Origin of the sequence: Nocardiopsis flavescens, from assembly GCF_900141985.1 — a bacterium.
GTDB lineage: Bacteria > Actinomycetota > Actinomycetes > Streptosporangiales > Streptosporangiaceae > Nocardiopsis > Nocardiopsis flavescens.
On record NZ_FQZK01000019.1, the window covers coordinates 1 to 112,448 of the forward strand.

Sequence of the window (112,448 nt, forward strand, 5' to 3'; positions counted from 1 at the left end):
CGGTCCCAGGAATGTTTCTTGCCGGAATCTCGTTTCCAGTAAGCGAAGATCTCTGCGCGGGCGTCAACCCCCTACCGCTTCCAGCGACCACATGGACAACACCCCTGGAGGTCTGTGCAGCAACTACAGCCACTGATGAGCTATTCCTCGGATGCCCCGTCGGAAGCTGGCTCCAAATTTGGTGAGCACGGTCCGCGAGCGGTTCTGCGGGACTACAGTTATGAGTCAGGAGCGGGGTGTCGCCCGTGAGCACATAGTACGTGTGGAGGTCTTGGACGGTGAGGTTGTAGACCCGCTCGGACTCGGTCCAGGTGCGGGTGCCGGTGATCTGGACCAGGGTGCCCTCAGAGGACAGGAACCACATCCCCGGAACCAGGTCGACGGCGTCGACCCACTCACCCAGCAACGGCACCCAGAAGGGGTGACCGTCAGTGGCGACGATCGCATCGCCCAGCACCATCGGCCCCGGCCGGGAAGGCCCGTCGGGCAACTCGCCCTCGCCCAGGGTGCCGGCGTCGACCTGCGTGGTGGTGTCCACGGTGATCTCGACCAGGGTCTTGGCACCCTCACCCACGATCGTGGCCAAGACCGTGCGCGGCCCCTCTTCCCCGGTCTCGGGGTCAGAGGCCCACACCTTCTCACCGATCTGAATGTCCTCGATCGCCTTGTGCGATCCGTCGGCCATCAGTACCCGGGTGCCTCGAACGAAGCTGTTCCCCAAAGGGCAGGAAACGGGGTCGCTCGTGTTCTCTTCCCGCAGATTGTTGACCAGGCTCCGCGCACCCCGGATGCCGCGGCTGGCCCAGCCTCCCGGGACGAGCAGGTCTGGAACCGTCGCGCCGAGCTTGTAAGCTCCGGAGTTCGGATCTGCCCCGAATTGAACGCTGTAGTCCATGATCGTGGGCAGGCCGACCTTCCGCACGACCCAGTCCGTTGCCAGGGTCGGCGGTGAGAACGTGCGGATGACGCTGTACGCGCCAGTCCCGAAGTTGAAGATCTTGTCGGAGTGCGGCACCCGGCGGTAGGTGTTCCGGACGGTGTTGTACGTCCTGGTGGAGAAGTTGGTCGTCCGCTGGCGGACGGTAGTCCTGATGTTGCGGAAGGGCCTGTAGTTCCACACCCTGCTCGCACCGCTGCGGAAGCTGTTGCGGAGCCTGTTGGTCCTCGACTTAAGGCGGTTACCCAGACCGCTCAGGAACTTGCGGACCTTCAACCCGTCCGGGTCGGAGTAGGTGACCGGGTTGTTGTTGGCGTAGGCGTACCCGTGCATCTGCTGCGGGTCGGTCAGGTCCAGCACCGGGTCCACCGAGATGAACCGGCCGATCCCCGCGTCGTAGGCACGCGCTCCCAACTGGGTCAGCCCCGTGGACTCGTCGATCGTGCCACCCACGAACCCGCGCTCGTCCGGCCAGTCCCCCGCACCACCGCCGCGGTCCTCACCGAAGGCGGTGAAGCGGCGCTGGGTCACCTCACCCGTGGCGGAGTCAATGGCCAACTGTCCGGTGCCGTGGTGGTCGGAGAAGATCCACGACACCTTCCCGTCCGAGTCGCGAACCGCGACCGTCTCTCCCCCGTGCTGGTAGTAACGCAGCGCCGTGCGCAGCAGGCTCTGCCGCTCAAAGTGCAGCTCCGTGCCGGGCAGGTACAGGGTGGTGGTGGTCGGGCTCCGGCGGATCAGACGCGCACCGTCGGCGTCGTACAGGTAGGTGGTCACGCCCAGGTCGGCGTCTCCGACGGTGACGAGCTTGCCCTCGGCGTCCCATTCCATGACCTGGTCGGCCGAGGCGGTGACGCGGGAGACCATGTTCCCGGAGTCGTCGTAGTCGTACTCCTCCAGACGTCCGCCGGCCGGGCCCTGCTCCTCGACCCGGGTCAGGGCGTGGGGCTGGGACTGTCCGGCCTCAGGAGTGGTGTAGTCGCGGGTGGTCGGTCCGCCGATGCCGTGCCGGGTCTGGGTGACGCGGTTGCCGATGGCGTCGTAGGTATAGGAGTGCCAGTAGGGAGCGGCGCCACCCAGGTCCGCCACGTCGGGGTCGGCCGCGCAGGCGTTCTCACCCGTGGCGTCGGGAGTCCACGCCTCGCTGAGCTGGCGCCGCTGGTCATAGCCGTAGCACTGGACGTCGGAGAGCCGGTTCGGGTCGGAGGGCTCGTCCCGGATGGACAGGATGTTGCCGGCGTCGTCGTAGGAGTAGTGCTGGTGCAGCAGCGACCCGTTGCCGACCTCGGGGACGACGCTGGCCCACTTCACCCGGTTGGTGGCCTCGTCGTAGTCCCAGGTCGCCCAGGTCTTGCGGGCACGAGTACCTTCCCGGCTGAAGGACCGCTGGGTGAGGTTGCCGATGCTGGAGTAGTACGCGGCATCCACGTAGGTGCCGTCGCCTTCGACCCGGGTCATCTGGCCGAGGTCGTTGTAGATGTACTTGACGTTCTCCGGGGCGAGCCCGCCGATGGCGGGCATGACCTGACGGTTGATGCTGCCGTCGGGGTTGTAGCGGGTGGTGAACCGATAGGTTCCCGCAATCCCGGTCTCGGCGGCCGGGACGATAACGTCGCTGCTAACCGGCCGGTACAGCTGGTCGTAGGACAGGACCCGGGTGGTGTAGGCGTTGCCGTTGCTGTAGCGGGTGGACGAGGTGAGCTGCCCCTTGACCAAGGTGTCGTAGACCCAGGCCGCGCGCCTGTTCCCCTGCGGGGAGTCGTCGTGCAGGGAGACGGTCCGGCCCAGGGCGTCGTAGACGTAGGCCAGGGTCTCGTCCCGGGCGTCGGTCTTGGTCGTCAGCCGGTCCAGCTCGTCGTAGGTGAAGGTGGTGGTGCCGGTGTCAGGGTCACTGGTGGAGACCTTGCGGCCCCGCAGGTCGTAGGTGTGGTTCCAGGTGTTGCCCTCGGAGTCGCTGACCGTGTCCAGGTCGTTGCGCTCGTTGTAGGTGTAGGTGATCTCGTCGTAGTCGCCCACCGGTTCGCGGCCGTGGTGGTGGCGCAGCTCGGTGGTGTTGCCGCGGATGTCGGTGATGGTGGTGGTGCCCACCCCGCCCTCGGGGGCGGTCACCAGGGTCTGCTCACCCCGGTACTGGGTACTGACGCGCCACTGCTCCAGTCCGCGGGACATGCTGATCGCGTGGACGGGGCGTTCGGCGCCGTCGTGGACGGTGCGCTCCCAGCGGGGCACCTCGTCGGTGTTGTTGACGGTGACGATCGCACCGCCGGGTTCACCGGCCGTGGGATAGGCGGTACGGGTCTGGACCTGCAGCCCGCGGTTGTCATGGAGGGTGTCGCTGATCAGGCGCGCGCCACCGCTGGTGGCGGTCTGTGTCTGGCGTGGACGCAGCAGACCGTCGAAAATCTGGTAACTGGTGATGTAGTCGTCGTGGGGGTTGAGGCTGCTGCTGGCGATGTAGGACGGCTTGTCCTTGTTGATGTGGTAGGCGAACTTCAGACTCGGGGAATCCCGGGCGCGGTCGCGATCGGCGAGCCACACCTGGGTGAGCCGCCCCAGGGGGTCGTAGGTGAGCTCGATCTTCCTGCCGTTGGCGTCGGTCTCGGTGACGGGCAGGGAACGGGCCGGTTCCATCTGGGTGGTGGCGACGTGCCCGAGCGGGTTGGTGACCTTGAGCGTGGTCGCCGGTCCACCCGTCACGGCAGAGGCGAACTCATAGGTGAGGGTGTTCCCCTCGGCGTCGGTCTGGGTGAGCTCCCGACCGTAGGAGTCGTAGGTGGAGGTCTGGATGGCCTGGTAGACGGGGGTGGTGACGTTGTAGTCCTTCAGCCGCTCGCTGCGGGTCTCCAGACCACGCGTGGGCGCGGTACCGACGTTCCCGCCGTCGTAGGCCGAGCGGATGTCGGCGATGACGTCCTGGGGATAGCGGGGCGTGGTGTCACAGCCGACGGAGACGGCTTCCTGGCGGGAGACCAGGCCCAGGATGTTCTTGCCGGTGTTGCGCGCGTAGGTGGTGCGGGAGCACTGCTCGTCACCTGTGACGGAGGTGTCGCCGTGGTCGAAGACCTCGGTGGGCATGCCGAGGGTGTCGTGGGTGGTGTCCATGCGGTGCTGGCGCCAGCCGCCGTCCGCGGTGGGGGTGTAGCTGCGTTCGGAGGCGGTGCGCACGATGTCGGCGGTCAGCGTTCCCCAGGAGTAGGTGCGCGACGCGGTGCGATGGTGCCAGGGGATGGCGATGGTCTTCTCCACGACCTCGCCGCCCGGACCGTTGCGGGTCAGGGTCTCCAGGGTCTGGCCGTAGAAGTGGTCGTGGTCGGTGTGCTCGCCGCCCTCGGAGTCGGTGACCTCGACGCTGCGGGTGCCGGAGGGCTGCTTGTCGCCGTGCATGCCGCGGAAGAACCGGTGTTCCTCCTCGCTGCGGGTCTCGCCTTCCACGCCGGTGTTGACCCGGACGGTCTCGTAGCCGCGCCACTGGGACCAGGTGCGCTTGTCGTCCTTGGTGAAGCCGTCGGCGTCCGCATACCGCCAGGCGGCTCCACCCCGGTAGTCGTAGGTGGTGATGACGTCGGGCTGGTCGGTGACCAGGTCGACCTCGACCACCTGGGTGACGACGTATTTGTGGAACCAGTCGGTGATGTCCTTGTCGCCCCTGCCGGAGGGCACCCATCTGACCGGGTAGCAGCGCTTGGTGTTGCTGTGCGGTTCCGGGGTCTGCCCGGGGGTGCAGTCGGGCTGGGAGTACAGGACGTCGAGCTGACCGCCGGACTCGGAGTAGACCGCGGTGATGCGCCACTTGTTCATCGGGGCGACGCCATCGGAGGTGGAGTCGACCCGGTTGGGCATGGGAGTGCCGGCGAACGTCAGCTTGGGGGTGGCCAGGGTGCCGCCGACGTGCCCGGTGTGGGTGACGGAGTCCAACCACAGGGCCGGGTCCGTGCCGTCGCCCGGAGCGGGGAACTTGTGGGTCAGCGTCCAGGAGTCGATGGGCACGTAGTCGGTGCCGTTGTGGTGCTGGGTGGTGACCTTGTCGAGCTTCTTGGTGCTCCAGAAGGTCGGCGAGTAGTTGCCGGTGCACTTCTGACCGGACTTGCAGTCCTGGTCCTGCGGGGTGTCGGGCCAGCGGGAGGCGTTGGCCTTGGTGCGCTTCTCCGGGGCACAGTCGAAGGAGTCGGTGGTCAGGCAGCGTTCGCCGGTGGTGAAGACGACCCGGGCCGGCGCGGTGGCGTACACGTCGTCGCTGCGCAGGCCGTAGTCGATGCGGCGCAGGTAGCCGCCCCGGTCATAGGGGGTGGCGACGGTGCCCATGTTGCGGGCGTAGTGGTTCTTCTCCTTGGTGTAGTGCAGGGTCATGGCGTTGCCGTGGACGTCGACGACGTAGTCGAGGTTCCACCGCCAGGCCTGCTGGCACCAGGAGTCGGAGAAGGACGACTTGTGGCAGGGTTCCCCGTCGTCGTTGCCGTAGACGGGGGTGGTCCAGGCCGAGTTGGTCTCAGGGTCCCCGGAGGCCCAGCCGGGCAGGCGGTTGCGGCCGAAGAAGTACTGGGTGCCGTCGGGGGTGGTGACCTTCCAGTACTCGCCGTCGTTGTCGCCGTTGGTGGTGCCGGTCAGGCGTTCGACTTTGGAGCCGTCGTCGCTGCGCAGCCGCCACGTGCCATTCCCGTCGACCAGCAGTTCGCTGGACATGCCGTTCAGCGACAGGGTGGCGTTGTGGCGGCGCCAGCACTGGTCACCGGTCTTCTTCGGGTCCTTCTGTCCGTCGTCGGCACAGGGGACGTAGGAGCGTTCGATGAACCCGGGGTGGTAGTCGAAGCCCTCGCCGAGCCAGGAGGTCTGGTTGTTGGTGGAGGCGGTACGCCCGTCGATGGAGCCCGAGGAGTAGGACAGGGAGACGCTGGGGGCCAGGCCCCCGGCCACGTCGGGTGTGTCGATCGGGTAGGACCAGGAGAAGTCACCGGTCTGCAGGCCGACCTCCCAGGTGGCCGACGGGGACAGCTCGCTGGCCTGGTAGTCGCCGCTGTTGCCGTCGGCTTCGGAAACAGCAGCGAGCGTGACACCGGAGGCGGTGGCGGGAGCCATGGCGCTGAGGGTCCGGCTGGAGAAGTCATTGACCGCGCCCAGGTCGTAGGCGGCCTGGCAGTCCTGGTCCGGGTTCTCCTCCAGGGCGCACGCGTCCAGGGCGAGTAGGCGCAGGCGCGACCCGTAGTCACCGCCGAAGGCGGTGGCGAAGTCGGTGTAGTCCAGCTCGACCTGGACGGGGCCGGGGGCCTGAACATCGTCGGTGCGGGTCAGGCGCATCATCAGGCCGTTGATCCCGGCGGCATCGGCGGCCTGGGCGTCGAGAACCTCCAGGGTCGCATCCGTCACCGGTTCCGGGACGTCCAGCGTCGGCTCCGCCTGGGTTTCGATCTGGGGAGACGCTTCCGGTGTCGACGTCTCCTCCGCCGGATCCTCGGTGCCCTGTTCCGCCTCCGGTGGTGCCGGTTCGGCCGGGACGTCCTCAGGGTCGGACGGGGAGGCCGAGGGGTCCGCCCACGGTTCGGGTTCGGAGTACACGCGGTCTTCCGTCGCGGGCTCCTGCTCAGGGGGCACGTCCTGTTGCAGGAACGGGGGGAGCTCCCATTCCTGGAAATCCTCCTCCGACACCTGGTTCAGGGCAACAGGACCGCCGCCCGAGGGCTCCTGCAAACCGACCGTGCCGGTGTCCGGCCATGCGGCCGGATCGAGTTGGGTGATCGCCGCATCGTCAACGGCCGAGTCCTCTTCGATCGCCTCCGCAACGAATTCGCTGGTCTGCAGCCAGCCCTCGTCGGGAGCCTCGGGCTGCTGGTTGATCGATTCGGCCTGTGAAGTCGATACCGACAACAGAGCGATGATGACCGCGACCGAAACGGCCCCGGAAGTCCATCTGCGCCACCGGTCGGCGAAACGCCGGGAGCGCAGAGGGGTGTCTTGCTCGGAGAAGGCGTTGAAGTCTTGAGGGGAAGGGGTCACGGACACGGGGGCCTCCAGGCACGGCGGTCGTCGTTGCCGCCAGATCGCCGTTTCAAGGGATGAGGTGGGGGGTGGAGCTGCACGGGTTCAAAAGATGCTTCACATCTCAGAAGGCCCCTGTCGGAATGAATCCCTCGTACACGTCGTAGATATCGGTCTGAGACAGCACGCCCTGGTAGAGATGCACATCGCTGATGTCACCGGCCCAGGCGTCGGCGAAGTTCTTCTCGAACACCCCGCCGCCGATCACCACCGGGCCGTCGGCGTGCCAGGCGGAGGGCACCGGGGCGGTGCCGTTCTTCACGCCGTCGACGTACAGGGTGATCTCACGCGCGGTGTGGTCGTAGGTGGCGGCCAGGTGGGTCCAGCGACCGAACTCCGGGGCGTGATCGGACAGGGCCCGGTGCCATCCGGTGGTACCGGTGCGGTCTTCGGGCGGCAGTTTCATCACCCAGTTGTTCCAGTCGAAGGTGTACTGGTAAGCGAGGGTGAAGGCGCTGTGGTCGGTGCCGCTCTGGGAGACGGCCGCGGTGTTGGCGCCGACTTCGTCCAGGCGGACCCAGGCGGCGACGCTGTAGCTCCGGTCGGTGCGGATCGCGGGTCCCTGGGTGGAGATGCGCTCACGGGCAGAGCGGTCCAGGCTGACGCCGGGGGCGAAGGTGACGTCGTTCATCGCCTGGTTCCAGGCGGTGAGCGGGTCGCCGTGGAGCGTTCCGGTCAGGCCGTGGTCGGAGGAGTCGGCGACCGCGGTCCCCTCGTACTCGTCCAACTGCCAGCGGCCCTCCAAAGCGGCAGGGCGGTTGGCCAGCTCCCAGACCTCGGAGCGGGCGTCATCGCTCTCCTCGGGAACATCGTCGGTGAGCACCCGGTCCCACACCCGGACGTCGTCGATGGCTCCGGGCCAGAAGTCGTAGTAGGTACCGCGGTACAAAGCACCACCGATCACGAACGGCCCTTCGGCGTTCCACGCGCTCTGCTGGATGTGGGTGCCCTGTTCGACACCGTCGACGTACAGGGTGAGGCCTCCGGTCTCAGGGTCGTAGGTGCCCATGAGGTGGGTCCACACCCCGGTCTGCGCCGGTTCCAGGGACAGGACGCGTTCGGAGATGGAGGTGTCGTCGCCGTCGTAGGGGGCCTGTTTGAAGATCCACCGGCCGCCGTTGGTGTGCTGGTAGCCGAGGTAGAAGCCGCTGTGCCGGTTCCCGGCCTGGGCGACGGCGGTGTAGGCACGGCTGGGCTGGCCGTCCAGGCGCACCCAGGCCGAGACCGTGAAGGCGTCGTCGGTGTCGATGACCGGTCCCTCGGTGACCAACCGGTTGCCGCTGACGGTGTCCAGGCCGGCACCTTCGAGCCGGTAGTTCTGACCGGTGCGCTCACCGATGCGTCCACGGGTCCAGTCCACCGGGCCTGAGGCCGTGGCGACACGGCCGTCGTGGACGAAGTCCGCGGCCGTGTCGCCCTGGCCCTCGTCGAGGGGGAAGTAGGAGACGGGGTTGGAGGGCGGGGCGACGGTGAAGGTGTACACCAGGACGCACGCGGAGGAGTTACCGAAGGCGTCGGTGGTGCGGGCGTGCAGCAGGTTGGGGCCGTCCCGGCGCGGGGTGATCGGCACGGTCACGGTCGCCCCGGGGGTGTCCAGGGTGATCTTGGTGGAACACGTGGCGTCGTTGAGGCTGTAGTGGTACGCCGTCGCCTGGGCGACGCCGTTGTTGGAGAAGGTGAAGGCGCCGCTGCGGCCGACGGTGCCGTGGACGGTGTCCCCAGCCGGGTAGTCGGTGGAGATCACCTTGGGGCCGTCCGAGGGTTTGGTGGTGTCGATCGTGAGGTAGCACCACGACGACCACGGGCCCCAGTTCTGCTGGTCGTGGCCGCGCAAGCGGTAGGCGATGAGTTCCTGCTCGGGCAGGTTGGCGGCGGTCACGGTGCGGTAGCTGCCGCCCGACCACTTCCCGACGGTCACGTACGCGGAGTCGGCCGATCCCAGGTTGGCGGCGGCGCCGTCGACCTTCCACTCGAACCGGCCCCTGACCTGCTGGCCGACGTAGTAGGAGTCGCGGTCGCGCAGCTGGCCGCGCAGGGTGACCGAGGTGTTGTTGACCAGGCGGGGCTTGGTCTTGTCGGTGGAGCAGGTGCCGCCCAGGGAGTCGGAGAGGGTGGAGGTGACGGGCTTCTCGGGAGGGTGGTTGTAGTTCACCACCAGCACCGGGGGCTTGGTCTTGAAGTCGAAGCGGCGCCAGGCGGACGAGGAGGACTCGTTGCGCTCCTTCAGCCTCAGGTAGATGTGCGAGGCGCTGTTGTCGACCCCCCACTTGTAGGCGGCGGTGGCGTCGAACTCCACCCCGCTGCTGCTGGGGCAGGTGGCCCAGCCGCCGCTGACGTCCTCCGTGTCGAGCAGGGTGCGGGCGGTGGGCTGGTTGTTCCAGGTGGTCTTGCTGTTGAACGCGTCGGTGCGGTGCAGCTGGACGTTGCTGGTGCTGGTGCAGTTGTAGGCCCAGGAGACCTCGGTGCGCAGTGTCGCCGAGTTGATGACGGTGTTGGGGTGAGTGGTCCGGCCCATCACCGTGAACTGCATGAAGGCACGCCGGGTGAAGGTCCCCTCGCCCCCGGAGTAGTACCCGACCCCGACGCTCTCCTTCTTGTTGAAGTAGCTCTGGTTCGGGAACGTCCTGTCGACGTAGGCGGTGTTGGGCCGGTTGGCGCTGACCGAGGGGTCGATGTACACCGGGTACTCGGTGTCCTCACCGGTCAGCAGCCCCCGGTCGGGGACCAGGCGGATGCGGTCGACGGTGACGTCGGCCTCCACCAGGGCGGTGCGGGCGCCCGTGGTGGGCGCGACGGCGGGGTCCTCGCCCCGGGTCTCCTCGATGCCGGCGGAGTCCCACATGGCCGGGGCCTGGACGTTGAACACGCCCTGGCCGCCCTCGTCTCCGACCGCTTCGATGTTGCCGTGCTCGTCGGCCCTCAGCGTCACACCGGTGGTGTTCAGGGGCAGTTCGAGTTCGGCCAGCTCGGGAAGCGCGGCGGCTTCGGGGGTGTGCACGACCAGGACCTGGGTGAACCCCTCGGTCCCGGCGGTCAGGACCAGGTCGACGTCGGGCAGCACGTCGGGGTAGGTGGCCTGGTCGCCGTCCAGGACGGGAGCGGGCAGCGCGCCGTCCCAGTCGAGTTCGATGCTGTTGGACCCGATACCGATGCGGGCCATGGGGGCGTCACCGCCACCGGAGAAGGCGATCTCCATCCCCGCCGCACGCGGGCGCACCAGGCCGTCGGCACCGGCGACGAGGGTGGCGTCGGCGTCGATCCACCCCTGCTCCGAGCGGACCCGGACCGGCAGGGCGGAGATCTCCGCGGTCAGGGTGCCGTCGGGGTTGGCGTAGTGGACGGTCTTCTCGTCCGTCAGCGCGGTGATCTCGACGGGCTCACCCGTCTCGCGGGCCTGGGACATCGCGTCCTGCTCGGCGGACGGCCGGTCGGCGGAGGCGGGCTCGTCGTCCTCGTCCGCACGGGCGGGCGACACGGCCAGCAACGACAGACCAGTGCCACAGCCGTGGAGGCCGCGGTCGCACGGGTCAGGGAACGACGCATGGGGGATGAGCCTGTCTGCTTCAGTTGTGGTTCGGGGGAACGGGACATCGCGGTCGAAACGGCTTCCGTGGTGACCCGGGGTGAACGTAGTGGAACGCGATTCCTTCCCACAAGTCCCTCGATCGCCCGCAAACCGGAAAAACAAACGGACACTAATCCCGATACACCCTTGAACTGCACATAAACCCCGTTGGCCACATACGGCCACACCGGCCCATATATCAACACGCAGAGAACAAGCCCCACCACGGAAAGTTCTTCTGTATTCCCCGTAAACCTGACATAAACTCCATGCGTCACATCACGGACCCCGTCCGTGCCGACGGACGGCTGCCCTCCCCCCTCCCCCGCTCGAAGGACGGCCCGCATGGCCCTGCCCACCCGTGTCAAGCGCGCGAGTGAACGCCTCCTGCCCGCCTCCACCCGCGCCCGGCTGGAGGCCGAGCGCGACGCCGCCCGGGCCGCCGAGGCCGAGCGCAGACGGGCGGAGAAGGCCGCCCGCAGGCGCCGGGACCTCTTGGCCGCCGACCCCGATTTGCGCGGCGGGGACGCGGACGGGACCGGCCTGCTGGGCCGCACCGTCACCTCCTTCACCGCCCGCGGCGCCTCCGACCGCAACCTCGACCTGGTCACCGCCGCCCTGGACCGCGCCGGGATCGACCGCTTCCTGGTTCGCGGACGCTCCCCGCTGCGCCACGTCGTCGGGGTGCACCGCTCGGACCGGAAGCGCCTGCTGGACGCCATGCGCGAGCTCTACGGCACCAGCGCCCTGTACGCGGTCAAGCCCGGCCCCGGCGGATCGGTGGCAGCCGCCGACGCCTACATCGACGGCGCGCTGGACGAGCGGGTCAAGTCCGGGCTCGTCATCCGGTTCGCCGAGCGGCTGCTCTCCCCCACAGGGCGCGAGCTGGCCGGGTTCGAGTACGGGTGCGACGTGGAGTTCTGGCGCGAGGGCGCCGGCCTGTTGGAGCGCGAGGACTTCGAGTCCGTGCGCGCGCAGCTGCGGGCGCAGGCCCCGGACGGGGTGCTGGCCGACGCCTGGGTCGCCCCGCGCCGCAACCGGGTCTCCGACGTGCTGCCCGCCGCGGCTCGCGTGCCGGCCACCGTCACCGTGGCCGGACGGGCGCACCCGACCTTCGAGCCGTTCGCGTGGACGCCGGCGGACGAGGTGGCCTTCCCCGTCGACGCGGTCTACACCTGGGTGGACGGCGGCGACCCCGCCCACGCGGCCGGGCGCGCCCGCCACCGGGACGGGCGGGACGACACGCTGGCCGCGGGGGAGTCGCGGTTCACCAGCCGCGACGAGCTGCGCCACTCACTGCGGTCGCTGGAGATGTACGCGCCGTGGGTGCGGCACGTGTACCTGGTGACCGACGCCCAGGTCCCGGCCTGGCTGGACACCTCGGCACCGGGCATCACGGTGGTGGACCACCGCGACATCCTGCCCGCCACGGCGCTGCCCGCGTTCAACTCCCACGCCATCGAGACCGGGCTGCACCGCATCGAGGGGCTCTCGGAGCACTACCTGTACTTCAACGACGACGTGTTCCTGGCCCGCCCCGTGGGCGCCGAGCGGTTCTTCCACGCCGGCGGGGTGGCGCGCCTGCCGTTCTCCCCGCACCAGTTCGGGGTGGGCGAGCCCGTGGCCGCCGAGCCCGCGCCCAACTCGGCGGGCAAGAACGTGCGGGAGCTGCTGGCCGCCGATTTCGGACGGCACATCACCCACAAGTTCAAGCACGTCCCGCACCCGCAGGTCCGCTCGGTGATGCGCGAGCTGGAGGAGCGCTACGGCGAGGCGGTCGACCGCACGGCGCACAGCCGCTTCCGGTCCCCGGCCGACGTGGCGGTGGCGACCGCCCTGCACCACCACTACGCGCTGTTCACCGGGCGGGGCGTGCCGGGCGAGTACGCGATGCGCTACATCGACATCGGCAGGCCGGACGCGGCGGACAAGGTCGCGGCGCTGGAGGCCGACCCGGCGGCGGAGTTCTTCTGCCTCAACGACGTCGACACCCCGCCCGGGGGGCGGGAGGAAGCCGCCGCCCTCGTCCGGCGGGTCCTGGCCGACCGGTTCCCGTTCCCGTCCCGGTTCGAGAAGGACGACGCCTGACCGGAGCTCCGGGGTCGCCGCACACGCTCGACGCGCGGATTCCCTTGTGCGGCAGCGGTTCCCGCGGATTCACCGGCATCACACGGCCCCCGGCGGGGCAGGAGTGCCCTGGGCGCGCGTCCGACGCGGACGGGCGCCCCTTCCCCTGTCCGAGAGGGGGAGCCGACCGTCCCCCGACCCCTGGAGCCGAGAACATGATGGGCACGAGCCACGCCGCCACCGGAGTGCTGACCGGGGCGGCCGTGGGCACCCTGCTGGGCTCGCACGTCGCCGACCCCTTCATCTGCGCCGCCGTCGGGGCGGGCGCGGCGCTGCTCCCGGACCTGGACGAGCCGGGGTCGACGGTGGGCCGGTCGCTGGGGGTGGCGACGGAGGGCGTCTCCCGGCTGCTGCGCGCGGCGTCGCGCCGGGTGTACGAGGCGACCGGCACGGCCCGCGAGCTGGAGGCGGGCAAGGACGGCGGGCACCGGCACCTCACGCACACCGTCCCCGCGGTCCTGGTGTTCGGGGCGCTGGCGTGGGGGCTCGCGGCGCTCGCCCCGCTGGGCACGGGCCTGGTGGTGTTCTCCATGGCGGCGCTCGGCCTGGGGACGGTGGCGCGGGCGATGACGAAGGTCGGGCCGCTGCGCAAGCGCAGGCTCGCGGCCTCGGTGATCGCGCTGCTGGTCGCCGCGGGCGCGGTGTTCGCGGACGGCGGTGCGGCGTGGCTGGTGGGGCTGACGGTGGCGGTGGGGGCGCTGACGCACGTCCTCGGTGACTGGCTCACCCGCAGCGGGGTGCCCCTGGCGTGGCCGTTCGTGGTGAACGGGAAGCGGTGGTGGATGTTCCGCAGCCCGGTCGCGTTCCACACCGGCAAGAGCCGGGTGGAGCCGGTGATCATGTGGGGGTCGGTGGCCGCGTCCGGGGTGGCCCTGGCTCTGGGCCTGCCCGCGCTGCCGGGCGCCTGACCCGCCAAGCGCGGCGGGGCGGGGCGGGGCCGACGGGGACAGCGGGGGCGGCGTCCCCGCGGGTCGGCCCCTCCCCCGCCTCCGTCACCGGAGGCGGCGCCTCCCGGCGGGATACAGGGCCCGGCCCGGGGCGCGCCGGGGAGCGGAACCCCGGGGCGCCGTGCCCTCCACCGGTGCTCTCCCAGCTCACGGGAAGTCCCCGGCATTGTTTGCACCGGACAAAACCACCCGAACCGCGAATCATGCGCCACGGATCAGTTCTCTGTGAGAACATACAGACACCTCCACACCCTCCTGTCCAGGAGATGAGAAGTGAGCTCCCGTCCCCGGAACGCCCCTTCCCCGGCGCGCCGAAAAACGTCCCTGACCTGTACGTTCGACGACCGCTCGGACCGCTTCGGCGTCATCCTCCGCAAAAGCCCCTTCCATGGCGGGGGAAGCGACGGCGAAAAGAAGTAATCCGCTTTTCGGTTCGCGCGCAAAAGGAGTTTCAGTGAGCCCTCACCCCCCTTCCCCCGACCTGCCGTTTCCCGCGGAGGGCGCCGCGGACCCGGACGGCCCGATCCGGGTCATGGTCGTGGACGACCACGCCCTCTTCCGGCGCGGCCTGGTCTCCGTCCTGGACGAGGAGGCCGACATCAGCGTCGTCGGCGAGGCGGGGGACGGCCAGGAGGCCGTCCGGCTCGCCGCCGACTCCCGCCCGGACGTGGTCCTCATGGACGTGTGGATGCCGCACTCGCGCGGGATCGAGGCCTGCCCGCTCATCCGCGAGGCCGTCCCGCACACCAAGTTCATCATGCTCACCATGAGCGACGAGGAGGCCGACCTCTTCGACGCGCTCAAGGTCGGCGCCAGCGGCTACCTCCTCAAGCAGATCGCCGTCACCGACATCTCGGAGACCATCCGCACCATCGCCGCCGGGCGTCCCTCCATCAACTCCAGCATGGCCACCAAGCTCATCGGGGAGTTCGCGGAGCTGGCCAAGCAGGAGAGCACGCCGGAGACGCCGGTGACGCTCCCCCAGCTCACCCCCCGCGAGGCCGAGGTGCTCAAGCTCGTCGCCCGCTCGCTCAACAACCGCACGATCGGCGAGCGGCTGTTCATCACCGAGAACACCGTGAAGAACCACGTCCGCAACATCCTGGAGAAGCTCCAGGTCCACTCGCGCACCGAGGCCGCGATCTACGCGGTGCGGGCCGGCTACATGTGACCCTCCCGCGGGCACGGCAGGCGGCGGGGCGCCCCGGCGCGGGCCCGCCGCGGACGCGCGCCCCGGGCGTCCCGGGACCGCGGACGGCGGGTCCGCCCGGCACCACCGGTACCGGGCGGACCCCCGTGTCCCGCCGCGCGGGGGCGGCGGGACACGGGGCCGCGCTCGGCCGCTAGCTGCGGATGTTGACGTCCACGCAGGCGTAGAAGGCGTTGCCCGTGTCGGCGACGTTCCACCGGGCCAGCAGCTTGTGCCGCCCGCTGTACCCGGACAGGTCCACGGTGTGGGTGAACGACCACGGCGGACGGGCGCCGTTGTCGTTGAACACGGCCACCCGCTGGTTGCCGATGAAGTACTCCCAGGTGGAGGTGGAGTGCGCCGCCGTGATGGTCCAGGTGAAGTTCTGCACGCGGCTGACGTCGGTCACCCGCCAGCCCCGGCCGTCGTCGTTCAGCTCGGAGAAGCGGCCCACGCCGCCGTCGCACCGCATGAGCCCCTTGGGGCCCTCGACGCTCTGCGGCTCCCACTGGATGCCGCCGCACTGGACGATGCCCGCGGCGCACTGGGCCTGGCGGCTCATCGGGTTGGAGATGTAGCCGTGGGCGTTGGCCGTTCCGACGGGCATCAGGCCCAGGAACAGCGTGGTCGCGGCGGCCAGGGCCGCCGCTGCGCGGAGTCGGTGGGTCTTGCGGGGGCGGGGGGTCTGGGACGTGCGGATCGACATGAGGGGGTCCTTCGGTCATGGATCGCTGCCCGGCGCCGCGGAGGCCGGGAGGTAGCGGGAATCCGATGGGGGGAGTCCCGGGCCGGTACCGGCCCGGGGCGAAGGTGAGCGCTCGGGGAGGGGACCGCGTGGACCGGTCCCCGTGACTCAAGGGGTTCCCCCTCGGGGAACCCGGTAACCGGCCGATGACGGATCGTCGGATCCGCTGGTGGCGCGCGGTGCGCGGGCCGGACCGGACCACGGACAGGACCAGTCGGGGACGCCCCGCGGGTGGTACGCACGGGACGGCCGGGCACGGGGGAAGCGGAACTGGGAGAACCCGGCCGCGCCGCGGGGGTGGTTCACCCGCGCGCGGGGTGGACCAATCCCCTCCGGGCGGGGCCGGCCGTTAGACCTCACCCCGGGGCCATATTCGCCTTCCCCCGGTGCGTGCGGGCGCCCCGGGCCTCCCACGGAGGGCGCACTGCCGGGCCCCGGAGCGGACGGCGGCGGAACGCCGCAGAGTGTCGGAACACCGCGCAGCGCGGGCGGGGCGGCCGGCGACACGGACGCGTCACCGGCACGCGCCGTGCGGCCCCCGGCACACCCGCCCGGGCCCGCGGGCCCGGGGCCGCGCGGCCCGCGGGCCCGTCGTCCCCCCGGCGCGGGGCGGATCCGCGTTCGCAGCGGACCCGCCCCGTGTCACTTGGAGGCTTCTTCGAGCTTGAGGGCGACCCCCAGGGCGAAGAAGGTCGGGGCCCACTCCCCGACGAAGAGGCCCCACCGGTCGGCCCGGTCCGTGTCCGCGTCCTCCTTCTTCTTCGAGACGACCCAGGCGGCCACCGACAGGCCGATGCTGGCGAATCCGGCCGCGTAGGCCAGCTCAGAGGTGACGCCCATCTCGGACAGCTTCTTGATCATGGTGTCCTCCAACCGTTGCGGGACAGGTCCCCGTGCCACTGCCCAGGCGGGCCCCGGATACGGCAAGCTGCGTGCAAACGATGGGGCGTGTTCCCCGGTCCGTGCCCGTGGACGGGAGAAGGAGAGGCCCGGGGCAGGGCGGCCCGGAACGGGCCGGGCATGGGGGCGGGCCCGCGGGGTAGGCGGCGGGCATGGGCGAGAACACGACAGGGGACCACGCGGGCGGCGGCCTGCCGGTGGTGCGGGACCTGCGCGCGCTGGCGGTGCTCGTGGCCGATCCGCGCCCGCTCCACCTGCGCTACTCGGACGGCCCCGACCAGGACGCCGCCGCCGTCGGCAGGGACTACGAGAGCGGCCTCGAACTACCCGGCCTGTCGGTGACGCCTCTGACCCCGGAGCCCTGGTGGACCCGCCCGGTGGAGGACTGGCTCGCCCGCCAGGTGCGCAAGTACGCCCCCCTGGCCGAGGAGGACTCCGGCCGGTTCGGGTGGGTCCTGCGCGGGCGGACGGTCGCCCACGGCCCCGACCACGAACCCCTGCTGGACCGGGTCGAGCCCGTCGCACGCCTGTCGGACGCGGTCATGGACGAGGCCCTGGAGAGGTACCGGCTGAGGTTCGAGGCGGGGCGCGGGCCGACCGACGGCTGAGACGGCGGCCCGGGGCCGGGGCCCGGCCGCCGGACTCGCCGCCGTGCCCGGCGTCCGGGCGTCACGCCCGGGGCCCGCTCGGCGGGCGCCGGGCGCCGGACCCCGCCCGTCGTGCGTCAGGGCGCGGGCTCGGTCTCCACGACCTCGTCCGGGCAGTCCTGCGCGAGGGCGAGCAGGGCGTCCCGCTCGGCGGTGTCCACCGACAGGCCCCACCGGGTCTTGACCGTGGTCCACTCGGCGGCGTACCGGCAGTGCACCTCCGCTGCGGCGGGCATCCACTCGGACGGGTCCTTGTCGGACTTGCTGCGGTTCTGGCGGGCGGTGACGGCGACCAGGGCCACCGGCTCGCCCAGGTCGTTGGCGTAGTCGCGGCGCCGGGCGGTCGTCCACTGCGAGGCGCCGGAGTCCCACGCCTCGGCGAGCGGCACCATGTGGTCGATGTCCAGGCCCCGGGCCTCGGTCACCGTCTCGCCGTCGTAGTAGGAGGACCACTCGCCGCCGGAGATGCGGCACCGCTCCCCCACCTCGGGCGCGACCACCGCCTCCTCCAGCAGGACCTCGGCCCGGGTGTTGCAGCCGTCGCGGTCGGCATCCACCCAGTGCGGGAAGAGCGAGCGGTCGTAGCCCTCCCGGCTCTCGTCGGCCACGGGCAGGGCGTCGACCGCCTCGGCCAGGGGTACGGCGGCCGAGACGGCGGGGGCGGCGGGGTCCTGTACGTCAGCGGGAACCTGCACGTCGGCGGGGAACTGCACGTCGGCGCGGGCGTCGGTCTGGGCCTGGGCCTGCGCCGGGAGTGCCACGAGCACCGCCACGGCGGCGGCGGTGAGGAAGGAGAAACGCGTCGTCAGGGACACGGAGGGCCTTTCACTTTCGAGTTTTCACCATGGGTGATTGCACCGTGATTCTCTGTGCTCTACGGGGGCGGGGGCGGGCGGCGCGCGGGGCGCGGGGGGATCTTCCCGGTATGCCCCCGCACCCCGTGCCGGGGGCTCCGCGAGCGGGGCCGGCGGCCCTCAGGAGTCGTCGCGCCAGCGGCGGGGCAGCGACTGGTGGTCCACCCCGATCTCCACCCGGTCCTCCCGCAGCGCCACCACGTCCTTCCACTCCACGTAGCGCTCGTGGCGGCGCAGCCAGCCCAGCAGGTGCCCCCACGGGGTGGGCGGCGCCAGGGAGTCCCCGTACCCGAAGCGCCCGGCGATCGCCGAACGGCCCACCACCAGGCCCAGGACCGTGTAGGCGCCCTCCCGGTGGCGCACCACGATGTCCTGCACCGAGCCGGCCTCGCGCCCGTTGCGGTCCACGACCCGCAGGCCGATCAGCTCGCCGGCGCGCAGCCGCCTCACCGCCGGCCCCCGGGGATCCGGGCGAGCACGCGGCGTCCGAGCCAGTCCTCCAGGGGACGCATGCCCCGTGGCGCGGGCGTGGACAGGACGGTGGCGGGCACGAACCGCTCCACGTCGCCGACCGGGATGCGGGTGGGCTCCTCGTCCGGGGGCCGCAGGCGCGCCAGGACCGTCTCCCAGAACCCGCCGAGGCGGCCGGCGATCCTGGGGCCCAGGGCGGCGGTGTCGCCGACCAGCGCCGTCATGGCGGGCAGCTCCCCCGAGGTCCAGGTGAACTCCACATCGTCGACCTTGGCCACGTTCACGCCCTCGGCGTCGACGATCTGGCGGTCCAGGACGGTGAACCCGATCCGGAACACCGCCCCGTCGTCTCGGTCGGACATCTCATTGCCCCGCTTTCGTGTAGACCATCAGGGGAACGGCCGCCACCGACACCGCGCACAGCAGCACCAGGTAGAGCGAGCCGAGGATGTTGGTGAAGCGCGAGTTGACCCGGTCCCCGAGGTAGCCGCGGTCGTTGGCGACGACGAAGATCGGCAGGTAGGTCAGCGGCAGGGCCGCCGCGGAGAAGACCAGGCTGTACTCCGTGACGGTGATCGGGTCCAGGCCGGTGAGCATGAAGAGCACCCCGGCCAGCAGGCTCACCATGATCACCAGGTGGAAGTAGGGCGCCTTCTCCGGGGGCAGCGCCTTGCCCCAGCGCCAGCCGAAGTACTGCGAGACCGCGTACGCGGCGGACAGGCCCGACTCCAGCGAGGCGCCGAAGGTGGCGGCGACGAAACCCAGGATGACCACGATGAGGCCGACCTTGCCCAGGACGGAGACGACCGGCAGGGCGACCTGCCCCAGGTCCGACACCTGGATCCCGGCGGGCATGAGCACGACGGCGGCGCAGGCCATGATGCACAGCGACAGCAGGCCGCCCAGGGGCAGGCCGAAGAAGACGTTGACCTTGGCCGTGGCCAGGTCCCGGGGCCCCCACTTCTCCTCCACGCCGCCGGAGGAGAAGAAGAGGACGGTGTAGGGGGTCATCGCGGCGCCGAACAGGGCGATGGCGTAGTACCACCAGACCGCGGGCCCCTCCTGCGCGGGCGGGGCGAAGGAGGCGGCGTCCTCCAGCAGGACGCCCCAATCGGGTCCCAGCATCCACAGCGCGACGCCGAAGACCACCAGGGCCAGGCCCAGGATTCCGTAGGTCTTCTCCATGCGCTCGAACGACAAACGCCACAGCACGATCCAGACGAAGGCGGCGGCGACCGGCACCCACAGCAGGTAGTGGATGCCGCTGGCCAGTTCCAGCGCCAGCGCCATGCCGCCCAGCTGGGCGGCGAAGGTCAGGAAGGTGATGAGGTAGGACGCCAGCAGGTTGGCGAGCCCGACCCGGGGGCCGAGCCGTTCGCGGACCAGGTCGAAGGTGCCCCGGCCGGTGGTGGCGGTGACGCGGGCGGACATCTCGGTGAACAGCATCAGCCCGACCAGGCCGACGGGGACCACCCAGGCCAGGGTCATGCCGAACCGGGAGCCGACGACGGAGTTGGCGACCAGGTCGCCGATGTCGAGGAAGCCGCCCACGGCGGTGAGCAGGCCCAGAGTGAAGCCCGTCAGCCACCTCATGAGAGTTCGCCCTGGAGGAGGGTGAGGGCGTCGGAGCTGTGTGCCAGCAGGCGTGCCGCCTCGGCCACCCCCTCGGCGTCGTCCCTGTTCAGGGCGATGCGCAGGTCGGCGAGCGCGTTCACGGCGTCGTCGCACAGGGGTGTCAGGCGGGCGCGCAGGAGGTCGGCCTCGGGGGTGGGCGGCTGGAGGACCCCGAAGGTGTCGGCGATCGAGCGGGCCGCCTCCTCGGCGTCGCCCGCGGTCGTCTCCAGGTAGGGGCCCAGGGCCAGGTCCCGGCGGTGGGCGTCGGCGACCAGGATTCCGGTGGCGACGGCGGAGAGGAGGTCGACGACGGTCTGCTCGGCGGCGTCGCGGTGGCTGTCGGCGGTGGGCGTCGGGGCCACGCAGCCGGTGAGCGCGAGCACGGCGAGGACGAGGCCGAGGGCGAGGACGAAGGCACGGGTGAGGCCGGGGGCACGGATGAGCAGGCGCGCACGGGAGGGTGCGGCGGACGGCGGGAGAGTTGCCGCCGAGGGCCGACCGGGTGCGCGCGCACAGGGCGCGAAGGTTTCCAGCACACCCCGACTGTAACTCTCAGTAACTATTTAGTCACCTGTTGAGGTCGGGTCTTGGGTCGGTCCCGTTTGCGGGCTCAGGACTCCCGCGAGGAGAGGACGCAGAACTCGTTGCCCTCCGGGTCGGCCAGGACGTCCCAGGTGACCTCGGGGCCCTGGCCTGCGTCGACCCGCGTCGCGCCCAGGGAGAGAAGCCGTTCGATCTCGGCGTCCCGGTCCTGCGAGACGTGCGGGGCGAAGTCCAGGTGGAGGCGGTTCTTGCCCTGTTTGCGGTGTTCCACGGGGACGAAGACCAGGCCGGGCGGGACCTGGTGGAAGGGCAGCGTGGGGCCGAGCTCCCCGGCCCACGGCGGAACCAGGACGACCTCCTCGTCGGTGGCGAAGCGGGCGTCCCAGCCCAGGGCCCGCGCCCACCAGGCGGCGAGCGCCCGGTGGTCGTGCGCCTCGATGACGGTGGAGTACCAGCGCAGTGTCATGTGCGTCCCTTTCCCCTCGACCGGAGCCTAGGGGCCGCCCCTGTCATTCGGGGGCGGCCCGGCCCGCGGACGCGGGGCCGACCGCCGCACGTCAAACGGGGTCGCCCACTCCGCCCTCGGGCTCGGGGCCGGAGCCGGCAGGGTCGCCGATGCCTCCGTTGGGCTCCGACATCGGGTCGTTGATGCCGCCCTCGGGTTCGGACATCGGGTCGTTGATACCGCCTTCGGGGGTCTGCTCGCTCACCACGCGCCTCCTCGGGTAGGGGGTTCCACGCTACGCGCACGGGTGGAGACGGGGCGGTCGCCGTCCACATCCGGACACGCCCCTTGCGGCGCGAGACCCCCGAGGGCACCGCCGCCGAGACAGGGAACGGCACCGGCCGAGCCCTCCGCGCCACCGCGCGGCGGGACCGCCCATCCCCGCGTGCGCGGGGAGCAGAGCTCGCCGTCGATCCACACCTGCACCGGCCGGGGACCATCCCCGCGTGCGCGGGGAGCAGTCCAGGTCGTCGGCGGAGTCGGTCAGCCCCCGGGGACCATCCCCGCGTGCGCGGGGAGCAGATGGCCACCGCCGCCGCCCTGCTGATGTGGCTGGGACCATCCCCGCGTGCGCGGGGAGCAGCGCTTTTCGTTCCTCTCCTCCTCGTATGCCTCGGGACCATCCCCGCGTGCGCGGGGAGCAGACCCGCCAGCAGTACACGGTGAACCTCAAGCCGGGACCATCCCCGCGTGCGCGGGGAGCAGGGTACTGGCTCCAGCAGTGGACCCGCCAGCTGGGGACCATCCCCGCGTGCGCGGGGAGCAGAACGTCATGGGCCCGTTGCAGGATCCGGCGCTGGGACCATCCCCGCGTGCGCGGGGAGCAGCATGCGGCGGCGCGGCACGTTTTCGGGCAGCAGGGACCATCCCCGCGTGCGCGGGGAGCAGGAATGGCACACCGCTGAGGTTGAAGAGCCTCCGGGACCATCCCCGCGTGCGCGGGGAGCAGTCGGGCTGGGCGCCAAATCCAGCCGCCATGGTGGGACCATCCCCGCGTGCGCGGGGAGCAGACCAGTCGACGATCTGGTCCCGGTCGCGCGAGGGGACCATCCCCGCGTGCGCGGGGAGCAGAGTAACTGACCTGGGAAGATTCCACCGTCAACCAGCCATTTTTATGACTTCTCGAAAAACGGACAAAACACCCAAGCCTCGTTGATGAACCTCGGAAATTTCTACCGGACCGGCGCGACCACGGCAACAGGCACCGGACGCACCTCACCCCCGGCGTACCACACCGACCCACACAGCACACCCCACCGAACACACCAGCCCCGAACCACACGGAGACCCCACACCCGCAAAAGCCACTGAAAGACCCCCGGCCTGAAAAATTCGGGTGTGCGAGAGGGCCCCTCTTGTTACGGTCGGACCCCCGCGGCACGCTCCCCACCACCACGCTCCTCCCTGATGCCGCGAACACCAGGACGACCGGAAGGCGGCACCCACCGATGGGCATCAGGAACTTCCTGATCGAAGGAGTCTCCGGCACCGGCAAGACCACCGTCTGCGACGCCCTACAACGCCGTGGCCACCACGCCGTCCACGGAGACAGGGAACTGGCCTACCAGGGCGACCCGGAAACCGGCCGACCCACAGGCGGGTTCAGACACGAACACCACATCTGGAACGTCACCAAGGTCGAGGCCCTGGCCGCCGACCACAGCAACCCGGCCACCTTCTTCTGCGGCGGCTCCAGGAACTTCCCCAGGTTCCTCCACCTCTTCGACGGCGTCTTCGTCCTGGACGTCGACCTCGACACCCTGCTCCACCGGATCGACCAACGCGTCCGCGCCGACCCGACCGAATGGGGCGGGCGCCCCGGAGACCGGGAACTCCTCACCCGACTGCATCGCACCCAGGAGGACGTCCCCCGAGGCCGCGTCATCGACGCCACCGCCCCGGTCGAACACGTCGTCGACGAGATCCTCCGCCACGCCCTATCGCCCAAGGACAAGTGACGGAATGACCCGGCGACCATAAGACCATCCCCGCGTGTGCGGGGAGCAGGAAGCCCTGCGCGAAGGCGCCCCGCGGACCTGGGGTCCATCCCCGCGTGCGCGGGGAGCAGCCGAGTACCCGCCGGCGGCTTCCCGGCCGACACGGGTCCATCCCCGCGTGCGCGGGGAGCAGCTCCGCGACCCCGGCCCCCGGTACGGGGCGCCGGTCCATCCCCGCGTGCGCGGGGAGCAGCTCCGCGACCCCGGCCCCCGGTACGGGGCGCCGGTCCATCCCCGCGTGCGCGGGGAGCAGAAGCAACCTAGGTCGACAATAGCGTGACCTAGGGGTCCATCCCCGCGTGCGCGGGGAGCAGTGGGGAGCGGAAACCAGCGGCGTGGGCTATACGGGTCCATCCCCGCGTGCGCGGGGAGCAGCTCGTGAAGTACGCCTTCGTCCTCACCCTCCAGGGTCCATCCCCGCGTGCGCGGGGAGCAGTCTGCCCCGCCAGGAAGGCGTTGTTCAGCACCGGGTCCATCCCCGCGTGCGCGGGGAGCAGAGTAACTGACCAGCGCGGATTCCACCGTCAACCAGCCGTTTTCACCACTTCTCGAAAAACAGACAAAACACCCACACCGGGCCCGTGGCTCCTCAGGAGTTTCTACCCCATCGGCGGGGCGGCCACAACGAGGCCCCACCTTCACCGACCGACCAACGACAGGCCTCGGGACAGCCGGGAGACGCACGGATCAGGGCCAGCCGATCCGAGCGGGCCGCTCTCCGGGCGGCGACGGTCACAGGCCGAGCAGGGCCGGGAACACGACCCGCATCACGGCATAGGCGACCAGATACCCCGCGTACAGGGCCAAACCCCGGCGGGTACGCCCGTACAGCCACACCAGGCCCAGCGTGGAAGCCACCAGCGGCAGCATCCCCAGCGCCGAACTCGCGCCGGGGGCGAGCAGGCCGAGCACCATCACCACCAGCGCGGCCGTGGTGTAGACCTCCACCCGGTGAAGCACCACCCGCTCCAGCAGGGCCACTGTCAGGAGCGCGACCGTGGGTGCCATCACGGGCAGCAACACCGTTGCCCCGCCCGCCGGGGGCGTGGCCGTAGAGCTGAGCAGGGCCCGCGCCCCCAGCTCGGCTACCGCTCCTGCCAGCAGGATGCCCGTGGTCCAGGCCGTGGTGGCCGCGCCGGTGCGCACCCACCCGCGTAGGGCAGCAGGGGTCGTGCAGTGCGCGGTGGTCAGATCGATGGCCGCCAGGGCCGGATAACCCGTCCGGTGGGCCGCCCAGCAGAGCAAACCCACCGCCGCAGCCCCGCCGGTCCAGGCCAAAGGCCCGGGGTTCGTCAGATGGGTGCTCAACGTCAGCCCCGCCCCCACGAGCAGGAACAGGTACGCGGCCCAGGGTCGCAGGGCTAGGTCCGCGCTCTGCGCACCCGAAGGCGGAGGCGCGGGCAGCAGGCGGTACAGCAACGATCGGTGCAGGGGCACAGGGGTGTCGTTTCATCGTCGTGGATCAGCACAAGGGGTCGGTCCGCGGGAAAGGCGGCCGAAGCGTAAGCGGAGAAGCGGTGGCGAGACGCCGGAGGGCCGACAGAGCAGGACCCCTGTCCGGGGCACGAGACACCTACGCCGCCGACCGCGCCGATCGGGTCCAGGAGCGGGGGCGCATCCACCCCTGCGGGCGGTACCGCCATCCCGGCCCGGTGGAGAAGTGGCGCCACCACCACCCCAACCGCGCGAAATCACCCGGGTCGGGGTGCCGGGGAAAGTTGTTGAACATCCCCGACCCTCGACCCCCCACGGGGCGGGCCGGGAACTCGTACCGCCACACCCACTCCCCCGCCTGGCAGCACAGGTGGAACCGCATCGCGCCCTCCACCGAGCCGTCCGGCCTCACCCCTCGAACCTCCACCCGCCCCGCCCCCTCGACCACGACGACGAACCCGGCCCGCTCAGCAACCCCGACGAACTCTCCGACCGCACCGGCAACACCGCCCGCTCCGAGAAGTCCGAAGGCATCGGAGACGCCGGGGGTGCCGTGCGCCTCGGTGGCAGCGGTGACGGGGGCGTCGGTGGTACCGGGGGTGTCCGCGGCGCTGGGGGCGCCGGTGTGCTCGGTCCGGCCGGAGACGGTGTCCATGTAGTGCTCTTCCTCAAGTCGGGGCGCAGGTCCAGCAGGGCACGCACAGCCGCAGCCAGATCCGCCAGATCAGCAGGGCCGGCCGGGCCAGCCGGGGCGGTAGGGGCAGTAGAAGCAGCCGAGGCCGCACGGTCGGCACGTTCGACACGGCGGGCGAAGTCGCCCGGCTCGTCCACCGGCGGCGACAACGGGTCCTCACGCTGACGGCCCCCCGGCCGCGGCGGCGAGACCGGCAACCCCCACCGCTCCGCCAGATACCCCGCACACGTGTCCCGCGCAGGCCCCGGCGGATCCCCGAACCGGCCCCCCATCAGCCCGCACCGGGGAACGGGCACCCACAAGCCGACACCGAGCGCGCCGGACAACCCCGACCGTGCGCGCAACACCCGGCAGGAGGAACAGCAACCGGGTGAACGACCACGGCCGCCCCACCCCGGCCCCGCGTCCCACCACCGCGACCACGAACCTCGACCACCCGCCCAGCGCTCCCAGCGCCCCCGGCGGGCCCGCGCCCCACCCGGCCACGCCCAACCGTTCCGTCCTCACCCCTGACGGGGAACCTCAACACCTTGCCCATCAGCTTCCGATTCCTTCTCGTCACATGCAGTAGTCATGTCATGGCAGGGGCACCGGCCCCGAAGGAGGCCCCAGCACCCCCGTGTTCTCCGCCCAGGCCTCGCGCGAGGACGGTTGCGTCCCGACCCCGCCGGCACACGGGAAGCCCCTCCCCGCCCCGACCGGGCCCGGACGAGCCGGGCCGGGGCGGGGAAGGTGCCTACAGGCGGGGTTCACCCCGTGGCGGGGTCGGTCGGTCTCACCGTCTCGGGAACCAGATACGCCTCCACCTCGGCCCGATGAAAACGCCGATGCCCACCCAACGTCCGAAACGAGGAGAGCTTGCCCTGATCCGCCCACCGCGCCACCGTCACCGGCGTCACCCGCAACATCTGCGCCACCTCACCCGACGTCAACGGCCCCACCACCTCCACCCGCCTCACCGCACCGCCCCCGCCCGCTCCAACAGACGGAGCACCTCCTCCTTACGGAACCGGTGGTGCCCACTGGGCGTACGCACACCCGGCAACCGCCCCCGCAACACCCAACGCGTCACGGTCTTGGCATCCACACCGAACAGAGCAGCGACCTCCGCAGGAGTCACCAACTCCGGAAAATCAGGGGGTTGAGGGGTATTCATCGGCTCCTCTTCGTCTTCGTCGTGTCCTTGGCCGCACGGGCCGCATACGCCTCTTCGAGCACAGCCCGAGCAGCGCCTTCGGGAATCAGGTGGCGACCGCCGTGATCGGTGCGCGAGACGATCCACCCGCGCCCGACCCAGTCCTCCACGGTGTCCGCAGCCACACCCCACAGGCGGGCCACCTGCGCGATCGTCAACCAGGTCGTTGCTGTCCCGTGGTCCATGGCGTCCTCCTCTGAGGTGGGCGGGGCCGGAGGCAACCGCGGCTCCCCCGACCCCGCCACCCCGCCCGGCGAGTCCCCACACACCCGGACGGGCCCCGGGCCATACCCCCACGGCACGACCCGCCTGCGCCGTGCGATCCCTACCGGGGCTGAAGGGGAAGAACCGCACAGCTGTTCCGATCAGCGGGGCGACACGAGACCGTGCCCTGCCGCCCCGCTCCGGCCCCGGCTTCGGCGGTGCCCCACCGGGCACCGGGGCCGGCCGGTCGCGGCACCCCGGGGTCGGTGGTGCGAAACGAGACGCCACGACCGGGTTCCAGAGGGTGGGGGCGCCGACACGCAAGGCCGGCGCCCCCACCCGGCCGGACCGCTGCGGCGAGCAGCCCGGCGGGTGCGACGGCGGGAAACCCAGGGGGGAACCGCTCGGGAGTCACCCCCCGGAGTGCGTCGCCGCCGCACGCTCAGCGGGGGTGTCTGTCCACCAACGCCCGCACCGTGATCGGCGTCCCCGCGCCACCCTCCCAATCCCAGTACAGGGCCAGCTCATCCACAGTGCGCAACCCCCCGCCACCGGGACGGGCCACCGGGAAGGTACACACCCCCGACGGGGCGGGAACCGTACCCTGGTCGGTCACCGAGACCGCGATATCGAACCTGCACCGGTTCACCCGCACCTCACACCGCCCACCGGCAAGACCCGAACGCGTCCACCGATGCGCGTTGCCCACCAGCGCCACAGCGATCCGCGCCACCCGGTCGGCCGTGACCGGAACCGCGTCGACCTGCCCGTACGCCCAGGCGTACACATGGGAGACGTACCAGTCCGGGTCCCCCGGAGCAGGCGGCCCGAGACTGACCGCGCTGCTCCCGGGGAGAGCGCTCCTCACCCTCCGGGGAAGGGCGGGCTCTGGTTGGTTCGGATCACGGGTTGTACACTGCATTCGTCTTCACCTCGTCTGCTCGGGGTGGGGATTCAGCCCCGGCGACCGCTCTCTCACTTCGGTCGTTCGGGGCTTACTCATGTCCTGGTATGCCCTGGTGGGTTGTCATCCTGACCGGTTATGGGACAGCCAGAATGACACTTACCCCACACGGGTGGAGCGGAAGGCGTTCAAAGGCTCCACGAAAAAGCTCTTGCGGTTACAACTCTGACTATGCCCAACCGCAGATCAGACGGCTACCGATACAACTACACAGGTGCGACTACTCAGAAGGTGTTGCAGAAACGTGTTACCTGTAGTTGTCTGGTTACATGACTGACAAGATCCACCCCGAGTGGAAACCGTTCGGTGACAAGCTCCGACAGCTACGCCGCCAAGCTGGGCGTTCCCAGGCAGAAGTCGGCCTCTCCCTGAAACTGACAGGCGGCATGGTCGGCCACCTGGAAAGGGCGACACGCATCCCTAATAGGGAGCATGTGCGCAAACTAGACGCGGAGTTCGCTACAGACGGAGAACTGGACACCCTCTGGCTAGAGGTGGTGCAAGGAAAATCCGTTTTGCCCTGGTTCCGTGACTCGTTAGAGATGGAACGCCGAGCCGAATCCATTTCGGAGTATCATCCGATTCTCATTCCGGGTCTGCTTCAAACCCGCAGCTACGCCCGGGTTCTCATCACAGCCCGCCAGGTCCGCAAGACCCCAGAAGAGATCGAAGAAGTGGTGGAACTCCGCGCGAGCAGGCTCCCTACGATCCAGCCGTCCCGACCAGCCCTGTGGTTCGTGGTGGAACAGAGCGTCATCAACCGGGTCATCGGCAGTGGCCAAGTCATGCGGGAGCAACTTGAGCACGTCACTACGCTGGCCGAGCAGGGTACGATCCGTTTTCAGGTCATCCCGGACGACGTACACCACCACTGTGGGTTGTGTGCCCCATTCCGGCTGATCAGCATGCAGGGAGGCCGCAAGGTCGTGCGGATGGAGCATACTCTTGGTGGGACAAGCTTCGACCGCACCGCTGAAATCGACGAGATGGCCGACCTGTTCGGTGCGTTACAAGCCGAAGCACTGTCTCCGCGACGGTCCCTCGACATCCTCCACGCGAGAATGAAAGGTCTGTGATGAGCAGCGAGAACAGTTCCTGGCACAAGTCCAGCTACAGCGATGGCCGGGGTGGGGACTGCGTGGAGGTCGCGGAAGGGCCTACCACCAGGTTCCGTGACACGCAGAACCGGGAGTTGGGCTTCCTGACCGTCCCTGCCGGGGAGTGGACCGCCCTCCTGGTGACCCTCTCCAAGTAACAGCACAAAAGCCCAGGACCGACCCCCGCCAGCCGAATTGGCGGGGGTCGGTTTCATGCTCGCAGCCTCCGGCCGCCCCGGACCGCAGGGCCACCGATAGTGCCGCAATGTGGGGACTCCCCGGAACCGTAACCCATCACCAGGCCCCAGAGGGAGCTAACGTACCTTCCCGCGCGATCCCCTCCAGGTGAACCCGAGTCGGAACGTAGCCGCCACAGTCACGTGTTCACGTGCGCCTCCTGAACCTCAATGCCATCGGCCACCCCACCAACCACTTCACCACCAGTCAAGCAGCCAAGGATGGAAATAACCGTTCTGTGAGGCGCGCACCAAGGCCCACTCCGGAAGCGCCCACCGAACCACCGAAGAAGGCTGAGGAATTCCGATGGCGAAGTGGCACAAGTCCTCATACAGCAGCGGCAGCTGCGTCGAGGTTGCGGAGGGAACCGAAACCCTGATCCGGGACACCCAGAACAGGGAACTCGGACACCTGACCTTCACCGCGAACGAGTGGAACGCACTTCTGCGCACCTTCAAAACCCCGAACTGACCCTCCAACACCCACGAAGGGAAAGCCCATGAGCCAGTCCATCCAGAAGTGGCACAAATCCAGCCACAGCGACGGTGGCGGCGGGAACTGCGTCGAGGTCTCCGAGGGCCTTGAGACCCTGGTCAGGGACACACAGAACAGCGAGCTGGGCCACCTCGGCTTCTCAGGTGGCGAGTGGGCCGCACTTCTCCGCACCCTCACCGAGTAGGAGCCCACGCACGGGACCGCACGGTTGCGGGATCAGCGGCGGGTCCTCGTTGTCCTTCTTCGCCGCGGTGATGGCGGGCGGGCGGCACCGCCCCCGCCGGCGGCCGGAAGCACCGTGCCGGTACGCGCGATGCGGTTGAGTTCCGCGCTCCCGCCTGGAGAGAGTGCCGGGCGCGGTCCGGCGGGCCGCCCCGGACCGTCCCCGGCCCCCGCACTCCGGGGAACGGGCCTCCGAGGGCCCCGCCGGGGACCGCAGGTGTCGGCTCCCGCAGGTGTCAGCTCGCGCCGCCACCGCCACCGCCGTCCCCACCGCCGCCGCCCCCGTCACCGCCGCCGTCACCGCCCCAGCTCCAGGAGGCGGCACCGCCCCCGGAATCGGCTCCGGACGATCCCGTGGAACCGCCTCCGCGCCTGGGGCCGGGTCTGCTGGCGTAACGGACGACACCGGCCACGGCGATCACGAGGACGGCCAGGACCGCGAGGGCCAGGAGGAGGAACATACCGGTCATGGGGGCTCCTGTCGGGGGTGGGGGACCGCTTGCGGTCAGGGGGTACCCCGTTCTTCCGGTTCCATGACCGCTCCGGGGCGGATGCCGCCCCTGATCTCCCGCGCGCCGGCGCCGGGGGGCGGGAGCACGCGGAGTCCCCGCGGGGCCGACGCCCCCTCCGGGTCCGGGCACCGGTGCCCGGACTAGCACGTGCGAACCCCGTACGCGGGCGTTGTCCGGTTGCGGACACCGTTCCAGGGCTTTCGCCCGTGTCCGGCCACCGGCTTACGCATTCCCCCCATGCGACCCGGGCCCGGAGGGAAGGATGAAGTCATGACTTCTCACGACCCGCCGGCCGTGCTCGCGCAGGACCGCCCGGCGGCCCGTCCGACCATCCCCCTCCCCCTGGCCGCCTGCACCGTGCTCGCCGTGCCCCTGTCCGCCTGGACCCTGCACGCCGCCCTGGGGACCGTGCTCGCCGCCTGCTACCCGCCCGTCCTGATCCTCCTGGTCCTGCTGCGGGCCGGACACGGACGCGCGCCCGGCCACCGTCGGCTCACCGCCCTGCTCGCGCTGGCCCTGGCCGGAGCGGCCTGGGCGGCGTTCGCCTCCGCCGGCCTGCACGGCCTGGGCCCGGCCGACCGGCTGGGGTGGGCGGTGCTCACCGTGGCCTTCTACCTGCCCGCCGCCGTCACCGCCACCGCCCCGGGCACCGCCGCGCGCTGACCCCCGGGCCCCGCACGGCCCCGCCCCGCCCGGACCCGCCGCCCCGGGCCGGGGACCCGCGGGAACGGCCTCCCGGAGGTGGGGCACAGGGGTGTTCCCGGGGAGGATGGTGGACACGGGGAGCCCTGTGCACGAGGGTGGCGGTACCGCGAGCACACTCGCGGGACGCGCACCGTCCGAGAGGAAACGATCTCCGTGTCGCAACGAGTCCGGGGCGTGGTGGCCCGCGCCCAGGGGCAACCCGTCGAACTGACGACCGTCATCGTCCCCGATCCCGGCCCCGGCGAGGCCGTGGTCGCCGTGAAGACCTGCGGGGTCTGCCACACCGACCTGCACTACCGGGAGGGCGGGATCAACGACGAGTTCCCGTTCCTGCTCGGCCACGAGGCCGCCGGGGTGGTGGAGTCCGTCGGCGAGGGGGTGACCGGCCTGGAGCCCGGGGACTTCGTGGTCCTCAACTGGCGGGCGGTGTGCGGCGAGTGCCGCGCCTGTCTGCGCGGACGCCCCCAGTACTGCTTCGACACCCACAACGCGAAGCAGAAGATGACCCTGGAGGACGGCACCGAGCTGACCCCCGCCCTGGGCATCGGGGCGTTCGCCGACAAGACCCTCGTGGCCGCCGGCCAGTGCACCAAGGTCGACCCGCGGGCCGAGCCCGCCGCGGTGGGGCTGCTGGGCTGCGGCGTCATGGCCGGGATCGGCGCGGCGATCAACACCGGGAACATCACCCGCGACGACTCGGTGGCGGTCATCGGCTGCGGCGGCGTGGGCAACGCCGCGATCGCCGGGGCGAGCCTGGTCGGGGCGCGCCGGATCATCGCCGTGGACGTCGAGGAGCGCAAGCTCCAGTGGGCGCGCGAGTTCGGCGCCCACCACACCGTGAACGCGGCCGACACCGACCCCGTCGAGGCGATCCGGGAGCTCACCGGGGGCTTCGGCGCGGACGTCGTGATCGAGGCGGTCGGCAACCCGCGCACCTACGAGCAGGCGTTCTACGCCCGGGACCTGGCCGGGACCGTGGTCCTGGTGGGCGTCCCCACCCCCGAGATGCGGCTGGACCTGCCGCTGCTCGACATGTTCGGCCGGGGCGGCTCGCTGAAGTCGTCGTGGTACGGCGACTGCCTGCCCTCGCGGGACTTCCCCACCCTGGTGGAGCTGTACCTCCAGGGGCGGCTGGACCTGGACCGGTTCGTCAACGAGCGGATCCCCCTGGACGGGATCGAGGAGGCGTTCGGCCGGATGGAGCGCGGCGAGGTGCTGAGGTCGGTGGTGGAGCTGTGAGCGGCGCACGCGTGGAGCACCTGGTCACGTCCGGGGTGTTCGCCCTGGACGGCGGCGAGTGGGAGGTCGACAACAACGTCTGGCTGGTCGGCGACGACAGCGAGGTGCTGGTGGTGGACGCCCCGCACGACGCCGACGCGATCGCCGCGGCGGTCGGCGGGCGCCGGGTAGTGGCGATCGTGTGCACGCACGCCCACAACGACCACGTGGACGCGGCCCCCGCGCTCGCGGACGCCGTGGGGGACACCGTGGGCGCGCCGGTGCTGCTGCACCCCGACGACCGGGTGCTGTGGGACTCCGCCCACCCCGACCGCGCCCCCGACGGGTCGCTGGCCGACGGGCGGGAGATCACGGTGGCCGGGACCGTGCTCCGGGTGCTGCACACCCCCGGGCACACACCCGGCGCGGTGTCGCTGTACGCGCCCGAGCTGGGCACGGTGTTCAGCGGGGACACGCTCTTCAAGGGCGGCCCGGGGGCGACCGGCCGGTCGTTCTCCGACTTCCCGACGATCATCGCGTCGATCCGCGACCGGCTGCTGACGCTCCCCCCGGAGACGGTGGTGCGCACCGGGCACGGCGACTCCACGACGATCGGCGAGGAGGCCCCGCACCTACAGGAGTGGATCGACCGGGGGCACTGAGCCCCTCCCGGCCCCGCGCGCTGCGGGCCCGGGGTCCGCGGCGGCCCCCGGCTCCGGGCCGTCGCGGGCCGCCCGGCCCGCGCACGCGCCCCGTCCGGCGCGGGTGGCCAGGCCGGTGCGGGCACGCGCCCGATCCGGCACGGGCGGTCAGACCGACACGAGCGGTCAGGCGGGGCCGGTGTCCACCATGGTCCAGGCCCGCGGGTCGGCCGGGTCGGCGGTGAAGGCGTAGCGGACCGTGTCCCGGTCCACCGCCAGCAGCGTGACCGACCCGGTCGCCCACACCTTCCCGCCGCCCAGGTCGGCGTGGGCGATGAGCCCGCTCGGGTCGCCGGCGTCGTCCAGGCCGGCCGAGCGGGGCGTGTCGGCGGCGGCCTCGTTGACCAGGCGCGGCCACGCGCCCCACACCTCTTCGAGCGTGCGGGCCCGCGCCAGGTCCGGGTCGGGCCGGGCGGCGGCGAACACGGGCGTGTGGCGGGCCGCCCGCGGGTCGGCCGGGTCCAGTCCGGTGTTGACGACGACGCTCACCCCCGGCGGGATCCGCCGGGTGTCCAGGCAGCGCCCGTCCCAGCTGTACAGGTCGGCGTGGTGGGCGTCCGCGTCCAGCAGGTGGAACGGCGCGTACAGGGTGGGGTCCTCGCCCTGGAGGGGGTCGCGGGAGGGGTGCGCCAGGGCGCGCAGCGGCAGTTCGCCGCGGCTGGCCGGGTAGGTGCCCTCCCAGGGCATCCGCCCGTCCCAGGGCCACCCGTTGAGGAGGGCGGACGCGCGGGGGCGGCGCGGGTCCACCGCGAGCCAGGTCCCGCCCGCCAGGCGGTCGCGCCCGCCGACGATCCGCGGCCGGTCCGGCCAGTGGCGCCCGGGACCGTCCCAGGGGCGGTCGCGCATCTCGTCCCGGAGGGCGGCGATGACCAGGGGTGTGTCGGCGCCGGGGTCGAATCCGACGATGACGGTGCACATGTGGGCCTCTACCTGTCCTGTCTCTCCCGGTCCCCGCGGTGGGACTTTCGGGAGGTGGGAACACGGTACCCGGACCGGCTCCGGCGGTACACCGCGGCTCCCCCGGCGTGCCCGCCCAGCGGCGGTGCCCGCGCGGGCGGCGCCGCTCCGCGGTGGTGCGGCCCCCACCCGGGGTGGGGGGCGGGCACACCCGCACCGGTGACCGGCGTCTTCTAGTCTTGAGACCCTTCTTACCCTTGAGGCGTCATCCTCGATACGTCCCCGGGCCGCAGGCCGGCCCCTTCCGGGGGACGCCCCGTCCTTGTCATCGGCAGGAGCACCCGTGCCCGAACACCACGACCGACCCGGCGGCGCGGACACCGCCCCGGAGAGGCCGCCCGCGACCGGCGGCCCCGCGCGCCCGCCGCGAGAACCCGGGCTGAGCCCGGCCGAGGTCGCCGAACGCGTGGCCGCGGGCCGCACCAACGACGTCCCGGTCCGGGCCAGCCGCACCGTCGGACAGATCATCCGCGGCAACGTGTTCACCCGGATCAACGCGATGATCGCGGTGCTGTTCGCGATCATCGCCGTGATCGGCCCCGTGCAGGACGGGCTGTTCGCGATGGTCATCCTCATCAACACGCTCATCGGCATCGTCCAGGAGCTGCGCGCCAAGCGGACCCTGGACCGGCTCGCCATCGTCAACGCCGCCCGCCCCCGGGTGGTGCGCGGCGGCGAGGTCGTGCGGGTGTCCACCCAGGAGATCGTCCTGGACGAGGTGCTGGAGGTGGGGGTCGGCGACCAGGTCGCGGTCGACGGCACCGTCACCTGGGCGGGCGGCCTGGAGGTCGACGAGTCGCTGCTGACCGGCGAGGCCGACCCGGTGGTCAAGGGTCCCGGCGACACGGTGATGTCGGGCAGCTTCGTGGTGGCGGGCACCGGCCGGTTCCGCGCCACCAAGGTGGGGCGGCACGCGTACGCGGCGCGGCTGGCCGAGGAGGCGAGCCGGTTCTCGCTGGTGCACTCGGAGCTGCGCTCGGGCATCAACCGGATCCTCACCTGGATCACCTACGCCCTGTTCCCCATCGGCGGGCTGCTGATCTACAGCCAGCTGTTCATGGGCGGGCACGTCACCCTGGACGAGGGCGCCGCGGGCGGCCAGATCTCCGGGCCGCTGGCGGACGCGCTGCGCGGCATGGTGGCGGCCCTGGTGTCGATGATCCCCGAGGGGCTCATCCTGCTCACCAGCATCGCGTTCGCGGTGGGGGTGATCCGGCTGGGCCGGTACCAGTGCCTGGTGCAGGAGCTGCCCGCGATCGAGGGCCTGGCCCGCGTCGACGTGGTCTGCACGGACAAGACCGGCACGCTGACCGAGGCCGGCATGAAGATGGCGCAGATCCGCGACCTGGGCGGCGGCACGGGGGCCGGGCCCGGCCCGACCGAGGTGCTGGCGGCGCTGGCCGCGCACGACCCCGACCCCAACGCGAGCATGGCGGCGATCGCCCGGGGCGTGGCGGCGGGCGGCCACCGGGCCCCGGACTGGGAGCCCGTGGCGCACGCGGCGTTCTCGTCGGCGCGCAAGTGGAGCGGCATGGGCTTTCGCACCCCGGACGGGGACGACGCGCACTGGGTGCTGGGCGCGGCCGACGTGCTCGCCCCCGCGCACGCGGCTGCCGCGGAGGCGGCCCGGCTGGGGGCCCAGGGGCTGCGGGTGCTGCTGCTGGCCCGGTCCGCGCTGGGGGTGGACGACCCGATGGCGCCCGGAGCGGTGGAGCCGGTGGCGCTGGTGGTGCTGGACCAGCGGGTGCGCGCGGACGCCAAGCCCACCCTGGACTACTTCGCCGAGCAGGGGGTGGACGTCAAGATCGTGTCCGGCGACCACGCCGCGTCGGTGGGCGCGGTGGGCCGGGGGCTGGAGCTGCCCGGGGCGGACCGGCCGCTGGACGCCCGCGACCTGCCCGGGGAGCCGGAGCGGCTGGCGGCCGAGGTGGACGCGCACTCGGCGTTCGGCCGGGTCACCCCCGAGCGCAAGCGGGACATGGTCAGGGGCCTGCGCGGGCGCGGGCACACCGTGGCGATGACCGGCGACGGGGTCAACGACGTGCTGGCGCTCAAGGAGGCCGACATCGGCGTGGCGATGGGCTCGGGGAGCCCGGCCTCGCGGTCGGTGGCGCAGCTGGTGCTGCTCGACGACCGGTTCGCGGTGCTGCCGCGGGTGGTGGCCGAGGGGCGCCGGGTGATCGGCAACATCGAGCGGGTGGCGAGCCTGTTCCTCACCAAGACCGTGTACACGATGGTGCTGGCGACGGTCGTGGGGCTGCTGGCGGTGTCGTACCCGTTCTTCCCGCGGCACGCGACGCTGATCAACGCGGTGACCTTCGGGATCCCGTCGTTCTTCCTGGCGCTGGCCCCCAACACCGACATCGCCCGGCCGGGGTTCGTGGCGCGGACGCTGCGGCTGGCGGTGCCCTCGGGCATGGTGGCGGGGCTGGCGGCGGTGACCACGTACCTGCTGGTGCTGGGCGGGCGCACGGTGCCCGACCCGGCGGACCGGACGGCGGTGGTGATCACGCTGTGCGCGACGACGCTGTGGGTGCTGCTGCTGGTGGCCAAGCCGTACGTCTGGTGGAAGGTCGCGATGGTGGGGTCCATGGTGGGGCTGCTGACGCTGGCGCTGGCGACCCCGGTGGGCCGGTGGTTCTTCGACCTGGACGTGAGCGAGCCGGCCAAGCTGCTGACCGGCCTGGCGGTGGCGGGCGCGGCGATCGCGGTGATCACGGTGATCCGGGTGGTGGACGACCGGGCGATGGCCCGCTCCGAGGCCCGGGCGGCCGAGGGCGCGGACCGGGAGGACCGGGAGGACCGGGAGGACGAGCCGGCCCCGGTCTGAGGCGGCGGCGCGCACGGCCGCACCGCCCGGCGGGCGGTGCGGCCGTCGCCGTGTGTACGGTCGGGGTGACCACGAGGGGGAACCATGGACGAGACGGACCTGCGGCACCTGCGCCGGGCGGTCGAGCTGGCGCGGGAGGCGCTGGAGGCGGGCGACGAGCCGTTCGGCTCGGTGCTGGTGGCGGCGGACGGGACGGTGCTGTTCGAGGGGCACAACGAGGTCTCCGGCGGCGACGGCACCCGCCACCCCGAGCTGGCCATCGCCCGGTGGGCGGCGTCCCGGCTGCCGGCGGGAGAGCGGGCGGCGGCGACGGTGTACACCTCGGGCGAGCACTGCCCCATGTGCGCGGCGGCGCACGCGTGGGCGGGCCTGGGCCGGATCGTGTACGCGAGCTCGTCGGCGCAGCTCACCGCGTGGCGGGAGTCCTGGGGCCTGCCTCCGGGGCCGGTCCGCCCGCTGCCGATCGCGGAGGTCGCCCCGGGCGTGCCCGTGGAGGGGCCGGTGCCCGGGCAGGACGAGGCCGTCCGCGCCCTCCAGGCCCGGTTCCACGGCCGTTCGTGAACTCAGGCCGCGGAGGACCGACGGCCGTCATGGGGCGGGGTGGAGCGGTGCCCGGTGAAGCGGAACGTGGACGCATCGCCGTCCAGGTCGATCGTCAGCGACGCGTCCAACGCCTTGGCCAGGCGGGTCAACAGCGGAATGGTCGGCACGGAGTCCCCGCCCTCGATGTTGGAGATCTGCGGCTGGGTCATGCCCGCCCGCCGCGCCACCTCCGCCTGGGACAGGGCGAGTTCGGTACGCCGGTCGTACACGGCTTGGCCGAGTGCGAAGGCGTGGCCGGCCTCCACATAGGCCTGGGACTCCTCGACGCCGCCCCCCGACAGTTCCCGGTTCCGGCGGGTCCGCCATCCGGAGTGGTTCACGATTCCTCCCTGATGCGTTCGTAGTCGTGCTCAGCCGGCCCGTGGAGGGCCTCACACTCCTTCTGCGCCTGTTGGGCCCTGTCCACCTCGGCCCTCTCCCGCGGCCTCGTCTTGCGGAACACCGTCAACAAGACGATCCGGCGCCCGGGAGCAAGCCAGTAGGTGATGCGTACCGCGTTGCCGTCCATGACGAAGCGCAGTTCGCGGAGCTTCCCTCCGAGGTGGCGGGCGAAAGGCTCCCCCAGAGTGGTGGGCCGGTCCGCCAGCATGTCGGCCGCCCGCTCCGCTTTGTCATAGTGAGGTTCCGAAAGCAGTTCCAACCACTGTCGGACCTCTGGTTCGATCTCGATCTTCCACGACTCGTCCACGAAACGACCATACAAAGTTCTATATGATCATGTCCTGGAATCCGCGCGAAGACAAGCATCAGACGACGGGCGGGCGGTCGACGGCGAGGACGTCGACGCCCTCGGCCTCCAGCAGCTCCTCGAAGACCTCCAGGCCCTCGGCCAGGACCACCTGGGCCTCGGCGGTGTGCACCGGCATCAGCCACAGGTAGCGGACGCCGCCGGGGGCCTGCTCCAGCAGCGGCCCGAAGGGGTGGGGCGGGCTCACCAGCAGGTGCTCCATGCGTGAGCCCTTCGCCCAGGGGCGGCCCAGGTGCAGCACCGAGCCGACGCCGACCCGGTGCTCCTCGAACGAGTTGAAGTGGGCGACCGTGGCGAGCGTCTCGGCGTGGTCGCCGCTCGCGGTGGGCGCCATGAGCACGAACTCCAGGCCGCCCCGCGCGGAGGCGCCCACGGTGGCGTGGTTCCAGCCGCGCCCGGGGCCCTGCGCGACGCGGTAAGCCGCGAAGTCCGGCAGCCGGTCCAGGCCCGCGCCGTCCTCCCAGACGACTGGCTCCAGCTCACGACCGCGCCAGAACCCGCGCAGGTGCTCCTCCAGCTCCGCCGTCCCCGCCCCTGCGCCCACCGCTGCTCCCGCCGTCGTGCTCCACCGGACCGGTGCCGTTCTACCGCGCCCGGCGCGCCTTGTCACCCCGGCCCCCGCCCCGCGGGCGCGGCCGGGGCGGCCCGGGGCGCCCGGCCCGGCGGGAGCGGGGACGCCCCGGGCCGGCCCGCACCTCAGCCCTCGCGGATGGTCATCCGGGTGATGGCCCCGCCCTCGACGGCGAAGGTGAACGCGCTGGGGCCGTTGGCGTGGTCGGACCGCCAGTCCCCCACCACCCGGATCCCGTCCGGCGCGTGCTCGACCCGTTCCACGGCCAGCACGCCGCGGGAGCCGATGAACTCCTCGGCGCTCCAGGCCGCGATCTCCTCCCGGCCCAGGAACTCCCGTCCCCAGTCGTCCACCACGGCGTCGTCGGCGAAGGCGTCCAGGGCCCCCTCGTCGTGGGCGTTGACCCGGTCGAAGAACGTCGCCACCGGCTCGGGGATCTGCGTGCTCACATCGTCTCCATTCGGTCGGCTCCCGGCCGCGGGCCGGGTGCGGCGGTCGGTCCGGCGCGGGTCCGGGCGGGCGCCCCGGCAGGGCGCCCGCCGCACCCGCTGCCTCTGTGGATGCTCGCACCGCCGGACCCGGCCCCGCGTCCGCGGAGCGCCAAGGTCCGGCAAAACCCCCGCCCCCGTCCGGCGCGCGCCGGACGGGGGCGGGGCCCGTGGCCGGTTCCGGTCAGACCGGCCGCTCGCTGTCCAGGGCCGCCATCTGGACGGCCGCGTAGCGGTCGCCCGAGGCGGCGCCGGCGGGGACGGCCGCCTCGACGGCGGCCAGGTCCGCGGCGGACAGCACCAGATCCCGGGCCGCGAGGGACTCGGCCAGGCGGTCGCGGCGCCGGGCCCCCACGAGCGGGACGACGTCCTCGCCGCGGGAGGCCACCCAGGCGATGGCGACCTGGGCCACGGTGGCGCCGACCCCGTCGGCGACGGCGCGCAGCGCCTCCACCAGCCGCAGGTTGGCCTCCAGGGCCTCCCCCTGGAAGCGGGGGCTGAAGCCGCGGAAGTCGCCCGCGGCCAGGGCCCGGTCGGGGCTCCAGTGCCCGGAGAGCAGCCCCCGGGAGAGCACTCCGTAGGCGGTGATCCCGATCCCGAGTTCGCGGGCGGTGGGCAGGATGTCGGCCTCCACGCCCCGGGAGAGCAGGGAGTACTCGATCTGGAGGTCGGCGATGGGGTGGACGGCCGCGGCCCGGCGCAGCGTCTGCGACCCCACCTCGGACAGGCCGATGTGGCGCACGTACCCGGCCTCGACCATCTCGGCGATGGCGCCGACGGTGTCCTCGATGGGCACGTCGGGGTTGAGCCGCGCGGGCCGGTAGACGTCGACGTGGTCGGTGCCCAGGCGGCGCAGGGTCTGGGCCAGCCGGTCCTTCACCCCGGCCGGGGCGGTGTCGTAGGGCGCGTGCTGGAAGGCCCCGCCGGGCGCCTTGCGGGCCCCGAACTTGACGCTGAGGACGGCGTCCTCGCGCGAGCGGGAGCGCAGGGCGTCGCGGATGAGGAGTTCGTTGTGCCCCTCGCCGTAGAAGTCGGCGGTGTCGAGCAGGGTGATCCCCGCGTCCAGGGCGGCGTGGATCGTGGCGGTGCTCTCGGCCTCGTCGGCCGGGCCGTACAGGTCGGACATGCCCATGGTGCCCAGGCCGAGGGCGGAGACGGCGGGGCCGGTGGTGCCGAGCGTGCGCTCGTTCATGCGTATGCCTCCCTCGCGGACCGCGGGACGATCCGCTGGTATCACCGATAACAAAGATGACGGTATCAGTGATTAGAACCAAGGGAAACACATATCTGTTATCAGTGGAACCACCAGGGTGCCCGTACAAGACGGGGCCCGCCGAGGGACGGACGCTCGGCGGGCCCCGTCGCTCCCGGCGTACCGGGAGGGAGGGTGGTCTGGATCAGTCCTTGTCGTCGTCGACCGGCTCGAAGCGCCCCTGGATGAGCCGGCCGTCGGAGGAGGAGCGCGCAGCGGGGCCCTCCCCGCCGCGGGGCGGCGCGCCCGCGCCGCCGAAGGGGTTCTGCCCGGGGCCGAAGGGGCCCTGGCCCGGGACGCGCGCGCCCTGGGCGAGCAGCTCGGCCTCCATGCGGTCCCGCATGCGGCTCATCCGCCGCTGCGCCCAGCCGGTGAACGCCCAGCGCAGCAGCGGCCGGGTGAACGGCAGCACCAGCAGCAGGCCGACCGCGGCGGTCAGGAAGCCCGGGACCGCCAGCAGGACGCCGCCGGCCATGAGCATGAGCGGGTCGAGCAGGCCGGGCGGCTGCGTGCCCGCGCGCATCGCCTCGTCGGCGTCGCGGAAGGCCTTGGTCCCGGCCCGGCGCAGCACCGCCACGCCCAGCACCATGAGGGCGACCAGCGCGGCCAGCGTCCACGGGACGCCGATCCAGCCGCCGACGACGATCATGAGCCACACCTCGACGAAGGGCAGCGCCATGAGTGCGAGCACTGTCAGGATCGGCATGCGGAACCATCCTCGGGGTCGTACGGGCCGGTGAGGTCCTCCCTCGTCGGGAAGAACGCCCCACCGACCCTCATGGTTCCCCGCGCGGGGCGGTTCACCCGTCGGCGGAATCCCCGCGGGCCCGGCGGGACAGGACCACCGCGGCGACCGCCGCGCCCAGCCCCACGGCGGCGAGCAGCGCCTCGGGGGCCGCGCCCAGCCGGGTGGCGACCGTGGGACCGTCGGCCGCGGTCAGCTCGGCGACGTGGATGTCGGGCTCGGCCTCCGGCGACTGATAGGCGACCGTTCCGTCGGGGTCGACCACCGCGCTGATGCCGCTGGTGGAGACCACCACGGCGGGGCGGCCGTGCTCGACGGCGCGCAGCCGGGTGATGGCGAGCTGCTGGTCGGACTGGCCGGTGAAGTTGTAGTTGGCGTTGTTGGTGGGGATGACGATGATCCCGCCGCCGGCGGCCACCGACTCGCGCACGGGCCCGTCGAAGGCCACGTCGAAGCAGATGCCCACGGCCAGGGTGGTGCCGCCGATCTCCACGGCGCCGGGCTCGGTGCCGGGGACGGCGTCGGAGCTGACCTGCTCCAGGCGCTGCACGAACCGGGTGAAGAAGTCGCGGAAGGGGATGTACTCCCCGAAGGGCACCAGGAAGCGCTTGTCGTAGATCTCGCCGGGCCCGGTCTCGGGGTCCCACACCACGCTGCTGACGTAGCGGGTGCCGTCGTCGTTGAAACGGCTCATCCCCCACAGCAGCGGCACCCCGGCGTCGGCCGCCGCGCCGTCGATGATCTCGCGGGCGCGGGGGTCGCGGAAGGGGTCGATGTCGCTGGCGTTCTCGGGCAGCAGCACCAGGTCGAGTTCGGTGCCGTCCGCGCGGGCGGCGGCGGCCAGCTCGTGGACGCCGTCGGCGTGGTTCTGGAGGACCTGCATGCGCTCGCCCGCGACGGACATCTCGCCGACGTTGGGCACGTTGCCCTGGACCATGCCCACGGTGACGGTCTCGCCGGCCGGGGGCCGGCCCACGGCCGGGGCGACGGTGCCGCAGAGCACGACCGCGGCGGACGCGGCCAGCGCCAGGGCGGCGGTGGGCGCGCCGGCGCGCGGGCCCCGCGAGGCCGTGCGCAGGACGGCCCACAGCAGCAGGCCGCCGGTGAGGGCGACGGCGAAGGTCACCAGCGCGGAGGAGCCCAGGGCGGCGTACCCGGCGAAGGGCGTGTCGGGCTGGGCGAAGGCGAGCTTGCCCCAGGGGAAACCGCCCAGCGGCCAGCGGGCGCGCAGCGCCTCCTGGGCCACCCACAGGGCGGCGGTCCAGACCGGCCAGCCGGGCAGCCGCAAGACCAGGGCGACGCCCATGGCCATGGGCAGGTAGTAGACCGTCTCGGCGGCGGCGATGAGCAGCCACACGTCGGCGCCGAACACGTCCTGCCACCGCACCAGGGGGACCATGAGCGTGGCACCGGCCACGGCGCCCAGCCAGGCGGCGCGGCGCATCCGGGTCCCGGCGACGGCGAAGAGAAGGAGGGCGGCGCTCAGCGGCCCCAGCCACCACAGCCCGTAGGGCTCCAGGGCGAACAGCTGGGCCAGGCCCGAGCCGGCGGCGGCCGCGAGACGCCACAGGAGGTCGTACCGGCCCCAGCGGTGGCCGAGGGGGAGAACGGTGGCCGTCCGGCCCGTCACCGGCGCCGGGGGCGCCTGGGGGCCGGCGGCGGGGACCCCGCCCCGCTCCGTGTGTTCGGTGACCACGTGGGGTCTCGCTTTCCGCAGGTGTGGTGAGGGTGTGCGGTCAGCATATTGGGGGGACGCGGAAAAGGCCCGAGCCACCCTTCGGACCGGCTCCGTCCCGTCGGCGGCGAGCTCGGAATACCGTTGTCTACTGGATGTTCGGGCCTTTTCCGGGTCCAACCCCCCGCCCGGTCGCGGTACTCCGCCCCTCACCCGATCCCGGCTGCACCTGGCGCGTGATGCAGCGTCCGATCGGACGAGTGGGGGACGCACAACCGGTCCGTCCAGTGCTGGACTGGTCGTTAGGTTACCCAGACTCCCCAACCGGATGCCTCAACCCGGCCGCCGTGTCGTGGCGGCCCCGCCGAGTGTCCGCAGGGGAGGAGTGGTGAACCGTCGCACAGGCTAACGCACCTGGGGCCGCCATGCCAGTCGAGCGCTCCGGGTTTCAGTCTGACCGCAATCAGATCAAGTCCGCCCTAACCCTGGACTTTTCGATCACTTTCCTGTCTCATATGATCAGAAAAACGGTCCGGTTCGATCACGATGAGCGCGAACCGGTCCGGGTGACCCGGGTCTGCGGCCACGAGATCCCCGTCACCCCCCGACCCGATGCAGCGGAGCACAGACATGGCGGAGATCGCCCTCGAAGGCGTCGACAAGATCTACGGAGGCGGCGTCAAGGCCGTCGACAACCTGAACCTGCGGATCGAGGACGGCGAGTTCATGGTGCTCGTCGGCCCGTCCGGCTGCGGCAAGTCCACCGCGCTGCGCATGATCGCGGGACTGGAGGAGATCTCCGCGGGCACCCTGGTCATCGGCGACGAGATCGTCAACGACCGCCCGCCCAAGGACCGCGACATCGCGATGGTCTTCCAGAACTACGCGCTCTACCCGCACATGACGGTCGAGCAGAACCTCGCCTTCGGCCTCAAGCTGCGCAAGGTCGCCAAGCCCGAGATCGCGCGCCGCGTCCAGGAGGCGGCCGAGATGCTGGGCCTGGAGCCCTACCTCAAGCGCAAGCCCGGCGCCCTCTCCGGCGGCCAGCGCCAGCGCGTGGCCATGGGCCGCGCCATCGTCCGCGAGCCGCAGGCCTTCCTCATGGACGAGCCGCTGTCCAACCTGGACGCCAAGCTCCGCGTCCAGATGCGCGCCTCCCTCAACCAGCTGCACGAGCGCCTGGGCGTCACCACCGTCTACGTCACCCACGACCAGATCGAGGCGATGACCCTGGGCGACCGGGTCGCGGTGCTGCGCGACGGCCGCCTCCAGCAGGTGGACACCCCCAAGCGCCTGTTCGACTCCCCGGTCAACCTGTTCGTGGCCGGCTTCATCGGCTCCCCCGCCATGAACTTCGTGGACGCCTCGCTGACCTCCGAGGGCGGCGGCGCGGTGCTGAAGTTCGCCGACCACACCCTGCCGGTGCCCGCGTCCGTGCTGGACTCGCGCCCGAACCTGCGCGACTACCTGGGCCGCGACATCATCCTGGGCATCCGCCCCTCGGACTTCAACGACGCCGAGTTCGACGGCAACGACGGCCCGCGCATCGAGGTCACCGCGGACGTCACCGAGGAGCTGGGCACCGAGATCAACGTGATCTTCACGGTCGACGCCCCGCCGGTGCGCCACGAGGACGCCGCCGCCCTGGCCAAGGACGCCGCGGGCGACGACACCGAGAGCGCCGAGGCCGCGCTGCCGCTGGGCGCGGACCGCTCGCTGTTCACCGCCCGGGTCAGCCCGCGCAGCCAGGTCCGCCCGGGCAGCACGATCACGCTGTCGGTGGACGTCAGCCAGCTGCACTTCTTCGACCAGGAGTCCGGCCTGGCCATCGGCCACCCGGACAACGCCTGACGGCCCAAAGCGTCAGCGGGGGCGCCGACTCCCGAGGCGCCGGGCGGCCCCGCGGCCGTCCGGCGCCTGGCACCCCCTCCCCCGCGGCGCCCCGCTCCGAGCGGGGCGCCGCTTTTTCGCGCCCCCGGCTCCGGACTCCCCCGCGAAAAGGGGCGGACCGAATCCCGCAACGCCCGCGCCGCCGCCGCTCCGGCCTGCGGACCTCACCTTCAGGCAAGGTCCGTATCACCCGCGGGTAAGACGGTTCTTTCTTGACCGTCGGAACGGGGGCCCGAACGATGTGAGGGTGCGCAACCGAGTCCCCGGAGCCGCCCCCGTCCGCGAGCCGTCGTCCGTCGTGGACACCCTGCACGGCCGCCCCGTACCGGACCCCTACCGCTGGCTGGAGTCCGCCGACGACCCCCGGACGCTGCGGTGGCTGGAGGAGCGCGCCCGCGACCACGCCCGCGAGGCCGCCGGGTGGACGCTGCGCAACCGGCTCGACGCGCGCATCCGCCGCCACCTGGACGCCGACCTGTGGTCGGCTCCGGTGCACCGGCCCGGACTCCTCCTGGCCACCGTGCGCCCGGCCGGGGCCGAGCACCCGCGCCTGGTCGCCTTCGACGTCCCCGACGACGTCCTGTCCGGGGCCTCCCCCGCCGCCGTGCGCGCCGACCGGGCCCGCGTGGTCTACGACCCGGCGGCGGCCGACCCCTCGGGCCGCACCACCCTGGACGCCTGGGAACCCGACCCGACGGGCCGCCTGGTCGCGGTCCAGACCTCCGCCGGCGGGGTGGAGCGCGGCGTCCTGCGGGTGCTGCGCGTGGCCGACGGCCGACAGGTGGGCCCGGCCGTGCGCGGGGTCCGCTACTCCCACGTGGCGTGGACGCCCCGCGGGCCCTGCGCCTTCTACTACGTGCGGCGCGACGACGAGGGCGGCGCCCGCGGGGTGTGGCTGCGCCGGGCCGCCGACGGCACCGAGGTGTTCGTGCGCGCCTGCTCGGGGCCGGGCACCGTCCCGGGGGTGCGGGTGCTGGGCGGGCGCCTGCTGCTGTTCACCGAGAGCCACGGCACCGGCCACCGCACCGACCTGTGGCTGGCCGACCTGGAGGCAGGGCCGCCCGAGGCCCCCGACCTGCGCCCGGTCCAGGTGGGCGAGGAGGCCGAGACCGAGGCCGACCTGGGCCCGGACGGCCTGCTGTACCTGCGCACCACCCTGGACGCCCCCTGGCGGCGGATCTGCGTCACCCACCCGGACCGGCCCGGCCCCGGGAACTGGCGCGAGGCGGTCCCCCAGCGCGAGGGCGAGACCCTGGACTCCTTCGCCCCCTGCGGCACCGCCGGCTCCCCCGAGCTCCTCGTGGTGCGCACCCGCCTGGGCATCGACTCCGCGACCGTCCACGACGCGCGGACCGGCGCGCCGGTGCGCACCGTGGACCTGCCGGGCGAGGGCATGGTGAGCGGTCCGGCCACCGCCCCGGACGGGTCCGTGTTCCTGAACTACGCCGACGTCACCGCCCAGCAGCGGGTGCTGCGCCTGGCCCCGGGCTCCTCCCGCCCGCTGTCCTGGCCCCCCGGGGCGGCCCCGCCGCCGCCCGCGCCGCGGGTGGAGCGGACCGTGCTGTGGTGCCGGTCCGCCGACGGCACCCGGGTCCCGGTCACCGTCCTGACCGCGCGCGGCGCGCCGCCGCCGCCCGCCTCCGCCGGGAACGGGCCCGGCACGGCCGCCCCGCCCGCGGAGCCGCTGCCGACCCTGCTGCACGCCTACGGCGGGTTCGGCCGCCCCCGCAGGTTCGGGTTCAGCGCGACCGTGCTGGCCTGGCTGTCCCTGGGCGGGCGCTACGCGGTGGCGCACGTGCGCGGCGGCGGCGACATCGGGCGCGCGTGGCACCTGGCCGGCGCCGGCCGCGCCAAGCCGCGCGCCGTGGAGGACCTGGTGGCGGCGGCCGACGCCCTGGTCGCGGCCCGGCTGTGCGAGCGCCCGGGGCTGTGCCTGTCGGGCGGCTCCGCGGGCGGGCTGCTGGTGCTGGCCGCGGCGGCGGCCCGGCCCGACCTGTGCTCGGCGGTGATCGCGTCCGCCCCGCTGGCGGACATGGCCAGGTTCGAGCGCCTGGGCCTGGGGCGGATGTGGACCCGCGAGTTCGGGACCGTCGCCGACCCCGCGGACTTCGCCGCCCTGATGTCCTACTCGCCCTACCACCGGGTGCTGGAGGGCGCGGTGCGCACGCCGGGGCTGCGGTACCCGAGCGTGCTGCTCACCGGGTTCGACGGCGACACGCGGACCGACGCCGCCCACCCGCGCAAGATGTGCGCGGCGCTGCTGGCGGCGGCCCGCTCCGAGGAGGGGCGGCCACCGGCCCTGCTGCGGTACGAGCGCGACGTCGGGCACGGCCCGCGCGCGGTCGGCCGGGCGGTGGGGCTGGCCGCGGACGCGCACGCGTTCGCGGCCCACCGAACGGGGCTGTCGCCGCGCCGCCCGGCGCGGGGCCGGCCCTGGCCCTAGAGGAAACCACCACACGGAAGGCGAGGTGCGGCGTATGGACCCCATCGAGGTCGAGGTCGAGGAGCTGGCCGAGGTGACCTCCCGCGACATCACCGCGGGCGGCGACAGCGACGGTACCGACTCCAGTTCCGACTTCATCTGATCCCCTTCGCACCCGCCCGGTCCGGCCGTGTCCGGGCCGGGCGGGCCCCTTCGTCCGAAAGGCGGGAAGCACCGTGACCGATCCCGGCCACCTGTTCAGTGAGAGGCTGTGCGGCATCGTGGGCCGGGAGGCCCTGACCGAGCGGCTGTCGGACGAGTTCGTGTTCGCCGACCTGGGGGCGGACGCGGTGCGCCCCCTGGTGGGGTTCGACGACCTCAACGCCATGCTGGCGGCGTGCGCGCCCGAGCCCCCGCGGCTGCGGCTGCACAGGGACGGCTCCCCGGTCCCGGTGGAGCGGTACACCGAGGCGGTCACCGCCTCCCGGGCGGCCCGGCGGGTGGTGCGCCCGGAGGCGCTGTACCGGGAGCTGCGCGAGGGGGCGAGCCTGGTGCTGGACGGGCTGGACCGGATGCACCCGCCGGTGGCCGCCGCGGCCGACGACCTGATGCGGCTGGTGCGCGAGCGCGTGCAGGCCAACATGTACCTGATCTGGGGGGAGTCGCGCGGGTTCGACACCCACTGGGACGACCACGACACGGTGATCGTGCAGGTGGAGGGCACCAAGCACTGGCAGGTGCACGGGCCCGGGTCGCGCACCCACCCCATGAAGGACGACGTGGACCACGCCCACACCCCGCCGCGGGACGCCGACGGCGGGCTCCAGATCGTGTGGGAGGGGGTGCTGCGGCCGGGCCAGGTGCTGCACGTGCCCCGCGGCTGGTGGCACACGGTGACCGGGACCGGGGACGTGAGCCTGCACCTGACGTTCGGGTTCACCCGGGCGACCGGGGTGGACTGGGCGCAGGCCCTGGTGCGGCGGCTGGTGGAGGAGGAGGGGTTCCGGCGGGACCTGCCCCGGTTCGCCGACCCCGACGTGCGGCGCAAGCACCGGCGGGAGCTGGCGGCGCGGCTGGCGGAGCTGGCCGAGGAGGCCGACCTGGACGGGTTCCTGGCCGAGCGGGACGCGCGGTTCCCGCGGCGCACGTCGTTCTCGCTGCCCTGGACCGTGGACGGGGAGCCCCCGGGGCCGGGGGCGCGCGTGGAGTTCGTGCCCATCCTGCCGCCGCCGCTGGTCCGCGAGGGCGGCAAGGTGGCGCTGTCGGTGGGCGGGCGCCGGTACCGGCTGCCCGCCGAGGCGGGCGAGGTGCTGGGCGTGCTGGCCGAGCGCCGGTCGCTGACGGTCGCGGAGCTGGCCGAGGCGGCGGGTACCGCCCCCGGCCGGGCCGCCGAGGTGGTGTCGGTGCTGGCCCGCCACCACCTGGCCCTCATCCGCTGACGCCCGTTCGGGCGGCGCCCGGCGCGGCGCCGCCCGCGGGAGGGGCCCTCAGGCGCGGGGCGGACCCGCGGCCCGGGAGCGGACGTAGGCCTCGATGCCGTCGAGGATGCGGTGGAGGCCGAAGTCGATCTCCTCCGCGGGTCCGCCGGTCCGGCGGGTGTCGGCCGGGGGCGCCTCCTCCAGGACCTCCTCCCCCAGCATCCGGGCGATGGTGGGGAACCGGTCGGCGGTGACGACCCGGCGCAGGCCCACGCTGTAGTCCCCCTCGACCTCCAGCAGGGTGCTCCCGGTGCTCTGCGCGGCGCGCGTCATCTCGATCTCCAGGCGGATGGTGTCGCGCAGCACCGCCGAGAGCATCGTCAGCATCTGGACCGCCTCGCCGACGCCGAGCCCGGAGGCGACCAGCTCGCGCAGGCCGGCCTCCATCCAGCGCAGGCCGTTGGGCCCGCTGGGCGGCCCGGAGAACCCGACGAACACCGTCCACGGGTGGGCGCGGTACATGTCCAGGGCGTCGTGGCACCACTCCTCCAGGCCGGCGCGCCAGTCGCCGTCCGCCCGGGGGCCGGGCGGGACGCCGTCCATGGCGGCGTCGAGCATGAGGACGAGCATGTCCTCCTTGCTGTCCACGTACCGGTACAGGGACATGGTGGTGTAGCCCAGCTCCCTGGCCACGCGCTGCATGGAGAGCGCGTCGAGGCCCTCCGCGTCGGCGACGGCGATCGCCGCGCGGACCACCGCCTCCCGGCTGAGGCGCGGCTTGGGGCCCCGCCGGGCGGCCGGCGCGTCCAGGCCCCAGAGCAGCTCCACCTCCCGCGCCATCCGGCTCTTGCGCTCGTCCTCGGTCGTCATGGGCCACCAGTCGTCGGGGTCGTCTCGTTGACACCATCCTAGAACTGTGTATTACTTACACTCACTAGTGTGCGACATAAACAGTTTAGGGAGTACGCGCCATGGCCGACCGATCCCCCGCCGTACGGGCCGAGGGGCTGCGCAAGGGCTACGGCGACACCGCCGCCTTGGACGGATTCGACCTGGAGGTGCCCGCCGGGACCGTGTTCGGCCTGCTGGGCCCCAACGGGGCGGGCAAGACCACCGCCGTGCGGGTCCTCGCCACCCTGCTGCGCCCCGACGCCGGGCGGGCCGAGGTCGCCGGGGCCGACGTGGTGCGCGAGCCCGAGCGGGTGCGCGCCGCCATCGGCCTCACCGGGCAGTACGCCTCCGTCGACGAACTGCTCACCGGCCGGGAGAACCTCGTGATGTTCTCCCGCCTCTACGGCCTGGACCGGGGCGCCGCCCGGCGCCGCGCCGGGGAGCTGCTGGCGGACTTCGGCCTCACCGAGGCCGCCGACCGGTACGCCTCCGGCTACTCCGGCGGCATGCGCCGCCGCCTGGACCTGGCCGTCAGCCTCATCCAGCGCCCGCGGGTGCTCTTCCTCGACGAGCCCACCACCGGGCTGGACCCGCGCAGCCGCCTGGGCGTGTGGGAGTCGGTGCGCTCCCTGGTCGCGGCCGGGACCACGGTCGTGCTCACCACCCAGTACCTGGAGGAGGCCGACCGGCTGGCCGACACCGTCGCCGTGATCGACCGCGGGCGCACCCTCGCCGAGGGCACCCCCGACGCCCTGCGCTCCCGGGTGGGCGGCGACCGCCTCGACGTGGTCGTGCGCGACCCGGCCGACCTGTCCGCCACCGCCGCCCTGCTCGGGTCCGCGCTGGACGCCCCGGCGACCGTGCACCGCGGGGAGCAGCGCATCAGCCTGCCCGCCGCCGACCGCCTGGCGGTGCTCACCGGGGCCGTGCGCGCCCTGGAGGGGTCGACCGCGGCCATCGCCGACATCGGGGTGCGCAGGCCCAGCCTCGACGAGGTGTTCCTCGCCCTGACCGGCCGCGACGCCGACGCCTCCCGCCCCGTCCCGGCCTGAGAACCGACCGACCGCCCACGCCCCTCCCGGAGTGATCCACGATGACCGCCACCCTCGCCACCGAACCCGGCACCGCCCCCGAGCGCCCGCCCGCCGCCCACTCCGGCAAGCTCGTCTCCGACGTCCTCGTCCTGACCCGGCGCAACCTGCTGCACATGGTGCGCAGCCCCTTCGAGCCCGGCATCGCCATCGTCATGCCCGTCGTGATGGTCCTGCTGTTCGGCTTCCTCTTCGACGAGGTGATGTCCGGCCACGGGGGCGGGAACTACCGCGAGTTCCTCGTCCCGGCGATGCTGGCCATGGTCATGGTCTACGGCGTCTCCGGGAGCGCCAACGGCACCGCCCGCGACGTCTCCCGGGAGGTGATGGGCCGCTTCCGCTCCATGCCCATGTCCCCGGTGGCCCTGCTGACCGCCCGCACCGCCGCGGACATGGTGCGCGCCTGCCTGGAGATCGCGGTCCTGGTCCCGGTGGGCCTGCTGCTGGGCTGGCGGGCCGGGAACGGGCTCGCCGGGGCCGCCCTGGCGATCGGCCTGCTGCTGCTCTTCCGGCTGTCCCTGGTGTGGCTGGGCGTCCTGATGGGGCTGCTGGTGCCCGACCCGGAGGCGTCGGGCATGATCGTCTACCCGCTGGCGTTCCCGCTCACCATGCTCTCGACCGCCTTCCTGCCCGCCGGGGCGATGCCCTCCTGGATGGCGCCCGTCGCCGAGTGGAACCCGCTGTCCGCGGTCGTCTCCACGCTGCGCGACCTCTTCGGCAGCCCGGGCGTGCCCGCCGACTCCTGGCCCGCCGAGCACGCCGGGCTGCTGGCCGTGGCGGTCCCGGCGCTCCTGCTCGTCCTGTGCGTCCCGCTGGCGGTGCGCCGCTTCCGCTCCCTGAGCCGCTGAGGCGGCGCGGACACCACGGCCGGCCGGGCGGCACCCGCCGCGGGGACCGGCCGGACACCACCCCCGGCCGGGCGGGCGCACCCCCGTGCCCGCCCCGCCCCCGCGGCGACGACCGAGAAGACCGCGCCCCCCGAGGAGAGAGACCCATGACACCCCCCGCAGCACCCGGCACCGCCGCACCGCGCCCCCGCCCGGCACCGGCCCCCGTCCGCTGGTGGCGGCGCCCCTGGATCCTGCCGCTGGCCCTGTTCAGCCTCACGTTCCTGCTCTACGCGGTGCCGCCCTACCTCTCCCTGGACCCGGCCGACGCCCGGCTGCCCGTCCCCCAGACGCCCTCCTGGTACTTCCCGGTGCTGGTCACGCACATCTTCGGCGGCGCGCTGCTAACCCTGCTGGTGATCCTCCAGGTGTGGCCGTGGCTGCGGTCGCGGTACCCGGCCGTGCACCGCTGGAGCGGCCGGGCCTACGTGCTGGCGGGAATTCCGCTGGTGGGCGTCCCGGCGCTGCTCATCGCGCCGTTCAGCGGCACCGGGTTCGGCACCCAGGTCTCCAACACGGTCTGGGCGGTCCTGTGGCTGGCGTTCACCGTCCTGGGGTTCGCGATGGCCCGCCGCCGCAGGTTCGCCGACCACCGGGAGTGGATGCTGCGCAGCTTCGCGCTCATCTACGGCATCGCGTTCAACCGGGTCGTCCTGGTCCTGCTGATCCCGCTGGCCCTGCTCGGCGTCGACCCGGAGGTACCGGCCGAGGACCCGATGGCGCTGGCGCCCGTGGTGGCCGCGCCGTCGAGCTTCCTGTCCTGGATCGTGCCGCTGCTGTTCGTCGAGTGGTGGATCAAGTACCGCGGGCCGCGCCGGCGCCGCCCGGCCGCCGCCTGACCACGCCCGGGGCCGGGGCGGCCCGGCCCCGGCTCCCCCTCTCCCCACCTGCAAGGACGAACCCGGACGAAACCTTGGAACGGCCCGGGGCCGCGCCCCTCCCCGCCGGGGAAGGATCCCCGTCACAGGAGGGGCTCATTGCGTGGACGCAGATCGTTAGGGTAGCCTCACTTAAGAGGCGCAGACGTTCTACCCGTTTCCCGGTGGCCTGCGACCGAGCCCCCCGGACACGACGGCTCCGCTGCGACGAAGGGCAGGTTCCCCACGGTGACTCCGGCGAACCCCGATCCGATCGAGGCCCTCCGCGACGCCTGCGCGCCCCTGCGCTTCCACCCGCTGCCCGAGCTGCTCGCGTTCGAGGAGCTGCACGGCCGCCCGGCGGGCGCCGTGCAGTGGTACTCCGCCGCGGCCCTGGCCGCCGAGGGCTGGGTGCCGATCCTGTTCGACAAGCTCCGCACCGAGCACGGACCCGGGCACCGGCTCCCCGCCGCCACCAACTTCCTGCGCGTCACCCTGCGCGAGCCGATCTTCCTGGTGTCGGCCTCGCTGTACCTGACCGGGCGCGCCCCCCTGCTCGACCCCGACACCCTCTACCTGCCCTGGGACACCCGCGCCGCCCGGTTCGGCACCCCCGTCTCGGCGGACACCCGCTTCGCGGTCCTGCCGGGCGACCCGGCCGCCGGCCGACCCGACACCGTGACGGCCCGCGACGCCGACGAGCAGGTGCGGCTGGCCGCCGAGGCCCTGTTCGCGACGTTCGAGCCCCTCATCGACGCCCTGCACGGGCACTCGCGGGCGGGCAAGCGCACCCTGTGGGGCTGGGTGCTCGACACCCTGCACTTCTACATGCTCAACCCGGCCCGCTACCTGGCCCGCGACGCCGGGGACGCCTGGGAGTCCGCCGAGCGCCTGGCCGACGCCGTGGTGGCGGCCGGGGCGGTCACCCGCAGGCGCCCGCGCCTGTTCCCCTTCGCCCCCGGGCACCCGCAGGGCACCTGGGCCGTGCGCGGCACCTGCTGCTTCGACTACAAGGGCGACCCCGAGCACGGGTACTGCACCACGTGCCCGCTCAAGTGCGACACCGAGCGCGCCGAGAGCCTGGCCCAGTGGCTGCGCGACCCCGCGCTGGCGCCCTGACCGCACACGGAGCGGCCCGGTACCGCCCGGGTTCCCATGTCGGCCGCGACACCCCGGCGCTGCCGGGAGACCGCGACCGCCGCGCCGCGCACCGGGCACGGACCCGCCCGCCCGCCCGCGGGAACCGCCCCGGGGCCGACGGCCGGCACCGGGAACGCCGCCGCCGCGGCCCGCGCGCCCGGCACCGCCTTCGGACGGGCCCGCGGGGCCGCGCCGCGCACCGGCCCCTACTGGACCGGGCTCTCCACCGGCTCGCCGTAGTACGGCTCGAACACCACCCGGTCGGCCTCCACCAGCCCCTGCACGGTGATCACCCCGGACGTGCTCTGCCCCGGGACGAGCGTGCTCGCGTCCAGCTCCCGCGCGTCCATCCCCACCGCCTCGGCGGTGCTGTGCAGCGTCCCGGAGGCGTCGATGACGCTGAAGTACAGCGGGTTGACGTCCAGCGACTCCTGTCCCCCGTTGCTCACCGACACGTCGACGCTGGTGAAGTCGCCGGACGTGTACAGCGGACCGGGTTCGAAGTCGGTGCGCCCGGCCGTCACCTCCGCGCCGCTGCTCCCCTCCCCGCGCCCCTGGGAGCCGGTCTCCCCGGGCCCGGGAGCCTGCGCCGTGGGCGGGCGGCTCTGCGCCATGAACAGGCCGACGGCGGTGCACCCGCCGCCCACCAGCAGCAGGAGCAGCAGCACACCGCAGCCGATGCCGATGATCTTCCCCCAGGGGGTGGGCACGGCCTCGGGCGGCCCGTGCCCGCCGGGGGGCGCCCCGTAGCCGCCGGGCGGTCCCCCGCCGCCGGGGCCGCGGCCCGCGCCGAAGGCCGGCGGGGCCTGCCCGCCGTACCCGTCTCCGGCGGGCGCGTCCGGGTACGGCGGCCCCGCGTGGCCGCCCGCGGGCCGTCCGGCTCCGGTGCCCGGGGCGTCCGACTCCCCGTACCCGGGCGCGTAGCCCGCGTGCTCGTACCCCGCCTGGTAGGGGCCGTTGGGCCCCTCGGACAGCTCTCCGCCCACCGGCTCGGGCGGGGCTCCCGTGGGGTGGTCCCGCGGCGGGTACCCGCCGGGCGGCTCCATCGGCGGCCCCGGCGGTTCCTGCGGCGCCCCGGCCCCGGGCGGCTCCGGCGGCGCCTCCCCCTCGGATGCGGCGTCCGGGTACGGCGTCCCCAGGGGCGGCGGGGTCCAGTGGACGCCGGGCGGGGGAGGCAGGTGGCCGCCCTCCTCCGGCGGTCCCGGGCGGTCCCCGGCCGGCCCGCCGTAGGGCGGGGGCGTTTGCGGGGGCTCGCCCGGCGGCTGCGGCCCGCCCCGCGCCGGGTCCTCGGGGTCGCCGGGCCGCCACTCCTCCGGGGGGCGGTGGTTCACCGGGTCGCCCGGCGTCTCCTGCGGTCGCTCCTGCGGCCCTTCCTCGGGTCCCCGATCGGTCACGTGAGAACACCCCTCCAGTGGCGTCGGCCCACCGAGGGCGGTGGGCGCCCCAGACCTGCACGGTAACCGCGGGGGTCCGGGGCCCGGCGAAGCCGAACGGGCGTTTCCGGTAAAGGTCGGGATGTTTTTCAGCGGCCGGCCCGGCGGTCGGTGCGCACGGCGCGCAGGGCCAGCACGAACACCGGGACGGTGAACAGCGCCGCGAACAGGTTGAGGCCGCCGAAGCCCGTCTGGGCCAGGACCACCCCCGACAGCCCGCCCGCCGCGGCGCCCCCCAGGTTCATCAGCAGGTCGCTGACGCCCTGGGCGCGCGGGCGCACGCCCACCTCCAGCGACCCGGCCAGCAGCGCCGTGCCCGAGACCAGGCTCAGCGACCAGCCCAGGCCCAGCAGGACCAGGCCCGCGGTGACCATCGCCTCGTCGTGCCCGGCGGTGCCCGCCACCGCGGTCGCCGCCAGCAGCACCGCCTGCCCGGCCAGCAGCACCGGGACGCGGCCCAGCCGGTCGCTGAGCCAGCCCACCACCGGGGAGAACGCGTACATGCCGGCGATGTGCAGGGAGATGGTCAGGCCGATCACGGTCAGCGCCGCGCCGTGGTGCGACATGTGGACCGGGGTCATCGTCATGACCGCGACCATCACCGTGTGGGCGCAGACGATGCCGACCACGGCCAGCAGCGCGCCCGGGGAGGCGGCCACGACGCGCAGGACGGCGCGGATCGGCATCTTCGCGGGGGGCGGGGCCGCGGGGTCGGCCGAGGCCGCGGCGCGGGCCGCGGTGAGCAGCGGGTCCGGGCGCAGCAGCGCGAAGGTGAGCAGGGCGCCCAGGACGAATCCGGTGGTGGTGAACAGCACCGGTCCCAGCAGCTCGGGGAGGCCGACCAGGGCGGCGACCCGGCCGCCGGGGGTGATGAGGTTGGGGCCCAGCACCGAGCCGACGGTGGTCGCCCACACCACGACGGACAGGTCGCGGCCCCGGCTGCGGTCCGAGGCCAGGTCGGCCGCGGCGTGGCGGGCCTGGAGGTTGGTGGCGGTCCCCGCGCCGACCAGCACCATGCCCAGCAGGAACAGCGGGAACAGGCCGGACACCGTGGCGGCGATGACGACGAGGCCGCCGGCCGCGCCCAGCGCCCACCCCAGCGCCAGCCCGGGGCGGCGCCCGCGGCGGGCCGCCAGCGAGGCCAGCGGCAGCGCGAAAACGGCGGCGCCCAGGGTGATCATGGTGGTGGCCATGCCCGACCAGGTGTCGGAGCCGGTGAGGTCGATCGCGATGAGGGCGCCCACCGCGAGCATCGCCCCCATCCCGACACCGCCCACCACCTGGGTGAGCATGAGCGCCGCCACGGTGCGGCGCTGGAGGCGCAGGCGCGTCTCCTCCGGCAGGGCACCGGGAACGATGTGCGTGGACACGCGACCTACTTCCGATTCGTCCGATCAACGGTGGAATCGTAACCCCGCGTTCACATGGTCCGCCATGTCGCGTTATCCACTATTTCGGACATTCAGCGGCGGCGGTGGCGCCAGCCGAGGTAGTCGTGCTCGCGCTCGACCTGGCGCATCCCGGAGTAGAGGTCGCCGGGGTCGGCCGCGCTGATGACCACACCCCGCGCGGGGATCACGGGCCAGCAGGCGAAGGCCCAGTACCGGCGGGTGTGAACACCCCAGAACACGACCCAGGCGCCCTGTTTCTGCCACTGGATGTGCTCGGCGATCCGACGCTGCTCGGCGTCCCTCGTGTCGTCCATTCCGCACCGGGATGTACCCGGCACCGGCGTGCCCGACCAGACCGGAATCGGCCATGCGGCAAGGGTTTTCGGCCCCTTGCGGAACGTCGTCGGCGTCCGCGCGGGGGCCGGGGCCCGGCCGCGGGCCCCGCCCGGGGCGGGCGGGCCCGGACGGGGACGCGCGCGCGGCTCAGCGGCCGGGGACCAGCTCCGGGTCGCCCGGGACCGGCTCGGCCGGGTCGGCGCCCAGCGCCACCACCCGGTTGTCCCGGTCCACGTGCACGATGTGGGGGACGTGCCCGGCGCGCTCGGCCTCGGTCAGCTGCGCGTAGGAGATGATGATGACCAGGTCGCCGGGGCTGACCAGCCGGGCCGCCGCCCCGTTGATGCCGATGACGCCGCTGCCGCGCTCGCCGGTGATCGCGTAGGTGACGAGCCGGGCGCCGTTGTCGATGTCGACGATGTGGACCTGTTCGCCGTCGACGATGTCGGCGGCGTCCAGCAGGTCGGCGTCGATGGTCACCGAGCCGACGTAGTGCAGGTCGGCCTGGGTCACGGTGGCGCGGTGGATCTTGCCGTTGATGAGGGTGCGCAGCACTGCTCGGTCCTCGCTTCAGGTGTCTTGCGGACTACAGGCCCCTCGCGGGGTCCCGTGCCCCTCCATGATGGCGTCCGCCGTGACCGCTTTCGACCACGGGGTCCCCCTCGCGATCAACGCCCCTTTCGGGACCCCTGTTCCCCGCCGGCGCGCGCCGCGCGGGGCGGTCCGTGCGGGACAATGGGACCGTCCCGGGCGCCCGACGGCCCCGGGCCGCTCCCGATCGTCGAAGCCGGATGCAGGTGTCGGTGAACCACAGCGACGGCCCCCGGGCCGCCTCCGAGCCGGCGCGCAGGGCCACCATGCGCGACGTCGCCGCCCTGGCCGGGGTGAGCATCAAGACCGTCTCGCGCGTCATCAACGGGGCGCCCTCGGTCTCCGACGGGCTGCGCGACCGCGTCACCGGCGCCATCGCGCGCCTGGACTTCCGGCCCAATCTCGCGGCCAGCAGCCTGCGGCGCGCCGACGGGGCCACCCGCCAGATCGCCCTGCTGCTGGAGGACGTCGCCAACCCGTTCTCGGCCGCGCTGAGCCGGGCGGTGGAGGACGCGGCCCGCGAGCGCGGCACCCTGGTGTTCGCGGGCAGCCTCGACGAGGACCCGCTGCGGGAGACGGAGCTGGTGCGCGCGGCCACCCTGCACCGGGTGGACGGCATCCTGCTGGTCCCGGCCGGGCCGGACCACGGCTACCTGGAGCGGGAGGTCCGCAGCGGGACCCCGGTGGTGTTCGCCGACCGGCCCCCGCGCGGCCTGGCCGCCGACGCGGTGCTGGCCACCAACGAGGAGGGGGCGCGGGAGGCGGTGCTGCACCTGGCCGACCACGGGCACACCGAGATCGCGTTCCTGGGCGGCGAGCGGCGCATCAGCACCTCGGCCGAACGGCTGGCGGGCTACCGGGCGGCGCTGGCCGAACGGGGGCTGGCCGAGCGCCCCGGGCGCGTGGCGGACGACCTGCCCGATGCGGGGAGCGCGGCGCGGGCGGTGGCGGCGATGCTGGACTCGGGCGATCCGCCCACGGCCCTGTTCACCGCGCAGAACCTGGTGACGATCGGCGCCATCCGCACCCTCCAGGAGCGCGGGCTGCACGGCCGCGTGGCGGTGGCGGGGTTCGACGACTTCCCCATGGCCGACCTGCTGCTGCCCCGCGTGACGGTGGTCGCCCAGGACGTGGCGGGCATCGGCGCGCTCGCGGTGCGCCGCCTGTTCGCGCGCATCGCGGGCGACGCCTCCCCGCCCCGCGAGGAGCGGGTGCCCACCTCCCTGGTCGTCCGCGGCTCCGGCGAGATCCCCCCGCCGCCCCGCTGAGCGCCGCCCCCGCCGGGGGCGGGTCCGCACGGCCCCCGCGGCCGGGTACGGCCGCGCACGCGCACGCGGGCCGGTCGCCTCCCGGGGCCGCGCTCCCGGCCCGGGGCACCGGAGCGCGCCCGCGGGCCGGCGGGCACGCGGGCCGACCTCCCGGGGCGGCCGACCCGCGCGCGGACCCCTACGTGAAGGACGAGTAGGCGACCACGCCGCGGCGCACCAGGTCGGAGGCCTTGCGCGCGGTGGAGCGCACCCCCTGGTCGTTGGTGGCCCCCGCGATCTGCCCGAGCATGTCCACCAGCATCTTGGCGGTGCGCACGAAGTCGCCCGCGGGCATGTCGGCCTGGCGCAGGATCGCGTCCAGCCGGTCCCCGCGCGCCCAGCGGTGCGCCGTCCACACGAACCCCAGGTCGGGGCGGCGCAGGAACGTCACCCGGTGGCGCGCCTCCACCTCGTTCAGCTCGCCCCACAGCCGCACCATCTCGGCCAGGGTGTCGTCCACCCGCCCCCCGGGCAGGCGCGGGTACGCCTCGTCGTTGCGGCGCGCCTCGTACACCAGGGACGCCGCGCAGGCCGCCAGCTCCACCGGCGAGAGGTCCTTCCACAGGCCCCGGCGCAGGCACTCCGCGACCAGCAGGTCCAGCTCCGAGTACACCTTGGCCAGCCGCGCCCCGTCGTCGGAGACGTCGTCGCCGTCCAGGTACCCCAGGTCCTCCAGCACCCCGCACACGCGGTCGAAGGTGCGGGAGATGACGTGGGAGCGGCCCTCCACCCGGCGGCGCAGCGCGTCGGTCTCGCGCTGGAGCCGGTGGTGGCGCTCCGCCCAGCGGGCGTGGTCCTCGCGCTCGGCGCACCCGTGGCAGGGGTGGGCCCGCAGCGCGGCGCGCAGCCGCACCACCTCGGCGTCCTCCCCCGCGTTGCGCGGCGCCCGCTCGTAGACGGGGTCGGTCCCCTGCTCCTGGAGCTTGTTGCGCAGCGTGGAGGCCAGGTCCTGGCGCGAGCGCGGCGACTTGGCCGAGAACGACTTGGGGATGCGCATCCGCCCCGACGGCCGCACCGGGACCGGGAAGTCCGTCGCGTTGATGCGCTTGACCTGCTTGTCCACGGTCAGCACCAGCGGCGCGGGCAGGTCGTGGCGCAGCCCCGGGTCCAGCACGACCGCGTGCCCGGTGTGGCGGCCCGCGGGGATGCGGATGATGTCGCCGGCCCGGAGTTTCTCCAGGCTCTCCAGCGCCTCCTCCCGGCGGCGCGAGGACCGGTTCTTGGACAGCATCGACTCCCGGTCGCCCAGCTCCCGGCGCAGCCCGGCGTACTCCATGAAGTCGCCCAGGTGGCACTCCGCGGACGCCGCGTACCCCTCCAGCGCCTCCTCGTGCTTGCGCAGCTGCTTGACCAGGCCCACCACGGCGCGGTCGGCCTGGAACTGCGCGAAGGACTCCTCCAGCATCGAGCGGCTGCGCCGCCGCCCCACCTGGCCGACGAGGTTGACGGCCATGTTGTAGGACGGCTGGAAGCTGGAGTTGAGCGGGTAGGTGCGGGTGCCCGCCAGCCCGGCGATGGTCTCGGGGTCGCTGCCGGCCTGCCAGACGACGACCGCGTGCCCCTCCACGTCGATGCCTCGCCGGCCGGCCCGCCCGGTGAGCTGCGTGTACTCCCCCGGGGTCAGCTGGACGTGCGCCTCGCCGTTCCACTTGTCGATCTTCTCGATGACCACCGTGCGGGCCGGCATGTTGATGCCCAGCGCCAGGGTCTCGGTGGCGAACACCGCGCGGATCAGCCCGCGCGAGAACAGGTGCTCGACGATCTCCTTGAACGTCGGCAGCATCCCCGCGTGGTGGGCGGCGATCCCGCACTCCAGGGCGCGCAGCCACTGGTCGAACCCGAGCACGGCCAGGTCCGCGCCGGGGATGTCGGCGCAGCGCGTCTCCGCGTACTCGCGGATGTACTCGGCCTCCTCGGCGGTGGTCAGGACCAGCCCCGAGGACAGGCACTGGCGGACGGCGTCGTCGCACCCGGCCCGGCTGAAGACGAACGTGATGGCCGGCAGCAGCCCGAGGTCGTCCAGCTCCTCGACGATCGCGGGGCGCGAGGGCGGCGCGAACCGGCTGCGCGGGCGCATCTTGCCGCGCGAGCGCGACTGCGGGTGCCGCTTGCGGTGGGCCAGCTGGGTGAGCCGGGAGTCCTCCTCGGCGATGCGCGACAGCCGCGGGTTGATCCGCAGCGTGCGGCCGCCCACGTGGATCTCCCGGGGCTGCATGCCCCGCTCGCGCCTGCGCTTCTTGCCGCCCCGGCGCTCCCGGCCGCGGTCACCGCGCTCCCCGGCGTCCCCGCCGTCACCGGCGCCGTCGCCCTCGGCGGCGGCCCCGGTGTCCTCGTCCGGGTCCAGGTCCACGAACAGGTCGTGGACGCGCTCGCCCACCATGACGTGCTGCCACAGCGGGACGGGGCGCTTCTCGTCCACGATGACGGTGGTGTCGCCGCGCACCTGCTGAAGCCACTCGCCGAACTCCTCGGCGTTGGACACGGTGGCGGAGAGGGCGACCATGCGCACCGACTCGGGCAGGTGGATGATCACCTCCTCCCAGACCGCGCCGCGGAACCGGTCGGCGAGGTAGTGGACCTCGTCCATCACCACGTACGCGAGCCCGCCGAGGGTCGCCGAGCCCTCGTAGAGCATGTTGCGCAGCACCTCGGTGGTCATGACGACCACCGGGGCGTCGCCGTTGACGCTGTTGTCACCGGTCAGCAGGCCGACCCGGTCGGCGCCGTAGCGCGCGACCAGGTCGTTGTACTTCTGGTTGGACAGCGCCTTGATCGGCGTGGTGTAGAAGCACTTGGTGCCCTCGGCCAGGGCCAGGTGCACGGCGAACTCGCCGACCACCGTCTTGCCCGAACCCGTCGGGGCGGCCACCAGCACCCCGTGGCCGCCCTCCAGAGCCTTGCAGGCCCGCACCTGGAAGGGGTCGAAATCGAACCCGTACAGCCCCTGGAACGCCGTGATGGCGGGGCTGGAGGCGCCCTGGTTGCGGCGGAAGGCGGCGTACCGCTCAGCGTGACTACTCATAGGGCTCCCAGCCTATGAGGTCAGCTCCAACATCTCGACCGACTTCGGCACCACCTCGCACACCAGTGACGGCTCCCCGATGCGCTCCCCGTCCGCGTAGACGGGCACGCCCTGGGCCCGGATGGCCACGGTGCGCCCGCGCTCGACGATGATCTCGGGGCGGTCGAGGTGCCCGCCGGTGAAGACCAGGGGGAACAGGAGCAGGAAGCGCGCCAGCGACGTCCGGCGGCCGAAGACCACGTCCAGGAGGCCGTCGTCGGGCTCGGCGGCGGCGCACACCTTCATGCCGCCCCCGTAGGAGGAGGTGTTGCCCACGGCCACGAGCATGCCCGGCTCGTCGATGACCCGGCCGTCGACGTCGATCTCGTAGCGCGCGGCCTTGAAGGACCCCAGCTCGGCGGCGATGCCCGCCAGGTAGCCGGCGCGGCCGGCCTTGAACCGGAACCCGTTGACCCGCTCGTTGACGCGGGCGTCGAACCCGCAGGCCAGCACGCTGAGGAAGTGGCGGCGGGTGCCGTCCGCCAGCTCCACGCGCACGCAGTCCACCGAGCGGGTGCGCCCGCGCAGGACCGCGGCGGCCACGTCGCGCATCGACCCGCGGGGGCGGCCGAAGGCGCGGGCGATGTCGTTGCCGGTGCCGGTGGGCACCACGGCCAGGGGGACCCCGGTGCCGACCACCGCCTGGAGGGCCTGGTGGACCAGCCCGTCACCGCCCACGGCGACGAGGGCGTGGGGGTTGTCGGCCGCGGCCAGGCGGGCCATGCGGCGGCTGTCGGCGGCCGACCCGCCGCTGTAGACGTGGACGCGCGCCCCGGCCTCCCGCAGCGCCTCCTTGAGGCGCACGGCGGTGACGGCGGCGCGGCGCCGTCCCGACTTGGGGTTGACCAGCAGGGCGATGTGAGGCGACGACATGGAGGTCCTTCGCTACCCGGGGGCGGGGAGGGTGTACGGACGGCACGGGGACGCCCCCACACCCTCGCGCCCGGGTGAACGGCCTGGTCAGGAGGTTTCGGTCTCCCGTTCGGCCGCGGCGGCTTCCTCGCGCTGACGGCGATGGTACTCCTCCATCGCCCGCGGGCTGTTGAGCGGGGAGGGGACCCACGCGACCTCGGTGTCGACCTCGCCGCGCTGGATCCTCGCCTCCTCCTCGGTGAGGTACTCCTCGGGGATGTCGAACTCGCCGTCCCGGGCGCCCAGGACGAACGCCTCCCACTCCGCGGGGGTGAAGAACAGGGTGCCCTTCTCGGGGGACTTGCCGTCGCGGACCGCGCGGAAGTCGTCCTCGAAGGTGGCGACCTCGACGATCGCCTCCGAGTCGGGGTCGGAGAGGGAGGAGCGCATCCACACCGCGTCGGTGGTGTCGTGCCACTTCTCGTTGCCCATGGCCTCGGGCGGGAGACTCCGCCCGGCCTCGGTCTGCTCGCTCATCGGATGTCCTCTTCACACGGACGGCGGCACCGGCCGGGTGCAGGGAGCGGCCGGCGCCGGGGGCCGGTCGGCCCTCCGACGCCGACCCTAGCGCGTGCGGGCGGCGCTCAGGAGCGCTTGCCCGCTTCCTCCTCCAGGTCGGGATCGTCCAGGGAGGTGGGGGTCTCGTCCAGTTCGGAGGCCTCGTCGTCGGACAGGTCCTCGTAGGGGTCGTGGCGCTTCTTGCGGCGGTCGTTGAAGAACGCGAAGAGCTCCGCCGCCTCGAACAGGATCACCAGCGGGACCGCCAGGGCCAGCATGGAGATGGGCTCGGCCGGGGTGACCACGGCGGCCAGGACGAACGAGGAGAAGATGATGACCCGGCGCCACTTGGCGATGGCGGCGTGCGGGAGGATGCCGATGATGTTGAGCAGGGCCACCAGCAGCGGCAGCACGAAGCCCAGGCCGAACATCGTCATCATGATGAGCATGTAGCTCAGGTACTCGCCGATGGTGAGGAACGGCTCGGCGTCGTCGGGCAGGAAGCTGAACAGCACCGTCAGCGCGTAGGACGTGATGTAGTACGCCAGCGCGGCGCCCGCGACGAACAGCACCGCGGCCAGCGGGGCGAAGATGTACGCGTAGCGCTTCTCCCGGCCGTGCAGCGCGGGGGCGACGAACGCCCACAGCTGGTAGAGCCAGAACGGCGCCGAGACGATGGCGCCCACGAACAGCCACACCTTGAACGCGACGAAGAACGCGTCGAAGGGGCCGGTGACGATGAGCGAGCAGCCGTCCTGGGCCGCGACCTTGGACTCGGGGAGCGAGCAGTAGGGGGCCTTGAGGAACTCCCACACGTAGTCGTAGGCGACGTAGCCCACGACGCACCCCAGGGCGAGCGCGATGGACGCCTTCACCACGCGGCCGCGCAGCTCGCGCAGGTGCTCCATGAGCGGCATCCGGGCGTCCGGGTTGACCGGCCGCCTGCGTGGGGCCCTCATCCTGTGGTCACTCTTCTCTCCATCGGGGTCGCGCGCCCGCGGCCCGGCCGTCGGCGAAGACGCGGCGCTCCGGCGGCGCCCCGCCCGTCACCGCGGGCCCGGCGGGCCGCACGGGCCTGCCGTCACTGCTGGTTGTTGTAGGGCTGGGGCTCGCCGGCCTCGTTGACGATGCGCTGGCCGGGCGGCAGCTGCGGGTAGGACTGGGCCTGCTGCGGCTGGTGCGCCTGCTGCTGCGGCTGGGGGGCGGGCTGCGGCTGCTGGGCCTGGGCCTGCGCCTGCTGCTGCTCCTGCTGGGCCTTCTGGTTCTGCTCTTCCTCGTTCTCGACCAGGCCCTTGCTCTCGGCCTTGAGGATGCGCGCGCTGCGGCCCAGGGAGCGGGCCAGGTCGGGGAGCTTCTTGGCCCCGAACAGCAGCAGTGCGATCACCAGGAGGATCAGGATCTCACGTGCCCCGATACCCATCCTTCTCACTTCCTTTCGCGGCGCGATCAGGCGCCTTCGATGGTACGCGCACCGGACACGGGGTGCTTCACCCGTCCCCGCCACGGCGGAGGGGGAGCGCTCGCGCCCCCTCGGTCCGGTGCTCGTCCGACGCCCGCGCCACCTGTCCGGCCAGCGCGCCCGCCGCCCGGCGCACCCTCAGCACGAGGGCACCGATAAGGACGCCCCCCACCAGGAGCGCACCGAACAGGACAGTCAGGACGATCACGCTTGTACCTTATCCCTTCCGCTCCGGACCGCACCCGGCACCCGGGTGAACAACCGGGGCTCGCTCCGGCGACGGAACGGTCTCGGCAGACCCCACGGTGTCACGCCGGACCGTAGAGGTCCAGGGTCCTACGCGCCTCGGCCCGCGCCTGTTCGGCCAGCGCCTGCGGCGCGGTGATCCGCCCGCGCGGCCCCAGCCGCAGGGCCAGCCGCACCACCCAGGCCGGCGCGGGGGTGCGCAGCGTCGCGCGCACCGCGCCCCCGGCCAGCTCGGCGACCGACTCGCACGCGTAGTCCTCGGTGATCCACCGGGCCGAGGGCTCCAGGTCCAGGGTGACCAGCGCGTCGCGGTCCGAGAGCTGGAGCAGCCCCCCGGACAGGTCGCGGCGGCCCACCCCGCCGGGGACCTCCGCGGCGTAGGGCAGCACGGTCAGCTCCAGCACCCGGTCCAGCCGGAACAGGCGCACGTCCTCGCGCAGCCGGCAGTACCCCTCCAGGAAGGTGTGGCCGTCCTGCACCACCAGCCCCATGGGGTCCACGTCGCGCTCGGTGACCTGGTCCAGGTACCCCGACAGGTAGCGCAGGTGCAGCCGCTGGCCCGACTCCAGGGCCTGAGCGCAGCGCCGCCGGGTCTGCTCCACCTGCGCGTCGCCGGAGTCCTCCAGGCGGACCTGCACCGAGTCGGCCAGGGAGCCCAGCGCGGTGCCCGCCGCGGTGCGCAGCTTCTCCGAGACCCGCTTGAGGGCGCCCGTCTCCAGGCCCTCGGCCTCGGGCAGCGCCTCCAGCAGCGACAGCCCCACCACCAGGCTGGCCGCCTCGTCCGCGGTGAGCCGCAGCGGCTGGGCCAGGGTGTCCGCGTTGGCGATGATGATCTCGCCGGTCTCGCGCGCCGCGTCCAGGTCCACGTCGATGAGGTCGCCGGGGGTGTACCCCGGCAGGCCGCACATCCACAGCAGGCTCAGGTCGGCGACCACCTGCTTCTCGGTGAGGTCGAAGTGCCGCGCCACCTCCGGGACCCGCACGTCGCGGCCCAGGGCGTAGGGGACGAGCATGAGCAGGCGGCGCAGCTGGTCGGCGGAGCGGGGCCCGCGCGCCGGGCCGCCCGCCCCCTCCTCCGCCGGCGCGGCCGGGCCGGGGTCCGGGGCGGGCGCGCCGGCGTCCGCGGTCGCCGACAGGTGCGCGACCACGGCGGCGCGGGCCTCGGCGGGCTCGACGATCTCGGCGTTGGCACCGTAGGAGGCGACGTGTCCGACCAGGTCGGGGACGTCGGCGTAGGGGACGGTGAGGACGTCCCAGCCGCCGTCGGCGCCCTCGCGCTCCCCCGGCACCGCGCGCAGCGCGCCGCGGCGCAGCGCGTGGGCGGTGTCCGGGCGCACCCGCACGGTGGCGGTCGCCTCGGGCTCGGCCCGGTGCCCGGCCGCCACCGACCGCAGGTCCACGCCCTCGGGCACGACCACGTCGGGGCCGCCGCGCAGCACCTCGACCCCGCCGCGGATGCGGCCCAGGCGGAACACCCGGCGGGCGTCGCGCAGGCGGTCGTGGCCCACCACGTACCAGTGGCCGCGCAGGTTGACGATGCCCCACGGCTCGATCTCGCGCCGCTCCGGCGCGTCCTGTCCGGGCTTGCGGTAGTCGAAGGCGATGGGGCGCCGGTCGCGCACCGCCTGCCACACCGGGCCGAACGCCGGCTCGTCGGTGCGCATGGCGGGGGTCAGCGCCGGGGCGGCCTCGGTGTCCACCGGCACCCCGGCCGAGCGCAGCTTGAACAGGGCGTTGGCCGCGGCCTCGCCCAGGGAGGCGTGCCGCCAGGCGCGGGCGGCCAGGCCCAGGACGACGGCCTCGTCGGGCAGCAGCTCGATCTCGGGCAGCTCGTAGTCGGCCCGCGAGATGCGGTACCCCTCCTCGCCGCTGATCGCGTCGCCGGTGCCGACCTGGATGGGGATGCCGCTGTCGCGCAGCTCCCGCTTGTCGCGCTCGAACATGCGCTTGAACGCCTGCTCGCTCTCGGCCTCGGCGTAGCCGTACACCGTCCGGCGGATCTCCTGGGCCGTCAGGTGGCGGCGCGTGGACAACAGGCAGATGACCAGGTTCAACTGCCGTTCCGTCTTCCTGCGCGACATCGCCTGCACCCTCTTCTCGCCCGCGTGTGGAATGCCCTCGACGGCGGGGCGCGTCGTCCCCGTACCGACTCAGCAATGAAGGTACCTTGCCTGACATGATCCGGTGGCGCCGTGGTGAAGTCCGTGAACTCCTGCCTTCCTGGCCCGGGGTGCGCGTGTGCCTGGTCTCGGTCGAGGACGGCGGCGGGCGGGCCCCCTGCCGGGCCCTGGCCTACACCGGCCTGGTCGGCGACCCCGTCCCCGGGGACACCGTGCTGCTCAACACCGGGGCCCTGGACCTGGGCCTGGGCACCGGCGGCTACGCGATGGTGGCGGCCCTGCCCGACCGGCTGCCGCCCGACCGGGAGGGTCCGGGCCACCTCGTCAAGGCCCGGTACACGCCGTTGCAGGCGGTGGTGGAGGGGGCCGACGAGCAGGACTCCCCGCACCACGCGACGCTGCGCGACGCGGCCGGGGTGCGGGGCATGCCCGTGGTGGCCGCCGACCTGCACTCGTCGCTGCCGGCGGTGCTGGCCGGGGTGCTGGCCGCGCGGCCCGGCGCGCGGGTGGTCAACGTGATGACCGACGGCGGCGCGCTGCCCGCCGCGTTCTCCCGCACCCTGGGGGTGCTGCGCGGGGAGGGGCTGCTGGCCGGGTGCGTGACCACCGGACAGGCGTTCGGGGGCGACCTGGAGGCGGTGACGGTCCACTCCGGCCTGCTGGCCGCCCGGCACGTGCTGGGCGCGGACGTGGCCGTGGTCTGCCAGGGCCCGGGCAACCTGGGCACGGGGACGCCGTGGGGGTTCTCGGGGGTCGCGTGCGGCGAGGCCGTCAACGCGGCCGCGGTGCTGGACGGGCACCCGGTGGCGGCGCTGCGGATCAGCGAGGCCGACCCGCGCCCCCGGCACCTGGGGGTGTCCCACCACAGCCTGACGGCCTACGGCCGGGTGGCGCTGGCCCGCGCCGACGTGGTGGTGCCGCTGCTGCCGGGGGTGTTCGGGGAGAAGGTGCGCGCCCAGGCGGCGCCGCTGGGCGCCCGGCACACCCTGGTGCACGTGGGCGTGGAAGGGCTGGAGGAGGCGCTGCTCGCGCTGCCGGTCAAGCCCTCCACCATGGGCCGCGGCCTGGAGGAGGACCGGGCCGCGTTCCTGGCCGCCGCCGCGGCGGGGCGCCACGCCGCCGGGGTGGTCTGAGGACCGGCCCCCGGGCGGATCAGCGCAGGGCCCCGGGCCGCCGGCCCCGCACCGGCGGGCCCTGGGGGGCGGGCGCCTGACCCGGCACCGGGAGCGGGCGGGCCGGGGACAGCGCGTGCGGGGAGGGCTCGTCGAAGAAAGCCCCGGGCCGGAACATGGCCAGGGAGGCGGGCTCGGCGCGCACGCCCTCGTCCACGCGGACCGCCTCGGGCACGAACACCTCGCCGTCCCCGCAGGTCACACCCCAGGCGCGGCCCGGACCCGCCGAGACGACCTCGCCCGGGGCGCCGCCCCGCACCCGCGCGTCCAGCGCTCCCCCGCACAGGGTGACGCGGCTGGCGCCGAACATCGCGAAGGCCCCCGGGTAGGGGTGGGCCAGCGCCCGCACCAGGCGGTCGACGTCGCGGCCCGAGGCGGTGAAGTCGAGGCGCCCGTCGCTGGGGCGCCGGCGCGGCCACACCGAGGCGTGGCCGCGCTGGGGCCGCCGGGGCGCGGTGCCCGCGAGCAGGTCGTCGATCCGGGCGGTCAGCAGCTCGGTTTGGCGGCGGGCCACCCGGTCGTACAGGCCGGAGGCGGTGATGTCGGGCTCCACGTCGAACCAGGCCTGGTCGACGATGTCGCCGGTGCACTCCCCCCCGTCCAGGCGCAGCAGGGTGACGGCGCTGGCGCGCATGTCGCGCAGGATCGTCCACGGGACGGGGGCGTGGCCGCGCCCGACCGGCAGCGGCGCCGGGTGCAGGCCGAACCCGCCCAGCGGCAGGTCCTCCAGCAGGGACCCGGGGACGGTGGTGGACCGGCCCGCGACGATCAGCAGGGAGGCGCCGTGGGCGCGCAGGGCGTCGCGGACCCCGTCCGAGCCCAGGTCGGCGGCGCGCAGGTGCGGCAGGTCGTTCCCGCGCGCGACCGCCTCGTGGTCCACGTAGCCCGAGAGGTGGGCGAACTCGGCGGGGTAGGACACCACCAGGCAGGGCGGGCGCCCCCGGGCGCACAGCTCCTCCAGGGCGGGGACCCCCAGGCTCAGACCCGAGACATAGCAGTAGCGCGGCCGGTCCGACACGGCCTCCCCCTTCCGCCGGTCCTGCGTGGTCCGACTCTACGCAGCGGGGCGGCGGGGCCCTGGCAGGCGGACGGCGCTCTGCGTGTCCGTGGCGCCGCCCGCGGGCCGGCACAGGGGGCCGGAACACGGGGGCGCCCCCGCGGTGACCCGCGGGGGCGCCCCTGCCGCACGAAGGACGCGCGGACGCTACTCGGCCTCCTCCTCGGAGGCCTCCTCGTCCGCCGGGGCCTCCTCGCCGGCGCCCTCGGAGGCGCCCTCCTCGGGCTCGGCCGGCGGCGGGTTGTCGAACGCGCCCAGCACGTCCACCACGAAGACGAGGGTGCCCGCCGGGGCGCCCATCGCCTCCTCCTCGGACTCGCCGTAGGCCATGTCGCCGGGCACGACCAGGAGCAGGCGGCTGCCGACCTTCTGGCCGACGATGCCCTCGTCCCAGCCCTGGATCACCGAGCCCGCGCCGATGGTGGTGTCGAAGGGGGCGCCGCCGCGGGTCCAGGTGGAGTCGAACGAGGGGTGCTCGCCGTTCTCGTCGGCCTCCCAGCGCACGCCGGTGTACTGGACGATGACCTGCTGGCCCTCCTGGACCTCCTCGCCGGTCCCCTCGATGAGGGGGGAGATCTCCAGGTCGGTCGGGGCGTCGCCCTCGGGGACCTCGATGACGGGCTCGCTGTGGCCCTCCTGGACCACGGTCGGCAGGCCGTCACCGCCGTCGGAGGTCTGCTCGCCCGGCACCACCGAGCCCATGCCGAAGCGGTCCACGACGTCGACGACCAGGACGCTGGCGCCCACCTGGGGCTCCTGCCCCATGGCCTCGGCCTGGTCCTGCTCCTCCTGGGTCAGCGGCGGGAAGACGTACACCGCGCGGCTGCCCACGGCCTGGTTGACCAGCACCGAGCTGATCTGCTCCGGCATCTCCTCCATGCGGATGAGGTCCGGGGCGCCGGTCTCGTAGCTGGACTGGCCCTCGACCGGCTCGCCCTCGCCGGGACCCGTCCACTGGAACTGGGCCACGTTGGCGACGACGAGGTCGTCGGCGCGGACCAGCTCCTCCTCTCCGGGCCCCTGGTTCACGACACCGGACAGCTCCTCCTCCGGGGGCTCGATGTCGGGGAAGACGACCTTCGGCTCCTCGCCGACGTCCCCCTCGACCGCGGGCAGCCGCGAGTCGAGCTGGTCGCCGTTCATCTGCAGGAAGGCGGGCGTGCGCCACTCCTCGGGGATGTTTCCGCAGCTTGAGACCGTCAAAGCGATGACGGTCAGGGGCACCGCGAGGGCGGCGGCACGTCGGTGCATGGGTCACTACCTCTGTTTTCCGGCTCGGGACAGGGTCACACTACCGAAAAGCACGACCGCCACCACCTCCCCCCGAGGCGGAACATCGGTAACGAAAGCCGCCGGGGAACGCTTCCGGAACGCCGCGGGCCCCGGTGGCGGCGAACCGTCACCGGGGCCCGCGGGGCCCGCCGGTCACATCCCGGCGATGAGCTTCTCGACGCGCTCGTCCACCGACTTGAAGGGGTCCTTGCACAGCACGGTGCGCTGGGCCTGGTCGTTGAGCTTGAGGTGCACCCAGTCCACCGTGAAGTCGCGGCGCTGCTCCTGGGCGCGGCGGATGAACTCGCCGCGCAGCCGGGCCCGCGTGGTCTGCGGGGGCACCGACTTGGCCTCGAAGATCTTCAGGTCGCCGACCACCCGCTCCATCTGCCCGCGGTTCTGCAACAGGTAGAACAGGCCGCGGTCGCGGTGGATGTCGTGGTAGGTCAGGTCGAGCTGGGCGACCCGGGGCGAGGACAGCGACAGGTCGTGCTTGGCGCGGTAGCGCTCCAGCAGCATGTACTTGGCGACCCAGTCGATCTCCCGGGACACCGACTCCAGGTTCTGGGTCTCGACCGCCTCCAGGGTGCGCTGCCACAGCTCCAGGACCCGCTTGCCGGTGGCGTCGGTGCCGTGTCGGTCGACGTAGCTCTGCACCTTCTCCAGGTACTCGCGCTGGATCTCCAGCGCCCCGGCCTCGCGCCCGTTGGCCAGGCGCACCTTGCGGCGGCCGGTCATGTCGTGGCTGACCTCCCGGATCGCCCGGATCGGGTTCTCCAGGGTGTAGTCGCGCATGACCACGCCCGCCTCGATCATGCGCAGCACCAGGTCGGTGGAGCCCAGCTTGAGCAGGGTGGTGGTCTCGCTCATGTTGGAGTCGCCGACGATGACGTGCAGGCGGCGGAAGCGCTCGGCGTCGGCGTGCGGCTCGTCGCGGGTGTTGATGATCGGCCGGGACCGGGTGGTGGCGGAGGAGACGCCCTCCCAGATGTGCTCGGCGCGCTGGCTGACGCAGTACAGGGCGCCGCGGGGGGTCTGGAGCACCTTTCCGGCGCCGCAGATGATCTGCCGGGTCACCAGGAAGGGGATGAGCACGTCGGCCAGCCGGCCGAACTCCCCGTGCCGCCCCACCAGGTAGTTCTCGTGGCAGCCGTAGGAGTTGCCCGCCGAGTCGGTGTTGTTCTTGAACAGGTAGATGTCCCCGGCGATGCCCTCCTCGTGCAGGCGCTGCTCGGCGTCGACCTGCAGCCCCTCCAGGATGCGCTCGCCGGCCTTGTCGTGCGCCACCAGGTCCACGAGGCTGTCGCACTCGGGGGTGGCGTACTCGGGGTGGCTGCCCACGTCCAGGTAGAGGCGGGCGCCGTTGCGCAGGAAAACGTTGCTGCTGCGCCCCCAGGAGACCACCCTCCGGAAGAGGTAGCGGGCGACCTCGTCCGGGGACAGCCGCCGCTGTCCACGGAAGGTGCACGTCACCCCGTACTCGTTCTCCAGCCCGAAGATCCGTCGTTCCACGCGGCCTCACCAACTTCCCGTCACCGTCGGCCCGGGACGACGGGGCCGCGTCGTCCGCCGGCCGGTGCGGCGCCCCGGGGGCGCCGCACCGCTTCTGCTATGCGTCGTCCTCGGTGGTGGATCCGCCGGCCGCGGACCCGCCGCGCCCCTCCTCCAGGAGGGAGACCAGGCGCGGTCCCTGGATGCGGCGGAACTTGCGGTGGTCCCTGGAGCGCTCCAGGACGGCGACCTCCAGGTTGGCCGCCTCCAGCTCGCGCTCCTCGCCGTTCTCCCGGGACAGCGCCCGGGTGGCCGCGTCGAGCGCGGCGGCGAGGGAGGCGTCGGCGGCGAAGCGGTCCTTGAGGGCCTGGGAGACCTGCTCGGAGGAGCCGCCCACCGCGACGAAGCCCTGCTCGTCGACGATGGAGCCGTCGAAGGTGATGCGGTAGATCTCGTCCCCGTCGGGGGTGTCGCCGACCTCGGCGACGACGATCTCCACCTCCCAGGGCTTGAGGCTCTCGCTGAACACGGTGCCCAGGGTCTGGGCGTAGATGTTGGCGAGCTGGCGCCCGCTGACGTCGCGGCGGTCGTACTGGTACCCGCGCACGTCCGCGAAGCGCACGCCCATCAGGCGCAGGTTCTCGAACTCGGGGTAGCGGCCGACCGCGGCGAAGGCGATGCGGTCGTACAGCTCGCTGATCTTGTGGAGGGTGCGGGAGACGTTGTCCGCCACCAGCAGGATCCCGCCCTCGTATTGCAGGACGACGGCGCTGCGGCCGCGCGCGATGCCCTTGCGCGCGTAGTCCGCCTTGTCCTTCATCTGCTGCTCGGGGGCGACGTAGAACGGCATCGACACCGCGGATCGTTTCCTTACCTAGAAGAGGTCCAATGGGGCGGAGCGGTTCAGGCCAGCGGGGCCGTGGGACCGTCCGGTCGGACGGCGCGTCCCTGGACCACCTCGGTCGCCAGACGGGCGACCTCGTCGGTGGGCAGGCGGCGGTGGCCGTCCCGGGTGATGACGTCGACCAGGGGGAAGATCTTGCGGTGCAGGTCGGGCCCGCCGGTGGCGGAGTCGTCGTCGGCGGCGTCGTAGAGGGACTCCAGGGCGACCTTGGCGGCGTCGGACTCGCCCAGGTCCTCGCGGTAGAGCTTCTTGACGGAGCCCCTGGCGAACACCGATCCGGAGCCGATGGAGTGGTACCGCTGCTCCTCGTAGCGGCCGCCGGTGGCGTCGTAGCTGAAGACGCGGCCCTTGTCGTGGTTCTCGTCGTAGCCGACGAAGAGGGGGACCACCACGAAGCCCTGCATCGCCATGCCGAGGTTGCCGCGGACCATCTGGGAGAGCTTGTTGGCCTTGCCTTCGAGGGAGAGCGAGCGGCCCTCCATCTTCTCGTAGTGCTCCAGCTCCACCTGGTAGAGGCGGGCCAGCTCGATGCCGATCCCGGCGGAGCCCGCGATGGCCACCGCGGAGAACTCGTCCGTGCGGAAGAGCTTCTCCATGTCGCGGTTGGCGATCATGTTGCCCTGGGTGGCGCGCCGGTCGCCCGCGATCAGCACACCCCCGGGGAAGGTCAGCGCGACGATCGTCGTCGCGTCGGGGGTGAGGTGCTCGGCGGCGATCCCCTGCGCCGGCAGTCCGTGGCCGGGCAGTAGCTCGGGCCGGACCTCACGGAGAAACTCGGTGAAGGACGAGGTCCCAGCACTCATGAAAGAGGCGGGCAACCCCTTGCCCTCGAACCCTTCGAACACGCGGCTCCCTCCACTCGCGCCCCGCCCCGACGCGGGCGGGGCGCCTCGTCCTGATGTCTTTACCGGAAACGACCCTAGCCGGGCGGGCGGCGGCGCCGACGGCACCTCGTGTGCGCTGTCAGCGAACCGCCGCCGGGGCTACTGGCCGCCCTTCTGCACGAACTGCCGGACGAAGTCCTCGGCGTTGCTCTCCAGTACGTCGTCGATCTCGTCGAGGATGTCGTCGACGTCCTCGTCCAGCTGGTCCTTGCGCTCCTGAACGTCGGTCGAGGCCTCGACCTCCTCGACCTCCTCGTCGCGACGCGACGCGTGCTTCTGGCCGCCGGTGTCCTTCGCCATGCCTGCTCCCTCCCGTTCGGGGCTCTCGCCCTTATCTTGGCCCAACACCGGGCACCTCAACCCCCTTCCCGGGGCCCGATACCGGCTGGTTACCCCGGAGCACGCGGCGTGCGCGGGACGGCGCACGGACACCCACGGCCCCCGCTCCCGGGCGCGTCGCGCCGACGCGCAGGAGGCCGGTCGCCGCAAGTTACTTACGGGTCATAGCGCTGACCTCACGGGTTACACCTGTGCATCCGTGCGGTCACTGTCGGCACCCGATTTTTGTGGCCGCATCCGGCCACAAGACACCCCTTGACAGCCGAATCCCCTCTCGACGGGATTGCGCTTTCCAGCGCAAGAACACAGCTCACAGGCCCGACTACCCTGAGTCATCAGGGCCCCATTCATCCGCTGACCCCATGAGCGGATGCCGAGATTTCGCCCCCGGGGTTCCGCTGATAAGGACGAACACCTAGAGTCGGGACTCGTTTACCGAACGTCCCAAAGCGGGCCTTTCGGTAAACATCACCCCCATCAAGAGAAAAAGGAGAGTCGAGGGTCTATGAGACCTTTCCCCGCAATCTCCCTGATCGGGACCGGCGTCCTCGCCTTCGGACTGGTCCTCGCGCCCGGCGCGAGTGCCGCACCCGTCCCGGCCTCACCCGCACCCCAGGGTGACGACACGACCATGATCGACGCCCTCGTCAGGGACCTCGGCCTCACCCCGCTCGGGGCCGAAACCCTCATCGAGGCCCAGGAAGAGGCGCTGAAGACCGACGCCGCGGCGGCCGAGGCCGCCGGCGCCGCCTACGGCGGCTCGCTGTTCGACACCGAGACCCGGGAGCTGACCGTCCTGGTCACCGACGCCGGGGCCGCCTCCGCGGTCGAGGCGACCGGTGCGCGCGCCGAGGTCGTCGAGCACGGCGTCGACGGCCTGGCCGACATCGTCGAGGCCCTCGACGCCGAGGGCGTCCCGCAGGACGTCAACGGCTGGTACCCGGACGTCGCCGGCGACACCGTCGTCATCGAGGTCCTGGAGGGCGCCGACACCGCCGGGCTCCTGGAGTCCGCCGGCGTCGACCCGGCCTCGGTCGAGGTCGTCGTCACCGACGAGGCGCCCGAGCTGTACGCCGACATCGTCGGCGGGGACGCCTACTACATGGGCGGCGGCCGGTGCTCCATCGGCTTCCCGGCCACGGACTCGGCGGGCAACCCCGGCTTCGTCACCGCGGGCCACTGCGGCACCGTCGGCACCTCGGCCGAGAGCTCCGACGGCAGCGGCTCGGGCGTCTTCGACGAGTCGGTCTTCCCGGGCAGCGACTCCGCGTTCGTCCGCGCCACTTCGGGGTGGAGCCTGACCAACCTGGTCAGCCGCTACGACGGCACGACGCAGACGGTGTCCGGCTCCGACGAGGCCCCGGTCGGATCGGCCGTGTGCCGCTCCGGCTCGACCACCGGCTGGCACTGCGGCACCATCGAAGCCCGCGGCCAGACGGTGAGCTACCCGCAGGGCACCGTGCAGAACCTGACCCGCACGGACGTGTGCGCCGAGCCCGGCGACTCCGGCGGCTCGTTCATCGCCGGTTCCCAGGCGCAGGGCGTCACCTCCGGTGGCTCCGGCAACTGCTCCTCGGGCGGGACGACCTACTACCAGGAGGTCAACCCGATGCTGAGCTCGTGGGGCCTGAGCCTCTCGACCGGCTGACCCGTACACCGCACGACGGAACGCCCCCGTCCCCGCCCCCGGCGGGGGCGTTTCCGTGTGCGGGGGCGGGCACGGCCCGGTGCCGTACCGGAGCACGCGGCGCCACAGCCCCGGGCCGGACCGGGACCCGCGCCACAGTGGTCGTTCTCCGAACCGGAACGCCCGACCCCACACCCCCGGGCCGGACCGGGGCCCGCGCCACGGTGGTTGATCTCCGAACCGGAGCGCCCGACCCCACAACCCCGGGCTGGACCAGGGCTTGCGCCACAGTGGTTGATCTCCGAACCGGGGCGCCCGACCCCACAACCCCGGGCTGGACCGGGACCCGCGCCACGTGGTTTCTCACCCGGCCGGAGTGCCCGGCCACAGCCGGTCAGCGGACCGCAACCTGCGCCACAGCCGGAGGGTGTAGCTCCCCGCTCAGGTCGCGGGGGTGAGAGCTCAACCGGAGTTCTCCAAAAGCTCAGCCATCTGGGAACGGCGGCCAGCGGAGCGTGGACCTGGCCCCGGCGCAGTCGGCGGGCGGCAGAGCGCAGGGGCGGTGCGTTGGGCGCACGTCCACAGTGGTGGGGGTGTCATCCGGGGCTGGGTCAAGCGAGGCGATCCCAGCCCGGCCGCCCGGGGCGGGAGGAATGCCCCCTGCAAAGGACCAGGCGCGCGACAAGCGGCCCGAACGTAGAACACACCCATGCCCTCCCAACGCCATAGGGGGTGAAACGTGCGCTCTCTTGGGGCCCCGGGCACAGCCGGTCAGTGTTGATCCATACCCCGACTCCAGGGGGTTGACGAGGACGTACCTCCCTCCGCAGACACATGGGGGTGAAGGCTGCGCATACCTGCTGGCCGCACCTCTGGGGGTTGTCCACCCGCCTGGAGCCCGCGCCCCCAGCGGGAGGGTGTCGCGCTGCCTCAGGTCGCGCGGGGTAGGGCCGCGGCTGCCTGCTCGCTCGACCGCGCGGGGGTGAAGGCCGCGCGAACCTGTGTGCTCGCGGCCTCGGTGCGTCGTGGTGCGGGAGGGCGCTTGGGTGCGGGTTACTACGTCTGTGGTTGGTGTTCCAAGCGAGGTCGGGAGCAACCGCGCGCCCCCGGTCGGACCTTTCCTCCCTTTGCAGGCGGTCGGGCAGGGCAGGCCTCGCCCGGACCCGCCCCCCGGACAGCACACCCCCACCACCCCGCACGTGCACCCCACGCACCCGCCCGGCCGTCTGCCGCCCGTTGCATCGTGGGGGCGGATCCGGCTCCGCCGGTCTGTACCTTTCCAAGCGGCGGGCGTCTTGGAAGCCAAAGGTTCTGGTCGGGCGCGTCCACAGACCGCCGTTTCCAGCGGGTGACCCTCTTGGAGACCTCCAAGTCCGTTTCACCCCCTGGGGCGGGGGTTGCGGGAACGCTTGCCGACACCCCCTGTGGCCGGGCCGAGCGAGTACCTGCGGCCTTACCCCGCGCGACCCGGCGTGGGAGCGATGCCCTCCGGCCGTGGCTGGGCGCTCCAGGCGGGTGAACAACCCCCAGGGGCGCGGCGGGCAGGTACCCGCGGCCCTACCCCGCGCGACCCGGCGTGGGAGCGACACCCTCCGGCTACGGCTGAGCGCTCCAGGCGGGTGAACAACCCCTAGCGGCAGGCCGATCAGATACGCGCGGCCTCACCCCGCGCGACCTGCGGTGGGAGCGACACCCTCCGGCTACGGCTGGGGGCTCCAGGCGGGTGGACAACCCCAGCGGCAGGCCGAGCAGATACGCGCAACCCCACCCCCCGCGACCTCGTGTGGGAGCGACACCCTCCGGCTGCGGCTGAGCACTCCAGGCGGGTGGGCAACCCCCACTGGTGCAGCGGGGAGCGTACCCGCCGCCCCCCGTGGCGAGTGCTCGGATGATCCCAGGTGGTGACCGAGCGGAAATCCGGGCATACCCGGCGTTACGAACCCACCGGGTCCGCTCCCCCGTCCCTTCCCACAAGGAAGCTCCCCCCATGAGACTCTCCCCCGCCCTGGCCGCGCTCGGCCTGGGCGCCGCGCTGCTCGCGGCGTCCGGCCCCGCTTCGGCCGACACCTCCGACACCACCACCGCCCACACCCCCCTCGACGCCCTGGTCCGGGACCTGGACCTGACCCCCGCACAGGCCAACGGCCTGCTGGAGGCGCAGGCCGGGGCCGCGCGCACGGACGCCGCCGCGGCGCGGCTGGACGCCTACGCCGGCTCGTCCTTCGACCCCCGGACACGCGTGCTGACGGTCCGGGTCACCGACCCCGGCGCCGCTGCGGCCGTCGAGGCCCTGGGCGCCGAGGCCGCCGTCGTCGACCGCGACCCCCTCCAGACCGTCCGCGCCCTGGACGCCGCCGCCCCCGAGGGCGTCCTGGGCTGGTACCCCGACCCCTCCCCCGGCTCCGACACCGTCGTGGTCGAGGTGGCGCCCGGCGCCCCCGCCCCGGACCTGGGCGTGCCCGCCGACGTCGTGCGGCTGGTGGAGGCCGCGCCCCCGCGCACGTACGGGCAGATCATCGGCGGCCACCGGTACTCCGCCAACGGCGCCCGCTGCACCATCGGCTTCTCGGCCCGCGGCGCGGGCGCGGAGGGCTTCCTGACCGCCGGCCACTGCGGCGCGGTCGGCGACACCTTCCCGGGCCCCGACGGCCCGCTCGGCGTGTTCCGCCACTCGGTCTTCCCCGGCTCCGACGGCGCGTTCGTGCAGGTCTCGCCGCCGTGGGTGGTCACCAACCTGGTCGAGAACTACAGCAGCGCCCGACTGGGGATCACCGGCTCCACCCCCGCCCCGATCGGGTCCGCGGTGTGCGTGTCCTCGCCGACCTACGGCTGGCAGTGCGGCACGCTCCAGTCCCGCAACCAGACCGTGAACTACCCCGAGGGCAGCGTGCGCGGCCTGTTCCGGGCGAACGTGTGCGCGGGCCCCGGGGATTCGGGCGCGCCGCTCGTGTCGGGCAGCCAGGCGCAGGGGATCGTCTCCGGCGGTTCGGGCGCGCCCGGCTCCGGGTGCACCGTGTTCGGCCAGGAGGTCAACCCGCTGCTGGCGATGTGGGGTCTGACGCTGGTGACCGCCTGACCGGTTCCGCGTGCTGCAACGGGGCGGCCGTCCTTTTTCGGACGGCCGCCCCGGCCTTTGCGGGCGCAAGGGACCCGGAGGGTGATTCCGGACAGTGAACGGTACTTCTCCACTTTTGTGTGTCGACTCCGCAAAAGGGAAGCCGTGACCTCGGTTGTTACCGGGGTGTAGCCAGATACTCACGACGGGAACTGCGTTCCGTGACCGCATCCGGCCACCTTGCCCCCCTTGATGCACCCCCTGTTACCCGAAGAGTAACCGGGCGAACGCGGAAAAAGACAAGGTCGTTCAACCTTCGATTACCAACAGCCACCGCGGTACCGGGTTTCATCGGATGATCCGCCGTCGACTTGTGCGCTTTCCCGAGAATGCGGGTCTTTCCCTCGCCAAAATGTGCACTTATGGTTTGGAATCGTTTACTGAGCGTCTCAGTGGACTTCGCCCGGTGGTCCAATCCCACCTGGCGTGAGGGACGTCCGCTCCCACCGGAACGGACTCCCATCCCCCGTCAATCCCCCTGGAGAGTAGGGATCATGCGACCCTCCCCCGTCATCTCCGCCGTAGGAACGGGAGCCCTGGCCTTCGGCCTGGTGCTCGCGATGTCCCCCGGCGCCTACGCGGCCAACGCACCGCTGGCCCCCGTCGCCGACGATAACCCCGCCACCATGGTCGAAGCGCTGGCGCGCGACCTCGACCTGACCGAGGCCGCGGCCCTGGACCTCCTGGAGGCCCAGGAGGCCTCCCTGGACGTCGACGCCGAGGCCACCGAGGCCGCGGGCTCCGCCTACGGCGGGTCCCTGTTCGACATCGAGACCCAGGAGCTCACCGTCCTGGTCACCGACGCCGACGCCGTCGCGGCGGTCGAGGCGGCCGGTGCGCAGGCCGAGGTCGTCGAGCACGGCACCGAGGGCCTGGCCGAGGTCGTCGAGGCACTCGACACCGCCGACGCCCCCGAGGGCGTCACCGGCTGGTACCCGGACATCACCGCCGACACGGTCGTCGTCGAGGCCCTGGCGGGCACCGACGTCGCCTCCCTGCTCGACGACGCGGGCGTGGACGCCTCCACGGTCGAGGTCGTCACCGTCGACGAGACCCCGCAGCTGTACGCGGACATCATCGGCGGCCTGGCCTACACCATGGGCGGCCGCTGCTCGGTCGGCTTCGCGGCCACCAACAGCGCCGGCCAGCCGGGCTTCGTCACCGCCGGCCACTGCGGCACGGTGGGCACCGCGGTGACCATCGGCAACGGCCGCGGCACCTTCGAGCGCTCGGTCTTCCCGGGCAACGACGCGGCGTTCGTGCGGGGCACCTCCAACTTCACCCTGACCAACCTGGTCAGCCGCTACAACTCCGGCGGCTACCAGTCCGTCACCGGCACCTCCCAGGCGGCGACCGGGTCGGCCATCTGCCGCTCCGGCTCCACCACCGGCTGGCACTGCGGCACCCTCCAGGCCCGCAACCAGACCGTCCGCTACCCGCAGGGCACCGTCAACGCGCTCACCCGCACCAACGTGTGCGCCGAGCCCGGCGACTCCGGCGGCTCGTTCATCTCCGGTTCGCAGGCGCAGGGCGTCACCTCCGGTGGCTCCGGCAACTGCTCCTTCGGCGGCACCACCTACTACCAGGAGGTCCTGCCGATGGTGAACTCGTGGGGCGTCCGCATCCGCACGTAGCACCGAGCAGCACCCCGGTGTCCCCGTCCGCGCCCACGGCGCGGGCGGGGACACCCCCGTTCTCCGGGGCGGGGGTCCGTGCCGGTGAGGCGACGGGACGGGCCGAGAACGCGGGCATGCCGCCGGCCCCGTGTACGGGGACGGGCCCGGACCCCGCCCCCGCGCACGGACACCGGCGCCCCCGCGGGTGCGCGCCCCCGCGCCGCTCCCGCCGGGTCCGCCGACCGGTCGGTCGGTCGGTCGGCTCAGGCCCGGTGGACGACCTCGCCGTCCAGGACGGTGAGCCAGGCGTCGACCGAGCGCAGCTCGTCCGGCCCCAGGCCCTCGACGTCGCGGTCCAGGACCACCACGTCGGCCAGGTAGCCCGGCTTCAGGGCGCCGAGCCGGTCCTCCATGCCCACCGCGTGCGCCGCGTCCAGGGTGTGCGCGCGCAGCGCCTCGTGCAGGGTGACCGCCTGGTCGGCGCCGATCTCGTCGCCCTCGCGGGTGGTGCGGCCCACCGCGTTGGCGATGGTGTCCATCGGGCGCAGGCTGGAGACGAACGAGTCGCTGGACAGCGCCGGGCGCAGCCCCAGGTCGAGCTCCTCCCGCATCGGCTGGAGCCGGTGGGCCCGGTCGCCCAGGCGGCGCAGGAAGTCGCGCCCGCTGTCGTAGAGGAAGTTGGGCTGGTTGACCGGGATGACCCCGTACTCGGTGAACCGCCTGGCCTGCTCCACCGTCGGGTACCCGCAGTGCTCCACGCGGGGCCGCGGGTCGGGCCCGGAGACCTTCGCCGCCGAGGCGATGGCCGCCAGCGTGTGCTCCATGGCGGCGTCGCCCTGGGTGTGGATCGCCACCTGCCAGCCCTCGCGGGCGGCCCGGGTGACCAGGTCCACCAGCTGGTCGGGGTGGTGGTACATGCTGCCGGGGAACTGGCCGCGCTCGCCGTAGGGGACGGTGAACTTGGCGGTGCCGCCCAGCAGGGTGCCGTCGGAGTAGAACTTCATGCCCGTCAGGCGCAGCCACTCGTCGCCGAACGGCGAGGCCAGCCCCGCCTGCGTGAGGGCGTCGAGCTGGTGCGACAGCGGCATGCCGAAGGTGCGCAGCGGCAGCGTCCCCGCCTCCCGGGCGGCCCGGTACACGCGCAGCTCGCGCGCGGACACCTGGGGGTCGCACACGGTGGTCACGCCCGCGGACAGGTAGGGCCCCGCCGCGTCGGACAGCCAGCCCAGCAGGTGCTCGGTGGGCAGGTCGGTGTGGAAGTTGGGGCCGTGGCAGCCGATGTCCACGGCCAGCGGCAGCAGCAGCTCCATGGCGGCGTCGGTGACCATGCCGGTCAGGCGCCCGCCCTCGTCGCGCACGAACGAGCCGCCCGCCGGGTCGGGCACGTCCTCGCCGATGCCGCTCCAGGCCAGGGCCGCCGAGTTCACGACGGCCTGGTGCCCGGACACGTGGTAGACGATCACGGGGTGCTCGGTGGTGGCCCCGTCCAGGTCGCGGCGGGTGGGCCGCCCCCCGGGGTACTTGGCGTCGTCCATGGAGAACGCGCGGATCCACTGCCCGGCCGGGGTGCGGGCGGCCTCGGCGGCGAGCGCGGCGACCAGCTCGGCGGCGCTGCCGACCGCGGGGTAGCGCGCGTCGACGGCGGCCAGGGACTCGGCCGTGGACAGCAGGTGGTTGTGCGGGTCGATGAACCCGGGCAGGACGGTGCGCCCGCCCGCGTCGATCTCGGCGGCGCCGGGCCCGGCGGCGGCGCGCGCCTGCTCGGCCGTGCCCGCCAGGAGCACGCGCCCGTCGCGCACGGCCAGGGCCCGGGCGCGGGGACGGGAGTCGTCCATGGTGAGGACGGCGGCGTTGTGGATGAGCAGGCCGGGCACGGCTTCCCCCTCTTTCGGGTACGGGTGGGGCCCCCGGGGCGGGCCGAAGGACGGACGGTCCGCCCCGGGGAGGCGGTGGTGTTCGGTGCGGGGGCCGGACCGGCGGGGTCCGGCCCCGGGTCAGGAGCGGGCGGGGGCGACCAGGTCGGCGTCGCGGTACCGGGGCGCGTTGGCCAGGCAGACGATGCTGACCAGCGCCATGGCCATGAGCAGGCCCGCCACCGGCAGGATGCTGCCGGTCGCCGCGTACAGGGCGGTGCTGACCAGCGGCGAGAGGCCGCCGAAGATCGCGCCGGCGACCTGGTAGGCGATGGAGATGCTCGTGTAGCGGGCGCGCGGCGGGTACATCTGGGCGAGTACCCGGGCGATCGGCCCGTAGACGGCGGCCATGGCCAGGCGCATCACGCACAGCGCCAGGAAGATGAGGCCGACGCTTCCGGTCTCCAGGACCAGGAACTGCGGGATCGCCAGGACCATGACGCCGACCAGGCCGATGGTGACCACGCGCACGGTGCCGTAGCGGTCGCCCAGCCAGGACACCGCCAGGGTCGCCACCAGCTCCACGAACGCGGCCAGGCTCAGCCCGTTGAGGATGAGCTGTTCGCTGATGCCGACCTCGGTGACCCCGTACCCCTGGAGGAACGTGGTGACGATGTAGTAGCCGCCGACCGCGACGGGCAGGATGCCGATGCCCAGCAGCAGCGTCCGCCAGGAGGTGCGCAGCGCCTCGCGGACGGGCAGCTCGGCGGGCGCGTCGTCGTCCTGCACGGCCTCGAAGACCGGGGACTCCTCCACCTTGAGGCGGATGAACAGGCCGACCAGGACCAGCAGCACCGACGCCAGGAACGGCAGGCGCCAGCCCCAGTCGTGCAGGACCTCGGAGTTCCAGGCGGCGATGAGGCTGAAGGAGCCGGTGGCCAGCAGCGCGCCGGCCGGGTTGCCCAGCTGGGCGAAGGAGCCGTAGAAGGTCTTGCGCTCCTCGGGCGCGTGCTCGACGGCCATGAGGACGGCGCCGCCCCACTCGCCGCCCACGGCGATGCCCTGCACGAACCGCAGCACCACCAGGAGCAGCGGGGCGAAGAACCCGATCTGCTCGTAGGTGGGCAGCAGGCCCACGCAGAAGGTGGCCACGCCCATCATCAGCAGGGTGATGACCAGCGCCGACTTGCGGCCGAGCCGGTCTCCGTAGTGGCCGAAGATCAAGCCGCCCAGCGGCCGGGCGAAGAAGCCGACGGAGAAGGTCGCGAAGGAGGCCATGAGGCCGACGACCGGGTCGGTCCCGGGCGGGAAGAACTGGGTGCCGAACACCAGGGCCGCGGCCGTGGCGTAAACGTAGAAGTCGAACCACTCGATGGTGGTGCCGACGAAGGCCGCCACGGCCGCACGCGCGGGGTGCGAGGACGTGGGGGCGGTCCGCTCTGACATGGGAACTCCGGGTGCGCGTGGCGCGGTCGTCGGATACTGCTCAGGTGCTGTTGTGACCGTAGACACTCCCCCGTCACCGGTGCCGGGATGATCCGCACAAGGCGTACCGTGACAAAAGTGCGGTGCGCACAATCGGGTGCCCGCGCCCGACGGCGCCGTGCGCCGCTGTGACCTGGGGGGAAGCGTGAGCATCACCGTCCGCGACATCGCCGCGGCACCTCATCTGGAGGTGAACACCGCGGCCGGGTTCCCGGGCCTGGACCGGGTGGTGCGCTGGGCGCACGTCACCGAACTGCCCGACCCGGTGCACTGGCTGCGCGGGGGCGAGCTGGTGCTGACGGTGGGACTGGGGCTGGACCCCGACGAGGAGGGGCGGCGCGCGTACGTGCGGCGGCTGCACGGGGCCGGGTGCGCCGGGCTGGCGTTCGCCATCGACGTGTGGCTGCGCGGGGCGATCCCGGCCGAGGTGCTGGACGAGGGCGACCGGCTGGGGTTCCCGGTGCTGCGGGTGGAGGGCGAGACGCCGTTCATCGCGGTGGTGGAGACGGTGGCCGACCACTACGCCGCCGAGCGCGGCCGGGAGCAGGGGCGGGTGCTGGCCGCCCAGGACGCGATGGCCCGGGCGGCGCTGCGCTCGGGCCCGGCCGGGGTGATGCACGAGCTGGCGTCGGCGACGTCCGGGGAGTGCCTGCTGCTGGACCGCAACGGGATGACCAGCCGGGCCGTCCCCGGCACCGAGCGGGCCTGGCACGGGTCGGTGCGCGCCGCGGTGGCCGGGCCCGCCCGCACCCCGGGCATGCGGATCCTGGCCGGGGACGGAACGTCCGGGACGGGTGGGGTGGGAGGGATGTCCAGGACAAGTGATGCGGGCGGAACGGGCGGAGTAGGAGGAACGGGTGGAGGGGTGCCCGGTGCCCGTACGACCGGCGCGGGGCGGACCGGGACGGGTGGCACGGCCGACACGGCGTCCGGTGACCGTACGGGAGGCGGCGCGGTGACCGGTGAGGCACCCGGTGCGGGTGAGACGGCGGGGGCAGCGGCCGGTCCCGGCACCGCGACCGGTGCGGGCGGTACCCCTGCGACGACCGGTGGCCGTACGGGAGTCGGTGCGGGCGCGGCCCCGGCCGGCGAGGGCTCCGGGGCCGGGGAGAGCGGCGGGGGCGGCGGTGCGGGCGCGGTGCTGTTGCAGACCCTGGGCACCACCGGCCGCACCCTGGGGTGGCTGGCCCTGCGGTGCGCCGACCCGGCGGCGAGCGTGCGGGTGCTGGCCAACCACGCGGCGTCGCTGCTGGCCGTGGACCTGCTGCACTCGCGCGACGCCCGGCGGGCGATCTTCCGGGAGCGGGCCCCGCTGCTGCGGGCCGCCGCGCTGGGCGGCCCGGCGGGCGTCGCGCCGACGCTGCCGCCCCCGCCCTGGGAGGTGGTCTGCTACCGGCTCGGCCGGGACGCCGACCCCGCGCCGGGGACCCCGGACGCGCTGGACGCGGCGGCCGACGCCCTGGTGGAGGTGCTCGGCGACACCGGTGCGGCGCAGAGCGCGGGGCTGTGCCCGCTGGACGGGGTGCTGGTGGCGGTGCTGCCCGACACGGGGCGCCCGCACGCCGGGGAGCGGCTGCTCGCCCTGCTCCCGGGGGTGCCCGCGGCCGGGGCGTGCCGGGCGCGGGGGCCGGGCGACCTGGCCTCGGCGGTGTCCCGGGCGCGCGGGGCGGTGCCGCCGCACGGGTACCGGCACGTGGACGAGGCGGACGCCTGGGCGATCCTGCGGTCGGCGGTCCCCGAGAGCGGGTCCCGGGCGTTCACCGAGGCCGTGCTGGGGCCGCTGCTGGAGCACGACGCGCGCAACGGCACGGAGCTGGCGCACACCCTGCGGCACCACCTGGACGGCGGCGGCCACGTGGAGGGCACGGCCCGGGACCTGGGCGTGCACCGCAACACGCTGCGGGCGCGGCTGCGCACCGCGGAGCGGGTGCTGGGCCGGTCGCTGTCCGATCCGCGCGCCCGCCTGGAGCTGTGGACGGCGCTGAGCCTGCACCCCCTGCGCTGCACCGACGGCACCTGGCACGACTGAGCAGCGCCGGTGTCCGTCCGCCGGGGCGCCCCCGTGCCCCGGCGGACGGACCGCGGCGCCCCGGGGGTGCCGGGACGGGGCCCGCCGGAGCGCTCGCCGGCGGGCGGCGCGCCGCCGTCGGCCGTGTCCGCGCACACCCGGGGCCGTCGGACACCGGCGGTCCTCCCCGCCGCACGTGGGGAGGACCGCCGGAGATCAGGCGGCGACGGTGTAGAGCCGTCCGGAGTGGGCGTCGTTCTCTATCTCGTCCACGAAGGCCACGGCGTAGTCGGCGTCGCTGATCCGGCTGCGCCCGTACTCGTCGGTGAGGACGACGTCGCCGCCGACCCGGTAGCGGCCGGTGCGCTCGCCCTCGCTGACGAGTTCGACGGGCGGGGCCAGGTAGGTCCACCGCAGGTCGAGGCTGATCTGGTACAGGAAGTACGCGCGCTCCAGGGAGCGCGCCAGGTCGCGCAGGGGCCCGCGGGCCATCCTGCTCTGCCAGTAGGTGGCGGTCCGGGACTCGTCGGCGTACAGGTGGCCGGGGCTGCCGGCCACGACGAGCCGGACCGGGGTGCCGGTGAGCAGCGAGATCAGGTGGCGGTCGACTTCCAGGTGGTCGCGTTCGCGGCCCACCTGGGCCTGGTGGGCGTTGACCAGCACGTCCAGGCCGTCGAGATCGCCGTAGCCGATCTCCATGGGGTCGCGGCCCATCGCGCACACGTCGTGCCCTCGCTGGCGGGCCTCGGCCGCGATGAGCGCTCCGATGCCCGTGGTCGCGCCGATGACACCGATCCGCATGGGAGTGGCGTTGTCTTGCATGGCGGGTCCTTAGGGACAGGTGCTTGAACTGGTGCGGGGCCGTCGAACCGGAAGCGGGACGGTCCCCCACCAAAGAGAGTGAAGTGACGGAGAGGTCTCCGCCACACATCACAAACGTACCGGAGAGGTCTCCGCCAGACAATCCCCGAATCCTGTGACGCACCCCGCAGCCCCCGCCGAAAACGCTGCCTGAACTGGGATGACAAGAAATCGAAAAGTCGGCTAACCTATGACGGAGAGATCTCCGCCAACGAAGGACCACGACCGTGTCTACCAAGCGCGTCGAGCAACTGCACGCCCAAGGCGTCCGCACGCGCGCCCACCTGCTGGAGACCGCCCGCGAGGCGTTCGCCGGCTGTAGTGACGCCTCCCTCAACTCCATCGCCAAGAAGGCCGGAGTGGGCATCGGTACGCTGTACCGCCACTTCCCCACCCGCGAGGACCTGATCTTCGAGCTGTACCGCGCCGAGGTGCAGCAGATGGCGCAGGCCGCCGACGACCTGCTCGACGAGCACCCGCCGCTGGACGCCTTCCGGCTGTGGCTCACCAGGTTCGCGCGCTACGCCATGACCAAGGCCGGACTCATCGGCGCCCTCCAGAGCGCCACCAGCCGCGGACGCTTCGCCCAGGAGGCCCGCGGGCCGCTGACCGCCGCGCTGGGACGCCTGCTGGAGGCCAACCGCGCCGCCGGGACCCTGCGCGCGGACCTCACCCCCGACGACGTGCTGCTGGCCATCGCCGGGCTGTACCAGCTCGACCCCGCCGAGGACTGGGAGCCGCGCGCCAAGCGCATCCTCGAACTCGTCTGCCTGGGGCTGTGCCGCCGGGACGGGGCCCGCGCCGTGGGGGCCGGGGGCGCCGCCGGGGCGGTCTGACCGGGGCACCGGCCGGACTCCGCCCCGAGCGGGACCGGGCCTTCGCCCGCGCACCCGGGCGCCGCTCCCGCCGTGCGGGTCCGGGCCCGCCGCCGCACCCGCCGGGTCAGGGCAGGATCGAGTCCACGTAGCCGCCGTCCACCCGCAGCGCGCCGCCGGTGGTGGCCGAGGCCAGCGGCGAGGCCAGGTAGACGACCATGTTCGCGATCTCCTCGGGCTCGATGAGCCGCTGGATCAGGGACATCGGGCGGTGCTCGCGCATGAACACGCGCTGCGCCTCCTCCCAGGGCAGGTCCCGGTCCACCAGCTCGTAGACGAAGTCCTCGACCCCGCCGGTGTGCGTGGGCCCGGCGATGACGGAGTTGACGGTGACGCCGGTCCCGGCGGCCTCCTTGGCGAAGCCGCGGGTGACCGAGAGCAGCGCGGTCTTGGTCATGCCGTAGTGGATCATCTCCGCGGGGACCACCACCGCCGAGTCGCTGGCGATGTTGAGGACGCGGCCCCAGGAGCCGACGGTCATGCCGGGCAGGTAGGCGCGGGTGGTGCGCACGGCGGTCAGGACGTTGACCTCGAAGTAGCGGCGCCACTCCTCGTCGGTGATCTCCAGGGCGGGGCGGGCCCCGAAGACGCCCAGGTTGTTGACCAGGACGTCGACCGCGGGGACGGCCTCCAGGACGCGGGCCAGGCCGTCGTCGCCGGTCAGGTCGCCGGGGGCCGCGACGAGGTCGGCACCGGGGTGGTCGGCGGCGATGCGCTCCCGGGCCCGGTCCACGGACTCGGCGGTGCGGCCGTTGACCGCGACCCGCGCCCCCGCGCGGGCCAGGCCGGTCGCGATGGCCGCGCCGATGCCCTGGGTGGAGCCGGTGACCAGGGCCGTCTTCCCGGAGAGGTCGATGTGCACGGTGCGCCCTTCGTCGGAGTCCAGTGGGGACGAAGGTAGTTGCACACGCGCACTAAATGCAACCACACCGAAACGGGTGTCGCCCCTCCGGACGGTGCCGGGGCGGTGTCAGGCCCGGACGGCCGCGACCGCCTCGTCCCAGAGGTCTTCGAGGGAGGCCCCGCCGTCCAGCCGCAGCCAGGTCTCGGTGGCCACGTCCAGGCAGGTGAGCGCGGTGGCGATGACAGCGGCGGCCCGGTGCTCGGCCCTCACCCCGTCGAACCCGCGCTCCTCGCGCAGGCGCCGGGCCAGCTCGGGGACGAGGATCTCCTGCCAGGAGAGGTGCTTCTCCAGGCTGCGCGTGCGCAGGGAGGGGGCCCGGTGCATCATCCGGGCGATGCCCAGGTCCGCGGCGGGGTCGACGGGGCCCTCGTCGCGCAGCGCCAGCAGGGCCGCGCGCACCGCCGCCCAGGGCTCCTCGCCCGGCGGACGGGCGGCCAGCGCGGCGCCGATGCGGTGGCCCCGGTCGACCATGTCGCCCAGGACCACGTCCTCCTTGGTCGCGAAGTAGCGGAAGAAGGAGCGGCGGGAGATGCCGGCGGCCTCGGCGATCTGGTCGATGGTCGTCTCCTCGAAGCCGTGCTCCAGGAAGAGGGCCATCCCGACCTCGGCGATCTCGCGGTGGACCGCGCGGCGCGTGCGCTCCCGCAGGCCGGGGGTCGGTTCTCCAGTGCTCACCCGGCCAGCCTACCCGTTCGGCATTCAGGCGCGATGTTGACACTTGGTGCCATGTGTGGCGTAGAGTGCTGCCATGACGATAGACCACGCCTCCCAGACCGCCCTCATCACCGGCGCCAGCTCCGGCATCGGCGCCGCCCTGGCCCGCGCGCTCGCCGCGCGCGGCAGCGGCCTGGTGCTCGTCGCCCGCCGCGCCGAGCGTCTGGAATCCCTGGCCGCCGAACTGCGCGGGGCCCACGGCGTCCGCGTGGAGACCGTCTCCGCCGACCTGGCCCGGCCCGGGGCGGGCCGGGCGCTGGCCGCGGAGGTGGACCGGCGGGGCATCCGCGTGACGGCCCTGGTCAACAACGCCGGGATCGGCGCGGACGGGCCGTTCGCCGACCAGGACCCCGAGGAGATGGAGGCGCTGCTCGCCCTCAACGTGACCGCGCTGGTGGACGTCTCGCGGGCGTTCGTCGGACGGCTGGACGAGGGCGGCTACCTGGTCAACATCGCGAGCATGGCCGCGTACCAGCCGATCCCGGGGATGGCGGTGTACGCGGCGAGCAAGGCGTTCGTGCTGAGCTTCACCGAGGCGCTGTGGTGGGAGACGCGCGGGCAGGGGCCGCGCACGCTCGTCTTCTCGCCGGGGCTGACCCGGACGGAGTTCTTCGACGGGATCGGCACGGAGGGGTACCCGGCGGACTTCCGGACGCCCGACCAGGTCGCCGCGGCGCTCGTGCGCGTGCTGGACCGCCGCCGGTCGGTGCCCGGTGCGTTCGGGCGGGCGGCGGACGCGGTCGGCGCGACCCTGTCACGGGTGCTCGGGCGACGGGCCGCCGTGCTGGTGACGGCGCGGGTGGCCGGGTCGGCGGGGCTGATGCGCAAGGTGCGCCCGGCGGGGGTGTGAGGCCGGGGGCGGGCGGTCAGACGCGGACGTTCGGGTCGGCGCCGGTGTCGCGGACGGCGCGGATGCGGCCGAGCCACTCCGTGCCCATGCGGAGCCCGTCGGGGAAGAGGTCGTCCCGGTCCCAGCGCCAGGCGGTGACCAGGGCCAGCACGAGGAGGCCGCACTCGCGCAGCAGGGCCGGGTCGGCGCCGGGGTAGTGGGCGGCGACCTCGGCGGGGGCGTGGGCGAGGTCGAACTCGACGGGGCCGCGGCAGCAGGTCTCGAAGTCGATGAACAGCGGACCGCGGTCGGTGTCGAGCACGTTGCCGGGGTGCGGCTCCCCGTGCAGCGCCTGCTCGGGGGCGCCGTGCTCCAGGATCGTCCGCCGCTGGGACCGCAGGGTGTCGGCGAGCAGCTCGCGGTCGGCGTCGGCCAGGGCCGGGGTCCGGTCGCGGTCGGCCACCAGCCGCTGCGCCTGCCCGATACGGTCGGCGAAGTGCGGCATCGGGACGTCCAGGCCGCGCATGCCGGCGTGCAGGCGGCGGAGCGCGTCGGCGTGGTCGGCGGGGCCGGGGTGCCCGGAGGCGGGGGCCGTGTAGTGGGTCCAGAGCGTGACCTCGAAACCGTCGCGCTCGTGGACGCGGGGCCCGGACCGGGGGTCGAGGGCGGCCACGGGCGCGCCAGCGGCGGCGAGGCGGTGGGCGATGTCGACCTCGAACCGGGCCACCCCGTGCCCGAGGGGCCCGACCCGGGCCATGACGTCGCAGGGCAGCAGGCGCAGGGCGAGCTTGTTGGAGTCGTGGAGCACGACCGCGTCGTCGGCCGCCAGGCCGAGGGAGGCCGCGATCGCGGTGGCGGCGGCGATCGCATGACGCCTTTCGGACTCCCGCATGGCCACCCGGCCCCTTTCCCCGGCAGGCCGCCGAAGGTCACCGGCGGCACCCGCGCACCGTACCAAGGGACGGTTCCGGCCGCCCGCGATTTTTCGGCCGCCCGGGAGGGCATCCCCGCGTGCGCGGGGAGACAGGTGACTGCCCGGCGTGAGGGGGAGGTGTCGCCGGGACCATCCCCGCACGCGCGGGGAGCAGCCCCACGCCCGTGCATTCCTCGGGCCATTGCCGGGACCATCCCCGCATGCGCGGGGAGCAGGCGGCCTCGTCCGTGCTCAGCAGTGCAGTGGCGGGACCATCCCCGCGTGCGCGGGGAGCAGCCCGTGGTGGCCGCTGACGGGGTGCGGATCATGGGACCATCCCCGCGTGCGCGGGGAGCAGGGCACCGCAGCCGACAAGGTCGTCGACGCCGTGGGACCATCCCCGCGTGCGCGGGGAGCAGAGCTTGTGGAAGCGCGCCGCCAACAGGACCGAGGGACCATCCCCGCGTGCGCGGGGAGCAGAGTAAATGACCTGGGCGAACACACCCGGGGACCCGGCGGTTTTCAACGTTTCCGAGAAACAGACAGAACACCCACCCGGCCCCGGGGCGGGCTCAGCCCTGGGACGGGGGCAGGCGGTCCGCGGGGAAGCCACCGGTGGCGATCGGGCCCCAGCGCTTCGGGGTCACCCGGACGAGCGCCTTCCCCTGGCGGCGCATCGCCTCCCGGTACTCCTCCCAGTCCGGGTGCTCGCCCGCGATCACCCGGAAGTACTCCACCAGCGGCTCCACGGCGTCCTCGCCGTCGACGACCTCGGCCTCCCCGTCCACCTGCACCCACGCGCCGCCGAAGTCGTCGGACAGCACCACCACGCTCACCTGCGGATCGCGCGCGGCGTTGCGGGCCTTGGCCCGCTCCGGGTACGTGGAGACGACGATCCGCCCCTGGGCGTCCACGCCGCAGGTCACCGGCGAGGCCTGCGGCCCGCCGCCGCCCCTGCGCGTGATGAGCAGCGCGTTGTGCCGGGGCCGGACGAACTCCAGCAGTCCGTCCAGGTCCACGGTGGTGTTGGTCGCGATCGAAGGACTCATGGGCCTCTTTCTTCAGCGGGAACCGGCCCAGACTATCCCCGCGCCCGCCCGCGCCCAAGGGCTCCGCACCCCTCCCCCGGCCGCCGGGCGTGTCCTAGAGTCGGAGCGTGCTTCCCGTCGTCTGGCTCCTGGGCGCCTCCGGGGTGGGCAAGTCCACCGTCGGCCACCGGCTGCTGTCCGCGGCGGCCGGCGCCGGGGTGGGCGCCGCGTTCGCGGACACCGACCAGCTGCGCCTCGCCTCCGGGATGGCGGCCTCGGAGACGGAGCTGATCGCCGCCGCCCTCCCCGCGCTGAGCCGCGGGTACCGCGCGCACGGCGCGCGGGTCCTGGTGGTCGCCGGGCAGGCCGACGACCCCGGCCACCTGGAGCGGCTGCTGCCCGGCGTCCCCCGTGAGCGGGTGCTCGCCGTCCACCTGCACGCGGACCCGGACACGGTCCGTACGCGGGTGCGGCGGCGCGGGTGGCGCGTCGACCTCGCCGATGCCGCCGCGGACCGCGCCGCCCGGCTCGACGCCGGCTTCGCCGACCTGCGGCTGGACACCGCGGGCCGCTCCCCCGCCGACCTCGCCGCGCGGGTGGCCGCCGCCCTCCCCGCCCACCTGGAGGGCACGGCCGCCGACCCCGGGGACGACGGCCCACCTGCCCCCGCGACGGCCCCCCGGCGCGCCGTCGTACTCACCGGCCCGGGCGGGGTGGGCCTGTCCACCGCGGGGTTCGGGGCCTTCTCCCGGATCGCGCGCACCGGCGAGCCCGTCGGCTACCTCGACGCGCACCAGCTGGGGTTCCTCGGAACCCGCTCCCGCGAAGACCGCCTCGCCCCGATGCGCGCCGCCCACACGCGGGCCGTCGCGGCGGTGCTGGCGCGGGGCGGTGCGCGGACCGTGGTGGCCGGCGGCGACCCGCTCACGGTCCGGTCGCTCCTGGACGCGTGGCGGCCCGGGGCGGTCACGGTGTTCTGGCTGCACGCCCCGCCGGCGGACCTGGCCGGGCGCATCACCCGGCGGGCGCGCGGGGAGGGGCCCGCGATCCCGGGCGACCACCGGGCGGGCCTGGCCGGCAGCGCGCTGGCCGCGGCGGTCGAGGCCGCCGTCCTGGAGAGCGGGCGCGCCGGGCTCCGCCCCCGCAACGCGCAGGTCCTCGACACCGGCGGCATGGACGCGGAGCAGGTGGCCGACGTCCTCGCGGCGGCCCTGCCCCGCCTGTAGGGCCCGGAACCCGTCACACGCGGCCGGGCGCGGACCGGTGGCGCCTTCCGGCCCGCCCCGTGTCAGGGCCGGCCCGCGGACGCGGGCGGTACGGCCGTCCCCGGGGCGGCGGGAGGACGGGCCGCCCCACCGCGCCCGCCGGCGCCGGCCGCACGATCGCGGGCGCGCCGGCCGGGGCGGGGGCGCCGGGCGCCCCCGCCGCCGCGTCAGCGGTTGCCGGACAGGACCGCGACCAGGTCGGCGGCGGTCGGCGAGGCGTCCAGCAGCGCCCCCACGTGCTCCTTCGTCCCGCGGAGCGGCTCCAGGGTCGGCACCCGCTGGAGCGAGTCGTAGCCCGGCAGGTCGAAGATCACCGAGTCCCACGACGCCGCCGCCACCGAGTCCGCGTACTTGGCCAGGCACCGCCCGCGGAAGTACGCCCGGGTGTCCTCCGGCGGCTCGGTCACCGCGCGCTGCACCCGGGGCTCCTCCAGCAGCCGCCGGATCCGCCCGCGCGCCACCAGGCGGTTGTAGATCCCCTTGTCGGGGCGCACGTCCGAGTACTGCAGGTCCACCAGCTGGAGCCGCGGGTGCGACCAGTCCAGCCCGTCCCGGGAGCGGTACCCCTCCAGGACCTTCAGCTTGGCCACCCAGTCCAGCTCCTCGGCCAGGTCCATCGGGTCGCCGCCCAGCCGGGTGAGCACCGACTCCCACCGGTCCAGCACGTCCGCGGTGTCGGGGTCCACGTCCGTCCCGTACCGGTCCTCCACGTACTTGCGCGCCTGGTCCAGGTACTCGCCCTGGAGCTCCAGGGCGGTCATCCGGCGACCGTCGCGCAGCTTCACCCGGTGGGCGAGCGCCGGGTCGTGGGACACCGCCCGCAGGTCGGCCACCGGGGTCTCCAGCGACAGGTCCACGCTGATGAACCCGTCCTCGATCATCGACAGCACCAGGGACGTCGTCCCCAGCTTGAGGTAGGTGGAGATCTCGCTCAGGTTGGCGTCGCCGACGATCACGTGCAGCCGCCGGTACTTGTCCGGGTCGGCGTGGGGTTCGTCCCGCGTGTTGATGATGGGACGCTTCAGGGTGGTCTCCAGCCCCACCTCCACCTCGAAGAAGTCGGCCCGCTGGGAGAGCTGGAAGCCCGTCCCCTGCCCGTCGGCGCCGATGCCGACCTTGCCCGCGCCCACCACCACCTGGCGGGAGACGAAGAACGGGACGAGGTGGCGGACGATGTCGCCGAACGGCGTCGACCGCTTCATCAGGTAGTTCTCGTGGCAGCCGTAGGAGGCGCCCTTGTTGTCGGTGTTGTTCTTGTACAGCTGGATGGGCTCGATGCCGGGCGTGGCCCCGGCCCGGGCCGCGGCGTCGGCCATCACCCGCTCACCCGCCTTGTCCCACAGCACCGCGTCGAGGGGGTTGGTGACCTCCGGCGCCGAGTACTCCGGGTGGGCGTGGTCCACGTACAGCCGCGCCCCGTTGGTGAGGATGACGTTGGCCAGCCCCAGGTCCTCGTCCGTGAGCTGCGTGGGGTCCGCCACCTCCCGTGCCAGGTCGAAGCCGCGCGCGTCGCGCAGCGGGTTCTCCTCCTCGAAGTCCCACCGTGCCCGTCGCGCCCGGGCCGCCGAGGCGGCAAGGTAGGCGTTGACCACCTGGGTTGAGGTGACCATCGCGTTGGCCCCGGGGTTGCCCGGCACGGAGATCCCGTACTCGGTCTCGATACCCATAATCCGCCGCACACTCATGCTGAGAGATTATCCACCGGGGAGCGGTCTTGAACGCTTCCGCGTCGATTGTGGCCCAAGCGCCGTCTTGACGGGAGTTCCGGGCGCCCCGGCGCGCCGTTGTCATCGCAGGTGGGACGGGCTTTCCCGGAGTCGGCAAAATCCTTTCGCCCTATTTTGTCGGAATGTCGGCGATTCGTCGGACCGGGCCCTTGGCGCCGATACCCGTCCGGTCCGGCCCCGCACCGTTCCCGCGCCCCCGGGCGGGCCGGGACGGGGCCGGACCGCCGCGCCTCACCAGTCGTGGACCGTGCCGTCCAGGCGCCGGTTCACCGGGAGGTAGCGGGGCTCGTAGGGGAACCGGGCCGCCGCCTCCTCGTCGAACTCCACCCCCAGCCCGGGCGCGTCCCCGGGGTGCATGTACCCGTCGGCGAACGTGTAGCCGGTGCGGAACACCTCGCCCACCGGGCCGGTGTGGCCCATGTTCTCCTGGATGCCGAAGTTGGGGATCGTCAGGTCCACGTGCAGCGCGGCGGCCATCGCGATCGGCGACAGGTCCCCGGCCCCGTGCGAGCCCGACTTGACCCCGTACAGCTCCGCCAGGGAGAACACGCGGCGCAGGTGGGTGATGCCGCCGGTGTGCGAGACCGAGGTGCGGATGTAGTCGATGAGCCGCTCGGTGATGAGCTGCTGGCAGTCCCAGATGGAGTTGAACACCTCGCCCACGGCCAGCGGCGTGGTGGTGTGCTGCCGGATCAGCCGGAAGGCGGCCTGGTCCTCGGCCGGGGTGGGGTCCTCGATCCAGAACGGCCGGTAGGGCTCCAGCGCGGCGCCCAGGCGCCCGGCCTCGACGGGGGTGAGCCGGTGGTGGACGTCGTGCAGCACGTGGACCCCGTAGCCGAACTCCTCGCGGATGCGGGCCATGACGGTGGGCACGAAGTCCAGGTAGAGGGGGGTCTCCCACAGGTTCTCCTGCGGCAGGGCGGCGTCGGCCGGCTCGTAGACGGCGCCGCCGGAGATCCCGTAGTTGGCCTCCAGGCCGGGAACGGCCGCCTGGACCCGGACGGCCCGGTAGCCCAGGTCGAGGTGGCGCTGGAAGTCCGCGGACAGCTCGTCCAGGGTCGTGCCGCTGGCGTGCCCGTAGACCAGGACGCCGTCCCGGGCGGGGCCGCCGAGCAGCTGGTGGACGGGCATGCCCGCGGCCTTGCCCTTGATGTCCCACAGGGCGACGTCGACGGCGGCGATGGCGGCCATGGTCACCGGGCCGCGCCGCCAGTAGGCGCCCTTGTAGAGGTAGTGCCAGGTGTCCTCGATCCTGCGGGCGTCGCGGCCGATGAGCAGGGGGCACACGTGGTCGCTCAGGTAGGAGGCGACGGACAGCTCGCGGCCGTTGAGCGTGGCGTCCCCGACGCCGGTGAGTCCGTCCTCGGTCTCGATGACCAGGGTGACGTAGTTGCGGCCGGGCGACGAGACGATGACGCGGGCGTCGGTGATCCTCACGGGGGGCCTTTCCGTTGCCGGGGGTTCGGGGCGGCGGGGGTCGCCCCTGGGCCTCGCAGCATACTTGTATGCAAGCTGGGCTGCCAGCCCCCGGCGCCGCCCGGGCCTCAGGTGAAGTAGCCCGGGTGGGCCCCCCGCACCCGGTCCACCGTCGCCAGGATCAGCCGCAGGTGCCCGGTCAGCACCGCGTCCCCGCCCTCGGCGTCCCCCGCGGCCAGGGCCTCCACCAGGGCCCGGTGCTCCCCCACCAGCACGTCGAACCCGGTGGTGTCGGGCAGGGCGAGCCTGCGCACCCGGTCCATCTGCGGCCGCGCCCGGCGCGCCACCCGGCCCGCGCCCGGGTGCCCCGCGGCGTCGAAGAACAGCTGGTGCAGGCGCTGGTCCAGGTCGAAGAACCCCTCGATGTCCCCGCGGTCGCGGGCCCGCTCCTGCTCCCGCAGGTTCTCCCGCATCGCCTCCAGGTCCCGCGGCCCGGCCCCGCGCACGGCGTCCCGGAACGCGGCGCGCTCCAGGGCCTCGCGGACGAACTGGGCGTCGGCCAGCCCCTGCCGGTCGATGCGGGCCACGAACGTGCCCTGCTGGGGGAACACGTCCACCAGCCCCTCCTCCGCCAGGCGGTACAGGGCGTCGCGCACGGGCGTGCGGCTCACCCCCAGCCTGGCCGCCAGCTCGTTCTCCGACAGGCGGCGGGCAGGCTCCAGGCGCACGCTCACGATGGCCTCGTAGAGCCAGTCGTACACCTGGGCGGACAGGCCCCGGGAGTGCCTCTTGAACACGGGGGCGGCGTCCGGGGGCGGTTCGGCGGCGGTCATACCCGGCATGCTGCCACATCCCCGCGGGGCCCCGGCGCCCGCGGAGCCGGGCCCCGGGCCCGCGGACACGGAAGGGGGCCGGCCCGCGGGCCGGCCCCTCCACCGCCGATCGCTACAGGTACTGGCCCGTGTTGGCGACCGTGTCGATGCTCCGCCCGGAGTCCGCGCCCTTCTTGCCGGTCACGAGGGTCCGGATGTAGACGATGCGCTCGCCCTTCTTTCCGGAGATCCGCGCCCAGTCGTCGGGGTTGGTGGTGTTGGGCAGGTCCTCGTTCTCGCTGAACTCGTCGACGCACGCCTGGAGCAGGTGCGCGACCCGGATCCCCTTGGAGTCGTGGTCGATGAAGTCCTTGATGGCCATCTTCTTGGCCCGCGAGACGATGTTCTCGATCATGGCGCCGGAGTTGAAGTCCTTGAAGTACAGGACCTCCTTGTCACCGTTGGCGTAGGTGACCTCCAGGAACCGGTTCTCCTCGCCCTCGGTGTACATCCGCTCCACGACCGTCTGGATCATGGCGTCCACCGTGGCCCGGGTCGAGCCGCCGTGCTCGGCCGTGTCCTCCCCGTGCAGCGGGAGGTCCTCGGTGATGTACTTGGCGAAGATGTCCCGGGCCGCCTCGGCGTCGGGCCGCTCGATCTTGATCTTGACGTCCAGGCGGCCGGGCCGCAGGATCGCCGGGTCGATCATGTCCTCGCGGTTGGAGGCGCCGATGACGATGACGTTCTCCAGGCCCTCGACACCGTCGATCTCGCTGAGCAGCTGCGGGACGATCGTGTTCTCCACGTCGGAGGACACGCCCGAGCCGCGGGTGCGGAAGATCGAGTCCATCTCGTCGAAGAACACGATGACCGGGGTGCCCTCGGACGCCTTCTCCCGCGCGCGCTGGAAGACCAGGCGGATGTGCCGCTCGGTCTCGCCCACGTACTTGTTGAGCAGCTCCGGGCCCTTGATGTTGAGGAAGAAGCTCTTGCCGACGTCGCGGCCGGTGCGCTCGGCGACCTGTTTGGCCAGCGAGTTGGCGACCGCCTTGGCGATGAGCGTCTTTCCGCAGCCGGGCGGGCCGTACAGCAGCACGCCCTTGGGGGCGCGCAGCTTGTGCTCGCGGAACAGGTCCTTGTGCAGGTAGGGCAGCTCGACCGCGTCGCGGATGAGCTCGATCTGCCCGGACAGGCCGCCGATGTCGGTGTAGGCGATGTCGGGGACCTCTTCGAGGATCAGCTCCTCGACCTCGGACTTGGGGATGCGCTCGTACACGTACCCCGAGCGCGGCTCCAGCAGCAGGGAGTCGCCCGGCCGGATCGGCTCGTCGCGCAGCGGGTCCGCCAGGCGGACGATGCGCTCCTCGTCGTGGTGGGAGATCACGAGGGCGCGCTCGCCGTCCTCCAGGATCTCTTTGAGCATCACGACCTCGCCGACCGTCTCGAAGGACTCCACCTCGACGACGTTGAAGGCCTCGTTGAGCATGACCTCCTGGCCCGGGCGCAGCGCGTCCAGGTCCACCGAGGGGCTCACGTTGACCCGCATCTTGCGGCCGTTGGTGAAGATCTCGACGGTCTCGTCCTCGCGCCCGCCCAGGAAGACGCCGAAGCCGGAGGGCGGTTGCGCCAGCCGGTCGACCTCCTCCTTGAGCGCCACGATCTGCTCTCGGGCCTCCTTGAGCGTGGAGACCAGCCGTTCGTTCTGTCCGTTGGACGCCGCGAGGTTGGCCTGGGCCTCCCTGAGCCGCTCCTCCAGCAGGCGCACATGTCGGGGCGAGTCGGCGAGCTTGCGCCGGACCACGCTGAGTTCCTTTTCCATGTAGGAGACCTGGGCCGTGAGTTCAGCGACTTCACGGTCCCGGTCGCTCTGACGCTCGTCTTCGCGCTCGGCCACGTCCGCCACCTCCCTTTGAGAAGGACGACTACTCGGGAGCGTACCTACCCCTGCCCCATTCCTAACCTCCCAGCTTCGAGGAGTGTCGTAGGCCTCATTTCCAGGTCTTGCGTCAGTGCAGGTCACAGTGCTAGAGAGTGACCCGGCGTAATGAGAAAGTAACCTCTCGGGCGGGACCGGGTCACGCTGCGGCGCGGCGGCGCCGCGCACGTCGCCGGGGATGAAACGGACATGTTTACGCCCCGCCGGGTCAGGGCAGGGCGCCCCGACCGCACCCGGTCCCCGCGCGCACGAAGGCCCGCCCGGAAACAGGTTCCGGGCGGGCCTGGGGTGTGCGGGGCCGGGCGCTCGCCGGGGCCCGCGGGGCGGGTCACTCCGCGGCGGCGTCCCCTGCCGCGGCGTCCCGGCCGGGGGTCTCCTGCGCCGGGGCCTCCTGCACGGCGGCCTCCCCGGCCGCCGGGGCGGCGGGGGCCTGCGCCGGGGCCGGCCCGGCGGGGGCGCCCTTGGCGGCACCGCCCGCGGCGGCGCGCGAGGCCTCGTAGTCCTGGCCGTAGGCGCCCTTGGCCGGACGGCGGCGGCGCTCGGGCGCCTCCACCCCGTCGGCCAGGCGGCGGGCCACCACCAGGAACCCGGTGTGCCCGATCATGCGGTGGTCCGGGCGCACGGCCAGGCCCTCCACGTGCCAGGTCCGCAGCATGGTCTCCCACGAGCGCGGCTCGTAGAACCTCTCGTCCTCGCGCAGCTCCTCCACCACGCGCGAGAGCTGGGTCGTGGTGGCCACGTAGCAGCACAGCAGGCCGCCGGGGATGAGGGCCCGGGCGACGGCGTCCAGGCACTCCCACGGGGCCAGCATGTCCAGGAACACCCGGTCCACGTCGGTCTCGTCCAGCTCCTCGACCAGGTCGCCGACGGTCAGCGTCCAGGCGGGGTGCGGGCCGCCGTAGAACCGCTCGACGTTCTTACGGGCGATCTCGGCGAAGTCGGCGCGGCGCTCGTAGGAGTGCACCATGCCCTTCTCGCCCACCGCGCGCAGCAGCCAGTTGGACATGGCGCCGGACCCGGCGCCGGCCTCCACGACGCGGGCGCCGGGGAAGATGTCGGCCTCCACCATCACCTGGGCGGCGTCCTTGGGGTAGACGATGGTCGCCCCGCGCTTCATGGACAGCGTGTAGTCGATGAGCAGGGGGCGCAGCGCCACATAGGCGGTACCGGTGTTGGAGCGCACGACACTGCCCTCGGGCCGGCCGAGGAGGTCGTCGTGCTCGACCTTGCCCTTGTGGGAGTGGAAGGTGCCCCCCTCGTGGAGGGTGATCGTGTGCATGCGACCCTTGGGGTCGGTCAACTGCACGGTGTCACCGTCGGTGAAGGGACCACGGCGGCCATGGATACCGGTCAACGTCGCTCTCGTCTTCCCAGGTTCGGTTCGGTCGGGGCGATCGCCCAGCGTATCGGTCCGCGGACACCACCCGTGCACGTGCGCGGAGCCGCGAAGGGCGGCGGACGCCCGGCGCGGGCCGCCGCGGGCGGGCGCGCCGACACGCTCCCCCGGCACGGGCCGTGTGTGCGAAGCCCCGCCGGGCCGGGCAGTATCAGCCCAGCGGGCCGACCGCCCGCCCAAGCACGGACACGGAGACGAGGACCCATGTCAGAGCCGACCACCGGCCTGGGGATCGACATCGGCGGCAGCGGCATCAAGGGGGCCCCGGTCGACCTGACGACCGGGGAGTTCCTCAAGGACCGCCTCAAGGTCCCCACCCCCCACCACGCCGGCCCCGAGCAGGTCGCCGAGATCGTCGGGGAGATCGCCGGTCACTTCCCCGAGGCCGCCGACCTGCCCCTGGGCATCACCTTCCCCGGCGTGGTGCAGAACGGGGTGGTGCGCACCGCCGCCAACCTCCACAAGAGCTGGATAGGCACCGACGCGCGGGCGCTGTTCGCACAGGTCACCGGGCGGCCGGTGCGGCTGCTCAACGACGCCGACGCCGCGGCCGTGGCCGAGGCCCGCCACGGGGCCGCCGCGGGGGTGCCGGGCGTGGTGCTCATGACCACCCTGGGCACCGGGATCGGCACGGCGCTGGTGGTGGGCGGGAACCTGGTGCCCAACACCGAGTTCGGCCACCTGGAGATCGACGGCCACGACGCCGAGTCCAAGGCGTCCTCGGGGGCCAAGGAGCGCGAGGGGCTGTCCTACCCGGACTGGGCCCACAAGCGCCTCCAGCGGTACTACCGGGTCGTGGAGGACCTGCTCTGGCCGGACCTGATCGTGGTGGGGGGCGGGGTGAGCCGCAAGTCGGAGAAGTTCCTGCCGCTGCTGGACATCCGCACCCCGATCGTCCCGGCGCAGCTGCGCAACACCGCGGGCATCGTGGGCGCGGCCCTGGCCGCGTACGGCCCGGGCACGGCGGTCCCGGGCGCCTGAGCGGGCGCCGGGCGCGCCGGTCCGGCCCCCGGCGCGTTCGCCGTGCCGGGGGACGGCGTCCCTCCCGGCGCGCTCCCCCGCGCTCCCCCGCGGGCCCGGGCGGGCTGCGGCCCGTGGCGGCGGGCCCGGTCCCCGGGACCCGTGGACCCGGGGACGGCGGCGCAGGCGCGCCCCGGCCGCAAGAGGGAAGAGGCCGGAGCGCACCCCGTCGCGACCGCCCGGGGGCGCGGGGCGGGACCGCCGCGGCCCCGGGGGGCCGTTGCGGCGGTCGCCGCGCCCCGGCCGCGGGGGAGGTGCGGCCGGAGCACGGTCCGGAGGCGGCCCGGCCACGGAGGGAGTGCGGTCGGGACGCTTCCGGCTCCCGCCGGCCCGGGGCTCGAAAGGAGCGGCCCGGAGGCGGGACGGTGGGGCGGGCCCGGTCGGGGCCCGCGCGAAGGGACGGGGTCGTCGGGGCGGTCCGTGCCGCGCCCGTCGGGGGCGGGCGCGGTGGAGCGCGGGGTCAGGTGCGCTCCAGCGCCCCCAGGATCCGGCGGACGGCCTCGGAGGGCCGGGTGGCCGGGGAGAGCGGCACGCCCGCCAGCGGCCGGGGCTCGCCCGGCCACCTCATCCACCACCACAGGTCGCCCCGGTGCGGCCGCAGCAGCGCGTGCTGGGGTCCGGCGTGCACGATGCCGAGCACCCCGTCCTCGCGGGCCTCGACCCCGTGCGAGCGCAGCTCCGCGGCCAGCCCGCGCAACACGTGGTCGACTCCGCCGGGACGGCGCATGTCCGGATCACCCGCCGGTGGGGTGTCGACGCTCACTCAGGCCTCCCCTGGGTCGTCAGCGGCGCTTCCCACTCTGCCCCACCCCCGGGACCGCAAATGCACGCCTATGCGTATCACGCATGAGCCTTCGGTCGACCGCGCGGCGAAACGGCGCCCGCTTTCCGCAGGGGCACCACCGACAGCCGCGAAAACCATGAGAAGTGTTTTATCGCTCTAATGACAACAACCCATCCCACAAGGGACGCAGCGCTCACCTAAGGCGCTTCGAACGGGGTTGTGAGAAGCCACGAAAAACCGTGAACCCGCGCTTTCCCCGGCCCCGTCGGCGCGAACACGGCCACCAACGGCGCCCCGAATCCCTAATCTGAACCCCATGTCCCAACTTCCACCGGACCTGTGGTCCCGGCCGCGCATCGCGGCCGCCCTGGCCACCTGCGACATGGCGACGGTCATCGAGGGGGTGCGCACCGCCCGCGGCTGGTCCCAGGGCGACCTGGCGCGCGCCGTCGCCTACTCCCAGAGCTGGGTCTCCCGGGTCGTCAACGGCCAGCAGTCGCTCACGGTCACCCAGGTCCACGACCTGGCCCGGCGACTGGACATCCCGCTGCACCTGCTGCGCTTCGACGGCACCCTGCAGCCCGACGCCGACGCGGCCCCCGCGGCGCCCGCACCCGAACCCGGGCGCGCCGCCGACACCCCGGCCGCCCTGCTCGACGGCGGACAGCTCTCCGTCGACGCCACCATCGCGCCGGCCCTGCGCTCCATCACCGGCGGCCAGCGCCGCATGGACTCCACCTCGCCCGCCCGGGACCTGCTGCCCAGCGCCGTGGCCCACGTGCACCTGGCGGAGCGGATGCTCCTCAAGGCGCGCGGCACCACCCACCACTCCGCCGTCAGCGCCGCCGCCAGCGAGGCCTCCGGGTTCGCCGCCTGGCTGCACGCCGACCAGGGCGACATGGGGTCGGCCCGCATGCACTACCGCACCGCCGTCATCCGGGCCCGCCAGGCCGGGATGCGGCTGCTCGACGTGTACATGCTCGGCTCCCTGGCCGCCTTCGAGATCGACACCGCCGAGGACCCCGAACTGGGCCTGGGGCTGGTCCAGGAGGCCGAGTACGTCCTGGGCCCCTCCGCCCACCCCACCGCACGCGCCTGGCTGGCCTGCGTGGGGGCGCTGGCCCACGCCGGGATCGGCGACCGCTCCGCGGCGGCCCACGGCATCGGCCGCGCCGAGAAGGAGATCGCCCGCTCGGGCAACACCAACCCGCCCTGGCCGTGGGTGTTCGCCTTCGACCAGGCCAAGGTGGCCGGATACCGGGCGCTGGTGGGGGTGCGCCTGCGCAGCCCCCACGACGCCCGCGACGCCTTCGCCGAGGCCTCGGGCCCCCAGGCCCGGGGCGCCAAGCAGTCCGCCGTCCTCAAGGTCGAGCTGGCCGCGGCGCACGCCGAGGCCGGCGACGTCGACGAGGCGTTCCGCCTGGCGGTGGAGGCGCTGGACACCGGGACCCGGTTCGGGTCGGCCCGGGTCGTGGACCGGGTCCGGTCCTTCAGACGCCGCTACAGAGGCCCCCAGGCGGCCTGTGTCCGAGACCTCGACGACCGCCTCGCCTCCCTCGTGAACGCCGCCCCCTCCTCTGGGTACAAAAGCGGCTAAACGAACAGCAGGGAGGATGACGTGATCCGCATCGGCATCACCGGACATCGCAACCTGGCCCCCGATGTCGGCCGCGCCGTCGCCGCCCTCATCGACTCGCACCTGGAGCCCTACGGCTGCGCCATGGTGGGCCTGTCCTGCCTGGCCGACGGGGCCGACGCCCTGTTCGCCGCCGCGGTCCTCGACGCCGGAGCCCCCCTGGAGGCGGTCGTCCCCGCCCGGGGCTACCGCGACGGGCTCCCCGCCGGGCACCACCGGCTCTACGACCGCCTGCTCTCCCGGGCCGTCCTCGTCCACGCCCTACCCCACGAGGACTCCACGCCCCGGGCCCACCTGGAGGCGGGCCGGTTCCTGGTCGAGCGCTGCGACCGGCTGTTCGCCGTGTGGGACGGCGAACCCGCCCGCGGCCCCGGCGGCACGGCCGACGTCGTCTCCCACGCCCGCTCCCTGCACCGCCCCGTGTCCGTCCTGTGGCCCGAGGGCGCCCGCCGCTGAGAAGGCCCCGGGCCGGACGGTCCCGACGACCGCCCGGCCCGGGGCCCGCGTACCCGGGACACCCTCACCCCCGGCCCGCCATCGCGGCGTTGACGTCGACGGCGCGCAGCACCCCGTGCACCGCCCCGTCGGCGTCCACCACCAGGTACTCCGGCAGCGGGTGCGAGGTCAGGCGCTCCATCATCTCCTCGCCCTCCAGGTCCAGCGCCAGCACCGAATGCGCGGTCAGCGCCCGCGCCACCTCCGCCACCGGCACCCACGCCCGGCGCCCCGGGGTCACCTCCTCCGCCATCCCCGGGTGCACCACCCCCGTCGGCACACCCTCGGAGTCGGTCACCACCACGGCCGTCGCCCCGATCACCCCGGCGCGCCGCTCGGCCTCCGCCAGCGGCGTGTCCGCCGGGACCGCCACCGCGGGCCGCGCCAGCTCCCGGACCCGCAGGCCCGGCACCCGCGCGCGCACCCGGGCCGCCCGCAGCGAATCGGTGGCGCCCATCCACATGAACCCGCCCAGCACCAGCCCCCACACCGTCCCCCACGGGTTGAGGGCGCCGTTCAGCCAGCCCAGCAGCAGCGGCACCGCCACCACCGCCAGCGCCAGCACCCGGCCGCCCCAGGCCGCCGCCACACTGCCCGCCAGCGGCCGGCCGGTCAGCTTCCACACCGCGGCCCGCACCAGCCGCCCGCCGTCCAGCGGCAGCCCCGGCAGCAGGTTGAACACACCCACCAGCAGGTTGGCCACCCACAGCTGGAACAGCAGCTCGCCCACTACCGTGAACGGGTCCGCCAGCAGGAACAGCCCGAACGCCCCCGCCGCGATCAGCAGCGAGAACAGCGGCCCCACGAACGCGATCCAGAACTCCCGCCCCGGCGTGGGCGCCTCCTTCTCGATCTCGGAGACCCCGCCCAGCACGTACAGCACGATCCGGCGCACCGGGAGCCCGTACCGGCGCGCCACCACCGAGTGCGCCAGCTCGTGCACCAGCACCGAGGCGTACAGCAGCAGCGCGAACACGAACGCCATCGCATAGGACAGCGCCGGCCACAGGGCCAGGCGCTCCTGCACGATCCCGCCGTACACCAGGGTGATGAGGACCGCCACCACCCACCACGAGGCCGTCACGTACACGGGGACCCCGAAGGGTCGGCCCAGCAGCAGTCCGCTGGAGCGGTCGCGGGGCGCGGGGCGATCGTTGCCGGTGGTCACGACCCAAGGTTACGGGGCCGCGCCGCACCCGGCCCCCAGGGGTCCCGGCGCGCGGGTGTCGCCTGTCACGGGCTTCTCATAGGCTCGGGGCATGACCACCGCGCTCCTGCCGTCCGCCCTGTCGCCGTCGCGGGCCTCCGACTTCCTCCAGTGCCCGCTGCTCTTCCGGTTCCGCACCATCGACCGGCTCCCGGAGGCCCCGAGCGCGGCGGCCCTGCGCGGAACCCTGGTCCACTCCTGCCTGGAGCGGCTCTACGAGCTGCCGGCCGAGACCCGCACCCCCCGCACCGCCGTCGGCCTGGTGGACCCCCAGTGGACCCGGCTCCGGGACAAGCGCCCCGAGGTCGAGGACCTGTTCGCCGACGACGCCGCCCGCGACGCCTGGCTGGAGTCCGCCCGCGACCTCGTCCGCCGCTACTTCGACCTGGAGAACCCCGCCTCGCTGGAACCCCGCGAGCGCGAGATGCGCATCGAGGTGGAACTGCCCACCGGCCTGCGGCTGCGCGGCTACGTGGACCGGCTCGACGTCACCCCCGACGGGCGCGTCCGCGTCGTCGACTACAAGACCGGCAAGTCCCCCTCGCCCCGCTTCGAGGACAAGGCCAAGTTCCAGATCTTCTTCTACGCGGTGATGCTCTGGCGCGACCTGGGCATCGTCCCCACCCGCCTGCAACTGGTCTACCTGGGCGGGAACGGGGCGATCCGCTGGTACGACCCGACCGAGGACGAACTGCGCGCCGCCGAGGCGGAGATCTCCGACATCTGGTCGCGCATCGAGGCCGCCGGCCGCGCCGGGGTGTGGGAGCCCAAGAAGAGCAGGCTGTGCGACTGGTGCGACCACCGCGCCGTCTGCCCCGCCTTCGGCGGCACCCCGCCGCCGCTGCCCGACGCCCTCCCCCCGGGTGCCTGAGCCCGGGACCGCCCCCGCAGAGCCCGCCGATGCGGCAGAATCGGCCTGTGCCCGTCTCAGTCCTGCTGGTCGACGACCAGCCCCTCGTCCGCGCCGGCTTCCGCATGATCCTGGAGGCCGCCCCCCACCTCTCCGTGGTCGGCGAGGCCTCCGACGGGCGCGAGGCGGTGGAGGCCGCCCGGCGCCTGCTGCCCGACGTCGTCCTGATGGACGTGCGCATGCCCGGCATGGACGGCGTCGAGGCCACCCGGCGCATCGTCGAGCGCTCCCGCTCCCTGGACCAGTCCGTCCGGGTACTGGTGCTCACCACCTTCGACCTCGACGAGTACGCGGTGGGCACCCTGCGGGCGGGCGCCCACGGCTTCCTGCTCAAGGACTCCCCTCCCGAGGAGCTGGTCGCGGCGGTGGAGACCGTCGCCTCCGGCGGCGCGGTCGTCACCCCCCAGGTGCTGGAGCGGCTGCTGGCCCGCTTCGCCCCGCTGCTGCCCGCCGCGGCGGACGCGCAGGACCCCCCGGCCGACCCCCTCACCGAGCGCGAGCGCGAGGTGCTGCGCCTGGTCGCGCGCGGCTGGTCCAACTCCGAGATCGCCGCCCACCTGGTCGTCGGGGAGACGACCGTCAAGTCGCACGTGGGCCGCATCCTCACCAAGCTCGGCCTGCGCGACCGCGTACAGGCCGTGGTGCACGCCTATGAGAACGGGCTGGTGCGGCGCGGGGAGCGCGAGGGGTGAGGCGCCCGGACCCGGCGCGTTCCCCCGCGCCGGCCCGCCCGCCTTGGGAGGATGATCCGGTGATCGAACTCACCGGCATCCGGTCCCCGGACGGGCGAACCCCGCGAGAAGGGGCCGCGTCCCCCTCCGGGGTCGTGAGCACCGAGCGGACCGCCGCGGGGGACGCGGCGGGGAGGGGAGGACGAACATGGAGGACAAGCGGGGAGGCCGCCCGCCGTCGGGTGAGGACCGCATGCTCAGCCGCATGCGCGACTGGCGCGCCCGGCACGAGCGGGACCTGACCCCGGACGAGGAGGACGAGGAGCGCCCGCTCCCCGACGCCAGGGCCATCGACCTGGTCCTGCGGGTCGGCGAGCTGATGCTCGCCAGCGGCGAGGGCACCGAGGCCGTCAGCGAGGCGATGCTGAGCCTCACGGTGGCCTTCAACCTGCCGCGGTCGGAGGTGTCGGTCACCTTCACCACCATCACCCTGTCCACTCACCCGGGCGGAGACCACCCGCCCATCACCGGCGAGCGCGTGGTGCGCCGCCGGTCCCTGGACTACTACCGCGTCAACGAGCTGCACACGCTGGTGCAGCGGTCGGCCCTGGGCCTGATGGAGCTGGAGGACGCCGCCGCCAGGCTGGAGTTCATCCGCCGGGCCCCGACGCCCTACCCCAACTGGGTGATCGTGGTCGGGTTCGGGATGATCGCCGCCAGCGCCGGCGTGATGATGGGCGGCGGCTTCGTCGTGGCCGCGGCGGCGTTCCTGGCCGCGGTGCTGGGCGACCGCACGTCGGTGTTCCTGGCCCGGCGCGGGGTCGCCGAGTTCTACCAGATGGCCGCCGCGGCGGCGGTCGCCGCGACCATCGGCGTGGGCGTGCTGTGGGTCGGCACCCAGATCGACCACCCGTTCCAGGCCGGCGCGATCATCACCGGCAACATCATGGCGCTGCTGCCGGGGCGCCCGCTGGTGGCCAGCCTCCAGGACGGGATCAGCGGCAGCTACGTGTCGTCGGCGGCACGGCTGCTGGAGACCTTCTTCATCCTGGGCGCGATCGTGTCGGGGGTCGGCGCGGTGGCCTACGCGGCGGTGCGGCTGGGCGTGCCCATCGACCTGGACAACCTGCCTTCCGCGGGCACCTCCATGGAGCCGCTGGTCCTGCTCGGCGCGGCCGGGATCGCGATCGCGTTCGCGGTGTCGCTGGCGGTGCCGGCCCGGATGCTGGCGACCATCGGCCTGCTGGGCGTGATGATCTGGGTCATCTACGCGGGCATGCGGGAGCTGTTCGAGGTCCCGCCGGTGGTCGGCGCCGTCGTGGGCGCGGTGGCGGTGGGGGTGGTGGGCCACTGGCTGGCCCGGCGCACGCGCCGGCCGGTGCTGCCCTACCTGGTGCCCTCGATCGCGCCGCTGCTCCCGGGCAGCCTCCTGTACCGCGGGCTGCTCGAATTCACCCAGGGCACCGCGATGACGGGCCTGCTCTCGCTGGTGGAGGCGGTCATGGTGGGCCTGGCCCTGGGCGCCGGGGTGAACCTGGGCGGCGAGCTGGTACGGGCGTTCCAGCGCGGCGGCCTGGCCGGGGCGGGCATGCGCGGCAGGCCGGCGGCGCGCCGGACACGGGGCGGATATTGATCTTCGGCGCGATCCCGGTCAAGGTGATGCGAACCACAGCGGGTTCGCGGGTATCTCACCGGGTGAGAGCGGACGACGACACCGACGCCGTGTTTTCACCGCGAAACGTGACAAGCATGTGATGTCAGCCACTATTCTTGGCGTCAGCTCAACGACGAGCCCTAAAGAAAGGCCGATCCCATGTGCAGCCATCAGCCTCCGTGCCCCTCCTTCGAGGACACCGACCGCGAGGCGGCACGCGTCGTCTCCAGCCATCCGGAACAGGGGTGGAGTCTGCTCTGCAACGGCGTGGTCCTTTTCGACGACACCGGTGAACTGCTGCCCGACGGCGCCGTCGTGGCCCCGCACCGCCCCCGCGTCCCGGCCGCCTGACGCCGGGAACCACCGTCCCCAGCGGTCCCGCCGACGGACCGGACGGCCCCGCCCGGGAGCAGAGCCCCCGGGCGGTGGCACGCGAACCGGGGCGGACCGCCCGCGCGGACCGCGGGTCACAGCCTCCCGGGCCAGTCCTCGGGCAGCGCTCCGGGGTCACCGGTGGCCTCCGCCAGCCGGCGGCGCAGGTCGGCGTGCAGGCCCGGACCCCACACGAGGTCGTCGGGGGTCCGCACCGCCCGGACCAGCGCCCCGCGCAGCTCCTGCGGGCGCACCTCGCCCTCCAGGGCGGGCAGCGCCGCCAGGGCGTGCATCCGGGTCAGCACCGCGAACAGCTCCGCCGCCAGCGCGGGCGCGCTGGCCGTGGCCACGGCCTCCTCCAGGTAGGGCTCCCACCACGCGCCCTCCTCCGCGCCCTCGGCGGCGAATCCGCGCCGCAGCCGGGCACCAACCTCCTCCGCGGTGGCGTCGCCGTGCCCGCGCAGCCCGCCGCGCCACACCCCGGCGGCCCCGTCGGTGTCACCGCGCAGGGCCAGCAGGCCGGCCAGCAGCTCCACGGCGGCGCCGGCGGTCCGCGGCGCGATGGGCTCCTCCCCCTCCCCCGGCGGTTCCGCCACGGCGCCCAGGTCGGCGATGGCGTGCTCCAGGTGGGCGGCGGCCCGCAGCAGGCGCAGTTCGGGGTCCTCGGCCACGGACAGGCCCCGGTCCGCCGCGCTCAGGGCGGCGCCCGGCGCGCCCCGGCCCAGCAGCCGCCCGGACAGGTCGCGGGCGGCGTCGACGACGGTCTCGGCGTGCAGCCGGTCCGGCCGTCCCTCGGGCGGGGCCAGGGCCGCCTCCCAGTGCTCGCGGGCGGCTGCGTCGTCGCCGCGCTCCTCGGCGGCGCGGGCCAGCCCGTGGTGGGCGACGGCGGCGTGCCCGGGACCGCCCAGGCCGAGCAGGCGGCGCCAGAGGTGCTCGGCCTCGCCGGTCTCGCCGTCGCGCTCCAGGGACAGCGCCAGGTGGTGGGCGGCGCGGGGGGCGTACCGGGCGTCCCCGGTGTCCAGGGCCCGGCGGGCCGCGTCGCGGGCGGCGGCGGTGTCGCCGCGTCCGTCCTCGACCACGGCCAGCCCCAGCAGGGCGCGGGCCGACACCCCGGGGGCCGGGTCGGCGGCCACCGCGCGGCGGTAGAGTTCGGCGGCGCGGTCGAGGTGGCCGTGCTCGGCCAGGTCGCGGGCCTGGTCGCACAGTCCGGGGGCCTCCCCCGCCGACGGCGCGGGACCGGCCGGGGCGTCCCCGGGGTCGACGGCCCGCGGCGCCGGGTCGGGGGGGCCGCCGGAGCGCGCGGAGGGGCCTGACGTCGTGGTCATCGCTGTGTCGGGCGTGTGGGCCCGGCCCGCGGGGGCCGGGAGGAACGCCCTCCTCCTTCACGGTGCGGGCGTGGCCGCCGGCTCACCGGGGTCCCTCTGCGCCGGGCGCTCTCCGGTGGGGGGCCGCGCTGTGGGGCGCGGGGTGTCGCCGCAACTCTAACGCGCGCGCGGGGGACGGGAGGAGACGGCGGGTGCCGGTGTCGCCGCGCGGGATGCGTGTGCTCTCCGGGGCGGCCCATGCCCCACCTTTATGTCGTAGATTTCCCTATTGTCCGAATAGGGGCCCCGCCCGTTCCCGGACGGGGCCCCGCGGCCCCTACAGCTCGAACGCCTCCGGCGGCGGGCAGGAGCACACCAGGTTCCGGTCGCCGTAGGCCTGGTCGATACGGCCCACCGGCGGCCAGTACTTGTCGCGGCGCAGCGACGGCACCGGGTACGCGGCGTCCGCGCGGGTGTACCCGTGGGTCCACTCGTCCGCCGTGACCTCCTCCGCGGTGTGCGGGGCGTTGCGCAGCGGGTTGTCCTCGGCGTCCCACTCCCCCGACGCGACCCGGTCGATCTCGGCGCGGATGGCGATCATCGCCTCGACGAACCGCTCCAGCTCCGCCAGGTCCTCGCTCTCGGTCGGCTCCACCATGAGCGTCCCGGCCACCGGGAACGACATCGTCGGTGCGTGGAAGCCGTAGTCCATCAGGCGCTTGGCGACGTCCTCGTTGCTGATGCCGCTGGCCTTCTGGAGCGGGCGGATGTCGATGATGCACTCGTGGGCCACCAGGCCGCCCGCGCCGGTGTAGAGCACCGGGTAGTACGGCTCCAGGCGCTTGGCCAGGTAGTTCGCCGAGAGCACGGCCACCTCGGTGGCGGTGCGCAGCCCCTCGCCGCCCATCATCCGCACGTAGGCCCAGGAGATCGGCAGGATGCCCGCCGAGCCGAACGGCGCCGCCGACACCGGGCCCACGCCCGTGTGCGGCCCCGCCTCGGACTGCCCCGGGTGGTTGGGCAGGAACGCCGCCAGGTGCGAGCGCACCGCGACCGGGCCCACGCCCGGGCCGCCGCCGCCGTGCGGGATGCAGAAGGTCTTGTGCAGGTTCAGGTGGCTGACGTCGGCCCCGAACTCGCCCGGCTTGGCCCAGCCCACGAGCGCGTTCAGGTTGGCGCCGTCGACGTAGACCTGGCCCCCGGCCTTGTGGACCAGGCGGCACACCTCGGTGATGGTGTCCTCGTACACGCCGTGCGTGGACGGGTAGGTCACCATGATCGCGGCCAGCGCGTCCGCGTGCGCGGCGATCTTGGCCCGGAGGTCGTCCAGGTCGATGTTGCCGCCCTCGTCGCAGGCCACCACGGCCACGCGCATGCCCGCCATCACCGCGCTGGCGGCGTTGGTGCCGTGCGCGGAGCTGGGGATCAGGCACACGTCGCGGTGGTCGTCGCCGCGCGAGCGGTGGTAGCCGCGGATGGCCAGCAGGCCCGCGAACTCGCCCTGGGAGCCGGCGTTGGGCTGGAGGGACACCGCGTCGTAGCCGGTGATCTCGGCCAGCCAGGCCTCCAGGTCGCGGATGAGCGCCACCGAGCCCGCCGCCTGGTCCAGCGGGGCCAGCGGGTGCAGGCCCGCGAACTCCGGCCAGGTGACGGCCTCCATCTCGGCGGTGGCGTTGAGCTTCATGGTGCACGAGCCCAGCGGGATCATCGTGCGGTCCAGCGCCAGGTCGCGGTCGGACAGCCTGCGCATGTAGCGCAGCAGCGAGGTCTCGCTGCGGTGGGTGTTGAACACCGGGTGGTCGAGGTAGTCCACCCCGCGCGCCAGGTCCCCGGGCACGCGGTCGGCGTCCTCGTCCACGGACACCGCGGTCCGGGCGGCGCCGCGCCCGCCCTCGCCGAAGGCGTCGGCCAGCGCGGTCAGGTCCGCGGCGGTCGTGGTCTCGTCCAGGCTGACCCCGACGGTGGACGCGTCGGCGCGCAGCAGGTTGAACCCGGCGGCCAGGGCGTCCTCCAGGACCCGGTCGGCGCTGGGCACCCGCACCCGCAGGGTGTCGAAGTAGGAGTCGTGGACGATCTCGAAGCCGCGCTCGGCCAGGGCGCCGGCCAGGGCCGCGGTGCGGGTGTGCACCTGGCGGGCGATCGCGCGCAGCCCGTGCGGGCCGTGGTAGACGGCGTACATGCCGGCCATGACGGCGAGCAGCACCTGCGCGGTGCAGATGTTGCTGGTGGCCTTCTCCCGGCGGATGTGCTGCTCGCGGGTCTGCAGCGCCAGCCGGTAGGCGGGGCGGCCCGCGGCGTCCACCGAGACGCCCACGAGGCGGCCCGGGA

General features: G+C 73.5%; 96 protein-coding genes and 3 CRISPR repeat arrays. Of the genes, 37 read left to right on the forward strand and 59 right to left on the reverse strand.

From position 1 onward, the window contains the following. Positions 1-6,796 (reverse strand): RHS repeat-associated core domain-containing protein (locus BUE45_RS33920; RefSeq protein ID WP_143173461.1); only part of this gene is annotated, 6,796 nt, incomplete at its 3' end. Between the two features lie 235 nt (positions 6,797-7,031). Beyond that, the gene (locus tag BUE45_RS23945; RefSeq protein WP_342746045.1) at positions 7,032-10,442 is read right to left on the reverse strand and encodes a LamG-like jellyroll fold domain-containing protein; all 3,411 of its coding nucleotides are present in this window, start codon (positions 10,440-10,442) and stop codon (positions 7,032-7,034) included. Positions 10,443-10,877: 435 nt separating this feature from the next. On the opposite strand from BUE45_RS23945, the gene BUE45_RS23950 reads away from it, so the two are divergent. The 3 genes from BUE45_RS23950 to BUE45_RS23960 all read left to right on the forward strand — a co-directional run bounded on the left by BUE45_RS23950 (position 10,878) and on the right by BUE45_RS23960 (position 14,777). Next, entirely contained in the window at positions 10,878-12,620 is a 1,743-nt protein-coding gene (locus tag BUE45_RS23950; protein WP_073381941.1) for a stealth family protein, read from the forward strand. A gap of 194 nt (positions 12,621-12,814) precedes the next feature. Next, positions 12,815-13,567, forward strand: a complete 753-nt coding sequence (locus tag BUE45_RS23955; protein ID WP_073381944.1) for a metal-dependent hydrolase — start codon at positions 12,815-12,817, stop codon at positions 13,565-13,567. Between the two features lie 493 nt (positions 13,568-14,060). Then, on the forward strand, positions 14,061-14,777 hold the full coding sequence (locus BUE45_RS23960; RefSeq protein ID WP_073381946.1) for a response regulator: 717 nt from the start codon (positions 14,061-14,063) through the stop codon (positions 14,775-14,777). Between the two features lie 172 nt (positions 14,778-14,949). Here BUE45_RS23960 and BUE45_RS23965 read toward each other — a convergent pair whose 3' ends face one another. Beyond that, entirely contained in the window at positions 14,950-15,501 is a 552-nt protein-coding gene (locus tag BUE45_RS23965; protein WP_073381949.1) for a lytic polysaccharide monooxygenase auxiliary activity family 9 protein, read from the reverse strand. 681 nt (positions 15,502-16,182) lie between these two features. Then, positions 16,183-16,401, reverse strand: a complete 219-nt coding sequence (locus BUE45_RS23970; protein ID WP_073381954.1) for a hypothetical protein — start codon at positions 16,399-16,401, stop codon at positions 16,183-16,185. Positions 16,402-16,592: 191 nt separating this feature from the next. On the opposite strand from BUE45_RS23970, the gene BUE45_RS23975 reads away from it, so the two are divergent. Further along, the gene (locus BUE45_RS23975) at positions 16,593-17,048 is read left to right on the forward strand and encodes a DUF6098 family protein (RefSeq protein ID WP_073381957.1); all 456 of its coding nucleotides are present in this window, start codon (positions 16,593-16,595) and stop codon (positions 17,046-17,048) included. Between the two features lie 116 nt (positions 17,049-17,164). Here the strand turns inward: BUE45_RS23975 and BUE45_RS23980 are convergent, their stop codons facing one another. From BUE45_RS23980 to BUE45_RS32700, 7 genes are all read right to left on the reverse strand, one after another. After that, the gene (locus BUE45_RS23980) at positions 17,165-17,782 is read right to left on the reverse strand and encodes an HNH endonuclease family protein (protein WP_245833449.1); all 618 of its coding nucleotides are present in this window, start codon (positions 17,780-17,782) and stop codon (positions 17,165-17,167) included. 279 nt (positions 17,783-18,061) lie between these two features. Then, a complete protein-coding gene (locus BUE45_RS23985) occupies positions 18,062-18,391 on the reverse strand; it encodes a PRC-barrel domain-containing protein (RefSeq protein WP_073381959.1) in 330 nt (109 codons plus the stop codon). After that, positions 18,388-18,774 (reverse strand): hypothetical protein, encoded by a 387-nt coding sequence (locus BUE45_RS23990; RefSeq protein WP_073381962.1) that lies wholly within the window; start codon positions 18,772-18,774, stop codon positions 18,388-18,390. Before BUE45_RS23990 ends, BUE45_RS23985 begins: the two co-directional genes overlap by 4 nt. A gap of 1 nt (position 18,775) precedes the next feature. After that, positions 18,776-20,005, reverse strand: a complete 1,230-nt coding sequence (locus BUE45_RS23995; protein WP_073381964.1) for an NRAMP family divalent metal transporter — start codon at positions 20,003-20,005, stop codon at positions 18,776-18,778. Then, positions 20,002-20,562: a hypothetical protein gene (locus tag BUE45_RS24000; RefSeq protein ID WP_245833447.1), complete on the reverse strand. Its 561-nt coding sequence runs from the start codon at positions 20,560-20,562 to the stop codon at positions 20,002-20,004. The genes BUE45_RS23995 and BUE45_RS24000 overlap by 4 nt, the downstream gene beginning before the upstream one ends. 74 nt (positions 20,563-20,636) lie before the next feature. Then, a complete protein-coding gene (locus BUE45_RS24005) occupies positions 20,637-21,035 on the reverse strand; it encodes a VOC family protein (protein WP_073381966.1) in 399 nt (132 codons plus the stop codon). A 91-nt stretch (positions 21,036-21,126) separates the two neighbouring features. After that, positions 21,127-21,279 carry a hypothetical protein gene (locus BUE45_RS32700; protein WP_178378635.1) on the reverse strand — a complete coding sequence of 51 codons (153 nt, stop codon included), beginning with the start codon at positions 21,277-21,279 and terminating at the stop codon, positions 21,127-21,129. 166 nt (positions 21,280-21,445) lie between these two features. After that, positions 21,446-22,146: a CRISPR direct-repeat array (repeat unit 29 nt; unit sequence GGGACCATCCCCGCGTGCGCGGGGAGCAG). A 376-nt stretch (positions 22,147-22,522) separates the two neighbouring features. Between BUE45_RS32700 and BUE45_RS24010 the strand changes: the two genes are divergently transcribed. Then, positions 22,523-23,032, forward strand: a complete 510-nt coding sequence (locus BUE45_RS24010; RefSeq protein ID WP_073381969.1) for an AAA family ATPase — start codon at positions 22,523-22,525, stop codon at positions 23,030-23,032. 20 nt (positions 23,033-23,052) lie between these two features. Beyond that, positions 23,053-23,568: a CRISPR direct-repeat array (repeat unit 29 nt). A gap of 235 nt (positions 23,569-23,803) precedes the next feature. Here the strand turns inward: BUE45_RS24010 and BUE45_RS32000 are convergent. From BUE45_RS32000 to BUE45_RS24035, 5 genes are all read right to left on the reverse strand, one after another. Beyond that, a complete protein-coding gene (locus BUE45_RS32000) occupies positions 23,804-24,079 on the reverse strand; it encodes a hypothetical protein (protein ID WP_143173462.1) in 276 nt (91 codons plus the stop codon). 565 nt (positions 24,080-24,644) lie between these two features. Further along, a complete protein-coding gene (locus BUE45_RS24020) occupies positions 24,645-25,160 on the reverse strand; it encodes a hypothetical protein (protein WP_073381977.1) in 516 nt (171 codons plus the stop codon). 788 nt (positions 25,161-25,948) lie between these two features. Then, positions 25,949-26,158 (reverse strand): BldC family transcriptional regulator, encoded by a 210-nt coding sequence (locus BUE45_RS24025; protein ID WP_073381981.1) that lies wholly within the window; start codon positions 26,156-26,158, stop codon positions 25,949-25,951. Further along, on the reverse strand, positions 26,155-26,355 hold the full coding sequence (locus BUE45_RS24030) for a helix-turn-helix domain-containing protein (RefSeq protein ID WP_143173463.1): 201 nt from the start codon (positions 26,353-26,355) through the stop codon (positions 26,155-26,157). The genes BUE45_RS24025 and BUE45_RS24030 overlap by 4 nt, the downstream gene beginning before the upstream one ends. Next, the gene (locus BUE45_RS24035) at positions 26,352-26,579 is read right to left on the reverse strand and encodes a MerR family transcriptional regulator (protein WP_073381985.1); all 228 of its coding nucleotides are present in this window, start codon (positions 26,577-26,579) and stop codon (positions 26,352-26,354) included. The genes BUE45_RS24030 and BUE45_RS24035 overlap by 4 nt, the downstream gene beginning before the upstream one ends. Positions 26,580-27,831: 1,252 nt before the next feature. Here BUE45_RS24035 and BUE45_RS24045 point away from each other — a divergent pair. The 4 genes from BUE45_RS24045 (at position 27,832) to BUE45_RS24060 (ending at position 29,575) form a co-directional block, all read left to right on the forward strand. After that, the gene (locus BUE45_RS24045) at positions 27,832-28,638 is read left to right on the forward strand and encodes a helix-turn-helix domain-containing protein (RefSeq protein ID WP_073381994.1); all 807 of its coding nucleotides are present in this window, start codon (positions 27,832-27,834) and stop codon (positions 28,636-28,638) included. Then, positions 28,638-28,817: a DUF397 domain-containing protein gene (locus tag BUE45_RS24050; RefSeq protein WP_073382190.1), complete on the forward strand. Its 180-nt coding sequence runs from the start codon at positions 28,638-28,640 to the stop codon at positions 28,815-28,817. The genes BUE45_RS24045 and BUE45_RS24050 overlap by 1 nt, the downstream gene beginning before the upstream one ends. Before the next feature lie 385 nt (positions 28,818-29,202). Continuing rightward, positions 29,203-29,367, forward strand: coding sequence for a DUF397 domain-containing protein (locus BUE45_RS24055; RefSeq protein WP_073381998.1), 165 nt, complete (start codon positions 29,203-29,205; stop codon positions 29,365-29,367). Between the two features lie 28 nt (positions 29,368-29,395). Beyond that, positions 29,396-29,575: a DUF397 domain-containing protein gene (locus BUE45_RS24060; RefSeq protein WP_073382003.1), complete on the forward strand. Its 180-nt coding sequence runs from the start codon at positions 29,396-29,398 to the stop codon at positions 29,573-29,575. 274 nt (positions 29,576-29,849) lie between these two features. Here the strand turns inward: BUE45_RS24060 and BUE45_RS32010 are convergent, their stop codons facing one another. Then, the gene (locus tag BUE45_RS32010) at positions 29,850-30,083 is read right to left on the reverse strand and encodes a hypothetical protein (protein WP_073382008.1); all 234 of its coding nucleotides are present in this window, start codon (positions 30,081-30,083) and stop codon (positions 29,850-29,852) included. 312 nt (positions 30,084-30,395) lie between these two features. Here BUE45_RS32010 and BUE45_RS24070 point away from each other — a divergent pair, with 312 nt between their 5' ends. From BUE45_RS24070 to BUE45_RS24080, 3 genes are all read left to right on the forward strand, one after another. Further along, entirely contained in the window at positions 30,396-30,788 is a 393-nt protein-coding gene (locus tag BUE45_RS24070) for a hypothetical protein (RefSeq protein WP_143173464.1), read from the forward strand. Positions 30,789-30,983: 195 nt separating this feature from the next. Beyond that, the gene (locus BUE45_RS24075) at positions 30,984-32,069 is read left to right on the forward strand and encodes an S-(hydroxymethyl)mycothiol dehydrogenase (RefSeq protein ID WP_073382014.1); all 1,086 of its coding nucleotides are present in this window, start codon (positions 30,984-30,986) and stop codon (positions 32,067-32,069) included. Further along, entirely contained in the window at positions 32,066-32,710 is a 645-nt protein-coding gene (locus BUE45_RS24080) for an MBL fold metallo-hydrolase (RefSeq protein WP_073382017.1), read from the forward strand. The genes BUE45_RS24075 and BUE45_RS24080 overlap by 4 nt, the downstream gene beginning before the upstream one ends. Positions 32,711-32,875: 165 nt before the next feature. Here BUE45_RS24080 and BUE45_RS24085 read toward each other — a convergent pair whose 3' ends face one another. After that, positions 32,876-33,667, reverse strand: coding sequence for an NRDE family protein (locus tag BUE45_RS24085; RefSeq protein WP_073382020.1), 792 nt, complete (start codon positions 33,665-33,667; stop codon positions 32,876-32,878). 322 nt (positions 33,668-33,989) lie between these two features. Here BUE45_RS24085 and BUE45_RS24090 point away from each other — a divergent pair, with 322 nt between their 5' ends. Both BUE45_RS24090 and BUE45_RS24095 read left to right on the forward strand, forming a co-directional pair. After that, entirely contained in the window at positions 33,990-36,536 is a 2,547-nt protein-coding gene (locus BUE45_RS24090) for an HAD-IC family P-type ATPase (protein ID WP_394328543.1), read from the forward strand. Between the two features lie 84 nt (positions 36,537-36,620). Beyond that, positions 36,621-37,097, forward strand: coding sequence for a nucleoside deaminase (locus tag BUE45_RS24095; RefSeq protein WP_073382025.1), 477 nt, complete (start codon positions 36,621-36,623; stop codon positions 37,095-37,097). A 2-nt stretch (positions 37,098-37,099) separates the two neighbouring features. On the opposite strand, the gene BUE45_RS24100 is transcribed toward BUE45_RS24095, so the two are convergent. The 7 genes from BUE45_RS24100 to lnt all read right to left on the reverse strand — a co-directional run bounded on the left by BUE45_RS24100 (position 37,100) and on the right by lnt (position 42,639). Continuing rightward, entirely contained in the window at positions 37,100-37,459 is a 360-nt protein-coding gene (locus BUE45_RS24100) for a helix-turn-helix domain-containing protein (protein WP_073382027.1), read from the reverse strand. Further along, positions 37,456-37,827 carry a type II toxin-antitoxin system RelE/ParE family toxin gene (locus BUE45_RS24105; RefSeq protein WP_073382030.1) on the reverse strand — a complete coding sequence of 124 codons (372 nt, stop codon included), beginning with the start codon at positions 37,825-37,827 and terminating at the stop codon, positions 37,456-37,458. The genes BUE45_RS24100 and BUE45_RS24105 overlap by 4 nt, the downstream gene beginning before the upstream one ends. Before the next feature lie 58 nt (positions 37,828-37,885). After that, positions 37,886-38,431 carry a suppressor of fused domain protein gene (locus BUE45_RS24110; RefSeq protein ID WP_073382032.1) on the reverse strand — a complete coding sequence of 182 codons (546 nt, stop codon included), beginning with the start codon at positions 38,429-38,431 and terminating at the stop codon, positions 37,886-37,888. Positions 38,432-38,583: 152 nt separating this feature from the next. Further along, positions 38,584-38,907, reverse strand: coding sequence for a nuclear transport factor 2 family protein (locus tag BUE45_RS24115; protein WP_073382034.1), 324 nt, complete (start codon positions 38,905-38,907; stop codon positions 38,584-38,586). Between the two features lie 223 nt (positions 38,908-39,130). Continuing rightward, positions 39,131-40,138, reverse strand: coding sequence for an aldo/keto reductase (locus tag BUE45_RS24120; RefSeq protein WP_084737767.1), 1,008 nt, complete (start codon positions 40,136-40,138; stop codon positions 39,131-39,133). 205 nt (positions 40,139-40,343) lie between these two features. After that, positions 40,344-40,904 carry an FxsA family protein gene (locus BUE45_RS24125; RefSeq protein WP_073382036.1) on the reverse strand — a complete coding sequence of 187 codons (561 nt, stop codon included), beginning with the start codon at positions 40,902-40,904 and terminating at the stop codon, positions 40,344-40,346. A 94-nt stretch (positions 40,905-40,998) separates the two neighbouring features. Beyond that, positions 40,999-42,639, reverse strand: a complete 1,641-nt coding sequence (gene lnt, locus BUE45_RS24130) for an apolipoprotein N-acyltransferase (protein ID WP_073382038.1) — start codon at positions 42,637-42,639, stop codon at positions 40,999-41,001. A 609-nt stretch (positions 42,640-43,248) separates the two neighbouring features. Between lnt and BUE45_RS24135 the strand changes: the two genes are divergently transcribed. The 3 genes from BUE45_RS24135 (at position 43,249) to BUE45_RS24145 (ending at position 48,369) form a co-directional block, all read left to right on the forward strand. After that, positions 43,249-44,469, forward strand: coding sequence for an ABC transporter ATP-binding protein (locus BUE45_RS24135; protein WP_073382040.1), 1,221 nt, complete (start codon positions 43,249-43,251; stop codon positions 44,467-44,469). Positions 44,470-44,755: 286 nt separating this feature from the next. Next, positions 44,756-46,951 carry a prolyl oligopeptidase family serine peptidase gene (locus tag BUE45_RS24140; RefSeq protein WP_073382042.1) on the forward strand — a complete coding sequence of 732 codons (2,196 nt, stop codon included), beginning with the start codon at positions 44,756-44,758 and terminating at the stop codon, positions 46,949-46,951. Between the two features lie 215 nt (positions 46,952-47,166). Continuing rightward, the gene (locus BUE45_RS24145) at positions 47,167-48,369 is read left to right on the forward strand and encodes a cupin domain-containing protein (protein WP_073382045.1); all 1,203 of its coding nucleotides are present in this window, start codon (positions 47,167-47,169) and stop codon (positions 48,367-48,369) included. Between the two features lie 48 nt (positions 48,370-48,417). Here BUE45_RS24145 and BUE45_RS24150 read toward each other — a convergent pair whose 3' ends face one another. Then, the gene (locus BUE45_RS24150; RefSeq protein WP_073382048.1) at positions 48,418-49,218 is read right to left on the reverse strand and encodes a TetR/AcrR family transcriptional regulator; all 801 of its coding nucleotides are present in this window, start codon (positions 49,216-49,218) and stop codon (positions 48,418-48,420) included. Between the two features lie 101 nt (positions 49,219-49,319). Between BUE45_RS24150 and BUE45_RS24155 the strand changes: the two genes are divergently transcribed. The 4 genes from BUE45_RS24155 to BUE45_RS24170 all read left to right on the forward strand — a co-directional run bounded on the left by BUE45_RS24155 (position 49,320) and on the right by BUE45_RS24170 (position 53,193). Next, positions 49,320-50,291, forward strand: coding sequence for an ATP-binding cassette domain-containing protein (locus BUE45_RS24155; RefSeq protein WP_073382050.1), 972 nt, complete (start codon positions 49,320-49,322; stop codon positions 50,289-50,291). A 41-nt stretch (positions 50,292-50,332) separates the two neighbouring features. Continuing rightward, positions 50,333-51,178 (forward strand): ABC transporter permease, encoded by an 846-nt coding sequence (locus tag BUE45_RS24160; protein WP_073382054.1) that lies wholly within the window; start codon positions 50,333-50,335, stop codon positions 51,176-51,178. A 146-nt stretch (positions 51,179-51,324) separates the two neighbouring features. Further along, positions 51,325-52,056, forward strand: a complete 732-nt coding sequence (locus tag BUE45_RS24165) for a DUF2306 domain-containing protein (protein WP_073382057.1) — start codon at positions 51,325-51,327, stop codon at positions 52,054-52,056. 267 nt (positions 52,057-52,323) lie between these two features. Continuing rightward, a complete protein-coding gene (locus tag BUE45_RS24170; RefSeq protein ID WP_073382059.1) occupies positions 52,324-53,193 on the forward strand; it encodes a (2Fe-2S)-binding protein in 870 nt (289 codons plus the stop codon). A gap of 227 nt (positions 53,194-53,420) precedes the next feature. Here BUE45_RS24170 and BUE45_RS24180 read toward each other — a convergent pair whose 3' ends face one another. The 4 genes from BUE45_RS24180 to panD form a co-directional block, all read right to left on the reverse strand. After that, complete coding sequence (locus BUE45_RS24180; RefSeq protein WP_342746046.1) at positions 53,421-54,608, reverse strand: DUF4352 domain-containing protein; 1,188 nt, start codon at positions 54,606-54,608, stop codon at positions 53,421-53,423. A gap of 128 nt (positions 54,609-54,736) precedes the next feature. Then, positions 54,737-56,017, reverse strand: coding sequence for an MFS transporter (locus tag BUE45_RS24185; RefSeq protein WP_073382066.1), 1,281 nt, complete (start codon positions 56,015-56,017; stop codon positions 54,737-54,739). Between the two features lie 92 nt (positions 56,018-56,109). After that, on the reverse strand, positions 56,110-56,352 hold the full coding sequence (locus BUE45_RS24190; RefSeq protein ID WP_073382068.1) for a hypothetical protein: 243 nt from the start codon (positions 56,350-56,352) through the stop codon (positions 56,110-56,112). 169 nt (positions 56,353-56,521) lie between these two features. Then, on the reverse strand, positions 56,522-56,929 hold the full coding sequence (gene panD, locus BUE45_RS24195) for an aspartate 1-decarboxylase (RefSeq protein WP_073382071.1): 408 nt from the start codon (positions 56,927-56,929) through the stop codon (positions 56,522-56,524). A 236-nt stretch (positions 56,930-57,165) separates the two neighbouring features. On the opposite strand from panD, the gene BUE45_RS24200 reads away from it, so the two are divergent. After that, positions 57,166-58,233, forward strand: coding sequence for a LacI family DNA-binding transcriptional regulator (locus BUE45_RS24200; RefSeq protein WP_073382073.1), 1,068 nt, complete (start codon positions 57,166-57,168; stop codon positions 58,231-58,233). Positions 58,234-58,411: 178 nt separating this feature from the next. Here the strand turns inward: BUE45_RS24200 and BUE45_RS24205 are convergent, their stop codons facing one another. From BUE45_RS24205 to BUE45_RS24235, 7 genes are all read right to left on the reverse strand, one after another. After that, complete coding sequence (locus tag BUE45_RS24205) at positions 58,412-61,294, reverse strand: DEAD/DEAH box helicase (protein WP_073382076.1); 2,883 nt, start codon at positions 61,292-61,294, stop codon at positions 58,412-58,414. Positions 61,295-61,306: 12 nt separating this feature from the next. Then, on the reverse strand, positions 61,307-62,206 hold the full coding sequence (locus BUE45_RS24210) for a diacylglycerol/lipid kinase family protein (RefSeq protein WP_073382079.1): 900 nt from the start codon (positions 62,204-62,206) through the stop codon (positions 61,307-61,309). Between the two features lie 87 nt (positions 62,207-62,293). Further along, the gene (locus BUE45_RS24215) at positions 62,294-62,722 is read right to left on the reverse strand and encodes a DUF397 domain-containing protein (RefSeq protein WP_073382081.1); all 429 of its coding nucleotides are present in this window, start codon (positions 62,720-62,722) and stop codon (positions 62,294-62,296) included. A gap of 107 nt (positions 62,723-62,829) precedes the next feature. After that, a complete protein-coding gene (gene tatC, locus BUE45_RS24220) occupies positions 62,830-63,660 on the reverse strand; it encodes a twin-arginine translocase subunit TatC (RefSeq protein ID WP_073382085.1) in 831 nt (276 codons plus the stop codon). Positions 63,661-63,824: 164 nt separating this feature from the next. Continuing rightward, positions 63,825-64,163 (reverse strand): Sec-independent protein translocase subunit TatA, encoded by a 339-nt coding sequence (gene tatA / locus BUE45_RS24225; RefSeq protein WP_073382089.1) that lies wholly within the window; start codon positions 64,161-64,163, stop codon positions 63,825-63,827. Between the two features lie 67 nt (positions 64,164-64,230). Next, entirely contained in the window at positions 64,231-64,410 is a 180-nt protein-coding gene (locus BUE45_RS24230; protein ID WP_073382092.1) for a hypothetical protein, read from the reverse strand. A 100-nt stretch (positions 64,411-64,510) separates the two neighbouring features. Beyond that, positions 64,511-66,529 carry a helix-turn-helix transcriptional regulator gene (locus BUE45_RS24235; RefSeq protein WP_073382095.1) on the reverse strand — a complete coding sequence of 673 codons (2,019 nt, stop codon included), beginning with the start codon at positions 66,527-66,529 and terminating at the stop codon, positions 64,511-64,513. A 95-nt stretch (positions 66,530-66,624) separates the two neighbouring features. Here BUE45_RS24235 and BUE45_RS24240 point away from each other — a divergent pair, with 95 nt between their 5' ends. Beyond that, a complete protein-coding gene (locus tag BUE45_RS24240) occupies positions 66,625-67,701 on the forward strand; it encodes a DUF3866 family protein (protein WP_073382098.1) in 1,077 nt (358 codons plus the stop codon). 19 nt (positions 67,702-67,720) lie between these two features. On the opposite strand, the gene BUE45_RS24245 is transcribed toward BUE45_RS24240, so the two are convergent. The 6 genes from BUE45_RS24245 to BUE45_RS24270 all read right to left on the reverse strand — a co-directional run bounded on the left by BUE45_RS24245 (position 67,721) and on the right by BUE45_RS24270 (position 73,648). Continuing rightward, positions 67,721-68,758 (reverse strand): methionyl-tRNA formyltransferase, encoded by a 1,038-nt coding sequence (locus BUE45_RS24245; protein ID WP_073382100.1) that lies wholly within the window; start codon positions 68,756-68,758, stop codon positions 67,721-67,723. Between the two features lie 186 nt (positions 68,759-68,944). Continuing rightward, positions 68,945-70,048 carry an FKBP-type peptidyl-prolyl cis-trans isomerase gene (locus BUE45_RS24250; protein WP_073382103.1) on the reverse strand — a complete coding sequence of 368 codons (1,104 nt, stop codon included), beginning with the start codon at positions 70,046-70,048 and terminating at the stop codon, positions 68,945-68,947. A gap of 174 nt (positions 70,049-70,222) precedes the next feature. Beyond that, a complete protein-coding gene (pafA, locus tag BUE45_RS24255) occupies positions 70,223-71,581 on the reverse strand; it encodes a Pup--protein ligase (RefSeq protein ID WP_073382106.1) in 1,359 nt (452 codons plus the stop codon). A gap of 97 nt (positions 71,582-71,678) precedes the next feature. Then, positions 71,679-72,416: a proteasome subunit alpha gene (prcA, locus tag BUE45_RS24260; RefSeq protein WP_073382110.1), complete on the reverse strand. Its 738-nt coding sequence runs from the start codon at positions 72,414-72,416 to the stop codon at positions 71,679-71,681. A 47-nt stretch (positions 72,417-72,463) separates the two neighbouring features. Beyond that, complete coding sequence (prcB, locus tag BUE45_RS24265; RefSeq protein ID WP_073382112.1) at positions 72,464-73,309, reverse strand: proteasome subunit beta; 846 nt, start codon at positions 73,307-73,309, stop codon at positions 72,464-72,466. A gap of 138 nt (positions 73,310-73,447) precedes the next feature. Then, complete coding sequence (locus BUE45_RS24270; protein ID WP_073382115.1) at positions 73,448-73,648, reverse strand: ubiquitin-like protein Pup; 201 nt, start codon at positions 73,646-73,648, stop codon at positions 73,448-73,450. A gap of 544 nt (positions 73,649-74,192) precedes the next feature. Between BUE45_RS24270 and BUE45_RS24275 the strand changes: the two genes are divergently transcribed. The 3 genes from BUE45_RS24275 to BUE45_RS24285 all read left to right on the forward strand — a co-directional run bounded on the left by BUE45_RS24275 (position 74,193) and on the right by BUE45_RS24285 (position 80,063). Continuing rightward, positions 74,193-75,335, forward strand: a complete 1,143-nt coding sequence (locus BUE45_RS24275; RefSeq protein WP_073382117.1) for a S1 family peptidase — start codon at positions 74,193-74,195, stop codon at positions 75,333-75,335. Between the two features lie 1,966 nt (positions 75,336-77,301). Then, entirely contained in the window at positions 77,302-78,390 is a 1,089-nt protein-coding gene (locus BUE45_RS24280) for a S1 family peptidase (RefSeq protein WP_073382120.1), read from the forward strand. Between the two features lie 533 nt (positions 78,391-78,923). Next, positions 78,924-80,063: a S1 family peptidase gene (locus BUE45_RS24285; protein ID WP_073382122.1), complete on the forward strand. Its 1,140-nt coding sequence runs from the start codon at positions 78,924-78,926 to the stop codon at positions 80,061-80,063. Positions 80,064-80,308: 245 nt separating this feature from the next. Here BUE45_RS24285 and BUE45_RS24290 read toward each other — a convergent pair whose 3' ends face one another. Continuing rightward, complete coding sequence (locus tag BUE45_RS24290; RefSeq protein ID WP_084737770.1) at positions 80,309-81,919, reverse strand: amidohydrolase; 1,611 nt, start codon at positions 81,917-81,919, stop codon at positions 80,309-80,311. A gap of 120 nt (positions 81,920-82,039) precedes the next feature. After that, entirely contained in the window at positions 82,040-83,344 is a 1,305-nt protein-coding gene (locus BUE45_RS24295) for an MFS transporter (protein WP_073382125.1), read from the reverse strand. Positions 83,345-83,528: 184 nt separating this feature from the next. Between BUE45_RS24295 and BUE45_RS33575 the strand changes: the two genes are divergently transcribed. Beyond that, on the forward strand, positions 83,529-85,412 hold the full coding sequence (locus BUE45_RS33575) for a PucR family transcriptional regulator (protein WP_245833448.1): 1,884 nt from the start codon (positions 83,529-83,531) through the stop codon (positions 85,410-85,412). 195 nt (positions 85,413-85,607) lie between these two features. Here the strand turns inward: BUE45_RS33575 and BUE45_RS24310 are convergent, their stop codons facing one another. After that, on the reverse strand, positions 85,608-86,213 hold the full coding sequence (locus tag BUE45_RS24310) for an NAD(P)-dependent oxidoreductase (RefSeq protein ID WP_143173465.1): 606 nt from the start codon (positions 86,211-86,213) through the stop codon (positions 85,608-85,610). 266 nt (positions 86,214-86,479) lie between these two features. Between BUE45_RS24310 and BUE45_RS24315 the strand changes: the two genes are divergently transcribed. Further along, positions 86,480-87,088 carry a TetR/AcrR family transcriptional regulator gene (locus tag BUE45_RS24315; RefSeq protein ID WP_073382130.1) on the forward strand — a complete coding sequence of 203 codons (609 nt, stop codon included), beginning with the start codon at positions 86,480-86,482 and terminating at the stop codon, positions 87,086-87,088. Positions 87,089-87,194: 106 nt separating this feature from the next. Here BUE45_RS24315 and BUE45_RS24320 read toward each other — a convergent pair whose 3' ends face one another. Together BUE45_RS24320 and BUE45_RS24325 are read right to left on the reverse strand one after the other, a co-directional pair. Next, positions 87,195-87,989, reverse strand: coding sequence for an SDR family NAD(P)-dependent oxidoreductase (locus BUE45_RS24320; RefSeq protein ID WP_073382132.1), 795 nt, complete (start codon positions 87,987-87,989; stop codon positions 87,195-87,197). Positions 87,990-88,097: 108 nt separating this feature from the next. Then, on the reverse strand, positions 88,098-88,706 hold the full coding sequence (locus tag BUE45_RS24325) for a TetR/AcrR family transcriptional regulator (protein ID WP_073382135.1): 609 nt from the start codon (positions 88,704-88,706) through the stop codon (positions 88,098-88,100). 73 nt (positions 88,707-88,779) lie between these two features. Between BUE45_RS24325 and BUE45_RS24330 the strand changes: the two genes are divergently transcribed. Beyond that, complete coding sequence (locus BUE45_RS24330) at positions 88,780-89,595, forward strand: SDR family NAD(P)-dependent oxidoreductase (RefSeq protein ID WP_073382137.1); 816 nt, start codon at positions 88,780-88,782, stop codon at positions 89,593-89,595. A 16-nt stretch (positions 89,596-89,611) separates the two neighbouring features. On the opposite strand, the gene BUE45_RS24335 is transcribed toward BUE45_RS24330, so the two are convergent. Further along, positions 89,612-90,466 carry a phosphotransferase gene (locus BUE45_RS24335; protein ID WP_073382200.1) on the reverse strand — a complete coding sequence of 285 codons (855 nt, stop codon included), beginning with the start codon at positions 90,464-90,466 and terminating at the stop codon, positions 89,612-89,614. 167 nt (positions 90,467-90,633) lie between these two features. After that, positions 90,634-90,967: a CRISPR direct-repeat array (repeat unit 29 nt; unit sequence GGGACCATCCCCGCGTGCGCGGGGAGCAG). A 92-nt stretch (positions 90,968-91,059) separates the two neighbouring features. Continuing rightward, the gene (locus BUE45_RS24340) at positions 91,060-91,536 is read right to left on the reverse strand and encodes a PPOX class F420-dependent oxidoreductase (protein ID WP_073382140.1); all 477 of its coding nucleotides are present in this window, start codon (positions 91,534-91,536) and stop codon (positions 91,060-91,062) included. Between the two features lie 107 nt (positions 91,537-91,643). On the opposite strand from BUE45_RS24340, the gene BUE45_RS24345 reads away from it, so the two are divergent. Further along, positions 91,644-92,741, forward strand: a complete 1,098-nt coding sequence (locus BUE45_RS24345) for an AAA family ATPase (RefSeq protein ID WP_073382143.1) — start codon at positions 91,644-91,646, stop codon at positions 92,739-92,741. A gap of 206 nt (positions 92,742-92,947) precedes the next feature. On the opposite strand, the gene dop is transcribed toward BUE45_RS24345, so the two are convergent. From dop to BUE45_RS24370, 5 genes are all read right to left on the reverse strand, one after another. Further along, positions 92,948-94,465, reverse strand: a complete 1,518-nt coding sequence (dop, locus tag BUE45_RS24350; RefSeq protein WP_073382145.1) for a depupylase/deamidase Dop — start codon at positions 94,463-94,465, stop codon at positions 92,948-92,950. 273 nt (positions 94,466-94,738) lie between these two features. Then, a complete protein-coding gene (gene manD / locus BUE45_RS24355; RefSeq protein ID WP_073382158.1) occupies positions 94,739-95,944 on the reverse strand; it encodes a D-mannonate dehydratase ManD in 1,206 nt (401 codons plus the stop codon). Positions 95,945-96,051: 107 nt separating this feature from the next. Further along, positions 96,052-96,756 (reverse strand): GntR family transcriptional regulator, encoded by a 705-nt coding sequence (locus tag BUE45_RS24360; protein WP_073382160.1) that lies wholly within the window; start codon positions 96,754-96,756, stop codon positions 96,052-96,054. A 112-nt stretch (positions 96,757-96,868) separates the two neighbouring features. Further along, complete coding sequence (gene arc / locus BUE45_RS24365; protein WP_084737775.1) at positions 96,869-98,638, reverse strand: proteasome ATPase; 1,770 nt, start codon at positions 98,636-98,638, stop codon at positions 96,869-96,871. A gap of 361 nt (positions 98,639-98,999) precedes the next feature. After that, positions 99,000-100,025: a tRNA (adenine-N1)-methyltransferase gene (locus tag BUE45_RS24370; protein WP_073382163.1), complete on the reverse strand. Its 1,026-nt coding sequence runs from the start codon at positions 100,023-100,025 to the stop codon at positions 99,000-99,002. A gap of 246 nt (positions 100,026-100,271) precedes the next feature. Here BUE45_RS24370 and ppgK point away from each other — a divergent pair, with 246 nt between their 5' ends. Further along, the gene (ppgK, locus tag BUE45_RS24375) at positions 100,272-101,048 is read left to right on the forward strand and encodes a polyphosphate--glucose phosphotransferase (RefSeq protein WP_073382166.1); all 777 of its coding nucleotides are present in this window, start codon (positions 100,272-100,274) and stop codon (positions 101,046-101,048) included. 499 nt (positions 101,049-101,547) lie between these two features. Here ppgK and BUE45_RS24380 read toward each other — a convergent pair whose 3' ends face one another. Beyond that, a complete protein-coding gene (locus tag BUE45_RS24380; RefSeq protein WP_073382168.1) occupies positions 101,548-101,850 on the reverse strand; it encodes a hypothetical protein in 303 nt (100 codons plus the stop codon). Positions 101,851-102,226: 376 nt separating this feature from the next. Between BUE45_RS24380 and BUE45_RS24385 the strand changes: the two genes are divergently transcribed. Both BUE45_RS24385 and BUE45_RS24390 read left to right on the forward strand, forming a co-directional pair. Continuing rightward, positions 102,227-103,468 carry a helix-turn-helix domain-containing protein gene (locus BUE45_RS24385; protein ID WP_178378642.1) on the forward strand — a complete coding sequence of 414 codons (1,242 nt, stop codon included), beginning with the start codon at positions 102,227-102,229 and terminating at the stop codon, positions 103,466-103,468. A 21-nt stretch (positions 103,469-103,489) separates the two neighbouring features. After that, positions 103,490-103,963, forward strand: a complete 474-nt coding sequence (locus BUE45_RS24390) for a hypothetical protein (RefSeq protein WP_073382174.1) — start codon at positions 103,490-103,492, stop codon at positions 103,961-103,963. 64 nt (positions 103,964-104,027) lie between these two features. On the opposite strand, the gene BUE45_RS24395 is transcribed toward BUE45_RS24390, so the two are convergent. After that, a complete protein-coding gene (locus tag BUE45_RS24395) occupies positions 104,028-105,170 on the reverse strand; it encodes a site-2 protease family protein (RefSeq protein WP_378660685.1) in 1,143 nt (380 codons plus the stop codon). A gap of 91 nt (positions 105,171-105,261) precedes the next feature. Between BUE45_RS24395 and BUE45_RS24400 the strand changes: the two genes are divergently transcribed. The 4 genes from BUE45_RS24400 to BUE45_RS24415 all read left to right on the forward strand — a co-directional run bounded on the left by BUE45_RS24400 (position 105,262) and on the right by BUE45_RS24415 (position 108,795). Further along, positions 105,262-106,080 carry a RecB family exonuclease gene (locus tag BUE45_RS24400; protein ID WP_073382179.1) on the forward strand — a complete coding sequence of 273 codons (819 nt, stop codon included), beginning with the start codon at positions 105,262-105,264 and terminating at the stop codon, positions 106,078-106,080. A 47-nt stretch (positions 106,081-106,127) separates the two neighbouring features. After that, positions 106,128-106,811 (forward strand): response regulator, encoded by a 684-nt coding sequence (locus BUE45_RS24405; protein ID WP_073382182.1) that lies wholly within the window; start codon positions 106,128-106,130, stop codon positions 106,809-106,811. A gap of 187 nt (positions 106,812-106,998) precedes the next feature. Further along, a complete protein-coding gene (locus BUE45_RS24410) occupies positions 106,999-108,423 on the forward strand; it encodes a threonine/serine exporter family protein (protein ID WP_378660680.1) in 1,425 nt (474 codons plus the stop codon). Positions 108,424-108,603: 180 nt separating this feature from the next. Continuing rightward, entirely contained in the window at positions 108,604-108,795 is a 192-nt protein-coding gene (locus BUE45_RS24415) for a DUF5999 family protein (protein WP_073382184.1), read from the forward strand. A gap of 116 nt (positions 108,796-108,911) precedes the next feature. On the opposite strand, the gene BUE45_RS24420 is transcribed toward BUE45_RS24415, so the two are convergent. Then, positions 108,912-110,141 (reverse strand): tetratricopeptide repeat protein, encoded by a 1,230-nt coding sequence (locus BUE45_RS24420; RefSeq protein WP_073382186.1) that lies wholly within the window; start codon positions 110,139-110,141, stop codon positions 108,912-108,914. A 316-nt stretch (positions 110,142-110,457) separates the two neighbouring features. Beyond that, positions 110,458-112,448: aminomethyl-transferring glycine dehydrogenase (gene gcvP / locus BUE45_RS24425; RefSeq protein WP_073382211.1), on the reverse strand; the 1,991-nt coding region annotated here is incomplete at its 5' end.

Bases quoted from the DNA above. Each gene is read 5' to 3' on its own strand.
- BUE45_RS23950 (WP_073381941.1), top strand. From the start codon at position 10,878: ATGGCCCTGCCCACCCGTGTCAAGCGCGCGAGTGAACGCCTCCTGCCC.
- BUE45_RS23955 (WP_073381944.1), top strand. From the start codon at position 12,815: ATGATGGGCACGAGCCACGCCGCCACCGGAGTGCTGACCGGGGCGGCC.
- BUE45_RS23965 (WP_073381949.1), bottom strand. From the start codon at position 15,501: ATGTCGATCCGCACGTCCCAGACCCCCCGCCCCCGCAAGACCCACCGA.
- BUE45_RS23970 (WP_073381954.1), bottom strand. From the start codon at position 16,401: ATGATCAAGAAGCTGTCCGAGATGGGCGTCACCTCTGAGCTGGCCTAC.
- BUE45_RS23975 (WP_073381957.1), top strand. From the start codon at position 16,593: ATGGGCGAGAACACGACAGGGGACCACGCGGGCGGCGGCCTGCCGGTG.
- BUE45_RS23990 (WP_073381962.1), bottom strand. From the start codon at position 18,774: ATGTCCGACCGAGACGACGGGGCGGTGTTCCGGATCGGGTTCACCGTC.
- BUE45_RS23995 (WP_073381964.1), bottom strand. From the start codon at position 20,005: ATGAGGTGGCTGACGGGCTTCACTCTGGGCCTGCTCACCGCCGTGGGC.
- BUE45_RS24005 (WP_073381966.1), bottom strand. From the start codon at position 21,035: ATGACACTGCGCTGGTACTCCACCGTCATCGAGGCGCACGACCACCGG.
- BUE45_RS24010 (WP_073381969.1), top strand. From the start codon at position 22,523: ATGGGCATCAGGAACTTCCTGATCGAAGGAGTCTCCGGCACCGGCAAG.
- BUE45_RS32000 (WP_143173462.1), bottom strand. From the start codon at position 24,079: ATGGCACCCACGGTCGCGCTCCTGACAGTGGCCCTGCTGGAGCGGGTG.
- BUE45_RS24020 (WP_073381977.1), bottom strand. From the start codon at position 25,160: ATGGACACCGTCTCCGGCCGGACCGAGCACACCGGCGCCCCCAGCGCC.
- BUE45_RS24030 (WP_143173463.1), bottom strand. From the start codon at position 26,355: ATGAATACCCCTCAACCCCCTGATTTTCCGGAGTTGGTGACTCCTGCG.
- BUE45_RS24035 (WP_073381985.1), bottom strand. From the start codon at position 26,579: ATGGACCACGGGACAGCAACGACCTGGTTGACGATCGCGCAGGTGGCC.
- BUE45_RS24045 (WP_073381994.1), top strand. From the start codon at position 27,832: ATGACTGACAAGATCCACCCCGAGTGGAAACCGTTCGGTGACAAGCTC.
- BUE45_RS24050 (WP_073382190.1), top strand. From the start codon at position 28,638: ATGAGCAGCGAGAACAGTTCCTGGCACAAGTCCAGCTACAGCGATGGC.
- BUE45_RS24055 (WP_073381998.1), top strand. From the start codon at position 29,203: ATGGCGAAGTGGCACAAGTCCTCATACAGCAGCGGCAGCTGCGTCGAG.
- BUE45_RS24060 (WP_073382003.1), top strand. From the start codon at position 29,396: ATGAGCCAGTCCATCCAGAAGTGGCACAAATCCAGCCACAGCGACGGT.
- BUE45_RS32010 (WP_073382008.1), bottom strand. From the start codon at position 30,083: ATGACCGGTATGTTCCTCCTCCTGGCCCTCGCGGTCCTGGCCGTCCTC.
- BUE45_RS24070 (WP_143173464.1), top strand. From the start codon at position 30,396: ATGACTTCTCACGACCCGCCGGCCGTGCTCGCGCAGGACCGCCCGGCG.
- BUE45_RS24085 (WP_073382020.1), bottom strand. From the start codon at position 33,667: ATGTGCACCGTCATCGTCGGATTCGACCCCGGCGCCGACACACCCCTG.
- BUE45_RS24095 (WP_073382025.1), top strand. From the start codon at position 36,621: ATGGACGAGACGGACCTGCGGCACCTGCGCCGGGCGGTCGAGCTGGCG.
- BUE45_RS24120 (WP_084737767.1), bottom strand. From the start codon at position 40,138: ATGAACGAGCGCACGCTCGGCACCACCGGCCCCGCCGTCTCCGCCCTC.
- BUE45_RS24125 (WP_073382036.1), bottom strand. From the start codon at position 40,904: ATGCCGATCCTGACAGTGCTCGCACTCATGGCGCTGCCCTTCGTCGAG.
- BUE45_RS24135 (WP_073382040.1), top strand. From the start codon at position 43,249: ATGGCGGAGATCGCCCTCGAAGGCGTCGACAAGATCTACGGAGGCGGC.
- BUE45_RS24150 (WP_073382048.1), bottom strand. From the start codon at position 49,218: ATGACGACCGAGGACGAGCGCAAGAGCCGGATGGCGCGGGAGGTGGAG.
- BUE45_RS24155 (WP_073382050.1), top strand. From the start codon at position 49,320: ATGGCCGACCGATCCCCCGCCGTACGGGCCGAGGGGCTGCGCAAGGGC.
- BUE45_RS24160 (WP_073382054.1), top strand. From the start codon at position 50,333: ATGACCGCCACCCTCGCCACCGAACCCGGCACCGCCCCCGAGCGCCCG.
- BUE45_RS24165 (WP_073382057.1), top strand. From the start codon at position 51,325: ATGACACCCCCCGCAGCACCCGGCACCGCCGCACCGCGCCCCCGCCCG.
- BUE45_RS24190 (WP_073382068.1), bottom strand. From the start codon at position 56,352: ATGGACGACACGAGGGACGCCGAGCAGCGTCGGATCGCCGAGCACATC.
- BUE45_RS24200 (WP_073382073.1), top strand. From the start codon at position 57,166: ATGCAGGTGTCGGTGAACCACAGCGACGGCCCCCGGGCCGCCTCCGAG.
- BUE45_RS24205 (WP_073382076.1), bottom strand. From the start codon at position 61,294: ATGAGTAGTCACGCTGAGCGGTACGCCGCCTTCCGCCGCAACCAGGGC.
- BUE45_RS24210 (WP_073382079.1), bottom strand. From the start codon at position 62,206: ATGTCGTCGCCTCACATCGCCCTGCTGGTCAACCCCAAGTCGGGACGG.
- BUE45_RS24215 (WP_073382081.1), bottom strand. From the start codon at position 62,722: ATGAGCGAGCAGACCGAGGCCGGGCGGAGTCTCCCGCCCGAGGCCATG.
- tatC (WP_073382085.1), bottom strand. From the start codon at position 63,660: ATGCCGCTCATGGAGCACCTGCGCGAGCTGCGCGGCCGCGTGGTGAAG.
- tatA (WP_073382089.1), bottom strand. From the start codon at position 64,163: ATGGGTATCGGGGCACGTGAGATCCTGATCCTCCTGGTGATCGCACTG.
- BUE45_RS24235 (WP_073382095.1), bottom strand. From the start codon at position 66,529: ATGTCGCGCAGGAAGACGGAACGGCAGTTGAACCTGGTCATCTGCCTG.
- BUE45_RS24240 (WP_073382098.1), top strand. From the start codon at position 66,625: ATGATCCGGTGGCGCCGTGGTGAAGTCCGTGAACTCCTGCCTTCCTGG.
- BUE45_RS24250 (WP_073382103.1), bottom strand. From the start codon at position 70,048: ATGCACCGACGTGCCGCCGCCCTCGCGGTGCCCCTGACCGTCATCGCT.
- BUE45_RS24270 (WP_073382115.1), bottom strand. From the start codon at position 73,648: ATGGCGAAGGACACCGGCGGCCAGAAGCACGCGTCGCGTCGCGACGAG.
- BUE45_RS24275 (WP_073382117.1), top strand. From the start codon at position 74,193: ATGAGACCTTTCCCCGCAATCTCCCTGATCGGGACCGGCGTCCTCGCC.
- BUE45_RS24280 (WP_073382120.1), top strand. From the start codon at position 77,302: ATGAGACTCTCCCCCGCCCTGGCCGCGCTCGGCCTGGGCGCCGCGCTG.
- BUE45_RS24285 (WP_073382122.1), top strand. From the start codon at position 78,924: ATGCGACCCTCCCCCGTCATCTCCGCCGTAGGAACGGGAGCCCTGGCC.
- BUE45_RS24295 (WP_073382125.1), bottom strand. From the start codon at position 83,344: ATGTCAGAGCGGACCGCCCCCACGTCCTCGCACCCCGCGCGTGCGGCC.
- BUE45_RS24310 (WP_143173465.1), bottom strand. From the start codon at position 86,213: ATGCAAGACAACGCCACTCCCATGCGGATCGGTGTCATCGGCGCGACC.
- BUE45_RS24330 (WP_073382137.1), top strand. From the start codon at position 88,780: ATGACGATAGACCACGCCTCCCAGACCGCCCTCATCACCGGCGCCAGC.
- BUE45_RS24335 (WP_073382200.1), bottom strand. From the start codon at position 90,466: ATGCGGGAGTCCGAAAGGCGTCATGCGATCGCCGCCGCCACCGCGATC.
- BUE45_RS24340 (WP_073382140.1), bottom strand. From the start codon at position 91,536: ATGAGTCCTTCGATCGCGACCAACACCACCGTGGACCTGGACGGACTG.
- dop (WP_073382145.1), bottom strand. From the start codon at position 94,465: ATGAGTGTGCGGCGGATTATGGGTATCGAGACCGAGTACGGGATCTCC.
- BUE45_RS24360 (WP_073382160.1), bottom strand. From the start codon at position 96,756: ATGACCGCCGCCGAACCGCCCCCGGACGCCGCCCCCGTGTTCAAGAGG.
- ppgK (WP_073382166.1), top strand. From the start codon at position 100,272: ATGTCAGAGCCGACCACCGGCCTGGGGATCGACATCGGCGGCAGCGGC.
- BUE45_RS24400 (WP_073382179.1), top strand. From the start codon at position 105,262: ATGACCACCGCGCTCCTGCCGTCCGCCCTGTCGCCGTCGCGGGCCTCC.
- BUE45_RS24410 (WP_378660680.1), top strand. From the start codon at position 106,999: ATGGAGGACAAGCGGGGAGGCCGCCCGCCGTCGGGTGAGGACCGCATG.
- BUE45_RS24415 (WP_073382184.1), top strand. From the start codon at position 108,604: ATGTGCAGCCATCAGCCTCCGTGCCCCTCCTTCGAGGACACCGACCGC.
- BUE45_RS24420 (WP_073382186.1), bottom strand. From the start codon at position 110,141: ATGACCACGACGTCAGGCCCCTCCGCGCGCTCCGGCGGCCCCCCCGAC.